Source organism: Massilia sp. LXY-6 (assembly GCF_051233485.1).
GTDB lineage: Bacteria > Pseudomonadota > Gammaproteobacteria > Burkholderiales > Burkholderiaceae_D > Telluria.
The window spans coordinates 1-113666 of the sequence record NZ_JBKFGF010000039.1; the positions used below are offsets into that span (position 1 = coordinate 1).

Below are 113666 nucleotides of genomic sequence, written 5' to 3' on the forward strand. Positions count from 1 at the left end.
AATCCCATAAAGGATCCCGCAAGCTCGACCGTCCGCCACGAAAACGCGGCGGCAGAGCGACAAAGCGCGGCATCTCGAACGAACAGATGTGCATCCTGGTCGCGCGCGACCGTAGTGGCCGGACCATCGATGCCGTGACCGGCAAGGGCGCGCTGAGCAAGCAACATTTGCTTGAGCACCTGGGCCCGCGGCTGGAGCGCGACGTGCTGCTCGTGACCGACAGCCACGCAGCCTACCCGGCATTTGCCCGGGAAGCCGGGATCTCGCACGAGGCCGTCAACCCGAGCGCCGGCGTGCGCAAGCGTGGCGCGCTGCATATCCAGAACGTCAACGCCTATCACAGCCGGATGCGCGCCTGGCTGGTCCCGTTTCGCGGAATCGCCAGCCGCTACTTGTCGCGCTACTTCGGCTGGCGCTGGGCGCTCGACGGGCAACGCATCGCCAGCCCGGATGCCTTCCTGAGAGCGGCGCTGGGCAGATTCAACACTTAACGCGAACAGCGCCTTTTGTTTTGGTGCCCACCCTGCCGCCACATCTGTGCACGGCATCCGTAGGGTGGGCGCGGCCGGCGTAGGCACCCCGTGCCCGCGCGGGCGTCAAGCGGCGTGCAGTTTGCGCGCAGCAGCCAGGAAATCCTCCTCGCCGATATCCGCCAGTTCCACCACCTGCGCCTGCGGATACTGCGCGAAATTCCGGTCGATCGAGCGCAGGTAGGCCGGATCGTAATGCTGCACCAGCAGCTCGTCGACCAGCTCCGGCATGCGTCCGCTGTTGGCCATCCCGTGCCAGGCATCGATCTTTTCGCGCCCGTGCAGCTGTACCAGGTGGTCGAGCTGGCTGTTCAGGGTCGAGGGGTCGGCACAGAAGTGCTGGTAATCCTCCATCAGCAGGCGCACGCGGTTCGGGCGCGACAGCAGCAGCGAGACGCAGGGCGCGGCGCGCATGCGCTCCATGACCGCTTCCGGCACGCGCAGGTTGCCGACCTTCTTGCTCTCCGATTCCACGAACACGGGCTGGCCCGGATCGAAGCCGCGCAGCTTGTCCCAGATGCGGGTCTCGAACATCTTCTGGCTGGGCTGCGCTTCGTTCGGCAGGTGGCCCAGCACCGAGCCGCGGTGGGCCGCCAGGCGTTCGAGGTCGAGTACCTGGGCGCCGACCGCTTCCAGCGTCTCCAGCAGCCGGCTCTTGCCGCTTCCGGTAGTGCCGCAGATCACGCGGAACTGCAGCGCCGGCGGATTCTCCAGGGCGGTGTTGACGAAGCCGCGGAAGGCCTTGTAGCCGCCGTCGAGCTGCACCGCCGGCCAGCCGACCTTGGCCAGGATGTGCGCCATCGAGCCGCTGCGGTTGCCGCCGCGCCAGCAGTAGACCAGTGGCTTCCAGTCGCGCGGCTTGTCGGCGAACAGCGTGTCGATATGGCGGGCGACGTTGCGCGCCACCAGCGGCGCCCCGATCTTCTTCGCTTCGAATGCGCCGACCTGCTTGTAGGTGGTGCCGACCAGGATGCGCTCCTCGTCGTCCAGCACCGGGCAGTTGATGGCGCCGGGGATGTGGTCGAGCGCGAACTCGGATTCGCTGCGCGCGTCGATGATGGTGTCGAATTCGTCGAGCCGCGGCAGGACGTCGTTGATGCTCAGGACAGCGGGGTATTTCATTATTGTTTGATCAGGGGAGCCAGTTGGGGCCAGATGTTGTTGAGGATGACGGGGTGGGCGCTGGCCAGCGGATGCATGCGGTCGGCCTGGAAGTTCGCCGGCACCAGCTGCACGCCCTGCAGCATATAAGGCACCAGCGGCACCTTCAGGCTCGACGATAGATCCTTGTACATGCCGGTGAAGCGTTCGGTATAGGCGCGCCCGTAATTCGGCGGCATCTGGATGCCGACCAGCAGGACCTTGGCCTTGTTCTGCTGCGACAGCTTGACCATGGCGCGCAGATTGTCTTCCGCCGAGGCGATCGGCAGCCCGCGCAGGCCGTCGTTGGCGCCCAGCTCCAGCACCACCACGCTGGGCTTGTGCTGGGCCAGCAGGGCCGGCAGGCGCGAGCGCCCGCCGCTGGTGGTGTCGCCGCTGATGCTGGCGTTGACGATGTGGGCGTCCAGCTTTTCGGCCTTCAGCTTCTGTTCGAGCAGGGCGACCCAGCCGCTGCCGCGTGCCAGGCCGTACTCTGCGGACAGGCTGTCGCCCACCACCAGCACGGTTTTTGGTGCAGAATAGGCGCTCCCCGACGCCGCCAGCGCGAAGGCCGCGAGGGCAGCGATAGTCTTTTTTCTGGTACTGAAAGTGAGATGAGCGAGCATGCGTGATATTCCCGAGGCGTCCAAACGTGATGCCGCAAATACAGGTGCAGCTGCGGCCAGCCGGCATCCGGCGATCGAAGTCGCCGGCCTGTCGAAGCGGGTGGCGGACGCCAGCGGCGAACTCACCATCCTGCATAGTGTCGATTTTACCGTGCAACCGGCCGAGACGCTTGCCTTGGTCGGCGCATCCGGCTCCGGCAAGTCGACCCTGCTGGGCCTGCTGGCCGGCCTCGATACGCCATCCAGCGGCACGGTCCGGCTCGACGGTACCGACATCTTCGCCCTCGACGAGGACGGCCGCGCCGCCTTCCGCAAGGCCAAGCTGGGCTTCGTGTTCCAGTCGTTCCAGTTATTACCGCATTTGAGCGCGCTGGAAAACGTGATGCTGCCGCTGGAGTTGCGTGGCGACGCCGAGGCGCGCGAGAAGGCGGCCGCGATGCTGGGCCGGGTCGGGCTGGCAAGCCGCCTGCGCCACTACCCAAAATACCTGTCCGGCGGCGAGCAGCAGCGCGTCGCACTGGCGCGCGCCTTTGTCACCGAGCCGCCGCTGCTGTTCGCCGACGAGCCCACCGGCAGCCTCGACGCCGCCACCGGCGAAGCGGTGATCCAGCTGATGTTCGAACTGAACCGCGAACGCGGCTCGACCCTGGTGCTGGTCACCCATGATCCGGCGATGGCGGCGCGCTGCTCGCGTACGCTCACCATCGCCGCGGGCCGGCTGGTGTCGTAGGGCGGGCACCCGGTGCCCACCCTACCAGTTCGTTGAATACCGCGCGGATCGCTTTCGGTAACTCGCCCGCGGTCAAGCCGATCGGCCCGGTGCCATCCGCCACCAGCCGGTCCGCCGCCGCCCCGTGCATCCACACGGCGCCCAGCGCCGCTTCCCACGCCGGCCAGCCCTGGGCCAGCAGGGCGCCGCAGAAGCCAGCGAGTACGTCGCCGCTGCCGCCGGTCGCCAGGCCCGGGTTGCCGCTGGTGTTCACCGCGACGAAGCCGTCCGGGCGCGCGATCACGCTGCCGGCGCCCTTCAGTACCACCACGGCATTGAAGCGCAGCGCCAGTTCGCGCGCATGTTCCAGGCGGTCCGCCTGCACGATGGGCGCGGTCACGCCGAGCAGGCGTGCCGCCTCCAGCGGGTGCGGGGTCAGCACGAGCTGTCCGCCGCGCGCCGCCAGCCGTTCTTGCAGGTCCGGCCGCGCCGCGGCCAGGTTCAGGGCATCGGCATCGGCCACCAGCGGCGCGCCCGCATCCATGAGCTTGCCGAACAGGTGAATGGCAGCGTCGGCGCCGCCCATGCCGGGACCCGCCACCACGGTGCGGCCGTCGAAAGCCATGCCGGCGGCGTCGCGGAACATGATCTCCGGCTGCAGCGGATCGATTGCCATGCCCGGGTCCAGCAAGGCGGCGAACACCCGTCCGGCGCCGCCATGCAGCGCCGCGCGCGCCGCCAGCACCGCGGCCCCGGCCATGCCGCGCGCACCGCCCAGCACGACGACGTCGCCGAAGCTGCCCTTGTGCGAATTGCGGCGCCGCGGGGCCAGCCGTTCGGCGAACAGGGTCGGACCGTTCAGGACCGCCTGGGCCGATTCCGCGTGCACGCCGTCGGCGCCCAGCATGTCGACGCGCACCTCGCCCGCATGATCGCAGCCGTCGCCGGTGTGCAGGCCCGCCTTGTTGCCGAGGAAGGTGATGGTATGTGTGGCCGTCACCGCCGCGCCGTCCGGGCCATGCAAGGCGCCGGTGTCGGCATCCAGCCCGCTCGGCACGTCGAGCGCCAGTACCGGGCAGTCGAGGCCCGCCGTCCACAAGGCGAGTTCGCGCGCGCGTCCCGCGAGCGGGCGCGCGAGGCCGATGCCGAACAGGGCGTCGACCACCAGCCGCCACGGCCGGCCCGCCGGCAGCTCGTCGACGAAGCGCACCCCGGCGTCGCGCGCCCGCTGCAACGCGCGTCCGGCTTCGAAGGAAGGCGCGCGTTCGGCCGCCAGGTGCAGCAGCTCGACCGCGGCGCCTTTGCGCGCCAGGTGCGCCGCCAGCTCGAGGCCGTCGCCGCCGTTGTTGCCGGGGCCGGCCAGCACCAGCACGGCGCCCGCCGCCTCGCCCTCCAGCAGTTCGAGCGCGAACGCGGCCGCCGCCTGGCCCGCGCGTTCCATCAGCTCGCCGGCTGGCAGCCGGGCCTGGGCGGCATGTTCGATGGCGCGGATCTGGTCGCAGCTGTAGAGCAGGGTATCCATGTGGGCTCCAGTCGGGATGGTGAATAGCGATGCCATGCATTGTCGCCAAAATCGCAACACAGTGGGAGACGCGACTACAATAGGGCTCGATTTCTGGCAACGAATGGAGAAAGCATGGACTGGCAGTTCTGGATCGACCGCGGCGGCACCTTCACCGACATCGTGGCACGCCGCCCCGACGGCAAGCTCGTCACCCACAAACTGCTGTCCGAGAATCCCGAACACTACCGCGACGCCGCCGTGGCCGGCATCCGCCACCTGCTGGGCCTGCAGCCCGGCGCGCCGGTGCCGGAAGGCGCGATCGAAGCGGTCAAGATGGGCACCACGGTCGCCACCAATGCCCTGCTGGAGCGCAAGGGTGAGCCGACCGTTCTCGCCATCACGCGCGGTTTTCGCGACGCGCTGCGCATCGCCTACCAGAACCGGCCGCGCCTGTTCGACCGCCATATCGTCCTGCCCGAGCTGCTGTACCGGCGCGTGATCGAGATCGACGAACGGATCGGCGCGCACGGCGACGTGGTGCTGCGGCTGGACGAGGAGGGCGCGCGGCGCGGACTCCAGCAAGCCTTCGATGCCGGCCTGCGCAGCCTGGCGATCGTCTTCATGCACGGCTACCGGCACACGCGGCACGAGGCGGCGGTGGCGCGGATCGCGCGCGAGATCGGCTTCACCCAGGTCTCGGTATCGCACCGGGTCAGCCCGCTGATGAAGCTGGTCGCGCGCGGGGACACCACCGTGGTCGACGCCTACCTGTCGCCGATCCTGCGCCGCTACGTCGACCAGGTAGCCGCTGAGCTGCCCGGCGTGAACCTGCAGTTCATGCAGTCGAGCGGCGGCCTAACCGATGCGCGCGCCTTCCAGGGCAAGGACAGCATCCTGTCCGGCCCCGCCGGCGGCATCGTCGGCATGGTGCGCTCCAGCCGCCTGGCCGGCTTCGAACGGGTGATCGGCTTCGACATGGGTGGCACCTCGACCGACGTCTCGCACTTCGCCGGCGAGTTTGAACGCGTGTTCGAGACCCAGGTCGCCGGCGTGCGCATGCGCGCGCCGATGATGAGCATCCACACCGTGGCGGCCGGCGGCGGCTCGATCCTGCACTTCGACGGCAGCCGCTACCGCGTCGGCCCGGACAGCGCCGGCGCGAACCCGGGGCCGGCCAGCTACCGCCGCGGCGGGCCGCTGACGGTCACCGACTGCAACGTCATGCTGGGCAAAATCCGGCCGCAGCACTTCCCGCACCTGTTCGGGCCGGCCGGCGACCAGCCGCTCGACGTCGATGCCGTGCGCGCCGGCTTTACCGCAATGGCGGACGAGATCGGCGCAGCCACAGGCGCCACGCCGACGCCCGAAGCGGTGGCCGAGGGCTTCATCCAGATCGCGGTCGGCAATATGGCGAACGCGATCAAGCAGATCTCGGTGCAGCGCGGCCACGACGTGACCGGCTACACGCTCACCAGTTTTGGCGGCGCCGGCGGCCAGCACGCCTGCCTGGTGGCGGACGCGCTCGGCATGAAGACGGTGTTCATCCATTCGCTGGCGGGCGTGCTGTCGGCCTACGGCATGGGCCTAGCCGACCAGAGCGCGATGCGCGAGCGCGCCGTCGAACGGCGCCTGGACGAGCTGAGCGAAGCCGCACTGTCGGCGGAGCTGGACGAACTCGGCGCCCATGCCCGCGAAGAGCTGCTGGCGCAAGGCGTGGCGGCCGGGCGCGTCGAACTGCTGCGCCGCGTGCACCTGCGCTACGAAGGCACCGATTCGGCCATCGTGGTCGGCTTCGACGCGCACCCTGCCATGCAGCAAGCCTTCGAGGAGGCGTACCGGCGCCGCTTCTCCTTCCTCATGCCGGGCAAGGCGCTGGTGGTCGAGGCAGTATCCGTCGAAGCGCTGGGCCGCTCCGACGCGCCGCCCGAGCTGCCGCGCGAAGTCGGCGCCGTCGGCAGTGCCCCGGCGGCGCACGAGCAGGTGCGCATGTTCGCCGGCGGCGAATGGCGCGACACCGCGGTCTACCTGCGCCCCGCGATGCAGCCGGGCGAGCTGGTGAAGGGCCCGGCCATCATCGCCGAAGCCAACGCGACCACCGTCGTCGAGGCCGGCTGGCAGGCCGAAGTGACGGCCTACGATCACCTGGTGCTGCGCCGCGTCGAGGCGCTGCCCGAGCGGCACGCGATCGGTACCAGCGCGGACCCGGTGATGCTGGAAGTCTTCAACAACCTGTTCATGTCGATCGCCGAGCAGATGGGCCTGCGCCTGCAGAACACGGCGTATTCGGTGAACATCAAGGAGCGCCTCGACTTCAGCTGCGCGATCTTCGACCATGAGGGCAACCTGGTCGCCAACGCGCCGCACATGCCGGTGCACCTGGGCTCGATGGGCGAGAGCATCAAGGCGGTGATGCGCAAGAACGCGGGCAAGATGAAAGCCGGCGACGTCTACGTGCTGAACGATCCCTACAACGGCGGCACCCATTTGCCGGATGTGACGGTCATCTCGCCCGTGTTCGATGAGGCCGGGCGCGACATCCTGTTCTACGTCGGCTCGCGCGGCCACCACGCCGACATCGGCGGCACCACGCCGGGCTCGATGCCGCCGGATTCCTGCCATATCGAGGAAGAGGGCGTCCTGATCGACAATTTCAAGCTGGTCGACGGCCTTGATGGCGTGCTGCGCGAAGCCGAGGCGCGGACACTCCTCGCGGCGGCGCGCTGGCCGGCCCGCAATCCTGACCAGAACCTGGCCGACCTGCGCGCCCAGGTCGCGGCCAACCAGAAGGGCGTCGAGGAATTGCGCCGCATGGTGGCCTACTACGGACTGGACGTGGTGCGCGCCTACATGGGCCACGTGCAGGACAATGCCGAGGAAGCGGTGCGGCGCGTGATCGCGGTGCTGAAGGATGGCCACTATCGCTATGCGCTCGACAACGGCGCGCACATCGAGGTGGCGATCCGCGTGGACGCCGCCAGCCGCAGCGCCGAGATCGACTTCACCGGCACCTCGAGCCAGCTGCCGAACAACTTCAACGCACCGTCGGCGGTGTGCATGGCCGCGGTGCTGTACGTGTTCCGCACCCTGGTCGACGACGAGATCCCGCTGAACGCCGGCTGCCTGAAGCCGCTGAAGGTGATCATTCCGCCGGGCTCGATGCTGAACCCGCATTATCCGGCCTCGGTGGTGTCGGGCAACGTCGAGACCTCGACCTGCATCACCAACGCGCTGTACGGCGCCCTGGAGGTGATGGCGGCTTCGCAGGGCACGATGAACAACTTCACTTTCGGGAATGCGCGCTACCAGTACTACGAAACCATTTCAGGCGGCTCGGGCGCCGGCGAGGGCTACGACGGCACCGATGTGGTCCAGACCAACATGACCAACTCGCGCCTGACCGATCCGGAAATCCTGGAGTTCCGCTTCCCCGTGCGGCTGGAGAGCTATGCGATCCGTGAGGGATCGGGCGGGGCCGGGCGCTGGCACGGCGGCAACGGCGGGGTGCGGAAAGTGCGCTTCCTGGAGCCGATGACGGCGGCGATCCTGTCGAACAACCGGGTCTTTGCGCCGTTCGGGATGGCGGGCGGCCAGCCGGGAGCGAAGGGGCGCAACCTGGTGGTGCGCGCGGATGGCCGCGTGGAGGAGCTGGGGCATATCGGGAAGGTCGATATGCAGCCGGGCGACATGTTCGTGATCGAGACGCCCGGAGGCGGAGGCTACGGGACGCCTACGAGGAAATACCGTACTTCCGCTTCGCCCCCATGAGCTCCTCATCCAGCGCCCGCAGCCGCGGATGCGCCGGGTCCAGTGCCCGGATATGTTCCAGCTGTTCGGCGCACAGGCCCGCCAGCGGGTGATCCCAGCCCATCTCCATGATCTGGCGGAGGATCCCGCCGACCACCGCGATCATCACCTGCAGGTTGCCCGGCGCCAGATGCAGGGCTTCCAGCAGGGTCTGCACGGCGCCGCGCACGTCGCCCATATTGCGCTTCTCGTCGGCCACGCCGAGCAGGATCTGGGCCTGGGCGCGCAGCTGCTTGCCCATGCCGTCGGCCAGGTCGGGGCGGCCGGCCTTCACGAACACGTTCATCGCCTGTTGGGCGGTGACGGCGCCGTCCTGGCCGCTCATCGCCGTGAGCATGACCTCGGACGCTTCCTCGTCCATGCGGTGTTCGAGCAAGGACCGGGTTAGCCCGACCTTCAAGCCGGGCGACAGCGCGCTGCCGGCACGCACCGCCGTCACCGCGCTGCGCAGGCCGGCCACCGAGCCGGCCTGGTTGCCGCTCGCCTCATGCAGCAGGGCGTTCGAGATCGCCATGCAGGCGTCCGTTTCGGGCGTGCCGCGCAGCGAGCGTTCGAGGTCGCGGATCACGCCGGCGGCGGACAGCGGATCGCCCTTGCGCACCAGCGCCTTGACCAGGTTGACGTGGTCTTCGGGGTTGCGGAATTCGGAATAGCGCGAGCGCGTGACGACCTGCTTGAAGGACTTTTCGGCGGCCGCCATGTCGCCGGCCTCCAGCGCGACCTCGCCCAGCTTGCGCAGGCGCCGCACCATGTGGGGCGAGATGCCGACCGCTTCCTCCAGCGTCTTCTGGGCCTGGGCATGCTCGCCGCGCTCTTCGAAGCAGCGCGCCAGCAGGTCGTAGCCGGCCATCAGGCGCGGGTTGTCGCGCACCAGCTGTTCCAGCAGCTCGACCGCGTCGTCGATGCGGCCCTGGGCCGCCAGGCTGCGCGCCAGCCCGAGCCTGGCCCAGCCCATCGGCCGCGCCGCGATCAGCTGGCGGTACACGCCCTCGGCCGCTTCGTGCTCCTTCAGCGAGGCGTGCAGCTCGGCGCGCAGGCGCGCGAAGTCGGCGGCGTAGCGCGGCTGCGCCTGCGCGGCGTCGATGCAGGTCCGGATGGCGGCATGCGGATTGCCCTGGGCGATCTGCTGGTAGGCCGGCAGCATGGCGGCGCGGCGCGCCAGGGCGCGCTGGATGCGCTGGTTCAGGATCCCGGTGGTGAAGGGCTTGAGGATGTATTCGGTGGGCGAGAGCTCGGCCGCACCGATCACCTTGTCGTAGGCGGCCTCCGAGGTGAGCATGATGAAGATGGCCCAGGGCGGGATCAGCTTGTGGTGGCGCAGGTCTTCCAATAACTGCTGGCCGTCCTGGCCCTCGCTGCCGTTGCCGCTGCCGCCGCCGAGATCGTATTCGCAGAGGATCACGTCGTAGCCGCGGCGGGCCAGTTGCTTGACGGCGGTGCCGGCATTCACTGCGTATTCGACGCGCGAGATGCCGGACTGGTTGAGCATGTTCTGCAGGTTGGCGCGGATGCCGGGACTCGGGTCCACGACCAGTACGCTCAGTTGGCTATTCTCTTGCATTCCTGTTCTCGTCCATGCCGGGAGGGTCTCCAACGCTACAATACCGATTCCTTGGCGGTCCGGCAACCATTCCCGCAGGGGGAGGCCCGGCAACAGGGGCGACACTGTATAATAGCGGGCTATCTTCCACCCGCAGCCACGCTGCATCAACCGACTTTCAAGCCATGTTGATTCTGCCGGGTTCCAACGCCCTCTCCGCCTTCCGTAGCCAACGCCTCCTGAGCCAGCTTGCCGCCGTCGCTCCGACGATTGCCGCCGTACAGGCACGTTACTACCACTTCATCGATGCAAGCAGCCCCTTGTCCGTCGAGGACACCGAGCGCTTGAGGTCCCTGCTAACCTACGGCGAGCCGGCGTTAGTAACGCAGTACGAGGGCGTGACCGAGGAGTACTTCGTGATTCCGCGGCTGGGCACGATCTCGCCCTGGGCCTCGAAAGCGACCGACATCGCCCACAACTGCGGCATGGCCCACATCCACCGCATCGAGCGTGGCGTGGCCTTCACCGTGGTCCTCAAGAGCGGCATCCTCGGCACCGGATTCGGTGCGCCGAAGAAGCTGGGCGCGGAACAAGCCCAGGCCGTGGCAAGCCTGCTGCACGACCGCATGACGGAAACGGTGCTGCGCAGCGCCGACGAGGCCCAGGCCCTGTTCACCGAACTGGAAAGCCGTCCGCTCGAAGCGATCGACATTCTGGGCAAAGGCCGTACCGCGCTGGAGCAGGCCAACCGCGACATGGGCCTGGCCCTGGCGGAAGACGAGATCGACTACCTGTTCGACGCCTTCAGCCGCGTCCAGCGCAACCCGACCGACGTCGAGCTGATGATGTTCGCCCAGGCCAACAGCGAACACTGCCGCCACAAGATCTTCAACGCCGAGTGGACCATCGATGGCGTGAAGCAGGACAGGTCGCTGTTCCAGATGATCAAGAACACCCACCAGCTGCAGCCAAAGGGCACGGTGGTGGCGTACAGCGACAACTCGGCGATCATGGTGGGTGCCGAAGCCATGCGCTTCTTCCCGCAGGGAGAGAGCCAGGAATACCGGGGCACGACCGAGCTGACCCACACGCTGATGAAGGTCGAGACCCACAACCACCCGACCGCCATTTCTCCGTTCCCGGGCGCCTCGACCGGCGCCGGCGGCGAGATCCGCGACGAGGGTGCGACCGGCCGCGGCGCCAAGCCGAAGGCCGGCCTGACCGGCTTCACCGTGTCGAACCTGGCGATCCCGGGCTTTGAACAGCCATGGGAAGTCCCGGCCTACGGCAAGCCCGAGCGCATCGCCTCGCCGCTGCAGATCATGGTCGACGGCCCGCTGGGCGGCGCCGCCTTCTCGAACGAATTCGGCCGTCCGGTGCTGGGCGGTTACTTCCGCACCTACGAACAGAACGTCGGCCAGACCGCGCTCGGCGAAAACACCGTGTTCGGCTACCACAAGCCGATCATGATCGCGGGCGGCATCGGCAACATCTCGGACGCGCACACGCACAAGAACGACATCCCGGTCGGCAGCCTGCTGCTGCAGCTGGGCGGCCCCGGCATGCGCATCGGCATGGCCGGCGCGGCCGCGTCGTCGATGGCCACCGGCACCAACACCGCCGACCTGGACTTCGACTCGGTCCAGCGCGGCAACCCGGAAATGGAACGCCGCGCCCAGGAAGTCATCAACGCCTGCTGGCAGCTGGGCGACGCCAATCCGATCATCTCGATCCATGACGTCGGCGCGGGCGGCATCTCGAATGCCTTCCCCGAGATCACCAACGACGCCAAGCGCGGCGCGACCTTCGACCTGCGCAAGGTGCCGCTGGAAGAGAGCGGCATGTCGCCGAAGGAAATCTGGAGCAACGAGTCGCAGGAGCGCTACGTGCTGGCGATCGCGCCGCAGGACCTGCCGCGCTTCGCCGCGATGTGCGAGCGCGAGCGCTGCCCGTTCGCGGCCGTCGGCGTCGCCACCGAAGAGCGCCAGCTGCGCCTGATCGACCCCATCACCAATACCAGCCCGGTCGACATGCCGATGGACGTCCTGCTCGGCAAGCCGCCGAAGATGCAGCGCGACGTCGCCCACGTCCAGAACAGCTTCAAGCCGGTCGACGTGACCGGCCTGGAGCTGGAAGAGGTGGGCCGCCGCGTGCTGCTGCTGCCGACCGTGGCCGACAAATCCTTCCTGATCACGATCGGCGACAGGAGCGTGGGGGGCATGAGCGTGCGCGACCAGATGGTCGGTCCGTGGCAGGTGCCGGTGGCCGATTGTGCCGTCACCACCATGAGCTTCGAAGGCTACAAGGGCGAGGCGATGGCGATGGGCGAGCGCACCCCGGTGGCCGTGATCGATGCGGCGGCTTCCGGCCGCATGGCGGTCGGCGAGGCGATCACCAACATCGCCGCCGCGCCGATCGCCGGTATCGAAGACATCAAGCTGTCGGCCAACTGGATGGCGGCCTGCGGCCAGCCGGGCCAGGACGCGGCATTGTTCGACACGGTAAAAGCGGTCGGCATGGAACTGTGCCCGGCGCTGGGCATCTCGATCCCGGTCGGCAAGGACTCGCTGTCGATGCGCACCACCTGGAACGACGATGGCGAAGCCAAGGCGGTGATTTCGCCGGTGTCGCTGATCGTGTCCGCGTTCGCGCCGGTCGCGGACGTGCGCAAGACCCTCACGCCGCAGCTGCGGACGGACCTCGGCGAGACCTCGCTGATCCTGATCGACCTGGGCCGCGGCAAGAACCGCCTCGGCGCATCCGCGCTGGCGCAGGTGACCGGCCAGGTCGGCAACGACACCCCGGACCTCGACAACCCGCAAGACCTGAAGGCCTTCTTCGCCGCGGTCCAGCAGCTGAACGCGAACGGCAAACTGCTGGCCTACCACGACCGCTCGGACGGCGGCCTGTACGCGGCGCTGTGCGAGATGGCCTTCGCCGGCCGCGCCGGCGTCTCGGTCAACCTCGACATCCTGGCCATGGAAGGCGAGCATGCCTCCGACCATGGCGACGCCAAGAACTGGGCGGCCCAGGTCAGCGAGCGCCGCAACGAGATGACGCTGCGTGCATTGTTCAGCGAAGAGCTGGGCGCCGTGATCCAGGTTCGCCACGACGAGCGCAGCGAGGTGATGAACGTGCTGCGTTCGCACGATCTGGGCGCCTGCAGCCACATCATCGGCAAGGTCAACGAGCGCGGCGTGGTGGAGTTTACCCGCGACACCAAGATCATCTACAGCAAGCGCCGCAGCGAACTGCAGCGCCTGTGGAGCGAGACCAGCTGGCGCATCGCGCGCCTGCGCGACAACCCGGCATGCGTCGACCAGGAATACGAGCGCCTGCTGGACGAGCAGGACCCGGGCTTGACGCCGAAGCTGGTGCACGACACGGACGTCAACATCGCCGCCCCGTTCATCGCCACGGGCGCCCGTCCGAGCGTGGCGATCCTGCGCGAACAGGGCGTCAACTCGCACATCGAAACCGCGTGGGCGGTGCACCAGGCCGGCTTCAAGGCGGTCGACGTGCACATGAGCGACCTGATCGCCGGCCGGGCGACGCTCGACGACTTCAAGGGCCTGATCGCGGTCGGCGGCTTCTCCTACGGCGACGTGCTGGGCGCCGGCGAGGGCTGGGCCAAGACCATCCTGTTCAACGCCGCCCTGAAGGAGCAGTTCGCTGAATTCTTCGGCCGTGCCGATACCTTCGGCATGGGCGTCTGCAACGGCTGCCAGATGATGAGCAACCTGAAGTCGATCATTCCAGGTGCCGAGGCCTGGCCGAAGTTCACCCGCAACAAGTCGGAACAGTTCGAAGCCCGCTTCGGCATGGTCGAGGTACTGGATTCGCCGTCGATCTTCTTCGCGGACCTGGCCGGCACCCACGCGCCGCTGGCGATCGCGCACGGCGAAGGTTTTGCCGACTTCTCGCAGACCGGCGACCTGTCTCGTGCCATCGGCGCGCTGCGCTACATCGACAACCGCGGCCAGCCGACCGAGCAGTATCCGTTCAACCCGAACGGTTCGCCGGGCGGCCTGACCGCGGTCACCACGCCGGACGGCCGCTTCACGGTGATGATGCCGCACGCCGAGCGCGTGGCACGCACGGTGACGATGTCCTGGCATCCGGATGGCTGGGGCGAGAATTCGCCGTGGGCGCGGATGTTCCAGAATGCGCGCAAGTGGGTGGGTTGATGTTCTTGTGACGCATCACGAAAAAGCGCTCCGATCGGGGCGCTTTTTTTTGCCTTCGCTGTTTCTTGTCATGACTTGCTGCGTAGTGGCCAGGCAGCGGCTTTTTTATCCGGCGCGGTCACGATGAGCCTCTGCATCACACAGCCATCGTTTCGCGCCGTGCTGATTTGTGTACGAATTCCCATGACAAGCTGCTTGAGGTGCGATGCCAGCCATTCGGGATCGTTGCCGTCGCACAGCTCGATTTTCCACTCGTAGAAATCTCTGCCGCGTGCGCCGATGTGGATGTGACTGACTGCGGCGCCCCTGTAAAAGAAGTTGATGACACGTCGAAGATACATTTTCCACGAAAGCGGGTCTTTCGCCTCCGCTCCAAGGGGCATATCGAATTCGGGGAAGCTTGCCGGACGGGTCGTCAGGCATTGGTTGTGTTGAACCCGGAAGTTGACGGTGTTGATTCCTTTGGCCCCATTGCAGGTCTTGCACAGGGTTTGGAGATTGGCCAGCGAATTATCGCCCCCGACATAACTCGGGGCGACGTGATCGATTTGCAGCAATCGTCGGGTATCCTCTCCGCAGCACAGGCAGGCGAAGCCGTCCCGGCGTTTGACCTGCAATTTGACGTCTTCGGTGGGCTCGCGGTTCGGGAGTACTTCGCGAATCGCGGGAACCCACTTCGTCGGCTCAGGTGAGGGGGACAGGATGCGGTCGACGCAAGCATTGTGATGGAACTTGAATCGTTCGAAGTTCGAATACAGCGTAGGCCAGTAACGGTCCGGACGGAGGTATTCCGTGTGCAGGGCCTGGTTTGCTTCGGCAAGAGTCAGCCCGCGGCTGATGAAGGTTTGTGCGACCACGTCCAGGTCGTGGCCGACGCGCTCTTCAAAGAGGATGAATTCGGGAGGAGCGCCATCGTTCTGCGCCATGTGGCGTGCGATACCCAGGAGTGACTTCAGCAGCTCCTCCTGACGGCAGGATCCGATATCCCGAAAGAACCTCGATTCCCAGGCAGCCAGATCTTCCTTGACGCTGGCCAGCGTGATGCGCTCGCTCGCCAAGGCGGCCAGGTCGGTCTTGTTGAGATGGTTGATGAATGATCGAAAGCTCCGTTGACTGTCGTCGAACACCATGACGAGGTCGCTGATGGTTTCGATGTCGTCAGTATCTTCTACCAATGAATCGTACTGGGTCCGATACCAGCCGATCGGCATCAGGGACAAGAACGGACCGGGATTGACGGTCATGCCGGCGTCCATGTTCTGCGCCAGGCTGCGGATCAGCGACACCGATATCAAGTTGAGCGGGGGGCGCTTTGCGTATTCGGTGACGCCATCGTCCGTTTCGCCTGCCTCGAGCTGGCTATAGTCTGCAAAATTGATGCGGTGCTGCCAGTTATCGGTGAACGACACGATGTAGGCAATGTCCGTCCCGCCGAATTTTGGTCCGCGCAAGGCTCGTCCCACCATTTGCGTCGCCAATATACGGCTGGTGGTCTCGCGCGTCAGGAAGACGGTATTCACCGAGGGCACGTCGGTTCCTTCGGTTAACATCTTCACGTTGACGATAACGTCCAGGTCGCCTTTTTTGAAGGATTCCAAGACCGTTGCATTGTGCCCTTTGGCCCGCGTGTTTCTGATGGCCGCAGACGAAGCGGACGTGTCGACATGGGAATAGACCGCACCGGCGCGCACACCGCGCCTGCGCAAGACTTCGCATAAGAATTCGCATTGATGCCAGCGTTCTGCAAAAATGATGGTCTTCCCGTATTTCTTCCGATTTTTTACATATGCCTCCGCAATCAGCGTGTTTCGTTCCTGGTTGCGGGCCAGGCTATCGATCACGTCTTCGGGCAGGTCGCGATAAGTGCCAACCCATTTCCGAAAGTCGCGCTCATTGAAGCTTGGCGTGAAATTTGTATTGGTCCGTTCAAAGATCGGCTTTGCAAGCACACCGGAGGCGATCAGTTTGGAAGCGCTGATCTGGTAGATAATTTCTTGTGGAAACAGCTTCTTGAGCCAGCCCTTTTTATGGACATCGGTGTAAGTCGGTGTTGCGGTGAGCCCGAGCAGATACATCTTGCGGTGGTGCTTCCGCAATTCGTTGATCAACGATCGATATCCTGGTGCTGGGGCATGGTGCGCTTCGTCGAAAACGACGAACAATTTTTCCCCGGCGGACGTAAGAAAGTCGTTCAGGCCCGACAGTTGATGGCGGTTTTCCCAGGCACGCTGCAGGGTTTGCAGCGTGATGATCAGGATGTCATCCGTTCGCTTGACCGTACTCACCGGGCAATGTTCCGGCGTGCCTGATACGACCCGCATCGTCAGTGAGCGTTTCGGTTCCGATATCAGACCGAGCTCGAGCCCCTTCTTGTGCGCCTCATCCTCGTCGATCGGAGCGAAGCTTTGGTATGCCTGGTCGAGCAAATGATGCGTATGCGCGAGCCACAATACTTTGTAGTCACGCGACAAGGGGCCATGGCAGAGAAAGCGCGCTGCCGTAAAAGTCTTGCCACCGCCGGTCGGAAGGACCACGATCCCTCCCGCCTGCGGGGCGTGCGAGGCGGACTCGAACCAGGTTTTAAGCTTTGCCAACGCGTCCTGCTGGTGAACCGCCGGCTTCTTCTTCGATGGATTCAGACGTGCGTTGTCAAGATCGAATTGTCGGCAATAATCGCTTCCGGAATTCGGGCGGGAGGCCGGGAAGCCAGGCCCGCTCGCGTCAATTTCTCCGGATGGTGCTTGAACGTCTGTGACATGATGCTGTCTCATCGGATCCCCTTAAAGCACGATATGGTCAATGCGAATTAGTTTGCGGAAATGACGACAATGACGGTCGGTCCGGCAAATTCAGTGGGAAGCAAGTGCGATTTCCAAGGAATACCCAAACGGTATGGAAGAATGAGCCAGCAGTGCGGGTATCTGGACGGATATTAATTAAACAAATTATATGCTTCAGCTGATCCAGAAAGGAACAGGCGGATGTCCTGCTTTTAGTAGGCAGCTGTATTGGTTTGGATGGCCGGGTATTCGTCGTCATCAGCAAGCCTAGCTCCGGCTTGCACGCATGGCGATGCGAAGAGTGACCGGAGCGTCCGCCTGCTATTGGTCAATCCGGTATCCGGAACTGCGGAGATGGCTCCATGGTCAAACTCGACATGGACAAACGCGGAGGGCAGCGACAATGGGCACACGGGTAAGCGAGCTGGTCGAGCGCTTCGGCGGACGACTCGAAGGCGACCCTGACACCGAAGTCACGGCGATCGCCCCGCTGGAGCGTGCCGGCCCGGCCGATATCAGCTTTCTTAGCAACAACAAGATGCGCCCCCTGGCCGCGCACAGCCGGGCGGCCGCGCTGATCCTTTCACCGCTGGATGAAGAAGCGGTCGCGCCGACCTACGACGGCGTCCGCATCGTCACCGGCAATCCCTACGCCTACTTCGCGCGCACCGCACAATTCCTGCTGCCGCGTGCCGCGCCCGAGCCCGGCGTCCACCCCTCCGCCGTCGTGCACCCTGACGCGCGGATCGATCCCGCGGCCCATATCGGCCCGCATGTCACGGTGGAGGCCGGCGCGGCGATCAAGGCCGGCGCCGTGATCGATGCCGGATGCTACATCGGCCGCGATGCCGTGGTGGGCGAGGGCACGCATTTCTTCGCCAACGTGAGCTTCCACGCCCGCTGCGTCATCGGTGCGCGCGGGATCGTCCATTCGGGCGCCGTGATCGGCGGCGACGGCTTCGGATTCGCGGTGGACGGCGGCGTGTACATCAAGATTCCGCAGACCGGGCGGGTGGTGATCGGCGACGATGTCGACATCGGCAGCAACACGACGGTCGACCGCGGCGCGCTCGACGATACCGTCATCGAGGACGGGGTCAAGCTCGACAACCAGATCCAGATCGGCCACAACTGCCATGTCGGCGCCCACACGGCGATGGCTGGCTGCGTCGGCGTGGCCGGCAGCGCCCGCATCGGCAAGCACTGCAGCTTCGGCGGCGCAGCCATGGTCAACGGCCACATCGAGATCGCCGACAACGTGCACATCACGGCCGGTACCCTGGTCGCGAACTCGATCGCCGAACCGGGCCGCTACACGGGCTTCTATCCGATCGCACCGAACGCGGAATGGGAGCGCAGCGCGGCGCTGGTGCGCAAGCTCGGCTCGATGCGCGAGAAGATCCGCGCGATCGAGCGGGCGCTCAAGTCACTGGGCGCCGGGTAGTGGCTGCCGGCGCGGGTGCCGGCGTGGGTGCCAGCGCGCGCATCAGGTCGGCGAGCGTGGCCGGCTTGGTCAGGTGCAGGTCGAACCCGGCCTGCGCCGCCCGCTCGATGTCGGCCTGCTGGCCGTAGCCGGACAGGGCGATCACACGCAGTGCATTGCCGTGTTCGCGGCGCAGTGCCGCGGCGAGGGCGTAGCCGTCCATGTCCGGCAGGCCGATGTCGAGGATCGCTACCTCCGGCACCCGCATGCGGGCGGACGCCAGCGCCTGCGCGCCGTCGTACGCCACCTCGACCGCGTGCCCCAGGTGGCGCAGCAGCGTGGCGGTGCCGGCGGCGGCGTCCTCGTTGTCGTCGACCAGCAGCACCTGGCGCGGCGCCTGCACCGGCGCCGGCGCGGCCTCGGCGGCCTGGCCTGGGGGAGCCGCCAGCGGCAGCACGACCTCGAAGCGGCTGCCCTGGCCTGGGCCGCTGCTGTGGGCGCCGACGCTGCCGCCGTGCAGTTCGACGATCTTGCGCACGATCGCCAGGCCGAGGCCGAGTCCGCCGGTGCGCCTGGCGAGCTGCTGCGGCGCCTGGAAGAAGGGTTCGAAGACGCGCGACAGCAGGCCGGTATCCATGCCGATGCCATTGTCCTCTACCGACAGCGTCGCCAGACCCGCTTCGGCATCGGCCGCAAGCTTGACGCGGGTTGCCGTGCTGCCGAAGCGCGCGGCGTTCGACAGCAGGTTGTTCAGCACCTGCGCCAGCCGGCTGTCGTCGCCGTCGATCCAGACCGCGTCCGGGGCGTCGAGGAGGATGGCCTGGCCGGGCAGGGCGACGACGACGTGGCGCACGGTCTCGGCGAGGTTGAGCGGACGCAGTTCCAGGCGCAGCTTGCCGGAAGTAATGCGCGAGACGTCCAGCAGGTCGTCGACCAGGCGCTTCAGGTGGGTGACCTGGCGCCGCATGATGGCGCGCTCGCGCCGCGCCCCCGGCTCGTCGCGCATGTCCATCAGGTCGAGCGAGGCGACGATCGGGCTGAGCGGGTTGCGCAGTTCGTGGCCGAGCACGGCAAGAAATTCGTCCTTGGCCTGGCCGGCCTTGCGCGCCTGTTCGAGCGCGTCTTCCAGCGAGGCCAGCAGGCGCGACCGTTCCGCTTCGTGGCGCGCGCGCTGACGTCCGGCGGCTTCGAGCGCCCGCGCCATGCCGCCGAGTTCGCGGATGCGCGAGGGCGGCACGCTGAGCGGACGTCCTGCGCCGAGCGCCGCGGCGGCCCGGCGCAGGACGTTGAAGGCCCTGACGATGCGGCCCGACAGCCAGTAGGCCAGCCCGATGCAGACCGCCAGCGACAGTGCGATGCCGGCCGCGTACGCGGCGATGCCTTCGAAGAAGCCGGCGCGCAGGGTCACCGCCGGGGCATTGGCCACGACGGTCCAGTGGTGGCGCGACATGCTGCTGTAGGCGGTAGCGACGAGGTCGCCTTCCTTGGTGTTGGTGGGGCCGGCGCCCTCCAGGCCCGTACGCATCAGGCTCCGCAGGGCGGGCGTGATGGGCTGGGCGACGAAGCGCTCCTGGTTCTTCGAGCGGGCCACGATGTGGCCGGAGGCGTCGATCACGGCGAGCAGGGAATCGGAGGGCGCCCGCTGGCGCTCGATCACGCGCAGGATGCGGTCGGGCTTGACCACGGCGCTCAGCACGTAGGTGCGCCCGTGGCTGTCGGTGACGGGGATGCGCACCGGCACGGCGGCCCGCCCGCCCTGGCCGCGCGCGATCCCGCCGACCACGGGACGGTGCAGGCTGAGTGCCTGTTGCAGGCTGGCCGGATCGGCCGGCTCGCCGGCCGGGGCGCCGAAGGGTGCGGTGGTACGGAACAGGATCTTGCCGTCGCCGTCGGCCAGGAACACGCCCAGCCAATGCGGCTGGGCCTGGGACTGGACGCGGGCCACCTCGTAGAAGGCGCGCAGGTCGCCCGCCGCCATGGCCGGGCTGTGGGCCATGCTCGACAGCGCGACCACGGACGAATCGAGTTCGGCGTCGACGGCGCTGGACAGGGCGCGCGCCAGGTCCAGCAGCGCGCGTTCCTGCTCGCGCTGCCGGTATTCGCTGGAGACGTGGATGCTCCAGATGCCCAGCAGGGCGAGCGGCAGCAGGCCGATCGCAGTCAGCAGGATCAGCAGGTGGCGTAGCGGCAGCGTGCGGCCGCGGCGAACGTGCATGGGGTGCCCGTACGTACAGGAAGGGGTGGTGAAAAAAAAGCGCCCCGTGCTTGGAGCGCTTTCTTCTGAGGAAAGGCCGGCTTACTGGATCTTGGCCTTGTTCATCAGCTGTTCGCGGAAGGCTGCCAGCTTACGCTGCTGCAGCTGCTCTGCGACTTGCTGCTTGACTTCTTCCAGCGGCGGGATCTTGGCCGCACGGGTGTCTTCCAGCTTGATGACGTGGTAGCCGAACTGGGTCTTCACCGGGGTTTCGGTGATCTGGCCCTTCTGCAGCGAGGTCATGGCCTTCGAGAACTCGGGGACGAAGGAGGCCGGGCTTGCCCAGTCCAGGTCGCCGCCGTTCTGCGCCGAGCCCGGGTCCTTCGACTGCTTGGCCAGGTCTTCGAACTTGGCGCCGCCCTTCAGCTTGGCGATGATGGCCTTGGCTTCGTCTTCGGTGCCGACCAGGATGTGGCGGGCGTGGTATTCCTTGTCGCCGACCTGGGCCTTGAACTTGTTGTACTCGGCGGCGATATCGGCGTCCTTGACCGGGTTCTTCTTGATGTAGTCGGCCAGCATCGCGTTGATGATGATGCTCTGGCGGGCGTTGTCGATCGCGTTCTTGACTTCCGGACGGGTGCCGATGCCTTGCTTGTCGGCTTCCTGGATCAGGACTTCGCGGCCGATCAGGTCCTTCTTGATCGCCTCGCGCAGTTGCGGGGAATCGGTGGCCTTGCCCTGCGCAACGACTTGCTTGACGACCTGGTCGACCTTGGCCGCAGGGATGGGCTTGCCATTGACGGTCGCGACGTTTTGTGCGAACGACGGCAGGACTACCATCGCGGTCATGGCTAACAACAGGCGGGCTGGCTTCACAATCATTTATTCGATCCTATCTAAACACAAAAGTCGCAACGCGACGAAAACCGGCGGCCGGGCCGCCGGTGATGCAATATCTTACTGCACCTTTGCCTTTTTGACCATTTCCTCTTGATACGAGGCCAGCTTCTGCTGGGCCAGGGCATCGGCGATCTGCGGTTTCACTTCTTCCAGCGACGGCAACTTGGCCGGACGGACGTCGTCCAGCTTGATCACGTGGTAGCCGACCTGGGTGTGAACCGGCTTATCGGTGACCTGGCCTTTTTGCAGGCCGGTGAAGCCGGCTGCGAATTCCGGCGGGAAGGACGACGGGCTGGCCCAATCCAGGTCGCCGCCGTTGTTGGCGGTGCCGGTGTCTTTCGACTGCTTGGCCAGGTCTTCGAACTTGGCGCCGCCCTTGATCTTGGCGATGATGGCGTTGGCGTCGGCTTCGTTGTCCACCAGGATGTGGCGCACGTGGTATTCCTTGTCGCCGGTCTGCTTGGTGAAGCGGTCGTACTCGGCCTTGATCTCGGCGTCGGTGACCGGGTGCTTGGTAACATAGTCGCGCGCCAGCGCATTGATCACGATGGTCTGGCGGGCGTTCTCCAGCGCCTGCTTGACTTCCGGATTCTTGTCGTAGCCCTGCTTGACCGCTTCCTGCATCATCACTTCGCGGGCGATCAGGTCCTTCTTGATCGCTTCGCGCAGTTGCGGCGAATCGGTCGCCTGGCCCTGGGCCACGACCTGCTTGACCATCTGGTCGGCGCGCGAGGACGGGATCGCCTTGCCGTTGACGACGGCGAGGTTCTGGGCGAATGCGGACGAGTTTGCAAAAGTTGCGGCGATAGCGATCAGGGCTAACAGCAGCCGTGCTGGCTTAAAAGTCATGGTGGTTCCTGTGAGGGGGTTGCTTGGACGAGATTGGATTAGTTTTTGTAATACGTAGCAAATTTTCGAGCAGATTACTTAAGACTTCCTGAAGGCTGCGCCGTCACGACAATTCGGATGGGGCAATGGCGTTGATCGCCAGCGCGTGAATGTCGGTATGCATCATACCTTGCACGGCATCATACACGAGCCGATGGCGCATGACGAGCCTCAGGCCTTCGAAGCGTTCGGACACGATTTTCACACTGTAATGGCCGCCGCCGGAGGCCGCGCCGGCATGGCCGGCGTGCAGGTGCGAATCGTCGCCGACCTCGAGCCGGCTTGGTGCCAGCGCGGCCTGCAGCAGGGAACGGATGCGCTCGACGCGCTCGTGGGTAGCTTGCGACTGGCTCATGCGTCCCCCTGTTCCTGTTCCTGAATATGCTTCGACAGCATCAGGGTCTGGATGACGATGAAGGCGAAGAAGATGCCGGTCACGCCGAACAGCTTGAAGTTGACCCAGGCACCGGTATTGTCCTTGAAGACGACGAAGGCCATCACCAGGTTCAGCACGCCCACCAGGGCGAAGAAGGTCATCCAGGCGTAGCCGACCTTGGCCCAAACCGGCTCCGGCAGCTTGATCTGGGTTTCCATCGCCTTGCGCACCAGATTGTTCCGGAAACCGAACTGGGCCACGAACAAGGCCAGCGCGAAGGCCCAGTACAGGATGGTCGGCTTCCACTTGATGAAGTTCTCGTCGTGGAAATAGATGGTGGCGCCGCCCGTCACCGTGATCACGCCAAGGGACAGCCACAGCATCCCGTCCACCTTGCGGCCGCGTGCCAGCAGGTACAGGATCTGCAGCACGGTGGCGACGATGCCGACCGCGGTGGCCAGCATGATCGGCGATTGCGCCGGGGTGACGCTGCCGCCCGCGATCAGTGCGCCCATATATTGGACGAGGAAGGCGTGGGCGGCTTCCTGGTGGCCGTCGGCAAACTTGAAGACGACGAAGAAGAGGATGACCGGGAACAGGTCGAACAGAAATTTCATGCTGTGAGGATCTGGGCTGTCTGAAAGGTCGCCATTATGCCGGTTCGAAGCGCAAGGCGGCGGAATTGATGCAGTAGCGCAGGCCGGTCGGCGGCGGGCCATCCGGGAACACGTGACCGAGATGCGCATCGCAGACTGCGCAAATGATTTCCGTGCGCACCATGCCGTGGCTCCGGTCTTGCTTCTCGATCACGTTGTCGGGGTCGAGGGCGCGGAAATAGCTGGGCCAGCCGCAGCCCGACTCGAACTTGGCATCGGACTCGAACAGCGGCGTATTACAGCACACGCAGTAATAGATGCCGTGTTCGTGGTGGTCCCAGTACTTGCCGGTGAAGGCGCGCTCGGTGGCGGCGTGGCGGGTCACCTGGTATTCGATCGGGTCGAGCTGGCTGCGCCACTCGGCGTCGCTCTTGGTCACTTTTTCGGTCATGATAATGGTCGCTCAGGTTGAATCAGGACGAACAGCTCACTTCGAGATGCGAGGCCCAGTCCGGCGGCAGGGCCGCGTAGGCCTCGTTCTCCGCTTGCTCGTCGAAGGGGTGTTCCAGTATGGCGAGGAGCTTGTGCACCTCCGAAAAATCGCCATTCTGCGCTTTTTCGATCGCCGTCTGCGCCAGATAGTTGCGCAGCACGTATTTGGGATTGACGCGCGCCATGGCTTCGCGGCGGACGGCGTCAAGGCTGCCTTCGCGGCGCAGGCGGGCGCGGTACTCCACCGCCCAGGCGTCGAAGCCGGGACGGTCGAGGAACAGGTCGCGCAGCGGCGCGTCGGCCTCGGCGCGGTCGGCTATCCGCATGTCGCCGAGCCGGCGGAAGAACAGCGTGAAGTCGACGTGGTTCTCGTGCATCAGCTTGAACATGGCGTCGAACAGCGCGCGGTCGGCTACCCGCATGTCACTTTCCTGCGTCGTGCTCAGGCCCAGCTTGGCGTGCATCAGTTCGTCGAACTTGTCGCCGTAGGCGTCGACGTAGCCGTCGAGCGCGGCCTCGGCCGCGTCCTTGTCCTGGATCAGCGGGAGCAGGGCGTTGGCCAAGGCGTAGCAGTTCCAATGGCCGACCGGCACCTGGTTCGAGTACGAATAGCGGCCGCCCTGGTCGGTATGGTTGCAGATGTGGTCGACGTCGAAGGCTTCCATGAAGCCGAAGGGGCCGTAGTCGAGCGTGAGGCCCAGGATCGACATATTGTCCGTGTTCATCACCCCATGCATGAAGCCAACCGCCTGCCAGTGCGCGATCATGCGCGCGGTGCGGCGCGTCACCTCGGCCAGCAGCTCCAGGTAGGGATTCTCGGCCCCCTGCAGTTCCGGATAAAAATTGCGGATGACGTAATCGGCCAGGGTGCGCAGTTCTTCCTGCTTGCCGCGGTAGTGCCAGTGCTCGAAGGAACCGAAGCGCACAAAACTTGGCGCCATGCGGGTGACGACGGAGGCGGTCTCGATGGTTTCGCGCACCACCTGCTGGTGCGAGCCGGTCAACATGAGCGCGCGCGTGGTCGGAATGCCGAGCGCGGCCATGGCTTCGGAGCAGAGGAATTCGCGGATCGAGGATCGCAGCACGGCGCGGCCGTCGCCCATGCGCGAATAGGGCGTCATGCCGGCGCCCTTCAGCTGCAGCTCCATCGGACCAGCCGGCCCGGAAAGCTCCCCGAGCAGGATCGCGCGGCCGTCGCCCAGTTGCCCGGCCCAGTGGCCGAACTGGTGGCCCGAATACACGGCGGACAAAGGCTGGGAGCGGGGTGGCACGTGGTTGCCGCTGAAGACCGCGACGAAATCCTCCTGGCTCAGCGCCGCAGGGTCGAGCCCGGCCAATGCCGCCGCTTGGCTGCTTGCTGCGACAAAATATGGCGCGGGCAGCGGCGTTGGCATCAGGCGCGTGTAGAACGCGGGTGGCAATTCGGCAAAGGAATTGTCGAAGGGCAGGTCGTCAGCGGTAATGGCTTTTCCTTCAAATCAGCGGTCCGGGCATGGGTTGTCGGGATTCTAACCCAGACGGCGCGATTCTATGGGCACGCTTGTGCGCGGCCCATGGCGCTTACATTCTGTAACGATTGCTGCAACTTCCTTGATGCATTGCAGCATCGAAATCCGTTGACGCTTTCCGCACGGTCGTTCCAAACTCGACCGCAAAGACAACCCGGACCACCCGGTCCTACCAGGAGACGCCATGCAGTCCTATCCGCAGAGCCCGCTTGCTTCACCAATGATGGGCCAGATGATGAGCCAGCCCCTCTCGATCTCCAGCATCATCCGCTTCGCCGCGCGGCATTACGGCGGCACCGAGATCGTCTCGCGGCGCGTGGAACCCGATCTGCCGGACCTGCACCGCTACACCTACCGCGACTGCGAACTGCGCGCCCGGCGCCTGGCGCGCGCCCTGAGCGAGCGCGGCGTCGGCATGGGCGAGCGGGTCGGAACCCTGGCCTGGAACGGCTATCGCCACCTGGAACTGTATTACGCGGTGTCCGGCTCGGGTGCGGTCCTGCACACCATCAACCCGCGCCTGCATCCGGAACAGATCGCCTACATCGTCAACCATGCCGAAGACCAGTTGCTGTTCTTCGACCTGAGCTTCCTGCCGCTGGTGGAAGCGATCGCGCCGCATTGCCCGAGCGTGAAGGGCTTCGTGCTGATGAGCGACCGCGCCCACATGCCGGCCGAATCCCGCATTCCGGACTTGCTGTGCTACGAAGAGCTGATCGACGCCGCGCTGGACGACTACGCCTGGCCGCAGTTCGACGAGAACGCCGCCGCTTCGCTGTGCTACACCTCGGGCACGACCGGCAACCCGAAAGGCGTGCTGTATTCGCACCGCTCGACGGTGCTGCATGCCTACGCTTCGGCGCTGCCGAACGTGCTGAACGTGTCGGCCGGCGACACCGTCCTGCCGGTGGTGCCGATGTTCCATGTGAATGCCTGGGGCCTGCCGTATTCGGTGCTGCTGTCGGGCGCGAAAATGGTCTTCCCCGGCGCCCGGCTCGATGGCAAGTCGCTGTACGAGCTGTTCGAGCAGGAGGGCGTCACCTTCTCGGCCGGGGTGCCGACGGTGTGGCTGGGACTGATCAACCACGCGCTGCAGAACGGCTTGCAGTTCAGCACTTTCCGCCGCACCGTGATCGGCGGCTCGGCCTGTCCGCCGGCGATGATGGACACACTGATCGACCGCTTCGGCGTACAAGTCATCCACGGCTGGGGCATGACGGAGATGTCGCCGCTGGGCACCACCGGCGGCCTGCTGGCGAAACACCGCGATTTGCCGAAGGAAGCGCAGCGGAAAATCCTGCAGAAGCAGGGCCATGCGATCTACGGCGTCGACATGAAGATTGTCGACGAGGAGGGCAAGGAGCTGCCGTGGGACGGCCGCAGCTTCGGCCACCTGCTGGTCAAGGGACCGTGGATCGTCTCGAGCTACTTCCGCCAGGAGGGAGGCGACATCCTGCAGGACGGCTGGTTCCCGACCGGCGACGTGGCCACCATCGACGCGGACGGCTTCATGCAGATCACGGACCGCAGCAAGGACGTGATCAAGTCCGGCGGCGAGTGGATCGGTTCGATCGACCTCGAAAATATCGCGATGGCCCACCCTGGCGTGCTGCAGGCGGCCTGCATCGGCGTGCCGCACCCGAAGTGGGACGAACGGCCCCTGCTGCTGGTGGTGCGCCGGCCGGATGCGGAGCTCACGCGCGAGGAGCTGCTGGGCTTCTTCGAGGGGAAGATCGCGAAGTTCTGGATGCCGGACGACGTGGTCTTCGTCGACAGCCTGCCGATCGGCGGCACCGGCAAGATCCAGAAGAACAAGCTGCGCGAGCAGTACCGGAGCCACCGTCTGCCCGGCGCATGAGTGCCGGCCGCTTCAGGTCGGCGTGTCGGTATCGTCCCAGTCGCTGTCCTCGAAGCAGCTCAGCCAGTTCAGCGCATGGTGGCGTTCGGAGATGACCCCGGCGTCCAGCCCCGCCGGCAACGGTTTGCCGTCGAGGCGCGACTGGCGCACCAGCCACTGCAGGCGGTAGTGCAGGTCGAGGGCATCGAGGATCTCGGTGCCGGCGCGCAGGCGAACTTTGGTGCCGACGACTTCCTCGGCGCGTTCGAGCAGCGTGCGCGAGGTCGTGGTTGCGTCGCATGGCCCGTCCGGCCAGGGCAGCTCAGCCAGCCCAAGCGCCCATTCGAGGGTCAGCAGGCTCTCATAACGCCATGAAAACCGGGTCAGGTCGGCGGGCGTGGGCTGCTCCTCCTGCAGGAACGCGGTTTCCTGCGGGCTCAGGACGCGCCGCAGGCCGGGAAGCTTCTGCTCCAGTTCCGCCACCGGCAGCGGCTTGCCCGCCGCCAGCGATTCGGCCCTGAGCGCTACCGCCAGCAACGCGACGGCACGCTGTCTGGCCTCGGCCGCAGGCCGCAGGCGCAGTTCGGACTCGGCCACCACCGGCGGCAGGTGGGACGAGGCCTGCAGGCCGCGGGCGGCGAGCAGCGCCTCGGTCGCCGCCTTGCGTTGCAGCGCCGCGGCGGGGAAGGGCACGACGGCGTCCGCTTCCGCGCTGCCGTCGGCGCTCGACACCAGCACCTTCCGCTGCGGATCGCGCACCTGGCCGTCCGGCAGGACCAGCAGGGCGTTCGCCTGCAGCGCCCACTCCGCCAGGCCGCCGGCGTCCCGCGGCGAGACGGAGAAGGCGAACTGGTGCCGGGTCCGCTGGGCATGGCGCATCACCTGGTAGCGGGTGCTGGTCATCTTGCCGCCGCCCAGCGACTGCACGTAACGGACGAAGCCGTCGAGCTCCTGCCGCATCTCCGGATCGGTGCTGTCGCGGCGCCCGTGCAAGTGATGCACGAACGGCGGTTCCGGCACGGTCGCCAGGGTGCAGTAGGCGTTGACGAGCATCTCGTCATGGTCCGCGGGGGGGCGCGGCGTAAATAGTTTCTTCAGCTGTTTGAACATCGATCGGGTCCGGTGGACGAAGGCATGGGCCGCCATTATTGCTCATCCCGACCGGGCCGCGGCCAGATCCGCATCCAGCGCCGCCACGCAGCTGGCGCGTGAGCGTCGCCAGCATGGTGTCGTAGTCGCCGTAGGGGCACATCGACGGCGGCGCCGGCTCGCGCTTCAGCGCCAGGTTCCATATCAGGACCTCCAGCGTATGCGGCGCACCCAGCTCCTCGAGCAGGATGCGGACGGCGCCGGAGCGGGATTGCGGGGCGTGGAAGGGGGTGATCGTGCGGTTCATGGCGTCCTCGTGGCGTGACAGGGCGTTCAGGATATGCATGCAAAAAATTGCCGTCTTGTAAAAACGCGCGCTAGAATCGTGGCTGCCGACCACAGCATTGACGCCACGCCGATGAACACGCCCGCTACCGTCCAGGACCGCCGGAAAGGCGTGGTCGCGCCCGCCCAGGCGCGCAGGATGTTCCGCATGGAGCGCTACCTGCCCGCGCCGGAACTGGCGCCTTTCCTCGATCACTTCTGGGTGGCCGAGTGGGTCCTCGGCCGGCCACTCCAGGCGGGCCGGCTGCTGGCCCCGCACCTGCCGCTGCCCGACACGCAGGTGGAGCGCATCGCCGCTATATTGCGCATGGTGGAGGCGAGGCCCGGCCTGACCTGGTCGAGCAACTGGCCGCGCACGCCGGCTACTTCGACCAGGCCCATTTCAGCGCGGATTTCCGCAAGCTGGTCGGCGAATCGCCGGCCCACTACCGCAAGCGCGCGCGCCATGCCACGGCCTGAATTGCCGAGGAGTGATTTAACGTGATGCGAACGCATATTGGAAGCGACACCATGGAAACCGAACGCCTGATCCTTCGCCGATTCACGCTGGACGACGCCGAAGCCTGGCTGCCGCTGGTCTCGCTGCCCGACATCATCCGCTACACCGGCGACACCCCGGCCCGCTCGGTCGACGAGGCGCGCGAGGTCCTGCGCACCCGGCCCCTGCGCGACTATGCCGTGCACGGCTACGGGCGCATGGCCGTAATCGAAAAGGCCAGCGCCCGCCTGGTCGGCTTCAGCGGCCTCAAATACCTGGACGATTTGCGCGAGGTCGACATCGGCTACCGCTTCCTGCCGGATTGCTGGGGCAAGGGTTATGCCACCGAGAGCGCCTTCGCGCTGATGGAGCGGGGCCGGCGCGAGCATGGATTCACCCGCATCGTCGGCATGGCGCACCCCGACAATGCCGCCTCGATCCACGTGCTGGAAAAGCTCGGATTGCGCTTCGAGCGCCTGCTGGCGCCGGAGGCCGACGGGGTCCGGCTCCGGCTGTATGCGCTGGCTCCGACGAAATAACACGACCGTACTTTTATCGCTTATAGTGTGGGTTGCCGTTTCAACATACCTATACACAAGGAGACCCATGAGCGCCGATTACCAGGTCCAGAACAACGTTGCCGTCATCACGCTGAACAACCCGCCGGTCAACGGCCTCGGGCTGGCCACGCGCAGCGCCGCCGTCGAGGCGCTGCAGCGCGCCGACAGCGACCCGGCCGTCAAAGCCGTCGTCATCACCGGCGCCGGCAAGGCCTTCTCGGGCGGTGCCGACATCCGCGAATTCAATTCGCCGAAAGCCCTGACCGAGCCGACCCTGCACACCCTGATCCGGACCGCGGAAAGCCTGGCCAAGCCGGTGGTGGCCGCGATCCACAGCGTGTGCATGGGCGGCGGCCTGGAACTGGCGCTGGGCTGCAACTACCGCGTGGCACTCCCGGGCGCCCAGATCGCGCTGCCGGAAGTGAAACTCGGCCTGCTGCCGGGCGCCGGCGGCACGCAGCGCCTGCCGCGCGTGCTGGGCCTGGAAGCGTCGCTGGACATGATCGTCTCCGGCAACCCGGTGCCGTCCGAAAAGCTGGCCGACAAGTCGGGCGGCAATGCCTTGTTCGACGAAGTGTTCCCGGCCGGGACCGACCTGGTGGCCGCCGCCGTCGATTTCGCCAACAAGGTCGCCGATGTGCGTCGCCCAGGCGCACCTCCGCTGCCGAAAGTCCGCGACCGCAAGGTGGAACACGCCGACCCGCAAGGCTTCCTGGAGGCCGTGCGCGCCAGGGTGAAGGCCGCCGCCGGCGCCTTCCCGGCGCCGCTCGAATGCGTCGAAACAGTGGCCGCCTCGGTCGAGCTGCCGTTCGAGGAAGGCTGCAAGTTCGAGCGCGAGCGCTTCATCCACCTGACCCAGACCGTGGAATCGAAGGCCTTGCGCCACGCCTTCTTTGCCGAACGCGCCGCGAGCAAGGTCCCGGACGTGCCGGCCGACACCCCGGTCCGCGAGATCAAGTCGGCCGCCGTGGTCGGCGCCGGCACCATGGGCGGCGGCATCGCGATGAACTTCGCGAACGCCGGCATTCCCGTCACCATCCTGGAGACGAAGCAGGAAGCGTTGGACAAGGGCCTGGCGACGATCCGCAAGAACTACGAAAACACCGTCAGGAAGGGCAAGCTGAGCCCCGAAAAGTGCGAGCAGCGCATGGCGCTGGTCAAGGGCAGCCTGTCATACGACGACATCGCCCAGGCCGACATCGTGATCGAAGCCGTGTTCGAAGACATGGGGGTGAAGGAGACCGTGTTCCGCCAGCTCGACGCGGTCATGAAGCCGGGCGCGATCCTGGCCTCGAACACCTCGACCCTGGACCTGAACCGCATCGCCGCTTCCACGTCCCGTCCGCAGGACGTGATCGGCCTGCATTTCTTCAGCCCGGCCAACGTGATGAAGCTGCTCGAGATCGTGCGGGGGGACGCCACCGGCAAGGACGTGCTGGCCACCGCGCTGGCGCTGTCGAAAAAGCTCAAGAAGCTAGGGGTGGTGTCCGGGGTGTGCGACGGCTTCATCGGCAACCGCATGGTCGAGCAGTACATCCGCCAGGCCGGCTTCCTGCTCGACGAAGGGGCGCTGCCCCAGCAGGTCGACCGCGCCATCGAAAACTTCGGCTTCGCCATGGGGCCGTTCCGCATGGGCGACCTGGCCGGCAACGACATCGGCTGGTACATCCGCAAGCGCCGCGCCGTCGAGATGCCCGGGGTGGCGTACTCGAAGACGGCCGACCTGCTGTGCGAGCAGGGCCGCTTCGGCCAGAAGACCGGCGCCGGCTGGTACGACTACCAGGCCGGCGACCGCACTGCGCATCCGTCGCAGGCGGTCGACGAGATGATCGTCCGCCACTCCCAGGACCTCGGCATCGCGCGCCGGGAAATTTCGGACCAGGAGATCGTCGAGCGCCTGGTCTACGCGCTGGTCAACGAAGGCGCGAAGATCCTGGAAGAGGGCATTGCGCTGCGCGCATCGGACATCGACATGGTCTACCTGAGCGGCTACGGCTTCCCGCTGTACCGTGGCGGCCCGATGTTCTATGCCGACACCGTGGGCCTGGCGAACGTGCTGGCGGCGATCGGGAAGTACGCGCGCGGCTACCACGGCGAAGCCTGGACGCCGGCGCCGTTGCTGCAGCGCCTGGCGGCTGAAGGGCGCGGATTCAACGGCTGAGTCTTCGGCGTTCCTGCGCATCTTAGTGCGCCGGTATATGTTAGGCTCGGTATCCCCGTAGACTCCGAGCCCGACGTGAAAAATGCACTCCTGATCGCGACCGCCTGCCTGCTCGGCCTGCTGTCGACGACCGGCGCTTCGCTGCCTTACCCGATCCTGCCGCCGCTGTTCGTGAACGGGGCGGCGGACGGTTTCACCAACTTCCTCGGGCTGCCGCCCAAGCTGCTGTTCGCCGTCGCCCTGATGGTCAACCCGGTCGGGCTGCTGATCGGTACTTCGGTGCTGGGTTCGCTCTCCGACCGCTATGGGCGCCGCCCGCTTTTACTCTTCACCACCGTCGGCGCGGCGCTCGGCCACGCCCTGAGCGCCTGGGCGCTGGCGGCGCGTTCCTATCCGTTGTTCCTGCTGGCCCGCTTCGGCACCGGCCTGCTCGAGGGCCAGAGCGCGATCGTGCGCGCGATGCTGGCCGAGCGCCTGCAGGGGCCGATCCGCAACCACGCGCTGTCGTGGCTGAACGGTTCCCTGCACCTGGGCTGGCTGGTCGGGCCGCTGCTGGCCGGCTTCACGGTCGGCTGGGGCGTCACGGTACCCTTCCACATCGCCGCCGGCGCGCTGCTGCTGGGGGCGGCCCTGGTCGCAATCGCGCTGGAACGCCGGCCGCGCGGCGATGGACCAGGATGGTCGGCGATGTGGAGCGTGGCGCGCGAGCGGCATGCCTTCAACCTGCTGCGCCACGACGGCCTGCGCAGCCTGTTCGGGGTGCAGCTGGCCTATACCTGCGGCGTTACCGCCTTCTACGAGTTCTATCCGCTGTGGCTGGTCGAGGTCGGGCACTACGATACCCGCGCGATCTCGCTGGTCAACGTCGGCATGTGCGGGCTGATGACCTTCACGGCCCTGTTCGCGGGACGCCAGAGCCGGGTCGAGCCGATGCGGCGCGCGGCCTTCCTGGCGGCCGCGGTGGCTTTGGCGATCGCCTCGCTGGGCACCGGCAAGCTGTGGATCGGCCTGGCCGGCATCATGCTGTTCGGCATGCCGCACGCCTTCTACAATGCGCTGATCCAGGTGTGGGCCGCGGACCGCTTCGGCGGTCACGGCCAGGGTGCCGTCATGGGCCTGCTGTCGACCACCTTCTGCCTGGCGAACATCCTGATGGCGGCGGCGGGCGCGGTGCTGACCCTGGTCGATACGCGCCTGGTGCTGGTGACAGGGGCGCTGCTGACGGCGTGGGCGGCGACGCGGATGCGGGCATGGAGCCGGGCAGGGCAGCTGGCCGGGCAATAAAAAAGGTGGGCACGGGGCGCCCACCTGCGTCATACCGTTTGCAGGGTGGGCACCCCGTGCCCACCCTGCCGCCGGATCAGTCAGCCGCGTAGATATCGTTGTCCTTGGTCTCGCGCACGAACAGCATGCCGACCACGAAGGTGATGGCGGCGATGATGATCGGGTACCAAAGGCCGTAGTAGATGTCACCCTTGGCCGCCACCAGCGCGAACGAGATGGTCGGCAGCAGGCCGCCGAACCAGCCGTTGCCGATGTGGTAGGGCAGGGACATCGAGGTGTAGCGGATGCGGGTCGGGAACATCTCGACCAGCATCGCCGCCACCGGGCCGTAGACCATGGTCACGTACAGCACCAGCACGAACAGCAGCAGCACCACCATCGGCTTGTTGATGGCGGCCGGGTCGGCCTTGGCCGGGTAGCCGGCGGCCTTCACGCCGGCGCCCAGGTCTTTCTTCAGCGCGGCGTCCTTGGCCTTGCTGGCGGCGTCGAAGTCGCGGCCGTCCGCCGACATGGTGGCGTTGAAGGACGGATAGACCTTGTCGCCGATGTGGACGCTGGCGATGGTGCCGGCCGGCGCGTCCTGGCGCGTGTAGCTGACCGAGGCGTTGGTCAGCTGGGCGGTGGCGATGTCGCAGGACGAGGGGAATTTCTCGGTGCCGGTCAGCTTGAACTGGAAGTGGCAGGAGGCCGGGTCGGCCACCACCACCACCGGCGAATTCTGCAGCGCCGCGGCCAGGGCCGGGTTGCCGTAGCTGGTCAGGCCCTTGAAGATCGGGAAGAAGGTCAGGGCCGCGATCAGGCAGCCGGCCATGATGATCGGCTTGCGGCCGATGCGGTCGGACAAGGAGCCGAAGAACACGAAGAAGGGCGTGGCCAGGGCCAGTGCAACCGCGATCATGATGTTCGCGGCGGCGGCGTCGATCTTCAGGGTCTGGGTCAGGAAGAACAGGGCGTAGAACTGGCCGGTGTACCACACCACGGCCTGGCCCATCACCACGCCCACCAATGCCAGCAGTGCGATCTTGCCGTTACCCCAGGTCAGGAAGGCTTCCGACAGCGGGGCTTTCGAGGTTTTGCCCTCGGCCTTCATCTTGGCGAAGGCGGGCGACTCGGCCATCGACATCCGGATCCACACGGAGACGCCGAGCAGCAGGACCGAGACCAGGAAGGGGATGCGCCAGCCCCAGGAGTCGAACGAGGCGCTGTCCATTGAGGTGCGCACGCCCAGGATCACCAGCAGCGACAGGAACAGGCCGAGGGTTGCGGTAGTCTGGATCCAGGAGGTGAAGAAGCCGCGGCGGCCTTCCGGCGCGTGTTCGGCGACGTAGGTGGCGGCGCCGCCGTATTCGCCGCCCAGGGCCAGGCCCTGCAGGATGCGCAGCGAGACCAGGATGATCGGCGCGGCGATGCCGATCGAGGCGTAGCCGGGCAGCAGGCCGACGATGAAGGTCGAGCCGCCCATGATCAGGATGGTGACCAGGAAGGTGTACTTACGGCCGATCATGTCGCCCAGGCGTCCGAACACCAGCGCGCCGAAGGGACGCACGATGAAGCCGGCGGCGAAGGCCAGCAGGGCGAAGATGAAGGTGGTGGTCGGGTCGCCGACGAAGAACTGCTTGGCGATGACGGCGGCGAGGGAGCCGTAGAGGTAGAAGTCGTACCATTCAAAGACCGTGCCGAGGGAGGACGCGAAGATGACCTTGCGCTCTTCCTTCGTGAGTCCGCCGGCGGTAGGTGCTGCCTTCCCGCCGGCTGCCATGCCGGGTGTGATAGCCATTGTAGTCTCCGTAGTGTTTGTAGTGTCAATGGATAGCCGAGTTGGTCGCCAGCTACGGGTGCGACTCTGCACCGCGAAGCTTACGCGATGCTTGCTCCAAACTTACACGAAACTGACGGATGGGCCCATCCTGCGCGCCTCCATGCGCAGGGGGTGATTCAGGCGTCCTTGGCCTTTGGACCGGATTCCGGGGCCGGGGTTTCCTCGATTTCCGCGGCGTCCGGATTCACATGCGCATATTTATAGGCTTCCGCCGAACGCTCCAGCGCCAGGCCCAGCGCAGTGGTCAGTTCGCTCTGCGGGGTGCCCTGGCGCAGTTGCTGCGAGGCGAAGGTATTGCGCAGGGTGCGCCCGCCGGCGCGCGACACCGCCAGCCCGGCGCGCTCGAACGTCGCCTTCACCTGGCGGTAGACGGTGGCCTTGTGCAGCGCTTCGCCTTCCAGGTTGGCGGGAAACGCCAGTTCGCCCGGAATCTTCAGCGCCTCCCGCTCCTCCAGCCAGGCGGTCAGCTCGGCCACGCCTTCCTTCGGCAGGGTGGTCGTGTGTTCATAGCTGGTGCGGTGCTTGTGTTCGGGCGTGATGTCGAGGGTAAGGCCGCCCTCGACGTCGCGTTGCCGGCCGACTTCGCTCACCAGCAGGCCGATCGCCTCGGCCACGCGCAGGCCGGCCAGCGCCATCGTCACCTGCATCGCGCGGTCGCGGCGGCGCTTCCAGCCGGCTCCTTTCGCCTCATCTCCGGCGCGCTGGCCGGGCAGGGCGGCCAGGAAGCGCTGCAGCTCGTCCGCGTTCAGGGCCGTCATCGGCGCGTCGCGGGTGATCTGGGCGCGGTCGATGCCGACGATGGCCTCGCGCGCCGGGTTCGGCGAACGCTCCAGGTAGTCGTAGCAGCGCTCCAGGAGGCGCAGGTAGCGGTAGGAGATCTTGCTGTTCAGGTCGCGGTGGCCGTCGTGGGCCAGCTGGACGAAGCGGTACAGGTCGCGCGCGCTAACGCTCGACATCTTCAGGCGTTCTTCCAGCATCCAGGCGGCGAACTTCCCGAACATGAATTGGTAGATGGCCGCCGATTCGGGCGAGACCGGCTTTGGGTTGAGGTCGCGCTGTCGACTCGAGGTCAGCACGAAGTCGGGCGAGGCGACGAAGGCGGTAAAGCGTTTGAGGGGATCGGCATCCCAGGCGGCAAGTTGGCTCATGCGCTTATTCTGCAACTAACCGAGACAGCGTGCAAATGGCAAGGGTGCGCGGGCAGTCCCGCCGGCCGGTCCGCGTCCGACGACATAAATTTGCAACTAACCGACATGGGGATAAACCCAAACCAAAAAACCAGCCACCAACACGAGCGGGGCGATCAAACAGCCGCACTCGCCATCCCGGCAGCGAAGCGTTATGCTCCTGATTATCTTGTTCAATCACACCAGGAAGAAAAACATGCTCAAGCACATCGTCATGTGGAAACTGAAGGAACACGCCGAACGCGCCGACCGCGCTGCCAACGCACGTGAAATGAAACGTCGCCTGGACGACTGCGCGACGATCGTGCCTGGCATCATCAAGTTCGAAGTCACCGTGGCCCAGCCGGGCCTGGAAGCGACCTATGACGTGGTGCTGTACTCGGAATTCGAGAACAAGGCCGCGCTCGAAGCCTATGCCAAGCACCCGACCCACCAGGCCGTGGTGCCGTTCATCGGCGCGATCCGCGAGGCGCGCCAGTGCATGGACTACGAAGTCTGACGGGGCCCGCCATGCGCACGGTCCGGGAACTGTTTTCGCTGGAAGGAAAGACCGCCGTCGTCACCGGCGGTTCGCGCGGCCTGGGCCTGCAGATGGCCGAAGCGCTGGGCGAGCAGGGCGCGCGCGTGGTGATTGCCGCGCGCAAGCAGGCCGAGCTCGACGACGCCTGCGCCCAGCTGGCGGCGCGCGGGATCGAGGCGACCGGCATCCGCGCCGACTTGTCCGAGCAAACGGCGGTCGCCGCCTTCGCCGACGAAGCGCTGGGGTGCCTGGGCCAGGTCGACATCCTGGTCAACAATGCCGGCGCGACCTGGGGCGCCCCGGCCGAGGACTTTCCACTCGACGCCTGGGACAAGGTGATGAACCTGAACGTGCGCAGCGTCTTCCTGCTGTGCCAGGCCTTCGGCAAGCGCTCGATGATCCCGCGAGGGCGCGGGCGCATCGTCAACATCGCCTCGATCGCCGGCCTGGCCGGGAACCCGCCGGGAAGCATGCAGACCATCGCCTACAACACCTCGAAGGCGGCGCTGATCAATTTCACGCGCACCCTGGCCGGCGAATGGGGCCGCCACGGCATCACGGTAAACGCGATCGCGCCGGGCTTCTTCCCCTCGAAGATGACGAAGGGGATACTGGCGGCGGCCGGCGCGGACACCCTGGCCCGGCAGGCGCCGCTGGGCCGCCTCGGCGACGAGGAAGACCTCAAGGGCGCGGTGCTGCTGTTCGCGTCCGATGCGGGAAAGCACATCACGGGACAGGTGCTGGCGGTCGACGGCGGGGTTTCCGCCGTCTGAATCGCTGGCGCCGCGGCAAGCGCGAGAATAGCGGGGAGGAAGCATGAAACGGTTCGAAGGACGGGTGGCCGTGATCACGGGCGCGGGCAGCGGCCTGGGACGCGAGTTCGCCAACACCGCGGCGGGGCTGGGCATGAAGCTGGTGCTGGCCGACATCGATTCCGGCGCGCTCGAACGCGCGACGGAGGAATTGCAGGCCGGCGGCGCCGAGGTGCTGGCGATGGTGCTCGACGTGAGCAAGCACGAGCACGTCGAGGAACTGGCCGACGCGGCGATGATCCGCTTCCACGGCGTGCATCTGCTGTTCAATAACGCCGGCGTGGCTGCGGGCGGCCTGATCTGGGAGAACAGCGAGGCCGACTGGGCGTGGGTGCTGGGCGTGAACCTGTGGGGCGTTATCCATGGCATCCGCGTATTCACCCCGATCATGCTGGAGTGCGCGCGCCGCGAGCCGGACTACGAGGGCCACATCGTCAACACGGCCTCGATGGCGGGCCTGCTGAACCCGCCGGGGATGGGCATCTACAATGTCTCCAAACATGCGGTGGTGTCGCTGTCCGAGACCCTGTATTACGACCTGGGCCTGACCGGAGCACCGATCCAGGCATCGGTGCTGTGTCCGTACTTCGTGCCGACCGGGATCGGCCGCTCCGAAGCGCATCGCCCGGACCAGCTGGAAAGCGACAGGGCGCCGACGGCCGCCCAGCAGACCGTGCAAAGCATGGTGAACCAGGCGGTCAGCGCCGGCAAGGTGTCGGCGGCCGAGGTCTCGCGCATCACCTTCGACGCGGTCCGCGACGGCCGCTTCTATATCTACTCGCATCCGCAGGCGCTGGGCAGCGTGGCCGCGCGCATGGAGGCCATCCTGAAGGGCGGGCAGCCGGCCGATCCCGATACGGCGGCGCCGCAGATCGTGCAGGCGCTGAAGTCCCGCCTCAGGGGAAGCTGAAGGAGAAGCCAAGAGACGGTGATCGTCCTACAGGCCTGAGGGATGTCTTCCTATTCGCCCGGCGAGCGGGAGCGCTAGCATTGGGCTATCGATCATCGTATTGGGAGGACATCATGGCTGAGAATAAAGACAAGGCCCAGCAAGGCAAACAGGATGGGCAGGACCAGGGCGACGCAGGCAGCCAGAACCGCCAGGGTGGAGGCGGCGACGCCAGCCGCCAGAGCGAGTTCCTGCATAGCTCTCCGGAAGCCAATGTGTTCCCGGCGGGCTCGCCGCAGAGCGACCGCGGCGACGCCGGCAGCAGGGCGGGCGCATCCGCTGCCGGCACGCCGGACGAAGGCAAGCTCGGCGGCTCGGGCGGTACTTCCGCCAGCGGCACCACGGGCAACGATCCCGATCGCTGACGAAGCGCGCATGCAGGCAAGGCCGGGCGCGGGATGGCGTCAGAACCTTGCCTGCATGGGTGTGACGTGCTTGACCTGTTTGGGTGCTTGACCTGCTTCCGGACGCGGTCTAATATGATGTTCATCATATTCGCATTCGCCCATCATGTCCGCCAGCCGATCGACCCGCCACCAGCAATCGCATGAACGCATCCTCGACGCCGCCGCCCGCGCCGTGCGCCGGGCCGGCGTGGCCGGGGTCGGCGTCGCCGAGGTCATGAAGGAAGCCGGCCTGACCCACGGCGGCTTCTACGCCCACTTCGACTCGCGCGACACCCTGCTGGCCGAAGCGCTGGAGCATGCCGGTAGCCAGAGCAACGCCCGCGTGCGCGAACGCATGCGCGCACGCACGGATGCCGGCGACAGCCCGTTCCGTGCCCTGGTCGGCGAATACCTGTCCGAGCCGCACATGGATGCCCTGGAACTCGGCTGCCCGGTGGCGGCCTCGGGTTCCGACATGCAGCGCAGCCAGGCAGTCCTGCGCGAAGTAGCGAAGCGCAGCGTGCGCGGGCTGGCCACGCTGGTCGCGGAGGCGCTGCCCGTGGCTTCGCCGCCCGACAGCGCCTGGGCCGTGGCCGCTGCGCTGGTCGGCGCGCTCCAGCTGGCCAGGATATTGGGGCGGGAAGGTGGAGGGAACGATGTCTTGCGGGCCTGCCGGGAAACCCTGCTTGCCCAGTACGACCGCCCGGGCTCCACGGCCTGAGGCGGTAGATGCCGTGCCCATGGGCGCGGCTTTTTTTGATACGCAAATATGACGGATATCATATTAAAGGGGATTTCATGAAACTCGATAACGCAATCGTCCTCGTCACCGGCGCCAACCGCGGCCTCGGCGAGGAATTCGCCCGCCAGGCGCTGGCCCGCGGCGCCCGCAAGGTCTATGCCGGCGCGCGCGACCCGAGCACCGTCGCACTGCCCGGCGTGGTGCCGGTGCGCCTGGACATCAACGACGCCGCCCAGGTGCGCGATGCCGCGGCGGCCTGCGCCGACGCCACGCTGGTCATCAACAACGCCGGCATCGCCAGCCCCGGCAGCCTGCTCGACGAAGACAGCATCGCGGCGATGCGGCGGATGATGGACACGAACGTCTACGGCATGCTGCGCGTCAGCCAGGCGTTCGCCCCGGTGCTCGCGGCGAACCGCGGCGGCGCCTTCCTGAACGTCCTGTCGGTGGCGAGCTGGATCAGCACCCCGGGCCTGGCCGCCTATGCCGCCACCAAGTCGGCGGCGTGGAGCGTGAACAATGGCCTGCGCATCGCGCTGAAGCAACAGGGTACGCAGGTGCTGGGCCTGCACGTGGGCTTCGTCGACACCGAACTGACGCGCGGGATCGACCTGCCGAAGCTGGCTCCGGCGGAGGTTGTCGCGCGCGCCTATGCCGCGCTGGAGGAAGGGAAAAGCGAGGTCCTGATCGACGAGCTGTCGCAGAACGTCAAGCGCGGCCTGTCGCAGGAGCCGGGCATCTACCTGGACGTGGTGCAGCGCCCCACCTGAGCGCGGCGTGGTAGCATCGGCCGATGGAAAAACGCACCGACTACAAGACCGCCCTCCTGATCGAGGCCGTGATCCACGAAGCCGGCGCCGTCGGCCTGCCGGGCGCGGCGCGCAGGCTGGCCGAGATCGGCGTGCCGCTGGAGGTGGCGATGCGGGTGCTGACCAGGCCCGTGGAGAGGCGGCAGCAGTTCGAGTCGCCGTTCATGAAACGGGAGTCGTCATGAGCGGTTCGCGCGAAATGCGTCGTCCCCGCCTGCGCGGGGCGACGTGAAACCGCGGGCCGACGTCGATCAACAGGGTTGCAAAACGCGTTCGTGCAGTTCCGGCTCGCCATCGGCGTACAGCTGGACCACGGTCGATGTGCGGGTGCCGTAGCCATCGATCTCGATGCACACCGCCGACAGCTGGCGTTCGACCTCGATCGGCACCCCGGTATCGGGCAGGCGCAGGTCGGGGGCGCGGGTGGTATCGGCCAGCATCTCGAAATACGCTTCCTCCGGTGCGCCCTGCAGCAGCAGGCTGGCGAAGGTCGCCTTGGTGCGCAGCACCTTCGGCCAGGGCGCGTCCAGCAGGCCGTTCGAGACGCCATAGATGCCCGGCTCCAGCGCCTTGCCGTTGCGCGGGTCGCCGCCGGCACGGTTCGTGAACCAGTACAGGCCCTCGCGGTCGCCCAGGATCAGGTTGAAGCCGTTGTAGTCGGCGGCACCGAGGGCGATGCGCTCCAGGTAGGCCGGCGCGTCGAGGTCTCCCCTGAGGAAATCGGCGACCAGGGCGCCGCGGGTCGGCGCGTCGCTGCGTCGCTCGCCGGGCGCGCGGATATTCGTCAGCGCCGCGAACTTCGGGCCGTTCGGGCCGCTCTTCGTGACTCCCATCCAGCTGCCGCCGCCCTGCAAGTCGCGGCCGGCGATGATGTTCGGGTCTTCCGGCCAGGGGCCGGCCGGGGTGGCGGGACGGTCGTAGAATTCGTCGCGGTTGGCGCAGGCGATCACGGGCACGCCGGGAATCACGCGCCAGGCGAATACGATCAGGCACATGGTGTGGACTCCGGGGTCAGATCGAGGAATACCTCGGTGCGGCGCGGACCGGCGATCAGCGCATCCAGGCCCGCATGCGCGGCGGCGCGATCGAGCTCGTTGGCGAAGGCATCGGGGGTGCCCGGGTAGACTTCCATCCAGGTCTGCATGCCTTCCCTGGTCTCCGGCCGGCGCTTGAGCTGGAAGGCGAGGCCGTGGCTGGCGGCCAGTGCCGCCTGCATCGCACGCACGCGCGGCGCCAGTGCGGCGGCGTCCTGCTCGCGCACCTTGTAATAGACGTACAGGTCCATCATCGCTCGCGTGGCAATCACGCTTCCGGCGCGTCGAGGGTGTAGGGCAGAGGCAGGAAAGCCAGCGGCGTTCCGCCGGCCGAGCCGTGGCGCACTTCGTGTTCCAGCGCGGCCAGCTTGATCTCGACCAGGGCGTCGGCGCCCCCTTCGCCGTTCGGCGCGGCGTTGACGATCATGCCGGACGGCTGCTCCGGGTCGTCCGACGAATACACTTCGTCGCCGGCGCGCGCCGCCGCGTTGGCAAGGGTCGCCAGCACCATGCGGCGTTTCAGCTTGCCGAGGTACTGGCTGCGGGCGACGATCTCCTGGCCCGGATAGCAACCCTTCTTGAAGTTCACGCCCCCGAGCAGCTCGAAGTTGACCATCTGCGGCACGAACTGTTCCTGGGTCGGCCGGGTCACCTGCGGTACGCCGGCGTGGATCCCGGCCAGCTGCCAGGCGGCGTTGCCGCCCAGCGCCAGCGTGTCGCGCAGTTGCGGCAGGGCGGCGATGGCGGTTTCCGCCGAGGTAATCCACAGGTAGCGCGGCGCATTGACGGCATCGGCCAGGCGGATCACGGTGCCGAACGCGCCGTCGACCTTGGCGTAGGGGGCGGCCGGCAGGGTGCCGACCTGGCGCGCCAGCGCGTCCCCGGCCCTGGCGCCGGCCAGCCCGAGCACGGCGCCGGTCGCGGCTTCGTCGGTGGCGTCGCGCAGTTTCGCCTTGGCGCGCAGCACGAACATGCTCAGGCGCTTTTGCAGCGGCGCCTGAATCGCGCGCGGCAGCTGCAGGTAGATATCCTGGTTGTCCTGCCCACCGCGCCACATCAGGAAGGTGGCCTGCAGACGGCCTTTCGGCGTGCAGTAGCCGGCCAGGCGGGCTTCCTGGGCGCCGAGGTGCTCGACGTCGTTGGTCAGCTGGCTGTGCAGGAAAGTGGCGGCATCGTCGCCGCCGGCGGCGATGAGGCCAAGGTCGGTGACCGGCGCCACCACGCCGGCGGCGAGGTCGGCGGCGGAAAGCGTCTTTCCGAAGTCTTCGATCTGGCTGGCTTCATCCTGGTGGAAGCGCGCGCCGAGCGTAGCGAGGTAGTCTGTCCAGTTATTCATATAATACGCGTTTCAAAATCCGGTCGATTTCCCGATTAGGCTTTATCATTACGGCCTCATTATAGGGTTGTCGACAAATTCGCGCCGGGCACGGCGCAAAACCAGATCTCACATGGCACTAATAAGAAAACTTATCGTCACGGGCGTGATCGTGTCAGTCGCGGCCGTCGGAGGCTTCCAGTGGTGGGCGGGACAGCCGATCACCGCGGCGGACAGTCCCGTCATCCCCTTCGCGATCGCCCAGGGCAGCGGCGTGGCCGGCGCGGCCCAGCAGATGGCGAGCTCCGGGGTGCCGGTCAACGGCTTCCTGTTCGGCGTCCTGGCGCGCGTGACCGGCAAGGCCGGCCAGATCAAGGCCGGCAGCTACGAGCTCAAGCCCGACACCAACCCGCGGCGCCTGTTGACGCAACTCGTACGCGGCGAGTTCGCGCAGGAATCGCTGACCATCATCGAGGGCTGGACCTTCCGCCAGATGCGCCAGGCGGTCGACGCCGCGCCCAACCTGAAACACGAGTCGGCCAAGCTGTCCGACAAGGAGTTGCTGGCCAAGGTGGCACCGGAGGCGCCGTATGCGACCCCCGAGGGCCTGTTCTTCCCGGACACCTATTTGTTCGCGAAGAATTCCAGCGACCTGCAGATCTACAAGCAGGCGCACGAGATGATGATGAAGCGCCTCAAGACGGCCTGGGAGAAGCGCGAGCCGGACCTGCCATACAAGGATCCCTACCAGGCCCTGATCATGGCCTCGCTGGTCGAGAAGGAAACGGGCCAGAAGAACGAGCGCTCGATGATCGCCGGCGTGTTCGTGAACCGCCTGAAGACCGGCATGCTGCTGCAGACCGACCCCACCGTGATCTACGGGATGGGCGACAAGTACGACGGCAAGATCCGCAAGAAGGACCTCGAGTCCGACACCCCGTACAACACCTATACCCGGGCCGGGCTGCCGCCGACCCCGATCGCGCTGCCGGGCGTGGAATCGCTCGCCGCGGCACTGACCCCGGCCAAGACCGACGCCCTGTACTTCGTTTCGCGCGGCGACGGCACCAGCCATTTCTCGGTCAACCTGAACGAGCATAACAAGGCGGTCAACCAGTACCAGCGCCAGGGGTCGAAATGAGCGCTTCCGCCGTTATCCCGGGCAGGTTCATCACCTTCGAAGGCATCGACGGAGCCGGCAAGTCGACCCATATCGGCTTCGTGACCGACCTGCTGAAGGACGCCGGCAAGACGGTCGTCTCGACCCGCGAGCCGGGCGGCACGACCCTCGGCGAAAAGCTGCGCGACTTGCTGCTGCACGAAAAGATGAACCTGGAGACGGAAGCCTTGCTGATGTTCGCCAGCCGCCGCGAGAACATGGCCCGCGTGATCGAACCGGCGCTGGCGCGCGGCGACTGGGTGCTGTCCGACCGCTTTACGGACGCCAGCTTCGCCTACCAGGGCGGCGGGCGCGGGCTGCCGCTCGACAAGCTGGACCGGCTGGAGCAATGGGTGCACCCGCACCTGCAGCCCGACCTGACCCTGCTGTTCGACGTGCCGCTGGAAGTGGCGCGCGAGCGCCTGGATGCCACCCGGACCCTCGACAAGTTCGAATCCGAGGAGGCCGCGTTCTTCCAGCGCTGCCGCAACGAATACCTGCGCCGCGCCGCGGAACACCCCGGACGGATCGTGGTCATCGACTCGACCCGGACGATCGACGAAGTCCGCGCTTCACTGCGCGCGGCACTGGAGAAATGGTTTTGACGATCTACCCATGGCAAGGAGAGGCCTGGACGCAGCTGCAGCAGATGCGCGCGCGCCTGCCCCATGCGATCCTGTTCTACGGCCCGGCCGGCATCGGCAAGGCCGACTTCATCGAAGCCTTCGCCCAGGCCCTGTTGTGCGAAAACGTCCGCCCCGACGGCCATGCCTGCGGCGAGTGCGCGTCCTGCGGCTGGTTCAGCCAGGGCAACCATCCGGACTACCGTCGCGTGCGCCCGGAAGCGCTGGAAGACGAGGCTCCGCCCTCTGATGCCGAGGAAGCGGGCGAGACCGACAAGAAATCGAAATCCTCGAAGACGGCCTCGAAGGACATCAAGATCGAGCAGATCCGCGCGCTGGCCGACTTCATGAACATCTCGACCCACCGCCAGGGCTTGCGCGTGGTGGTGCTGTACCCGGCCGAGGCGCTGAACATGCCGGCTTCGAATGCGCTGCTGAAGACGCTGGAAGAACCGCCGCCGGGCACGGTGTTCCTGCTGGCATCGAACGGCCTGGACCGCCTGCTGCCGACGATCCTGTCGCGCTGCCGCAAGTTCGCGCTGCCGACGCCGGACCACGCCGAGGCGCTGGCCTGGCTGGAAGCCCAGGGCGTGCAGGATGCCGACGGCTGGCTGCGCGAGCAGGGCGGGGCGCCGCTGGCGGCACTCAGCCAGGCGGAAACCGGCAGCCGCGAGGAGCTCGATGCCCTGCTGCAGATCCTGGCCCAGCCCAGCGTCGATGCCGCGTTGCGCGCTGCCGACAAATTGAGCAAAGCGCCGCTGGCATCCCTCGTCGCGTGGCAGCAAAGATGGTTGTATGACGTATTTTCGTACAAGCTGTCCGGCACGATCCGCTATTATCCGCGGTATCGCCAGCAGTTGGCGGCCCTGGCCGGGCGCGTCCACACGGCCAGGCTGATGCAGGCGATCAAGTCGACCAATGACCGGCGCGCGGTGGCCGACCACCCGCTGTCGCCGAAATTGTTTGTCGAAGATATGTTGCTTGATTACACTGCTTGCTGCAGCGCATGATGCGCGGCTGCGCACCCGAATGAAAGGATTCCGATGAACGGCTTGCCGACCGACCCGAACGCTCCGCTGGCGCCCCAGGCGACGCGGCCGTCCGTGCTCTCGCTGGCCATCAAGGAAAAAGCGGCGCTGTACGCGGCCTACATGCCTTTCCTGAAGAATGGCGGGATGTTCGTGCCGACCAACAAGCCGTACAAGATCGGCGACGAGATCTACCTGATCCTGTCGCTGATGGACGATCCGAACAAATACCCGATCGCCGGCAAGGTGGCCTGGATCACGCCGGCCGGCGCCAACAACAACAAGGCGCAGGGCATCGGCGTGCATTTCCCGGCCGACGAGACCGGCCAGCGCGCCAAGCTGCGCATCGAAGAAATCCTGGGCGCGGCACTGCGGTCCTCGCGCGCCACCCATACCCTGTAATCACGAACCATCCGAATCCGAATCGTTTATGCCGTCATTCGTACATCGTCTTGCCCGCATCGAAGATCTGCCCGTCATCGTCGATATCTACAACTCCACCATCGCCTCGCGCGAAGTCACCGCCGATACCGAACCGGTCACGGTCCAGTCGCGCGAACAATGGTTTGCCGACCATACGCCGGAACGCCGTCCGCTGTGGGTCATCCATGATGCCGAAGACAAGTCGGCAAACCCCGCAGTGATCGGCTGGTGCTCCTATTCGAACTTCTACGGCCGCCCGGCGTATTCCGGCACCGCCGAGGTCTCGATCTATATCGCCGAGGCCTGGCGCGGCAAAGGGATGGGCCGCTACTGCCTGGAGCAGGCCATGGCGTTCGCGCCGAACATCAAGGTGCATACCCTGCTGGGCTTCATCTTCGGCCATAACGCACCCAGCCTGGCCCTGTTCCGCAAGTACGGCTTCGAGACCTGGGCGAATTTCCCGCGCGTGGCGAACCTGGACGGGATCGAGCGCGATCTGATTATCCTGGGCAAGCGGGTGGCGTGAGCCCCGCTCCGATCGCCGAGCTGTCGCCGCTGGAGCGGACACATTCGCCACTGTTATTGGTATTGCCGATTCAGTCAACGAAGCAGGCGATTTCGCTCATCGTTATCTTTGGCGCCATCTCGCTGCTGCTGTTTGCGGTGCTGTGGATGACGGACAGGCATGGAAACCCCTAGATGCTGGTGCCCATATTTGCGGGCACGCTGCCCTCGGCCCAAGTCGCGTTGCCAGCTGCCTTCGAGGTGCACACCCGCGCGCCCGCGCGTCACCTGCTCGGCGACATCGAGGACAATGTCGGTTTCCTCGGCTATCGTATCCAGACGATCGAACAGCCGGGCCGGGCCTGGCGCTACCGCCTGAACCATCCGGAATGGATGCGCTGGCGGGAGAACGAGATCACCGTACGCCTGCAGGACGACAGGCGGATCGCCATCCATGACCCCAGGGGCGCGCTCGGGATGCTCAGGAAAAACCTGGCCCGCCGGGAAGGCTTCGCGAGCCTGCCGCGCTGACTCAGTCGCCCGGCCCTTCGCCGGGCATCGTGTCCGCCATCAGGCGCAGCTCCTCGGGTGTCAGTTCTTCCGGTTTCTTGTCGGCCAGGCCGTCGAGGTCCGGGTGATGGTCCGCCTGCGCCTGCTGCTGGGACTGGCCCGTCTGCTCGGCGGCCTGCTGCTTGCCGGGCGGCGCCGGCTGTTGCTGTGGCTGTTGCTGCTGTTCGTTGCTCATGAAAAATCTCCGTGCTGGATGGTCCTTGCGACCAAGTTTGGCATAGAGCGGCGCGTGGCGGCGTCCCGTTCGTCGGCGCCGACTCGCGTACAATGGCGGGATGTACATCGATTCACATTGCCATATCAATTTCCCGGAGCTGGCGGCCCGCATGCCCGAGATTCTCGGCAAGATGGCCGAGAACAAGGTCGACAAGGCGCTGTGCGTGTCGGTCAACCTGCCGGAGTTTCCCAGCGTGCTCGCCCTGGCCGAGCAATATCCGCACATCTACGCCTCGGTCGGCGTCCACCCTGATTACGAGGACACGCCCGAGCCGAGCGTCGACGAGCTGGTGCGCCTGGCCGACCATCCGAAGATCGTCGCCATCGGCGAAACCGGCCTGGATTACTACCGCCTCGAAGGCGACCTGGAGTGGCAGCGCGCACGTTTCCGCACCCACATCCGCGCTTCGCGCGAAACGCGCAAGCCGCTGATCATCCACACCCGCTCGGCCAGTGCCGACACCATCCGCATCCTCCAGGAAGAGGGCGCGGCGGTCGACAAGGGCGGCGTGGCCGGCGTGATGCATTGCTTCACGGAGACGCTGGAGGTGGCGCAGGCGGCGATCGAGATGGGTTTTTACATCTCTTTCTCCGGCATCGTCACCTTCAAGAGCGCAAAAGACCTGCAGGCGGTGGCCCAGGCACTTCCGCTGGACCGCATCTTGATCGAAACCGATTCGCCGTATCTCGCGCCCGTGCCCTACCGTGGGAAAATGAACGAACCGGGCTACGTGCCCCATGTGGCCGAGTTCATCGCCACGCTCAAGGACGTGCCGCTGCGCGAAGTGGCGGAGCGCACCACCGACAACTTTTATAAGCTCTTTAACGTACCGAAGAACTGAGGAGGGACTGAACCATGATGCAGCGTCGCGGTTTTCTTCGCCTGAGCGCCAGAACGATTCTTGCGGCCTTCGTCGTGGCGGCTTTCCCCGGAACCGCGGCGCTCGCCGCGACTTCCGCCCAGGTCTCGGACTTCTTCCGCGCGGTACAGATGGACGACCCGAAAACGGTCAAATCCCTGCTGGCGGCGGGCGTGGACCCGAACCAGCCGAACCCCGTGGGCGGCGACCCGGCACTGGTGCTGGCGCTGCGCGAAGGCTCGATGAAGGTGTTCCGCGTGCTGCTCGAGCACCCCGGCATCCAGCTCGACGCGCCGGCCGTGAACGGCAACACGGCCCTCATGATGGCGGCCTTCAAGCATAACCAGCCGGCCGCCGAAGTGCTGATCCAGCGCGGCGCGGCGGTCAACCGCCCGGGCTGGACGCCGCTGCACTACGCGGCCGCCAGCGGCGACGAGAACGTCGCCCGCCTGCTGATCAAGCATGGCGCCAAGGTCGACGCGGTGTCGCCGCCGGCCAGCGGCGCCATGACGCCGCTGATGATGGCCGAGCGCGAAGGCCATCCGGACATGGCCGCCTTCCTGCTCGAGAAGGGCGCGAATCCGACACTTACGAATACCGAAGGCCTGACCGCGGCGCAAATCGGGGAGCGCGCCAGGACGGCACGCTAGCCAAGCAGCAAATTGGCGCGGAAAAGCCCTTCAGCTTCACGCATCGAAATCTTTTCTCGTTGCAGATAATGCTTCCATGCAATCAACCCTGCAAGGAACACGATGCTGAACGAACGCGAAATCGAGAGCTGCTATCTGGGGCAGTTTATTCCGGTCCATTATCACCACAACATGCTGATGGACCAGAACCGCATGCACAGCTTCAAGTCGGCGATCTTCCATGCCGTCAAGCCGGGTGCCAAGGTCCTGGAACTGGGCGGCGGCACCGGCGTCCTCTCGTTTTTCGCCGCGCAGTCCGCCGACAAGGTCTACTGCGTCGAGTTCAATCCGGACATGGTGCGGGAAGCCCGCAAGTTCCTGGCCATGAACCAGAACGGCCACAAGGTCGAGGTGATCCACGCCGACGCCTTCGGCTACCTGCCGCCGGAACCGGTCGACATCGTGATCTGCGAGATGATCCATGCCGGCATGCTGCGCGAGAAACAGGTCGAGGTGATCGAATCGTTCAAGCGCCGCTACCTGGCGCGCTTCGGCGGGCCGCTGCCGCTGTTCCTGCCGGAAGCCGTCATCATGGCGGTCCAGCCGCTGCAGCAGGAATACGATTTCGAAGGTTTCCAGGCCCCGATCGTGCAGTTCCAGCCGAGCAACGCGATCTATCCTGGCACCGTCGAGCTGGCCCAGCCGGGCGTGTACAGCATCATGGACTTCAGCCAGCCGGTCGATGCCCTCATCGCCTGGGAAGGCCGCTTCCTGATCGAGAAGGCCGGCCGCCTGAACGCGCTGCGCTTCCTCACCAAGAACGTGCTGTCGATTATCGAGGAGCACGGCACCACGATCGACTGGCTGAGCCACGACATGACGCTGCCGCTGGCGCGTCCGCTGGACGTGCAGGCCGGCGACCTCGTACAGCTGAGCTTTGCCTACCGCTGCGGCGGCTCGATTCCGTCGCTGGAGGCCTCGATCCGCACCGGGCTGGTAGAGCGCCATGAAGAGGCGACGGGGAAAGAGGCGGTGCGCGGGCAGCCCGACGCGGCGGTCTACGCCTGAGCGGCGGGCCACCCGTCCCATCGCGGCCAGACGGCTCCCACGAGGGGCCGTTTTCCATTGATCCCCGTTTTTCTTCCGTTTATCCCCGCTTGGCGCCATCCGTCGCTTCGCGCTTGCCCCGCCAGGCAGTTGTCATTACAGTACGGCATCGACCTATCCCCCTGCCTGAAGGAGCGAACAATGCTTGGATTCCTCGCCTGGTTGCTGCTGCTGTTCCTGTGCTGGCCGCTGGCCCTGCTGGCGCTGTTCCTGTATCCGCTGGTGTGGCTGGTCCTGCTGCCCTTCCGTTTGCTCGGGATCGGCGTGGAAGCCGTGTTCGAGCTGCTGCGCGCCATCGTCCTGCTGCCGGCGCGGGTGCTGGGCGCTTCGCCGGGGCGCTGAATTCCCGAATAGTTTCTCGTCTTTAAGCCAGTGTGCGCCGATTAACAGACTGTGCTCCGTCATTCGCCTATCGTGGGCATACTGATGGCTTTCATTCGTCAGCCATGCTTAGAAAGGAAACGACTATGCGCCTGGATATTTACCGCAGAGCCGAACAGGACGGCAAGTTTTCGTACCTGGCGGTGCCCGAAACCCGCAACATCCCCGAGGAAGCCACGAATACCGACTGGGAAGTCGAAGCCCGTGCCATCGAGGTGGCCGACGATGCCCAGCAGATCGAGGATTACGACATCCAGAACCTGAACGGCCAGCTGGCCGAAAAAGGTTACGCGGTCACATCCACGATGCACTGACACCACAAGTCGCAGCCCGAAACCGGCCTCTCCACCGAACACGGGGAGGGCCGGCGGGCGGCTGCGCGTCGCCTATGGTATCCTTGCGCTCCGTATAGATAGGTGCAAGTGGAGGCGTAATGAAGTGGGCAGTCGTGGGTTTTCTCATCCTTTCCGTCCTGCATATTCATTTCCGCGGTAAGGTCCGCCTGCCGTTCGGCCGCCAGCTGTTCGACCATTCGTCGTTCATGGCACCGATCAATATCTTCATGCACCTGTTTTCCAAGGTGCCGAGCACGCCCTATATTCCGGTACGCGAATTTCCCGAGCTGGACATCCTGCAGCAGAACTGGGAAGTGATCCGCGAGGAGGCGCTGCACCTGGTCGCGCTGCAGAAGATCAAGGCATCCGAAGAGAACAACGACGCCGGCTTCAACTCCTTCTTTAAGACCGGCTGGAAACGCTTCTACCTGAAGTGGTACGACGCCAGCCATCCCTCGGCCGCGCGCCTGTGCCCGAAGACCTATGCGCTGCTGCAAGGCATCCCGTCGGTGAAGGCGGCCATGTTCGCGGAGCTGCCGCCGGGCGCCAAGCTGAATCCGCACCGCGATCCCTTCGCCGGTTCGATGCGCTACCACCTGGGCCTGGCCACGCCGAACGACGACCGCTGCTTCATCGAAGTCGACGGCCAGCGCTACAGCTGGCGCGACGGCCAGGGCGTGATCTTCGACGAAACCTTCATCCACTGGGCCGAGAACACCAGCGGGAAAGACCGCGTGATCCTGTTCTGCGACGTCGAGCGCCCGCTGCGCTTCCGCTGGGCGCAGGCGGTCAACCGCTGGCTGGGCCGCACCATGATGACGGCGGCCGCCTCGCCCAACGAAACCGGCGACCAGACCGGCCTGGTGAGCAAGCTGTTCCGCATCTCGCACGTGATGGGCCAGTACCGCCGCCGCTACAAGGCCTGGAACAAGACCGCGTACAAGGCGACCAAGGTCGGCCTGGTCGTCGGCCTGGCTGCGCTGATCTACTACATCTGACTTGCCCGCCCGGATATAGCAACGGCGCGCCGGCCCGCGAGGGCGGCGCGCCGTCGCCGTTCTGCGAGCGCTTCTCGTGCAGACCTCGTGCCGTGCGTTTTCGGATCGCGTCGGACGATACAATTCCCGTGTAAGGACGGAGGGAGCATGAGCGATCCGGACCGGCTGCTGGCGCGGCCTCATCCATTGACAGGCCCGCGCGCGGTGCCGGCCCCGGGGCTGCACACGCTGCCCCTCGGCGGCCGGCGCGACAGTTACCTGTTCGTGCCCGAGAGTGTCAAGCCGGCCCGGCCGGCGCCGCTGGTCCTGCTGCTGCATGGCGCCGGCGGCCATGCCCACGACGGCCTGCGCATGCTGCTGCACCTGGCCGAGCACGCCGGCCTGATCCTGGTCGCGCCGACCTCGAGCGCCTCTACCTGGGACATCATCGCGCGGCGCCGCTACGGCCCCGACCTTGCCCTGGCCGACGCCGCCCTCGGCCATGCCTTCGCCCACTGCGCCGTCGATCCGCGGCGGCTGGCGGTGGGTGGCTTTTCGGACGGCGCCTCGTACGCGCTGTCGCTGGGCCTGAACAACGGCGACCTGTTCAGCCACGTGCTGGCGTTATCGCCGGGTTTCATCGGACCGGGCACGCGGCGCGGGCGGCCGGACCTGTTCATCTCGCACGGCACGCGCGACGGCATTCTGCCGATCGGCCCGTGCAGCCGCAGCATCGTGCGCGAGCTGCGCGCCGGGGGCTATCCGCTGACGTACCGGGAATTCGAGGGCGAACACACGATCCCGCCGGAGATCGCGCAGGAAGCGGTCGCGCGCCTGGTGGCGGGCGCACATCGCGGGGAGGGATGATGGAACAGGAACAGCAGGCTTTCGTCTTGCGGGTGCTCGACACGGCGCAGGACCTGACGCTCGCGACCATCCGGCCGGACGGTTATCCCCAGGCGACCACGGTCAGCTTTGCCCACGAAAACATGCTGATCTACGTCGGCATCGGCAGGCACAGCCAGAAGGCGGACAACATCCGCGGCAATGGCAAGGTGTCGCTGACGATCAACCTGCCGTACCACGACTGGCGAGAAATCCGCGGACTGTCGATGAGCGCCAGCGCCGAGCTGCTCGACGACCCGCGCGAAGCCGCCGAGGCGGCCGCCTGCCTGGAGCGGCGCTTCCCGGCGGTATCGGAATGGTGCGGGCCCGACATGGCGCACGAGGTCGCCTTCGTGCGGATCCGGCCGCAGATGGTGTCGGTGATCGATTACTCGAAGGGCTTCGGGCACACCGAGCTGGTGAGTACTTAGCGCACGCGCCGCACCTTGGGCGAGTTGTTGGTGCCTTCGATTTCCAGGAACATGGTGCCGAGCATGTTGCACGTCACCTTGACCTGCGGGTTCTTCATGGGCGACAGCACGGCACTGCTGCCGTCGACCACGCGCCAGACCTGGCCGTTGGCGAGGCGGATCTGCGCGCCCGGGTCCCAGCCGTCGAAGTCGCCCTCGATCGTGCTCTGGATCGACTGCGGCTCGGCCTCCTTGCGCTTGGCCTGCTCCAGGCCGAAGCGCTGTTCGGTGCGCGCGGCCGCTGCGGCGGCCGCCTGGCTGTCGCCGAGGATGCGGCACTGGAGGATGGCGGCATCGTCGGCCAGCGCGGCGCCGGAAACCGAGAGCAGGACCAGCAACGCAGGCAGGGAGCGGGCTTTCATCGAGCGCTTTCGAAAAAATGGCTGAGCTCGATTATAGTGGCTTTCAAGCCCGCGGGCGCTGGCGGTGGAACACCAGCGGGCTGTACGGAATGGCCGACGGCGGCGGCGAGTTCAGGATGTGCGGCTTCATGGCGCCGATGATGTGCATCTCGCAGGGCTTGCAGTCGAACTTCAGGGTGTAGCGTTCCTCGCCGCTGACCAGGGTCATCGGTTCGGCGCGGACCTGGCCCTGCACGCCCTGCACGCCCTTGGCCTGCTTCGGGCACAGGTTGAAGGAGAAGCGCAGGCAGTGCTTGGTGATCATCAGCGACACCTCGCCCGGCTCCTCGTGCGCCTCGTAGGCCGCGGCGATCAGCTGCACGCCGTGCTTGCGGTAGAAAGCGCGGGCCTTGTCGTTGTAGACGTTGGCCAGGTAGCTGAGCTGGGCTTCCGGATAGACGGCCGGCGGCTCGGCCGGCAGTGCGCGCTCCGGGCGCTGCCAGCTGGCCAGGCGCGCCGCCTCGTGCGTGGCGATGGCGTCGCGGCGCAGCGCGTTGATGCTGCTTGCCGCCACGAACCACGGCTGCGACAGCGCCAGCTTGACCGAGCGCGCCTCGAACATCGTGTTGCCCAGCTTGCCCAGGCTGGTGCGCAAGCCGGCTTCGGCCTGTTCCGCCTGCTGGGCGGGCTGCAGCGCCAGCGCCGCGTCAAGATGGCTCGTAATGCCGTCCTCGTCGGTGACGCTCAGGCGCAAGCCGCCTTCAACTTCCGACAGCAGCAGGTCGACCGCCACCTTGCGCTCGGACGATTTCTTGGTCAGCGCCGATTCCCACTGGTGGTCGCGGTTGCGGCTGAGCGTGGTGCCGACCTTCAGGCCGGCCAGGCCGGCTACCGGCTCGTTCGGGAACACGCGCCAGCGCTGGCCTTCGGCATCCTCGCCCAGCTTCTGCACGGTGTTGGCCTGGATGCCGACCGTCTCGCGCTTGTGCATGTAGTTCAGGCCGTCGCCATTCGCCATCGGCGCGTTGGTGATCAGGTCGAAGTTGTCGCCGCCGATGCGCGCCACCGTGCCCAGTTCGACGCCCACGTACTTCGGCGAATCGAAGGCGCCGATGGTCTGCTGGCGGCCGGTGGCGAAGTAATCGGTGTGCCCGCGGTGGAAGTTCTTGTCGACGTCCGGGGTGAACAGGACGTTGGTGCGGCCGCTCGACGCCCGCGCCAGTTCCGGGCGGCGCTCCATGATCTCGTCCAGCAGCAGGCGGTAATGGGCGGTGATGTTCTTCACGTAACCCATGTCCTTGTAGCGCCCCTCGATCTTGAACGAGCGGATACCGGCATCGATCAGCGCTTCCAGGTTGCGGCTCTGGTCGTTGTCCTTCATCGACAGCAGGTGCTTTTCGAAGGCGACCACGCGGCCCTGGCCGTCGGAGAGCGTGTACGGCAGGCGGCAAGCCTGGGAACAGTCGCCGCGATTCGCGCTGCGACCGTTGTCGGCATGCGAGATATAGCACTGGCCCGAGAAGGCCACGCACAGGGCGCCGTGGATGAAGTATTCGAGCGGCGTCTCGACCTGGGCGCGGACCGCCTTGATCTGCTCGATCGTCAGCTCGCGCGCCAGCACCAGCTGGCTGAAGCCGACCTGGGAAAGAAAACGCGCCTTCTCCACCGTGCGGATGTCGCACTGGGTCGAGGCGTGCACCTGGATCGGCGGCAGGTCCAGCTCCAGCAGGCCCATGTCCTGGATGATCAGGGCGTCGACCCCGGCCTCGTACAGCTGCCAGATCTGCTTTTGGGCCGTTTCGAGCTCGGCATCGTGCATGATCGTGTTCATCGTTACGAAGATGCGCGAACGGTAGCGGTGCGCGAACTCGACCAGGGCGGCGATGTCTTCCAGCGGATTGCTGGCATTGTGGCGGGCGCCGAAGGCCGGGCCACCGATGTACACCGCGTCCGCACCGTGCAGGATGGCTTCGCGGCCGATCTCGGCGGTTTTGGCGGGGGACAGCAGTTCGAGCTGGTTTGCGAGCAGTGACATGGGGCAATTCCTGGCGAATCGGTGGACCGAAAGGCGGAAATTATAGTCGGATCAAGGGTCCATGTCACCGCGGGGCCTTTGCTTTGCGTGATGCGTCACGTTAATTGGACTTGGCTGCGTGTGGGTTGGCATGCCTGCAATGCACCGCTACACTGAGGCATCAGCTTAACTATTCGGAGATGACCGTGCCTTTTCCAGCAGAGTTCAATACGCCGCAGTTCGCCAAGGGATTGGAAGTCCGCCGTGAAGTGCTCGGCGCAGAATACGTCGACAAATCGGTCAACGAGGTCGAAGACTTCATGATACCGATGCAGAAAATGACGACGGAATGGTGCTGGGGCGAGATCTGGACCCGCCCACAGCTCGATCGCCGCACCCGTAGCATGCTGAACCTGGCAATGCTGACTGCGCTGAACCGTCCGAACGAAGTCCGGCTTCATGTTCGCGGCGCCTTGAACAATGGCGTATCGATCGCGGAAATCCAGGAAGTCTTACTGCAGGCATGCATCTATTGCGGTGTGCCCGCCGCGCTGGACAGCTTCAAGGTGGCGCATGAAGTCATCAAGCAAGTCGAGGCGGAGAAGGCGGGCACCTGACGATCGCCGGCCGGCTCAGTGCTTGCCTTTCCCGCCCGACCCGATCTCCCGCCAATCGCTCTCGTCCAGCTCGACATCGAACTTTTTCGCCGCGGCGCGGATCCGCGCCCAGGCCTCGTCCCGCTCCTGGTCCGTGACGCCCTCGACCTGCTTGAAGCGGGCGACGGCACTGCGCACGTGGCTCGCGTCTTCGAGTGGTTCCTTGCGCTGCTTGGGAAAAGCGAATTGTTGGGTAGACATGTCGTTGCGGTCTTCCTGGTCCAGCTTGCTCATGATCTAGTCCTCAGCGTTTTGCCTGAATCCGCACCGCAATCGACTTCGCGGCCGGCACGAAACTCTCCTTCGCATGGTGCCAGAGCGGCAGCAGCGGATTGCATTCGGGGTAATAGCCTGCCACGCAGCCCGGCGGCACCGGGTATTCCATCACCTTCAGTCCATCCACGCGGCGCTCGACGCCGTCGCTGGTGGCCGTGCTGGCCGAGACCCGTTCGCCGTCGTGCAGGCCGCGCGCGTCCATGTCGGCGCGCGACATCAGCAGCACCTTGCGGTCGCCTTCGACGCCGCGGAAGCGGTCGTCCAGGCTGTAGATCGTGGTGTTGAACTGGCCGTCGCTGCGTACCGTGAACAGGCGCAGGGTGTCCGGGTGGTCGGGCATGTCCGGATCGACCGCCAGGCTGTCCGGCACCGTGAAATTCGCCTTGCCGTTCGGGGTCTTCCACTGGCGCTGGGCGGCCGCGACCGGCTTGCGGAAGCCCCCCGGCGTCCACATGCGCGCATTGAAGTCGTGGAAGATCTCCGGATAGGTGTCGGCAATGGCGTCGCGGATCTTGCTGTAGTCGCGCACCCAGGCGTCCCAGTCGACTTTCGGATTCGTGGCAAGCACGGCCTTGGCGAGGCCGGCGACGATCGCCGGTTCCGACAGCAGCGTGCCGGCTGCCGGTTCGGCCATGCCGCGCGAGCCGTGCATGCAGCCGGTCGAGTCCTCGACCGACACCGCCTGCTCGATGCCGCCCTGGCGGTCGATCTCGATCCGACCGAGGCAAGGGAGAATATATGCGGCCTGCCCGTGCACCAGGTGGCTGCGGTTCAGTTTGGTCGAGATCTGCACCGTCAGCGGCAGCGCGCGCCAGGCGGCGTCCATCGGCCCATGGTCGGGCACGGCCCGCACCAGGTTGCCGCCGAGGCTGACCAGTGCCTTGACCTTGCCGTCCTGGATGCCCTTGCAGGCCTCGACCGTGTTGAAACCCTTGTCGCGCGGCGGCTCGAAGCCGTACTGTTCCTTCAGCTTGTCGAGCGGCGCCAGCTCCGGCTTTTCGGTGATGCCGACGGTGCGCTGGCCCTGCACGTTGGAGTGACCGCGCACCGGGCAGATGCCGGCGCCCGGCTTGCCGATGTTGCCGCGCAGCAGGAGCAGGTTGACCAGCATCTGCACGTTCTGCACGCCGTTGCGGTGCTGGGTCAGGCCCATGCCGTAGACGCCCATGACGGCCTGCGCGCCCATGTAGACGCGCGCGGCGTCGCGCAGGTCGGCGCGGTCGAGGCCCGCTTCCTGCTCGATCTCGCTCCAGGAGGTGGCTCGCACCTTGTCGGCGAATGCGTCGAAACCGTGGGTGTGTTCGGTAATGAAACCATGGTCGACGGCGGGCGCCTCGCCGCGCCTGGCCGCCGCGTCGTCTTCCTCGATGACCGCCTTGCACAGGCCCATCAGCGCGGCGGTGTCGCCGCCCGCCCGGAGCTGGAGGTACTGGGTGCTGATCGGCGTCTCGTGCCCGGTCAGCATCTCGGTCGGGGACTGCGGATTCACGAAGCTGACCAGTCCGCGCTCGCGCAGCGGATTGAAGGTGATGATGGGCACGCCGCGCCGGCGCGCTTCCTGCAACTGGTGCAGCATGCGGGGACTGTTCACGCCCACGTTCTGGCCGAAGAACAGGATGCAGTCGGTACGTTCGAAATCGTCCAGCACGACCGTGCCGATCGGCACCCCGATGCTCTTCGGCAGCGCCACCGAGGTGCTTTCGTGGCACATGTTCGAGCTGTCCGGCAGATTGTTGTTGCCGTACATGCGCGCCAGCAGCTGGTACATATAGGACGTTTCCAGCGAGGCCCGGCCGGAGCTGTAGAAGACCACGCTCTTCGGATCGAGCTGGCGCAGGTGGGCGCCGATCTCGCCGAAGGCCTGGTCCCAGGAGATCGGCACGTAATGGTCGGAGGCCGCGTCCCAGCGCAGCGGCACGGTGAGCCGGCCGGCGTCTTCGAGGTCGTGGTCGTGCCAGCGTTCGAGGTCGCGCACCGTGTGGCGGGCGAAGAAATCGGCGTCGATGTGCTTGCTGGTGATTTCCCAGGCGGTGGCCTTGGCCCCGCTTTCGCAGAACTCGGCCGGGTGCGGATGGGCCGGCTTGGCCCAGGCGCAGCTGACGCAGGCGTAGCCGTCCGGCTTGTTTTGCTTGAGCAGGATCGCCGCGCGCTGCGGAGGAACCCGCTCCTGGAGCAGGATGGTGCCGACTTCCTTCAGGGAGCCCCAGCCGCCGGACGGCATGCTGGGTTCATGGCTGCTGCCTTCCTTGTCCATCGCGATGGCCCTCCTTGGCGTGGGATCGCCAGCATGGCCCCGGGCGCGCCTCCCGTCTGTTCGGGAGTTCACGTAGCCGGTGCGGCGCAGCACAGGACGCAACGGGGCCGGGATCGTCGGCCGCGCGAGGTGGATGCCATCCGCGCGGCCGCGGACGTGTCCTCAGGCGCTGACCAGCGCCAGCAGCTCGCTGCGGTCGTCCGGGCGCTGACACTGGGCGGTGGTGCGGTCCCACAGCAGGAACATGCCGTAGGCCCAGTTGGCGACCAGTTCGCTCTCGGAGGCCGGCTTGGCGGCCGCGCCGCTGGTCAGGCGCAGGATCTCGGTGCGGGTGAGGACGGTCAGCTGTTCGTAGTTCCAGTCGTCCTTCGGCATCATCTTCTGGCGCGCCCGGTAGCGGCGCGCCCGTTCCGCGTCGCTGAGCTTGTCGGCCTTGGGCGGACGCCCGCGCTTGCGCGCCGCGGCGGCCTCGAGGGCGAGTTCGATGGTGCGTTGGTCTTCCGGCTGTTTCATGGCGTGTGCAGGTTGGCGGGAGTACACATTATTCGTGAGGCCTTACGTTAAGGCAAGTCCTGGGCAATCCATGCGCGTCCATTAATGTGATGCGTCACGGATTTGTGACGCCGAGTCACAAGCCGGCCGTCACCGACACGGCGGCCGGGAGCAGCATGGCGGCCATTTCTTGTGACGCAACACGTTAATCAGGAGTCGAGGCGAATCACCTCATCGTCCGGCATCGGCGTGCATCCCGGTCCCAGTGCGTCCCAGCCGCGGTGCACGACGATGTGGCGGGTGTCGTGGCACAGCTCCACGCGGCGCGCCCGCGGCGCCCGCCCGTGCACGAAGGCTTCGATCGAGGCCGGCACGCTCACATGCAGGGCCAGCGCGTAGACGTCGTCGAGCGGATGGTCGTCCACGTGCACCAGCGGCACGAACTGGCCGGCGAACATCAGCCAGCGCGACGCCACCCTCACCGGTCCGGCCGCATATCCCTGTTCGCGCAGCCAGGCCTGGGCGCGTTCGCGCGCAGCGTCCTGTCCGTCGAGACGGCCCCAGGCGCTGGCCAGGATCTCGGCCACCCACTGATTGCAGTTCTGGTAGCGCGTGCCGAAGGCATAGGCGTTGGCGCTGTAGCGCCCGGCCAGCAGCGCCAGCGCCAGGCGCCGGTCGCGCGCGGCCCGCTCCAGCTGCGCGCCCTCGTCATCATCCAGGAACACCAGCGATACGTGGCCCTGGCCCGGCGCGTCGGCACCCAGCGCGAAGCCGGCCACGCCCTGGTCGAACAGGCGTGGACGCGATTCGTCGCAGGCGTAATACAGCTGGCGCACGGTCCAGGCGCCGGCCGCATCGTCTTTCAGGGCGACGCCGGCGTGCGAATACAGCAGGCCGAAGCGGCTCAGGTCCAGGCCGGCACGCGAGATCAACGCGACCCGTCCGCCCGAGGCCTCGAGTTCCTGCTTGACCGCGCCGGCAAACCGCAGCACGCGGTCCTGGTCGGCGGCGCTGACTTGCTTGCCGCGCTCGCAGAACGTCGGGATGCCGGCCCAGGCGGCGGCGCTTGCGCCGAGACCGATCGCGGCCAGCGCGGCGGCCGCGCAGCGCCGCAACATCAGATGGTGACCTGGCGCGAGCCCAGCTCGCGGTACCAGTCGTCCTGCAGGGCCAGGAAGAACGGCTGGCTGGTATCGGCGTAGGCGAATTCGTAGCCGTAAACACGCTCGTTGACGCGCACGATCGCGCCGGCGCCGACAGCGCGCGCGGCCAGGGCGCGATTCGGCACGTCCAGCGTGAATTCCTGGGCCGCCTCGCCGCCGACGGCGCGCAGGGTCAGGCGGGTGGTCTCGGCCTTGGCGGGCGCCTGCGCGACGTCGATCACGCGGTAGTCGCCGGCGGCGACGCGGCGGTCGCGGTTCGAGCTGTTGCTGGAGCCGCCGATCGAATCGGAAATGCTGGCGGACGAGGCCGAGCCGGCGCTGGAGGCGGACGAAGCGACGCTGTCGGCGCGCGCCGGGACGGCGCAGGCGGCGGCAAGGGCGGCAAGGAAAAGGGCGCGGCGAAGGGCGGTAATGGTCATGGTGTCTTTCGTAGTCAGGCGGAACGGCGCTCATGGTACATGGCCGCAGCCGGCCTGCACAGGCTTCGTCCGCGCCGCCGGCTGCGACCGGCATGCGCCGTTGCGTGAATCACACCGTCATCCAATGCCTTGAGCGCTACGAAATGTGGTGGCGACGATAAAGGCGGCCATGGCCCGACCGCCTGTAAAGACGGTGGTCATGAAACCACGCTGCGGCGGTCGCAGACTGGATTCATATGACGAGCGAGGGAGCCAAACATGAAAAGGCGCAGTTTCTTGAGCTTGGGCGCGGGTGCGGTGCTGCTATACCTGCTCTGAGCCGCCGCGCAGCCAGCTTCGGCCGTGCGACGGGCGGGACGGCCGTGGCGCTCACTCGGCCTCGTTGCTGTCGTCGTGCTGGTCGTCCGGCATCAGGTCGAGCCGGCCATACAGGCCATTGTTCTCGTCGTTGGGGCCGGCGGCGAAGAACAGGGTATCGACCGGCTGCTGGTTCAGCCCATTGCCGAAGGCGATGCCCCACAGTCCGGAAATCCGGACCGGCTTGTGGTCCGCGCCCTTCAGGCGGCCGACGAAGCGTCCGCTGTCGAGGTCGTAGGCATCGATCATGCCGTCGCCAAAGTTCCCGACCAGCAGGCGGTTGCTGAACTTGCCGAAGCTGGCCGGCGCCAGTGCCATGCCCCAGGGAGCGTTCAGCGCGCCGTTCGAAGCGAAACGCCGGACCAGGCGGCCGTCGGTGTCGTAGACGTCGACGTAACCAAGGCCACGGCCTTTCACGTCGTCCTTGCGCTCCTCGTCCTGCTTGGCGTAGCTGACGTAGAGGTCGCCGTTGATGGCCTGGATTCCGAACGGGCCGTAGCCGGCGGGCAGGGCGGGATCGTAGAATGGTTTGCCGGGCAGCGCGACCGGGTGGAAGCTGCTGTCGTACACGTCGACCTTGCCGTTGTGGAAGTCCGTCGCATACAGCAACTGACCCCGCCCGTTGCCGCTGATCGCCACGCCTTTGTAGATGGCGTGGCTGGCGCTGTTATCGACGACGCGGATCGCATGGGTCATGTCGACCGTGGGCGCCCAGCCGGCAATGCCACCGTCCTCGCTGACGAACAGGAAGCGGCTCGGCCCGGAAACGGCGCCCTTGCTGACCACAAAGCCGTTGCCGCCGTAGAACACGGTGCCGGTGGGGTTGCCGGTCGCGTTACCGGCGCCGGGGATTTGCACCACCAGGCTCTGCGGATTGCCGGCGCCGTCGTACAGGGTGGAGTAGCCGGTGCCGTTGTCGGCCACCCAGGCCACGCCGTAGGGATTGAAGGCGAGGCCCCAGCCGTTCACGAGGTGCGGGTCCCGATGTTCGGCGCGCACGGCGGCGCTGTCCGAGACCAGGTTGCGCTGCCGGTAGAAGTCGCCGGCCTGGGCATCGACGCTGCCGGCCAGGATCAGCGCGCCGACGGTGCAGGCCAGCGCTTTCGGTATGTTTCTCATCTCTATCCTCCAGTTTTCATGGTCAACGATCGGCCGCCAAGCGTTGGCGGTCCTGTTTATACCGGGATGTAGGCAGATGGTTCCATGCGCTTTCAATGTTGTTGATGCGTGCTTACTTGCTTGATCGCCGCCAAAAAGCTGTTTGCGGGCAGGGGACGGGAAAAATAATAGCCCTGCATTTCTCCGCATCCGATCGACCGGAGCGTGTGGAATTGCGCTTCGGTCTCGACACCCTCCGCGGTAACGCGCAAGCCAAGGTCGGTTGCGATGGCGACGACTGCACTGACGAGCGTGTGATCCGATTTGTTTTCCGGCAGTCCCGATACGAATGAACGGTCGATCTTCAGTGCATCAACCGGAAGATGCTTCAGGTAGCTGAGGCTGGAATAGCCCGTGCCGAAGTCATCGATCGACACTTTCGTGCCGAGCGAGCGCAGCGCTTCCAGGGCTTCGATCGCGTGCGCTGGGTTATGCATGAGCGCGCCTTCCGTGATCTCGAGTTCGACCTGGCAGGCTTTTACGCCCGTTTGCGTCAGGATATGGTGGAATTTACCGAGCAGTCCAGGATCGCTGAACTGGCGCGGCGACACGTTGACGGCGATGCTGAAATCCTGAGAAAGCTCCGACTGCCACGACTTCAGCTGCCGGCAGGCCTCCGCCAAGACCCATTCGCCGATCTCGACGATCAGGCCGGTTTTCTCGGCCAGGGGGATGAACTCCGCTGGCGACACCAGGCCCAGTTCGGGATGCCGCCAGCGGACGAGCGCTTCCGCGCCGCTGATGTCGCCCGTAAGCGACGCAATCTTTGGCTGATAGTGCAGTTCCAGTTCTTGCCTTGCCACCGCCTGGCTCAGCAGGTTTTGCATCCGCAGGCGCTCCACCAGACGCTCGTTCATTTCTCGACCGTAGAAAACAGGCAGCTGCAGGTTTGCGGCCTTGGCCTTGTACATCGCAATGTCTGCATTTTGCAAAAGGGTATCCACGTCGCGCCCGTGCGCGGGGAAAAGCGCTATCCCGACACTCCCCGAAAGGAAGAATTGCTGTCCTTCGACGGTGATCGGCTTCTTGATGCTGTCGATGATGCGGCGCGCAAGCTTTTCCGCGCTGCCCTCGTCAAGCACATGCTCGAGCCACACGACGAATTCGTCGCCGCCCAGCCTGCCGACCTTCCCATGGCCTGCCGTGGCCTCCTCGAGCGCCTTGGCGATCTGTACCAGCACCTTGTCGCCGACGGGGTGGCCAAGGCTGTCGTTGATTTCCTTGAAGCCGTTCAGGTCGAGCAGGATGACGGCGACCGAGCATTGCGATTGCTCGGCGGTGACAATCGATTTCTCGAGCTCGCTGCGAATGCTGGTGCGGTTCGGAAGGCCGGTCAGGGGATCGCGTGTTGCCAGGACGCTCAGGTTGTCGCGATCGCCCTGGATCTGCTCAGCCATCGAATTGAAGGCCCTCGCCAGTTCACCCAATTCGCCTTTTTCGCGGCCGCCGGGCACGCGGGCCGCGAAATTCCCTTCGGTAAGGGCTGTTGCGGCCGCCCGGATGCGGTTAATCGGACGTACGATCAGCTGTTCACTCGCCAACCATGTGATGCCCAATATTGCGAACACAACCAGGGCGGCTGCCGACAGTTTCTCTACATTGTCTTGATGAACGACAGCAAGCGCCGGCGCGAGCGGGACGCCGACGCGAATACGCACGACCCCGGAAGGTGAGGCGAAAAGCGGAACGTAGGCGGTGGCTCGACGGACGCCATCGCGCCATGTTTCATCGCGTACAAATGTTTTCGATTCACGTAACCGAGGGGCCAATGCATCCCATCCCGTGATCTTCATGGTGGCATGCGTACCGGAGCCGGATGTGGCGGCGATGACGGTGCCGCTATCGTCGACCGCCATGACGACAACCTGGCGAGAAAGCTGAGTCTGCGGCATTGCATCGTTCAGGTATTTGGTCAGCCAATCCGCGTCAAGACCCAGGGTCAACACATACTTGAGTTTGCCTCGCTCATCCGTCATGGGATGGGAAAAGATAATCGACCGTTTTCCGGATAGTTTGCCGATCACAAGATTGCTAATCGTGTATTTTTGTTCGCGCAGGACCCGGCGGAAGTAGTCGCGATCCATCGCGTTTCGCGGCTCGGCGGCATCGGACTCCGGACAGATCAGATCACCGTTGGGCAGGAACACCGCCACGGTCGTGAAGTAGGGATTGGTCCTGAGTACGGACTGGGTCAGTTTTTGCAGTGCGCTACAGTTTTCAGGCTTCTGCATCTCCGGCAGAAAACTGAAGTTGCTCAGGTAGGCGTAGGGATCGGGGATGACCTGCTGTGGGTACGCAGCAATCTGCAACGCGAGCAAAACCGCCTCGCTATAAATGTTGTCCGTCTTTTCGTGGTATTTGTGGATGCGTCCTGCGATGAGAATGGCGATGAACGGTATGACCGCCACCAACATCAGCAATGTCATGCGGACCCGCAGGCCAATGTCTTTTCGTATGAAATTCTGTGAAGGCATAATGTTCCAGGATGGGGCGCATCGCACATGCCGCCGTGGCATCGCGGCGCATTTGCTCTGGCAAGGCACGGGGTCTACAGGAGAACCCGCAAGTTTAGCTTAGTTCAGCCTGAGGCCAACCCGCTCATTTTGCCGCCTGGACGGTAAAGGAGGGCGGCTCGACCCGGGCAGTGACGAGAGCATGTGCTGGTCGCCACCCGCTCCGTTCCCGACTTGCGGCTTGAAGCTGCCGCGCTTGCAGTAGCGGCGCCACGGCTTTGCTGCCCCACCATTTCTTATGGTTGGCCGCGTAGGCATCGGTTCTGATGTGGTCCGAAAAAAACCGTTAGTCGAACAGCGACGCATCTCGATGCGGGCATCGACGCGCAAGTGAAGGCGCCAGCACGCCGGATCCGAAGGCGCCCAGTTCGGCGCCGATTTCGGGCAGGCCTGTAAAACAGGAAGGCGCGCGCGCAACAGGTGGGCATTGTCCGCGCTGATGCCGGCACCGGGCCTGCCTCACGAGACTTTCTCAACTAAACCGGGGCAACTTGCTGTCGCTGGCTGCCGACGGCGTCCGCGCGACCTGCCTGGCGTAGGCTGTCCGGCGAATGTCGATTGAAAACCTGGTCGACTTCGACGGGCTATTCACCCGGCGCAGCGCGACTTACACATTCCTGGCTCAAGATGTCAGTGCAGCGCAGTCGCGGATCGTGCGGCACTGTACAAAACAACAGCCTGAACAGCCTGCACGGCATGGATCCTCATTCTGGCACGAGACATACGATGTATATGTAGGCGCACATCCCGACCCGGACGACCACCTGCACACGCGTTGTACTGGCCCCGCACCTGCGTCGAATCGGCAGGTCGATGCAAAAAAAATAGTTTAAGAGCCTTCCCTTGTTATTGGCCGGCCCGTATTCACCATGGGTGGACACCTTCGCGGTGGGGGCCATGCTCCCGCGGTGGTAGGAGCGCCCATGGGTACGTCCCGCGGGTTTCATCAACAACTGCCGGGAAGCGCCGGCGTCCTGTCATGCAGGGCAAGCTTGTTCCTGGCGGATCATAGGAGCAGATTATGAAAGCTGTTGTCTATCGCGGTCCCAACAAGGTCGCCGTCGAAGACGTGCCCGATCCCAAGATCGAACGCCCGACGGATGCCATCGTCAAGATCACCAGCACCAACATCTGCGGTTCCGACCTCCACATGTACGAGGGCCGGACCGATTTCGAGCAGGGGCGCGTGTTCGGCCACGAGAACCTCGGCGTGGTCCTGGAAGTCGGTCCTGCGGTCGAGCGGATCAAGCCAGGAGACTATGTCTGCCTGCCCTTCAATATCAGCTGTGGCCACTGCAGGAACTGCGAACGCGGGCTGACCAACTACTGCCTGAACGCGAACGAGCCGGGCATGGCCGGCGGTGCCTTCGGCTTTGCCGACATGGGACCATGGCAGGGCGGCCAGGCCGAATACCTGCGCGTGCCCTGGGCCGACTTCATGTGCCTGAAGTTGCCGGATGACGCGGAGGAAAAGCAGGCCGACTACGTGATGTGCGCCGACATCTTCCCGACCGGCTGGCACGCAACCGAACTGGCCGGCATGAAGCCCGGCGACGCGGTGGTCATCTACGGCGCCGGGCCGGTTGGCCTGATGGCCGCGCACTCGGCGATGATCAAGGGGGCCTGCAGCGTGATGGTGGTCGACTGCCATTCCGACCGGCTCAAGCTCGCCGAGTCGATCGGCGCGATCGCGATCGATTATTCGAAGGAGGACCCGGTGCAGAGGGTCATGAACCTGACCCATGGGATGGGCGCGGACGTGGGCTGCGAATGCGTCGGCTACCAGTGCCACGATCACCACCACCACCGGCAGGAGCGTCCCAACCTCACGATGAACAACCTGATCAACTCCGTCAAGTTCACCGGCGGGATCGGGGTGGTCGGGGTGTTCGTGCCGGAGGATCCGAACGGCCCGGACGCACTGGCAAAAGAGGGGAAGCTCGCGCTCGACTGGGGCATGCTCTGGTTGAAGGGTCAGCGCGTCGCCACCGGCCAGTGCCCCGTCAAGGCCTATAACCGGCAACTGCGCGACCTGATCCACGCCGGCCGTGCCAAGCCCTCGTTCATCGTGTCCCATGAACTGAACCTGGCCGAGGCGCCCAACGCCTACAAGCATTTCGACGGGCGCGATCACGGCTGGACCAAGGTGATCCTGCATCCGGGTTCCTAGCGGGGCAGGGCGCATTTGCAAAAAAAGCCCCGCGCTTCTTTGACGAAGCTGCCGCCATCGCTGGTGTCCGGCTTTTTTCGCCCGATCGCGGCGGGCGCGGGACCATGAGGGCAATCTTGACAGGAGGTTTTTATGCTAGCGACTAACTATCGTGGACCATACCGGATCCGCGCTTCGCAAAAAGCCGATCCCGTGATCGAGCATCCGGGCGACGCCATCGTCCGCGTCACACGCGCCTGCATCTGCGGCTCGGACCTGCACCTGTACCACGGCCTGGTGCCCGACACGCGCATCGGGCACACCTTCGGCCATGAATTCGTCGGCATCGTCGAGGAGGTCGGCTCGGCGGTCGAGACGCTCAAGCCGGGCGACCGCGTGCTGGTGCCGTTCAACCTGTTCTGCGGTTCGTGCTTCTTCTGCCAGCGCGAGCTGTACAGCAACTGCCACAACACCAACCCCGAGGCAACGGCGGCGGGTGGCATCTACGGTTACTCGCACACCACCGGCGGCTACGACGGCGGCCAGGCCGAGTATGTCCGCGTCCCGATGGCCGACGTGGGGCCGTACAAAATCCCCGACGACATCGTGGACGACGACGCAGTGCTGCTGACGGACGCGCTGCCGACCGGCTACCAGGCCGCCGAGATGGGCGACATCAAGCAAGGCGACACCGTGGTGGTGTTCGGCGCCGGGCCGGTTGGTATCTTCGCCGCCAAATCGGCCTGGCTGTTCGGCGCGGGCCGTGTCATCGTGGTCGACCATGTCGACTACCGGCTCGACTTCGTGCGGCGCTATGCCCGCTGCGAAATCATCAATTTCCGCGAAGTCGGCGACATGGCCTTGCACATCAAGAAGATGACGGACTGGCTCGGTGCGGACGTGTGTATCGATGCCGTCGGCTGCGAGGCGTCGGGCAGCCTAGCCCAGACCATCACCGGGCGCTGGACCATGCTGCAGGCGGGCGCGGCGACCGCGCTGTTCTGGGCCATCAACTCGGTGCGCAAGGGCGGCAACGTGTCGATCGTCGGCGTCTACGGGCCGACCTTCAACGCCGTCCCGATCGGCAACGCGCTGAACAAGGGCATCACGATGCGCATGAACCAGGCCGCCGTCAAGCGCCACGTGCCGCACCTGATCGAGCACATCCGCCAGGGACACCTGAACCCGAAGGAAATCATCACCCACCGGGTGCCGCTGGAGGAGGTTTCGGACGCGTATCACATCTTCTCGAGCAAGTACGACAATTGCATCAAAACCGTTCTGATCCCTCCGCGCGCAGCCTCGGCGCGCGCGATGGCGACCAGCGTCATTCACTGAAGGAGCAGCCATGGACACCGAAATCGCCCAGCGCGATCTTGCCGAGCAGCGCCGCCACCCACAGCACCACGGCCACGTGGACTACGAGCGCCAGATCGACTACGACCTGAACCGGCGTAGTCCGCCCCGCGAAGAGCTGCAGCGCATCCCTGGCTGGGGCTCAGACCTCGATCGCAAGAACTGGCCGGCCGTGCCGATGGAGCGCACGCCGCCACGCTTCATCCACGTGGCGGAGGGACAGCCGGTCCAGCAGGCGCAGACCGTCGAAGTGTTCTGCTCGCCGGAGCGGCCGGGCATCACGCCGATCTTCGGTACGGCCCAGCCGCCGAAGTGGCTGTCGGGCGCGATCCGGCGCCTCGCCTACAAACTGCCGGAGAACGACCTTCGCCATTGGCTGGTGCTGCTCGCCGCCGACCGCGTCAACATGGTCGAGGGCATCGTCGACGACCTGGCGCATGGCCACCTGCCTAATGTGCTTGGGGAAATGGGTATCCGCTCCGAGCTGCGCTACAACCCGGCCGGCCTGGTGCGCAAGGCGCTCATCACCACTGCGGTGGTAGGCGGAATCATGGTCCTGCGAAACCGCCGTAGGGGTTACTGATCCCGCAACGACCCGGTCATCCGGGCGCGCCCGTCGCCCCGCGTTCGTCGCAGAAGGAGCGCAGGACGTACGGCGCGGGCGCCGAGGAGCCGTGCACGGACAAACCGGAGCTTGTGCACGCGGTTGCTGTCTAAATTCACTTTTGTTTTCACCCGGAGGCGAACAATGAATCCGAATAGTGCCCAACCCACGGGGCTGACCGCCCAGGTTTCCCAGCCGAGCGCACACGGCGCGATGGCCGGTGCTGCCCACGATCAGGAAGTGCCGGAAGTTGACCTGCTCAGCCCGCTAACTCTGCGCAGCCTTACCGTGCGCAACCGCATCGCCATGGCGCCGATGTGCCAGTATTCGGCCGAGGAAGGCATGGCCAACGACTGGCATTTGGTGCACCTGGGCAGCCGTGCGGTGGGCGGCACCGGGCTCGTGATCGTCGAGGCGACCGGCGTCACCCGGGACGGCCGCATCACCCCGGGCGACCTGGGCATCTGGAGCGACGATCACATCGAACCTCTGGCGCGCATCGCCCGCTTCGTGAACAGCCAGGGCGCCGTCGCCGGCATCCAGCTCGCGCATGCGGGACGCAAGGCAAGCACCGCCGCACCCTGGACGGGCGGCGCGACCCTGAAAACGGCCGAAGAGGGCGGTTGGCCGGTGGTCTCGCCCAGTCCGATCCCATTCCATCCAGACGATCCGGCGCCCGTCGCGCTCGACGAAGCGGGCATCGACGGCATCGTCGACGCCTTCGAGGCGGCTGCACGGCGCGCCCTTGCAGCCGGGTTCAAAGTACTGGAGATCCACGCCGCGCATCGCTACCTGCTGCACCAGTTCCTGTCGCCGCACAGTAACCAGCGGGATGATCAGTACGGCGGCAGCCTGGAGAACCGGATGCGCTTCGTGCTGCGCGTGACCGAACGGGTGCGCGCCGCCATTCCCGCCGAGCTGCCGCTGTTCGTGCGCATTTCCGCCACCGACTGGGTCGCTGGCGGCTGGGACATCGAGCAGTCGGTCGAACTGTCGCGGCGCCTGAAGGACCTGGGCGTCGATCTCATCGACGTGTCGACCGGTGGCAATCTGCCGACCGCGCGCATTCCCGTAGCCAAGCGTTACCAGGTGCCATGCAGCCGCCGCATCCGCGACGACGCCGGCATCCTGACCGGCACGGTCGGGCTGATCACGGATTCGAAGGAGGCCGACGACATCATCACCGGCGGCGACGCCGACCTGGTGCTGGTCGGGCGCGAACTGCTGCGCGAACCGTACTGGGCACTGAAAGCACAGCATGCGTTCGAGGAGGAGCCGGATTGGCCGATGCAATATGGATATGCAGTGAAGCGACGGGCGAAATGACCGTGCTGCCGTACGGCGTGGCTGAAGTGCGCATAATCTATATTATGTCAAATACGAGATCCGTAAAGCCGCCCTTCACAGGGCAGCACCGTCAGTTTGCAGAAAAGGCTTACCAAATTGTGCAAGAAACTATATCCACGTGACTGGTCGGGGTTTTGATCGTCGAAAAGCCTAGTGAAGCCGCCAAGGTGTCTATACGTGGTTCTGCATGCGTGTGCAGAGATTGTCGCGACCTGTTCGTGCCGAGTCGTACGCCCTTACGCTACACGCGCATCCGAGTGTGGGCTGTTGCCATGAGCAATCGACCGATCTCGTATAGAGCTGCCATGCGCCCATTCTTCGCACGTGCAATGGGTTTGTTTGAATAGCGATCGATGAAGTAGTCGCCGTCGCAGACTACTCTATTAAGGAGCGGCGTGAAATCAAGTACGTCCGTGGGTGATAGGACTCCTTCATGTCCAAGAATGCCCGCCGTAATCGAGTGGTTACCGCCCGTGACAAGACCGATGTGCCACGGCAAGAGCAGCGTGACACCGTGGTTGGAGTCTTGGCGCCATTGCCCAGACGTTTTGCCGTAGCCGATGGATGCTAAGGCGGACACGAAGCCCGCTCTGCGCCAAGGGGTTGGCATCACAATGTGCTTGGCCAGGTCGAGTTGATGGCCCTCAACGTCGAGACGAAGACAGTCGTTCTCCTCGAAAACGGAGAAGAAATCATCCGGTGAAAACAGTCGGTACAAGTCGATAGGATCGCATGCGGCATGCTGCACTCGCTCGGCGACAGACAGGATGTGTTCGGACTGCAATGGCCGGAGAATGGCATTAATTAAACTTGCCAGAGCTGAGGGCTCTCGGCTGGCCAATTCATTCGCGGTATCGAGCAAATATCTGAATGTCTCGCGGTTTGCACTAATTTTTTGGTGGGGCTGAGATTTGACGAGCGAAGTAATGCGGGACGCGATCTGTTGGAGCATGGTGCGCTTTATTCCTAGCAATGGAATTAGACACTGGAGAGTGCGATGTTACTAGGCATGACTTAGCGCCGAACTTTAGATAAATCCACCCCAGGAGCAGTCTACGCATACCGCTAATTCGGGATTAGACTGAAGTTGGCCGCCAATCATGGACAAAGGTTACGAACTCGACATTACAGAACATAATGTCGAGTTAGTGATGGGTGCAAGAAAGGCGCAGCGAAGCGCTAATTCCTTATTTTGGCTGTCTGCGTCCGCCCTGTTGAGTCAAGGGTATTCCACCACTCGACAACCGGCGCTGAGGCATTTGCCAGTTTATCCGAAGCCTCAAGAAATCGGATAATTTGCTCGTTTTACGCATCGGCTCGCTACTTCCTTGCTCCGCCGTTTGATTCTTTTGCTGCGCCGAATCGTTGGCTTTGCTGGGCACGAGCTTCGGCGCACCCCTCTTCAACGCGCCTCGCAGATGGCCTGCCGCGCGCTGTCAGCCGCTGCTTGACGTATCGCTGCCTTTAGCTGCGCTCGCATTTACCGTCGCTCTGTCCTCTCGCGGCCCCGTTCATTGTTCAATGCATTAGCAGCATTCTGCAGCAGCAGCGGCTACTGCTCGGTGTGAAGACGTGAGATTATTGCCCATCCAAGCGCTCAGTGGATTTGGAAGGGCCCGCGCCCTCCCCCTTCCCCATCATTCCGAATTGCCACCGTAGACGTCAGCGTGACACTCGTATTGGTGCGGCAGCACAGTTCGCCTTACAATGAGCATGTCACTGTCATGCAGGCCCCGAGCGAGGCCTAGAGACATTGACCAGCGTCGTGATCAATCGTTATTGAGTTCGGGTGCGTGCGCCTTGTTTGCCGAAATGATGTGCTTTCTATCGGAGTACTCATGACTTGCCCCTGGTCAGTGTCGTTACCCGATTCCTTCATGGCGCCACGACTATTGGCAATGTCGATCGCCTCTGCTATGGACCGGATCTGCCAAGATTCCAGATTTTTCGTTGGCATCGGTCCCGGGCGATGGTATGCCCTGAGGCGGCTTTCCTCCTGCCGCAGGATGCAGGTACCCCGAGTGCACGACGAGTGCTGGCGCTAGCGCTTGACTGCAACATGAAACGTCTGCGCCGACATATGGCTGCACTGTGCTTACGCTATTGCGCTCGCCTGCTCACCTGCGCCGTCCTCGGCGGCATTGCGATGCCCGCCCTTGCGCAAAAAGGCATCAATGGAAACGAACTCTACGAGCTGACGGAGTCGGATCTGACCGCCACGATCGCGGACTACAAACGTTTAGGCGTGAAATGGGTGCGTTTCGATTTCGACTGGAGCGTCATCGAACCAGCCCGCGGGCACTACGTGTACGAACGCTACGACAACGTGGTCGAGCGCCTCGCGAAAGCCGAGATTCATGTGCTCGGCCTCATTGCCTACACTCCGTCCTGGGCGAACGGCGGCAAGCGAGGAAAATTTCATCCGCCACTGGAACCGGGGGTCTACGCCGAGTTTGCTGCTCACCTGGCTGCGCGCTACGCCGCCAAGGGTGTGCATGCCTGGGAAATCTGGAACGAACCAAATCTTGGACAATTCTGGGGTAACGCACCTGATCCTGCCGCGTACACCAAATTGCTAAGACGCGCGTATGCGGCAATCAAAAAAGCCGATCCCAAGGCACTCGTCGTCTCTGGCGGCTTAGCCCAGCCGGCCACGACGGCCACCTCGATCGAATCCTTGAACTTCCTCATGGCGATGTATCAGAACGGGGCTCACGGTTTTTTCGATGCGTTGGGAAATCATCCGTACACCTCACCGAGAATACCGGGAGATTGGATGGCACATAACTGGCGCAAGATGGCTTTGACGTCCCCGAGTTTGCTATCTATCATGAAAGAGCACGGCGATGGCGACAAGAAAATATGGATTACCGAGTTCGGGGCCCCCACCGGCGGCAAGAGCCCTTGGGGCACGGTCATCGACGAAAATCAACAGGCCAGAATGGTCGAGCGAACCTTCGCCGAAGCGTCATCCGTGGCATGGGCTGGCCCCGTATTCTGGTACAACTACCGTGATTTTTGCCATTATAAGCCAGGTGCCGATTCCGAATGTTTTTATGGTTTAATACGATTCGATAGATCGCCCAAACCGGCTTTTGAGAAATTTCGCCTAAGCCGATAGCCAGCGGGCAAGGTAGGCGAACGTTTTAGATATGTCGATAATATCGGGAGCGTAGCCGGTTTACCGGTGCCTAAACCTGTCGGCGAGCATTTCATTTATCAAGTTTTCCAGTAAGAGACTGTGCAATCCTGTCCAGGCTTGCGGTCGTAAGCGTTCCCGGACAGGGATTTTCCGCGTTTAACCCTGATAAACCGTGGTGCCTCAGCGGGAGGAATGACATGACTCCATCAGTTAGCATCGTAATTCCGACCTTCAACCGAAAAGAGCTTATTTTCCAAGCGCTCGCCAGTGTCCGGCAGCAGACCTATCGTTCGCTGGAAGTTGTTGTCGCGGATGACTGCTCTGACGACGGTACAGTCGAGGCGGTTCGTGCTGCCAGCTTCCCTTTTCCAGTTGAGGTTGTTTCTCTGGCGACGAACCAGGGGCCGGCAGCCGCGCGAAATGCGGGAATCCTGAAAGCCAAAGGGAAATACATTGCATTTCTCGATAGCGATGACGTCTGGCTTCCGGAAAAGCTCGAGCGGCAAGTTGCGCTTCTCGAATCCTTGTCCGACCGGGAAAATACGGTACTTTATTCCAAAACTCACCTTCAGAGGCGGGGCGAGACCTTGGTTCGGCCAGTGAGGGCCAAAGCCGCCAACGAATCCATTGCAGACTATGTGTTCGTCAATGGTGGCTATCTCGACCAGAATACGGTGATGCTATCCACGAAGCTTGCGCGCGCCGTCATGTACCGGCCCGACCTTCGCCTGCATGAGGATTGGGACTTTTACATGCGCCTGGAAGAGCAAGGTGCGAAGTTTGTCATGCTCGATATGCCTCTTGGCATTACATATGATAACTGTTCCGTCGGCCGAGCAAGCGCGGCAAAGCCCATGAAATCGCTGGCTTTGCTCGAGGAATGGAAGCCGAAAATTTCGCAGCGCGCCTATTTTGGACTGCGGGCGAGGATCGCGCCGCAGTTGCGAGAGCAGGCTCCTCTTCAGGCGTGTCGATTCATCATTGAAGGGTATCGATATGGCGGAATTTCTCGCTTTATGATGCTGGCGCTGATCGGAAGCCTGGTTCATCCTAATCTGCGACAGCTCGCCTACTATATTCGCGGCAGGCTAGCGCGCAACCCGCTTGCTCATCCTCCAAAATCGGCGACGGCCGAACCCGCCGAAAATTAGGTACTCGACAATGGCGATGGCGCCACTCTTCTCACCTGGACAGCCAAGCAAACGACAAGCGCTGCAGGTTGTCCGGTGCTGACGGCATCTATGAGATTCGCATGAATTTTGCGACCGACGGGACGCCGCTCGCGTTCAGAATGAAAAGCATATAGTACCCAGGTGGCACCAGGGACGACGACGCAGGTATCGTCACCTGCAGACTGCGACCGGTAATGCGGGATGCCAATCTGATGGCGCGCTGATGCATGTCGTTTCCATGCGTGGTCGCACCTGGCGCAATCAGCATGGCACTGGAGATCTTCGAAGTATCGGTCCCGACTGCAACGGTTTGCCCCCATGTTGCCGTGGTTGGCGCCGAAGTGATCTGTGGCCGGCTGCCTTTGAACAGATATGGCGGCGAGTAAACCTGGACCATGTGTGCCGTCGCCGATCTGTCCTGATCATCCTGCGAAAGCAGTACTGTCGCGTCAGGCAAAAGAATGGCGCTCGAATGATAAGCAGCCTGGATCGTATGGGGCATCACCTGCACCCAGCTTCCCGATGTGTCGCTTGGAGCCTTCGTATATAGCTCGCTTTCGAACAGCGGATTATCGTAGGTCGTAGTCGCGTTATTGCCGCCGACTGTAAACAATGTTCCGTCCGCCAGGATGACCGTATTTGAATTATGGCGACCTTGCAACCAGCTCGGGAAAGCCTTCCATCCGGCGTTGGGGTTGGTGCCGTCCAGCATGTCAATATTACCGATGACTGCATGCCCGCTGGAACCGCCGGCAATTAGGACGACCTGTTTGGCCGGCGTGACAGAGGCATCGGTATAGACCAGGCCGTTTCCATTCACATAGTGAGAAAACTGCATTTCTGGAATTTTGCTCCAGTTCCAGGTGTCGGCGCTCAGCAGTGTCGTATTGGTTTGGTCGGGACCGGCCTGCAGCATTTTCCCTGAAGTGAGCAGGTACTGAAAAGGATAAAGACCACTTGGGGCGTGCGGGGAAATGGCGGTGATGGTCCCATTCCCATCCATGCTGGCCGACGGCGTGAAGACTTCAACCACAGGGGTGAGATATTCGCTTCCACTCTGGTCGTATCCACTTGTAATCACTACCCGGTTATCGGCAAGTTGGGTGGTGGTTGGATACCAGCGGCCGGTTGACATATCGGGAATCTGCTTGGTGAACGTAGCGGTATTGGGATTAAAAGTGTAGTGGCTTAATGCGCCTTCCCAGCCAGTCTGCCCAGCGGGCGCTGTGGAGTCGGGGTAGCGCAAGTTTCCGCCGGCAAGATACACCCTTCCATCGCTTAAGATCGTTTGGCCTCCGCACCAGATATTTTCCGGCGCCGCGATAGAGTGCCCTACGTTCTTTACCGGATCCCACAGGTAGGCCACACCGGTATTAGACGCATTATTTCCCCATTGCGTTGGATCATAAGACCAGAATAACACCTGGCCGTTGTTCAGCAGGACCGACGTGATACCCGCCACAGGAATATGGATGGGTGAGGCCCATTGACCCATCGAACTGGTAGGCTGTTTCGCGGCTGCGGCAAGGATTGTGGGGTCTGCCGTACTGACTTTTTCTAATCCTTTTGCCACTCTGCATTGCTTGGCACGCGCATTGGCGTGCTCATTCGCATGCTTGACACCAAGCAGAGCTGTTTCGCGTTGTTGCAAACTTGCTTCCGCAGCCGCATCGGAACAGGCGTCATTGCTAGCCGCTCCCGCCGCCGTCGGCTGCTGCCCCGTCACAGTGGGAATAACCCCTATTGATAAGCATAGAAATGCGGCCAATGGCTTCTTTCGTAAATTCATTCTTTCCTGCGTCTCCATGACTGGCTCCCTTAAGTTTAGACGAATCCGAGTTTGCTCGGGCAAGTATTAAATTATGAAAAGATGGCATTCAAAGATCCCTTTCCTCAAGGTGATAAACAGGAAACCCGGCAGGCAGCTGATTTGATGACACGCGCATGCCATTAGTAATGTGGATTGATAGAATCACGTAAACGGACCGTCCGTTTCAACGAAGGTTAGTACAGCCTCCCATCGAATTCAATAGTCAAAAAAAAATTTATGGAATTAATCCGGACTATGGCTGAATCGATCCGGATCACTGAACAAAATGGGATTCACGCTGGCGCTAATTGGAATCTCCTTGATTTCAATCAGCGATAGCGCGCGTACTATATTCGGAAGTGTTTGCTTTGCGCGCCTGCGCAATGACGGGAGAAAGCGCTGCACTCGGCGCAGCTGCCTTTACCGTGCTTGAAACGGGAAAACGCTGCGCAGCATACGGCCAAGCGTTTACCCAGGGACGATACGGTCCGGGGCGCGGCGCGCGGGAAGGTCGCGGCTCGCTTCTCGGCTCAGCGCGCCTGGCGGACATCCGTTGTCGGACTGAATGCTGCTCTAGCACGCTGTCCAGCCCTGCCCGCCCCTGTACGCAACGTCGACGACGCTGCGTCAGTGTTCAATAGCGGTTCATGACGACGCCGGCGAAAACTCCCGGTCCACGTTCCACAGTCTTCACGACCTGCGCCAGCGCCCGGTACGACGTACGGTCCTGGCGTGCCACCGCCAACACGGCGTTCGTCCTCGCTGCGACCATGCGGTAGTCAGCCCCGGCTTCAGCTGCCGGCGTGTCGATAACGATATACCCAAAGTCGAGACGGAGTTCTTCCAGCAGTAGTTCGAAGGCGGCCCCCTGCAACAGTTCCTGTGGATTCGGTGGGACGGTGCCTGCCGGCAGAACGAACAGGTTCGGGAGCGACTTCGCCTGGTGGAACGCATGCTTCACGGCCCTGCCGGACAGGATCATGCTCAATCCAGCGCACTCCTGTGCAGCGCCGAACAGGGTACCGATGCGCGGCTGGCGCATGTTCGCGTCGACCAACAGTGTACGCGTTCCCAGCTGGCTGAATGCCGCCGCCAAGTTCGCCGCAACGAAAGTCTTGCCATCCCCGGTTTGGGGACTAGCGACGGCAAGTAACCGACCCGGCTGGGCCGGGTGCATCGGCCCCATTGTCAACTGCGTGCGCAGGTCCCGGATGAGTTCAGCGCCTTCCGAGAATGGATTTTTTACGACCACGAGTTCGGCCGGCAAGGCAACGGCGTCGGACTTTGCGTCATAGGGATAATGGAACTGCTTCGATATGAGGCAAACGATATCGTCATCGCTGGCCAGGTTCAGAGCAACCGCGGCTTCGCCAAACTGCAGGCCATGGCGCCGTTGGTAGGCGACGATCTCGTCGATTTGCGCATCAGATAGGCCGCGCAGGGCTTGCAGCATGCGCCCTAACGGTTCACTTTGGCCAATAGAAGGTCTTGTCAGGTCGTTCATGGTCAGCTGGCTTCGTTCAATGGGGCGGATTGCGGGGATGTCCTGGGCCGGTTCTCTGACAGGGAGAACAGCGGATGGACGGCAGGTGCGGGGTCGCTCATGGGCGGCAGTATGACCAGCAGCTGCTGGCCGAGCCGGACAACGATGTCGTCCGCGGTACGGACGCGTTGGTCGAAGTGTTCGCGTGCCAGCACGAACACCAGGCTGACCGCGAGCGCGCCGGCAAGCGCGGCACCCGCGAGCTTGAGCAGGCGCAGCGTCGGCCGGTCCAGCGGTACGGAAGCCGAGCTCAGGACCGAGATGTCGGATTGGTTGTCGCCACTTTGCAAGGAGGCCTGGCTTGCTTTCTCCAGGACGGCATCGTAAGCACGCTGGGTGTTGTCGATCTCGCGTTCGATCAGGCTGGCTTCGACCCGGCGCGACTCCAGATCCAGCACGCGGGCGCGCTGGGCCTTGACGTCTGCCTCCAAGCTGTGGACCTGTGACTGATTGACCGTGTCCGTCATCTCGATGCTGCCGAGGGTCTTGCGGATCGCGGCGTCACGGCGCATTTTTAGCGTGGCAATGCTGGACTGCTGCTGCCGGACCTGCGGGTGGTTAGCTCCAAGGCGTTCCGACTGTTCGGCCAGACGGGCTTCCTGGCGCGACACCTCGTCGGTCAATGACGCGACCACCGGATCCATGAGCGCCTCGCGCATGTTCTGCGGGGTGCTGGCCGCGCGCGCGCGATGTGCCGTCGATTCCGAAGCCGCCAATTGCGCTTGGGTCAGCTTGGCATTCAGCTCCTGCAGGCGCTCGGTTTCGAGATTGATCTTTTCCTCGGTAATGACCAGGTTGTTCGCGCGCTGGTAATCCAACAGCTTGGCACGTGCACGCTCCAGCGAGGCACGAAGCGCCGCGGCACGCTCTTCGAAGTACTGGTTATACTGACGGGCCGGCTCGAGGCGCATCTCCAGATTCGTGGCCATGTATGCCTGGACCACGGCATTCGCGACGGCCGCCGCGAATGCCGCGTCCTTGTCGGTATACGAGACGGTCAGCACGCTGGATTCGGGTACCGGCCTCACCGCCAGTTTCCTGGCGATCTCCTCGGAGGCCCATGCATCGAAGCGTTTCTTGCCTTGGGCTCCAGCCGCCTGCCACCTCTTCTGCCATTCCGGGTTCTTCTTCAGGTCCAGCCGGTCGACGGCTTTCAGCAGGACACGCTCGCTTTGCAGGATATCCATCTGGGTGGCGATATGGGTCGACACCAGGCCACCGGGCAGCGCGATGCTGGACAGTCCGTCATTCGATTTCAGATTCAGGACCAGGGATGCGCTGGCGGTGTGCTGCACGGGCAGCATCAGTGCAGCGGCGAAGATCGCCGCCGCCATCGCCGCGAACACAAGTTGCGCCTCACGACGCCGTCCCCGCAAGACGGCGAGAATCCGGGAAAGGATCATGATCATTCCTATATAAAGGTGGATGTGGCAGACTGCGTGCTCTCTGTCTGCGGCATGGGAACTGCATGCTGCCCGATTCGCAACAAGGCCACCTCTTCGGCAACCAGTGTCGCGATCTCGGCGCGGAAGCGCTCGGCACTGAAACCGTGCGCATTCTGCCGGCATGCCTGTGGCGCCATCGCCTGCTCGTTCTCGATGAAGCGGCCGACCGCATGCACGATCGCTGCGCTATCCTGTTCGTAAAAGAACAGCCCGGTCGGCGCAACGCTGCTCTCGAGGGGCTTGACGATGTCGAGCGCACCGCCACGGCCATAGGCAATCAGCGGCGTGCCGGCCGCCTGCGCCTCGACCAGCATGATGCCGAAGTCCTCCTCGCCGGCGAACACGAACGCGCGCGCGCGCAGCATGTGGTCGCGCAACACCTCGAAGGGCTGGTAGCCGAGCAGCGTGACGTTGGGCGTCGCCAGCGCCTTGCAGCGCGCGAAATCCGGCCCATCGCCAATGACGACGAGCCGGTGCTCCGGCATGCGTGCGAACGCCTCGACGATCAGCGGCATCTTCTTGTAAGGGACCATGCGTCCGGCCACGAGGAAGAAATCTGCTTTCTCGGCCTTTCCGGCAAAGCCAGCCACGTCGACCGGAGGATGGATGATCGCGCTGTCGCGGCCATAGGCTTTCCTGATACGGCGGCGGATGAAGGTGGAATTGGCGACAAAACGGTCGACGCCGTTGGCCGTGCGTGTGTCCCATAAGCGCATGTAGTGTAGGGACACACGTACCATCCACGCCTTCAGGCCCGAGCGCAGGCCGGACTCCTCGAGATACTGGCTCTGCAGATCCCAGGCGTAGCGGATCGGGCTGTGCACATAGGAGACATGGATCTGCCCCGGTCCGGTGAGCACGCCCTTCGCGACAGCGTGGCTGCTCGACAGCACAAGATCATACCCGCCCAACTCGAACTGCTCGACGGCCAGCGGCATCAAGGGGAGGTAATAGCGAAAGTGCTTCTTGGCGAACGGTAAGCGCTGGATGAAGGATGTCGTCACCTTGCGTCCCTGGAGGAAGGCACGTTCGCGCTCGGGCAAGAAATCCACGACCGCGAACACGTCCGCGTCGGGGTAAAGCTTGATCAGCTGCTCGAGTACACGTTCGGAGCCGGCATAGGTCGATAACCACTCATGGACGATCGCTACTTTGAGAGGGCGCATATTCAATTCAGAGGTAAGGAGTGGCGTGGCGCCGGCGACGAATGAAGCCCGTCGCTGCGTGTCAATCGGATGCGGATCACCGCATAAGCGAACAGCACGGTGTACAAATCGTTCGGCTCCATCAGGTGAGTTTCGGCAAGGCTGGCACACAGGTAGAGGATTAGAAATCCGCCGACCCATGCATGTGCATTGCGCGGTGCCGCATTGAGGGTTGCTTTCAGGCCACGCAGTGCACCGGCCAACACCGTGCCATACGTGATGAGGCCGACCGCTCCGCCGTCGAGCAGCATCTGCAGCGCGCCGTTGTGCGTGTGCGCTACCGGGAAATGGGCATAGCTGACGAACAGCAAGCCTGCCGGTCCATTCCAGAACGAGGCATAGCCATAGCCAAAGAGCGGGCTGCGCTGGAAGAATTCGATCGCAAAGCGCCATACCAGCGTGCGTCCGGAAAAGTCCGTGTTGCGGCCGAACAGCAGGGCCAGCTCCCCGATATAGGGTGCAAGCCAGGGCAGCAGCACGACTACGACGAAGAGTGCGCCGCACAGGCGGGTCGTCAGCACATGCCGGCGCTGCGGCGGCGCGCGCTTGATGGCGAACATGACAAGCGCTGCGGTCACTGCGGCGGGAACCGGCGAGGCCGATGCAGTCAGACCCAGGGCGACGAGACCGAACAGCCCGGTCAGCCCGGCCAGCCTGACGCGCTTCGCGCGGGCCGGCGCAGCCATGCCCTCGGAGGGGCCGGACAGGACATCGACCGCACAGATCAGGGCAATGGCAGCAAACGCCGCGAGTGTATTCTTGTGCGCGAAGACGCCGCGCAGGCGATGCTCCGCGTCCAGACCGGCCGCCGGCATCAGCACCGCCACGGCGAACGAGGCCCCAAGCACGATCAGAGCAACCACACTCAACAGGCGAACCAGTTCACGGGGCGGCCAGCGCAGCGCCATGTAGACGCCAAGTGCCAGCGTTCCACCCAATGCGACCACGCGGCGCGCGGTGATGCCGGGCATGTCGGACCACGCGGTGGACAGAGCCGCCCAGGCAAGCAACGCAATCAACGGCAACAGGACATGGCGGCTCGCCGCAGCCGACAGCCGGGGAACCAGGGCGCCGACCGTCAGGACATAGATGGCCATCAGGACCACCTGCTTGGTGGTGTCCCCCTGGGGTGAGGTGATGCCGGTTTCTTTGACCGAGGTGAGCGACAGCGGCTGGTCACCCAGAAGGAAAGGCAGGGCGCAGAACACGCAAAGCACGATGACGAGAAAGATTTCCTCGCCCCGTGCGGGCACGGCCGGGGCCATCGTTGCCGATCCAGGGAACATGGTGGGGAGTTGGTTCGCGTCGCTCATGTGGATTTCCGTGGTCCTAGCGAGCAAGGCGGCGGTAGGCCGTGCTGAGCGTCCGCAGCGACAGCGTCGCGCGCACGTCGATCGGACCGACATGGCGCGCCGCGCCAAGCATGTAGAGGACCAGCAGCGCCAATTCGGCCGCCACGGCGCTCGCCGCGGCGCCGGTGACACCGTACGCTGGCGCGAGCAAGATCATCAACAGCACGCTCAACGCGGCCGCCTGGCCCATGTAGGCCACCTTGCGCCGGATATGGTCCTGCGAAAAGAGTACCGAACCATAGCCGTGCTGCACGAAGCGGATCGGGACGGCCAGAGCCAGGATCTGCACGACCGCTACCGCTGCCCGGTAGCTCTCGCCGAACAGCAGCGGCACCAGCAATGGGGCGCCGAACCACATGCAGGCGCCGAGCACCACGCCAATGCAGCCATGGACGGCAACCCCAAGATGGAAGGCAGCGACGAACTTGTCCTGGTCGTGCGACCACCAGCGGAATAGCCTCCCGGCCAGGTATTTGCTGTACACGACACTGGGCAGCATGGCCAAGGAGTTGAAGATCAGGAAGCCGACGTTGTAGTACGCGCTCGCCTGCGCTCCGATTAGCGGGCTCACGAGCGCGAGGATGCCGGTCGAGTACACGAGATAAAACAAGGTAACCAGAGAGAACGGCCATGCTGCGCGCAGGCATGCGTGCACGTTCGGGGCACTGTCGCCCACTTCCTGTGCGTGCTCCATCTGGCGCTTGCCAGGCAGATTCACGGTGCCGTCGGTGAGTGCACGCACCGAGCTGTACGATAGCAGCGCCCCAACCAGTCCGGCCGCAGCATAGCCGAGCATGACGGTTTGCCCGGATATGGCGGCTGCCGACATCAGCACCAGCACGGCCGATGAACGCAGCGCCTGCGGCGTGACCTGCCACAGAGCGAGATGGAAGTAGCGTTCCTCGAGCTGGAGCCGGACGGCGCGCGCATCCGCCAGGGTTTGCCCGGCCAGCATCAGGCATGCGCAGGCAAAGACCGTTGCCGCGCTGCCGGCGCCGGCAAGGCCCGCCGCCGCGAGGTAGGCCAGCAGCACCGCGAACGATACCAAGAACGCCAGCGCAGCGGCCTTGCGCGATGCCTTGCCCCAGCGGACGGCGGCCCGCCCTTCCCTGCCGTACAGCTCCAGCCAGAACCATCCGATCGTCATGCCGGCGATCGGTGTCAACATGGTCACGGCGGCCGTCACCGACACCACATGGCCATAGTCCGACACCGGCACGTTCCGCGTCAACAGCAGGTGCGTCAGGAACGCGATCAGTGCGTTGCCGGCGGTGCCGAGAAGTAGGATGAGGATACGCATGCGATGCCTGCTCCGTGTCTGCTCAGGCTGCAAGCCGGTAAGCGTCGAGGTTCGCCTCGAGCATGCGTTGCGGCGAAAATTCCTTCTGCGCGATGACGCGCCCGGCTTCGCCCAGCCTGCGCGCGTGTACCGGATCGGCCAGCACGCGGGCGATCGCCGCAGCGTATCCGCTCACATCCTCGGCCGCCAGCAGGTAGCCACTCTCGCCATCGCGGACGATCTCGCGGGTGCCCGAGATATCGGAAGCGATGACCGGCAGTCCCATGTGCATGGCTTCGATGACTGTGATCGGATGCCCTTCCCAGCGCGAAGGCAGCAGCAGCAGCGAACAGCCTGCCGCGATCGAAAGCGCGGCAGGCCGCGGCTGCTGTCCATGAAAAACGAAATGGCTGCCGAGACCCATCGAGCTCACCTTGCGCTGAAGTTCCGGCTCCAGCTCCCCGCCGCCGATCACGTGGACGCACGGCGCCCGCGGCCCGAGCGCGGCCACGATGTCGGCCAAAATCAGCGGGTTCTTCTGGTGCATGAGCCGGCCGATGAAGGCAATGTTGCCCGGCGTGCGTTGCGGCGGCAGCGCGGGAAGCTCACTGGCCAGTACGGCGTTGTGGATGACGCGAGTCTTGCTGATATCGGCCAGGCGATGTTCCCGTGCGATCTGGGCGTCACCCTGCGACACGAAATTGGTCCAGTCGGCGCGCCCGATGCAGAAGCGCTCCGCCAGCCGCGCCAGATGGAAGGCTACCGGCTTCTTGGACAGGAAATGGAAGCCGTGCACGGTATAGACAAAACGAGGACGCGCACCGCGGCCCAGCAGGCGCAGGGCAAGCATAACCGGGAGGCCTGCCCGGTTGCCGTGCGCGTGTACGACGGCCGGAGCCTGCCGCCGGATGAATGCCGCCAGTGCGGCGCAGTTGGCGATGGCGCCGCCGCGCGAGGAAAAGTCGAGGCCGTGCACCGCGATGCCCAGCCCGCCGGCTTGTTCGAGCAGGTAGCTGCCGCGTTGGGACACGACCACCGGTTCATGGCCGGCATCGCGCAGCATCGTGGCCAGGGTCAGCACGGCGGTCGTTCCGCCGCCCGGATCACCGTTACCAATGACTTGAATGATTTTGTTTTTCATCGTCGAAGCGACTCAGTAGGCTTTCGGATCGCCCTTCACCAGCATCAGGACGGTCTTGGCTGCAATCTTGACGTCGAGGCCGATGCTCCACGAACGGAGATAGATCAGGTCGTATTCGATCCGCTTTTGCATCGAATGCAGGTCGTCGCCGCCGCGGTAGCCGTTGACCTGGGCCAGCCCGCTGATGCCGGGCTTGACCTTGTGGCGCAGCATGTAGCCCGAAATCTGGCTGCGATAGGTTTCGTTCACCGCCACCGCGTGCGGGCGCGGACCGATCAGACTCATCGAACCGAGCAGGACGTTGATCAGTTGCGGCAGTTCGTCCAGTGAAGTCTTGCGCAGGATTTTTCCGATGCCGGTAATGCGGTCGTCATCCTGTGTCGCCTGCTTGTAGACCTTGTCGCCGTCCTCCATCACTTTCATGGAGCGAAATTTCCAGACCACGATTTCTTCGCCGTTCAGGCCGTAGCGGCGCTGCCTGAAGAATACCGGCCCGGGAGAGGTCAGCCGGATCAGCATTGCGATGAGCAGCATCAGCGGCGCCACGAGCGGCAGCGCGAGCAGGCAGGCGATCAAGTCGAAGCAACGCTTCTGCAACGCGAAGGAACCGACAAAAGGGGTGTCGCAAATCGAGATCACTGGCAGCCCGGCGGCATATTCGACTTTTGCCTGGATCAGGTCGGCAATGAACATGTCGGGCACAAACTTGATCGTCGCAGTCGTATCGCGCAGGTCGTTGAGCAGCTTCATGATCCGCGGTTGGGGAGCCATCGGCAGTGCGACATACACGAGGTCAATGCGCTCGCGCTTGACGAAATCCGGCGCGCTTTCGATCCTCCCGAACACCTTTCCGGTGCGGGCGCCGCCGCGCTCGGCGCTGCGGTCGTCAAAATAGCCGACGAAACGCTGGTTGCCAACGTGTTTATTGTCGATCTGACCTGCCAGCCGTACGCCGACCTCATTAGCGCCAATCACGATCGCCGTCTGGGTGTCGGCAAAGCGCTCGAGAAGGGGTTTCACCGACATTATCGCTAGGTGTGTGCCGATAACGGTCACGGGAGTGAGCACAGCCCACAACCTGATCAGAGGCATATCAAACGAAGGCGAATAATTGCCTACCAGGTCGAAGAGGTAAAGGCATGCGAGGACTTTTCCCCAACTTTTCAATGCTCCAGCAACGTACTTCGCACGCGAGGTCGTAGAAGCCGTATTGGTGAAAAAAACTAGCGCAGAAATGAAGGCGAGCCCCTCGTCCAGGTGAGAAACCGCTCCGTGGGAGTAGAACGCCAGCGCCAAATACAGCACAGCAGCCAGCAAGGGATCAGTAATCCTCTGCAATGCATTCGAAGCCGTCGGAAGAACAGGTGCGACACTGTCGCGGGCACCTGGGAAATCCTGAACATTTATGCGCATATCCGCCTCTTTGCGAGAACAATCGTTCTAAATATTAGTACAATGCATGCAGTTTATTGCAAGCCCCGTGTCGAATGCTCAACGAAAGATTTATGCTGCAGGAATATAAAATCGTATTTTGCGTTGAGAAAGTGGTCAGTCGATACTTGTGCAAAACTGGACAGATATGAGAGCCCGACTGTCGTTCCAATGATCCACCTTCCGCTTTGACACAGGGATAAATCGGTACCGCATGTTCTATGTGTTCCGTGATGATGCTGATGTAGGCTCAGTCTTACAACAGAATTATCAAAAAATCGCGGAAAAACCACATTTACATTGAATTGCTGAAATCCTCCGCCAGACTTACAAATCGACTCCCGAGCCGGCTGGTTTTATCTGAGGAACGTATTGCAGTACTCTCGCTAACAAACATATGCACCATAAGTTGGCTAGTTAGTTACCCGCTTGCAGTACTCGGATATTTCTTATCTTCAACAAATCTCTATCGATTTGGAAAATCATTCTCTGCATCAACATCATCATACAATCTGGCTGTTACGCGTTCTGCCAAGATCGGCGAAGAAGAATTCACTCTGCACTACCTATGGCGAGAGTCACTTTCGCTAAATATTTCATGCTGATCTCTGAAGGCTAATTTTGAGAAAAAGAAATAAATCAACCACAAGAATGCAATTGGGAAAGTTTCTTTCCAAAATTTCGCCTCTACGGGGCTTATCCCTTGCATGCACCGGAATTGTTCTCGCCGCCTGAAGTCTCCTCTAAATAAAAGTAAATACAATAGGCGGTTTGTACTAACACCCTAGGACATTTGTACTGTATTTATGTAACACAATTATTACTTTGTCGACATAAATTGAGCGGCTCAATGTGTAGGCGCGCGCCTATAGTGCCCTTACTTCCCCGACTGAATTGTGATACCGGACAATCCCCGCGAACATTCAGCCTTTAGAGCACTCCCGGCAGATTTACATCGTATAAAGATTTTTGACTTTTACTCTAAATTCAATGTCGAGACGGCCAAAAGTTTACCATCCGCTGTTTCTACCCCTCAACGGTAGCCGGCTATCCACTTCCATCTCATGCGAGAAACATTTTTGTTTATGGAATTGCCCTTCCCTGGGCAGCGCGGTCAATGGCACCGCTATAAGACGGCCGGATTAACTCCTATCGCAATTATTTTCTCTTGCGCAAGGCAAGGTGAGCCCTCATAGTTCAAGGATCCGTGGAATCGACCGGCGGCACCATGCCTTGTGTAAAGCGGTGCTGCGCCGATACTGCTCCGATTAGCGGCCCAGCAGGATTACAGGAGGAAAGGAAGAGACGATGACAGGCGGATCGGCTATTCATTAAATGAAAGGCCAATATTGATGTTATTGCGCTAGCTGATATTAAGAGGGAGGAGTTACTTTACTAAGCACGAAAGCGGAGCAAGTGAGTGCCTACTTGGATTGTTTATTTCAGGACGCTGCGCCGCTCATAGAATGCTCTTTCCGTTCGCCGACCGGATGATTTCGTCGTGCCGCTCGTTATCCGTTTTGTGCAGATAGGCCGCCGTGGTGGCAATATTCGCGTGCCCCGCCGTGTCCTGCAGGGTCTTCAGTTGCACCCCGTTATTCGCATGGTTGGTCAGCATGCTGTGGCGCAGCCAGTGCGCCGAGGCCTGGCGCAGCGTGGCGGCCGTGTCCTGGTCGCCCTGGGCATCAGCGGCGCGCGCTGCGTCGGCGAAGATCGCCTTGATCGCTTCGGCCGCCGCTTCATCCGTGATGCGCGCCAGTTCGCGCGAACGGCTCGACAGCACCAACGGGGTACGGTCCGTGCGGCTGGTCTGCGGCAGCAGTTCGAAGGCCTGGCGGTAGGATTGGAAAGCTTCCAGCATCTCGGGCGGCACCGGCAGACGGCGTGGCTTGTTGCCCTTGCCGACGACGTCCAGCCACCATCGGCCCTTGCCTTCGGTATAGATCGACCCCATCGAGGCGCTGACAATCTCGTTCAGGCGGGCGCCGGTGTGCGCAAAGGCGACCAGCAGAAAGCGGTCGCGCGCGCGGCGCCGGCAGGCCGCCGGCGTGCCGGCCGGACGCGCTAAAACGGTCTGCAGCGCCAGCCCGATCGCGCCCTGGGTCAAGTAGCGCGTGATCCTGCTGGCGGACGGCGCCCGGACGTTGCGCACCAGGGCGCCGGGATTGCGGCGCAAGTAGCCAGTCTGCTCGGCAAAGCCCAGCAGGCCCTTCACCGCGATCATGGCTTGGCGCCGGCTGGGGTCGGAGAGCGGCCCGGTGAACGGCCGGTAGCGCGGGTCGTTGCGCGGCCATTTGGTCTTGGAGACCCATTCCGGCGGCGGATTCTTGAGGAATTCCTTATAGTTGTTGAGGTCGGCGACGTTCAGCTGAGACAAGGTCTTTTTGGCTTCTTCACGGCACCAGGTCAGAAAGCGGTACAGCTCCTTCTGAGAATTCTGGATCGACTTCGCGCTCAGTTCGCCGTGCGCGATGAACTCGCGCGCCAGTTCGATATCGGTGCTTGCCTCCGTGATCGCGTCCTCTGCGAGCCGATACATCTTGACGTGCATGCGGCCGCTCGGCGTGGTCGTGATCTCTTCCGGTGCTGACGGACCCAGGTCGATTGGCGTAAAGTTTGGCATTGCTCGAGCGGATGGCGGTTGAAAAGGACTGTATCTATGTACAGTATAGCATTTCACCGGCTCCCCTATTCAGCGCGACAATATCCGTTAACCGATCTCACAAATCCCGTGTACCAGAGATAGCCGTGCCGGGAGTCTGCCGCATGTCGATGTTCCTGCTCATGTCTGCCAGCTTGCAGGCTTGACCGCCAACTCCGACGCGACGTTGAATTATCGAACTCGGCACCACGCGATGTGGGCATACGTACGACACCATCCGGACATCCACGATATCATTTGCCGGTGTCATGCTGACAACAACATTTGTGCCATTTTTTTAGCGGAGACCCGTATCGATGACCGCCCAACGCAGGCGCCGGTCGTGATCGGCCCTTCTCTTGCGTAAGCCTTTAACCATTCGATACCTCGAGGGAGTTTTATGGAATCCAGAGACAGCATCGCCGACATCTGGGGCGAGCGCACCCCGTACGAAGGCCGGGACAAATGGCCTCTCCGCGTCGACCAGCGCACCTCCGAAGAGCCCGACCGCTGGGTACAGTCGGCCTGTGTGCTGTGCTCGAACGGCTGCGCTTGCGACATCGGTGTCAAGGACGGCCGCATCGTCGGCGTGCGCGGGCGCGCTCAGGACCTGGTCAACCGCGGCCGACTGGGTCCGAAGGGACTGCATGGATGGGAAGCCAACAACAGCCCGGATCGCCTGACCCATCCCCTGGTGCGCCGCAACGGGCGGCTCGAGCGCGCCAGCTGGGACGAAGCCATGCAGCTTATCGTCGACAACGCCCAGCGGATCAAGCGCGAGTTCTCGGCCGGTGGAATCGGCTTCTACACCAGTGGCCAGCTGTTCCTGGAAGAGTATTACACGCTCGGGATGATCGGCAAGGCGGGCCTGGGCACGCCCCACATGGATGGCAACACCCGCCTGTGCACGGCAACGGCGGCGGCCGCGCTCAAGGAAAGTTTCGGCAGCGACGGCCAACCCGGTTCCTACTTCGACATCGATACGACCGACTGCATCCTGATGGTCGGGCATAACATGTCGAACACCGACACCGTGCTGTGGATGCGCGTGCTCGACCGGCGCCGCCACGCCAACCCGCCAAAGCTCATCGTGATCGATCCACGCACGACCATGACTGCACGCGAAGCGGACCTGCACCTGGCACCGAAGATCGGCACCAACGTCGCCGTGCTGAATGGCCTGCTTCACCTGCTGATCGAAGGCGGCTACGTGGACCAGCAGTTCGTCCAGGACCACACGGTCGGCTTCGACGACCTGAAACGCCTGGTGGCCGAGTACCCGCCCGAGCGGGTCGAGGAACTTTCGCGTGTGCCGGCCGCCGACCTGCGGCGCGCCGCCGAGATGATCGGGAGCTCGAAGCTGCTGCTCTCGAGCTGCCTGCAGGGCGTGTACCAGTCCAACCAGGCCACCGCAGCCGCGGTGCAGATCAACAACGTGAACCTGATCCTGGGGCGCATCGGCCGTCCGGGTTGCGGCATCTTGCAAATGAACGGCCAGCCTACCTCGCAGAACACCCGCGAAAGCGGCGCCGACGGCGACCTGCCGGGTTTTCGCAATTGGAACAACTACGAGCACATCGAGGACCTGGCGCGTGTCTGGAACGTCGACCCGGCCATCATCCCGCACTGGACGCCGCCGACGCACGCGATGCAGATCTTCCGCTACTGCGAGACCGGCTCGATCCATCTGCTGTGGATCCAGGCCACCAACCCGGCCGTGTCGCTGCCGCACCTGCAGCGCGTGCGCGACATCCTGCAAAAGCCCGAGCTGTTCGTGGTGGTGCAGGACGCTTTCTTGACCGAGACGGCGCAGCTGGCCGACGTGGTGCTGCCGGCCGCGCTGTGGGGCGAGAAGACCGGCTGCTTCACCAACGTCGACCGCACGGTGCACATCAGCCACAAAGCGGTCGAGCCGCCGGGCGAGGCGCGCTCGGATTTCGACATTTTCGTGGATTTCGCGCGGCGCATGGATTTCCGCGACAAGGACGGCGCCCCACTCATCAAATGGAGCACGCCGGAACAGGCCTTCGAAGGCTGGAAGGAATGCACGCGGGGGAAGCTCTGCGACTACACCGGCCTGTCCTACGAAAAGCTGACGGGGGGCTCGGGTATTCCGTGGCCATGCAACGCCGAGCACCCCGAAGGCGAACACCATCTCTACAAGAACCACGTGTTTCCGACCGATGCGGCCCATTGCGAAAGCTACGGCCATGACATCATCACCGGCGCGCCGGTGCCGGCGCTGAAATACAAAGCCAGCGATCCAGCGGGACGCGCAATATTGAAGGGGGCGGACTACATGCCGCCGTTCGAGCAGCCCGATGACCGCTACCCCTTCTTCCTGACGACGGGACGGCTGGTGTACCACTTCCATACACGCACGAAGACCGGCCGCTCGCCTGAATTGTCAAAGGCGGCACCGGAGGCTTTCGTGCAGGTTTCCGATGGCGATGCGGCCCGCCTCGGCATCAAGGAAGGAGACTGGATCAGGCTCTCCTCGCGCCGCGGCGGCATCGAGGCCCCGGCCAGGGTCGGCGGCATTGGCGAGGGCGAGGTCTTCGTGCCCTTCCATTACGGCTACTGGGACGAGCCAGGCCGTGCGCGTGCCGCCAACGAGCTGACGATCTACGAATGGGATCCGGTGAGCAAGCAGCCTCACTACAAATATGCGGCGGTGAGCGTCGAGAAGGTGCCGGCGCCCGCGCTGCGACAGCCGGAGCGCATGGACCCGGCCCAGCCCGGTGAAGCCGGCATCGAAGCCAAGGGGGGTATCGTGCATGCGGTGAAGGAAGCCTTTGTCGAAGGCATGCAGCAGGCCAGGCCGAAGCGCGCACACGTGGCCGACTACCTCGGCCTGCTGCAGGAAAGCGAAAGGCGCCTGGCCAAGGCATTCGAGCAGCTGCGCAGCACCCACCCGGATGAACCCGATATCGGACCGCTTTCCCATGTGCTTGCCGACTGGTCGCGGGCCTCGGCCGATGCGCTCGACCCCTTCGTGCAAAAGTATGGCGAACGCAAGGAAGGCGAACCGGAGCGCCTCGACAAGGCACTGCTGGTACAACGCAAACAGGGCGGCTTCGACATGCTGCGCGACCTGCACGACCTGTGGCTCGCCGTCAATGAAAGCATGATCTCGCTCGACGTCCTGGAACAGGGCGCGCGCTCCCTGCACGACAAGGAGTTCGAAGCGGCGATCAAGCAGATCCGCCACCAGAACAGCCGCCAGCTGGAGTGGCTGCACGGGCGCATACGGCAGGCGGCTCCGCAGACGCTGGTGGTACCTTCGTGAACGAGTGGGCGGTCCGACACCGCGGCGGTCTACCTGTCCGGCGCCGCCGGTCCGCCCTTGCCCGTCTGCCAAGCGTGTTTGCACCGATTCCACACGTACGCGAGAATGTCAGCATGATCATGGCATCGAGAGGAGCAGGCATGAGCATTACCGTGAAGAACACAACCCCAGACACGACCCGTATCACCCTGGTCGGCGAACTGCAGGATGGCAGCTTCAAGGCCAAGGTCATGAGCGAGACCGACGTCCCCTACACGCCTTATTGGGAGCAGCAGGTGGAACAGCGCATGATCTACATCCAGCCGGATCCCGAGCAACTGAAGGCCATCGTCGCTGCCCTCAATGAGCGCCGCCTGACGCTGGATCAGCTGCAGAGCTTCGGCAGCGCCGGCGGGGGCGAATCCGAGATTCCGGTTTAACAGGAGAAAATATGAGCACACAACAGAGCAAGGGCGAGGATGCGCCCACGCTGGGCATCGGCGGTCCCACCAGCGGAGAAGCCGGGTCCACCCTTACGCACGAAACCATGGCCGAAACCGGCGGCAGCGGCGGCGACGCGCTGACCAAACCGCGCGACGAAGAGACCATGGAGTCGATGCCGCCGCTGGGTCAGCCGGCCGCGCCGGAGAGCAGCCAGCCCAACACGGCGCCGGAAGGCGCGGACACGGCGGCCACCGCCACCGCGCGAGGCGCGCAGGACACGCGCAGCCAGCAGGCCGGCATCAACCCGACCGGCTTGGGCACGCCCGAGACCGGCGGCAACCAGTCGGAACAGGACCTGGCGCCGCCGTACCGGAAATAAGACCGCCGCTCAGTGATCGGCGGCCATGGCGAGGCAGGCTTCCGCGCAGCGCCGGCAGGCCTCGGCGCATGCCTGGCAATGATCCATCTGGTGCTTGCGGCACTCGGTACCGCAGGCCGTGCAGACTTCGGCGCACAGGCGGCACAGCTGCACGGCGTAATCGCTGCCGCGCGCCATGTAGGCGGCCGCCATGCGGCAGATCGCGGCGCAATCCATGTCGAGCGCGATGCAGCGCGCCATCATCTTGACGTCGTCTTCCTGCAGGCAGGCCGTGGAACAGTTGTCGCAGGCTGCCGCGCAGGCGTAGCAGGCATCGATACAGGCCTGGTATTCCGGGTGCTGTAGAGCGGGCATCGCTTCCTCCATCGCTGTGTGTGAAAGCAAAGCTTAGCACGCGATGGAAGACGGATTCGTACCAATGGAGCCCGGGTTCAGCGGCTTGCCGCCGCGCCTTTCACGACCGCCCCACCCTTCATCACGAACTTCACGCGGGTCAGCTCGGCCGGGTCCTTCAGCGGGTCGCCGGCGACGGCGATCAGGTCCGCGTACTTCCCCGGCGAGACCGAGCCGATCCGGTCCTTCCAGCCAAGCAGGTCGGCGGCATTGATGGTCGCGGCCTGGATCGCCTGCATCGGGCTCATGCCGTACTGGACCATGTAATGGAACTGGCGCGCATTGTCGCCGTGCGGATAGACGCCGGCGTCGGTGCCGAAGGCCATCTTGACGCCGGCCTTGAAGGCCTTGCGGAAGTTGTCGCGCTGGAGTTGGCCGAGTGCGCGTTCCTTCTCCAGCGATTCGGGCAGCATGCCGGCCTTGCCGCCTTCCTGCAGGATGTAGTCGTCGTTATAGATGTCCATCACGAAGTAAGTGCCCTTCTCGCGCGCCAGGCGGATGCCTTCGTCGTCGACCAGGCTGGCATGCTCGATCGAATCGACGCCGGCCAGGATGGCGTCGCGGATGCTGCTGGCGCCATGCGCGTGCGCGGCCACGCGCCGGCCCAGCTTGTGCGCTTCATCGACGATCGCCTTCATCTCCTCGAGCGTGAATTGCTGGGCGCCCGGCTCGTCGCCCTTCGACAGCACCCCGCCCGAGGCGCAGATCTTGATGACGTCGGCGCCATACTTGGCCATCTCGCGGACCTTGGTGCGGGCCGCCCACGGACCGTCGGCGACGCCGTTCTCGACGTAATGGAAATCGTGCGGCAGCAGGTTGTTGTCGCAGTGGCCGCCCTGGATGCCGATGGCGTAGCCGGCCGTGCGCATGCGCGGACCCGGCAGCTCGCCTTCGTTGATGGCGTCGCGCAGGGCGACATCGCCGAAGCCGCTGGCGCCGACGTTGCGCACCGTGGTAAAGCCGGCATTCAGCGTCACCTGCGCCGCATGGGCTCCATACATCGCGGCGCGGATGTCGGACACGCCCAGCGAGGCGTAACCGTGCTGGTTCGGATTGCCGGTCAAGTGAGTGTGCGCGTCGATCAGGCCCGGCAGCACGGTGGCGCCCGACAGGTCGACCAGCTCAGCGCCGGCCGGCACCGCCACGCTGCCGGTGGGGCCGACCGCGGTGATGCGCTCGCCACTGATCAGGATGGTCTGGTTGTCCAGCACCTTGCCGGCGACGACGTCGACCAGCTTGCCGGCGCGGACGGCGACCACGTGGCCGGCAGCGTTGGCCGAGGTTTCGGCATGGACGGAGGCGGCGAGGCCGAGCACGGCCAGCGCGGCCGCGATTGCTTTCAATTTCATGGACGGATGCTTTCGAGGGAGGACGGCGCGGCCAGCCGGTGCCAGCTGCGCCAGGAAACGAGGGCGTTGATCCAGAAGCCGGCATACAGAACGGCAGTCAGGTGCAGCCCGCGGCTGAAATACAAGGGGGTGGCGATCGTATTGACGAGCAGCCAGAAGCTCCAGTTTTCGACGCGGCGCTGCATCATCAGGACCTGGCCGATGATGCTGAATACGAGCACGGCGGAATCGGGGAAAGGCGCGTAGGCGTTCGTGAAATGGTGCAGCATGGCGCCGTAGGCCGCGGTGGCGCCGACGCCGAGCGGCACGATCCACAACATGCCGGCCATGCCGGCATGGGTGACGGGCAGCGGCTCGCCTTCGCGGCCGCGCAGCCATTTCCACCAGCCGACCAGGCTGGTGACGACGAAGAAGATTTGCAGCGCGACGTCGGCGTACAGCCGGTTCTGCGCGAACAGCAGGCCGAACAGCGCGCAGCCGACCACGCCGGTCCACCATGTGTGGACATTGTTCCGGCCGGCCAGCACGATGGCGACGGCCGTAAAGAGGTTTGCCGCCAGTTCGAGCGGTGCGATCGCGGCCAGCGCCGCAGCGACAGTGCCCGCCAATTCCAGCGGGCCGCTCATCGCGCCCGGTCCTGCCCTGCCTGCTTCATGACCGCTCCTTCGCCGAGAAGCGTGTACTGTACGTCAGCCGGCCGGATTATTGCAAGAGAGGAAGGTTCGAATCCTCTTAGTCCAGGCGGATCGATTGATGCTCGCTGTCCAGGTCCGGCTTGTCGCCGGTGATCGCCGCCTTGGCCATGGCGAAGATGCGGACCATCTTGCTGTCGTTCGAATCCCAGTACTCGGCCGAGTGCGGATCGACCCGGATCAGCACCACATGCTCGTCTTCCGGGCCGGCCGGGAACCAGGCCTGCACGCCGGTGTTCCACATTGCGCGGATGCGTTCGCGGTCGACCACGCGCTCGGCGGTGCCGCTGACGGACACGTATAGGCTGTGCTCCTGGTCGGCGAAGCCGAGGTTCACTTGCGGGCGGTGGGCGATGCAATCCCACAGGGAAGTCAGGGTCGAGGTGTAGAACCAGATGCCCCCCCTGGTCGTCGACCTGCTGCCGGGTCATCGGCTGGCTCAGCAGGTGGCCATGCTGGTCCTGCCAGGTGAACATCGGGAAGCGCACCTCCTTGATCTTGTCGGCCAGCTTGGCGACTTCGGCGGTGTGATGCGTGTTCATGGGTGCTCCTCATGGATGGCTTGATGTGCGGCCATGCTAGCCCGCGCCGACGTGCAGGTCGGTGCGCCGCCGAACATCGGCGCAGCACTTTTTTGAGACGAGTCAACCCGGCCGGAAAGCGCGGAAAACCTGGGTTTGGGCGCCCTATAATCACGTTTCAGCGCCGGATTCCGCCGGTCGCCGCGCCGCCAACGAGGATGGAGCACGCCGCGAATGAATCCCAGCCACCGCCATGCGCAGTCGTTTCCGGATGGTGCCGGCGCACTCACCGGCACGCGCACCGGCCTGCTCGCCGGCGCAGGCGATGGCGCTTCGGCGCGAGCAGAGGTCGGCGCCGCCGGACGGCCGCGGCTGGTGCTGCACCTGGTCGATACGCTGGCCAGCGCCAACATCGACGGCGGCCTGCTGAACCTGATCCGCCACCTGCCCGCCGAACGCTACCGCCACGCCATCGTGTGCCTGCGCGACCAGGGCGACTACGAAGCCGGCCTGCGCGAACAAGGCGTCGAGATCCTCAACCTGCAGCAGCCTGCCGGCGGCGCGCGTGGCATGGCGCACTACCTGCGGCTCTACCGTCTGCTGCGCAGCCTGCGGCCCGACCTGATCCATACCCGCAACCAGGCCGGGCTGCCGGCGCAGCTGGTGGCGGCGCTGGCGGGCGTACGCCTGCGCGTGCATGCCGAGCACGGGCGCGACATCATGAAAGCGGGAAGGACCGGTTTACGCAGCCGGCTGTGGCGGCGCATGCTGCGCCCGCTGGTCGACCATTTCATCGCCGTCAGCAGCGACCTCGAACGGTGGCTGATCGACGCCGTCGGCGCTGCCCCGGCGCGCGTCTCGCAGATCGGCAACGGCGTCGACAGCGTGCAGTTCCACCCACGCCTGGGGCCGGCCGCAGCGGTCGGGCCGCCCGGCTTCATGCACGACGGCGTGTTCGTGATCGGCAGCGCCGGCCGCATGGACGACGACGCCGGCCATGCGCACCTGGTCGACGCCTTCCTGCGCCTGATCGCCTCGCCCCATCCCGCCCACCAGCGCCTGCGCCTGATGATCGTCGGCGACGGGCCGGCGCGCGCCGAGTGCCAGGCCATGCTCAATCGCGCCGGCGCCTCCGCCCGTGCCTGGCTGCCCGGCGCGCGCACCGACACCGCCCAGCTGCTGCGCGCGATGGACCTGTTCGTGCTGCCGTCGCTGTTCGAGGGCCGCACGAACGCAATCCTGGAAGCGATGGCCAGCGGGCTGCCGGTGGTGGCGACCGCGGTCGGCTGCAACGCCGAGCTGGTGCATGCGGGCTTCACCGGCATCCTGGTGCCGCCGATGTCGGCGGAAATGCTGGCGGCGGCCGTCTCGGACTACTGCCGCATCCCGGAGATGGCGGCACGCCACGGCGCGCGGGCCAGGAGCCAGGTCATCGCCCGCCACAGCATGCCGGCGATGGCGCGCGATTATCTCGCCGTCTACGACGCGCTGACGGGCGCCGACGCTGCCGACACCGACGCCTGGCAAAGGGATGCCTGATGCGCGTGCTGCACCTGCTCGACCATTCCGCGCCACGGCGCAGCGACTACAGCCGGCGTGCGCAGGCCCTGCTGGAGGGCTTGCGCAAGCAAGGCGTTCAGACGGTGCACCTGACGGGAACCGGACAAGCGGATGCGGATGGCGCCGGCGACGGCTGGCATTTCTACCGCACCGCCACGGCGGACCGGCGCTTACCCTTGATCGGCAGGGCTGCTCCGGACTCCCGCCTGGGCGCCGCCATGTCGACGGCCGCGCTGGCCTTGCGCCTGCGCCAGGTGGCAAGGCTGACGCGGCCCGACCTGATCCACGTGCACCTGCCGAGTTCGAACGCGGTCGCCGCCTGGCCGGTGGCACGGCTGGCCCAGGTCCCGCTGGTGGTCGACGCCGAACGGCGCGGCCACGCGCTGCCGGCTTACCCGTTCCCTCGCGCCGAGCGTTGGGCGCTGGGCGCGGCGCACGCGATCGCCACGGGCACTGCCCAGGTGCGCGCCGTGCTGCGCGCCGAGGGCCTGGCCGCGAAGGCCATCGCCGTGGTTCCACAGGCGCCGGACCTGCTGCCGGGAAGGCTCGCCGGCGTCAGGATGGAGAACCTGCTCGGCGCGCCCCTGCTTGCCTACGCCGGGGGGCTGGCGCCGGACGACGGGCTGGACCTGCTGCTGACGGCGCTGGCGCAGGTGCGCCGCCGGCATCCAGCGCTGCGCCTGCTGGTGGCCGGCGGCGGCACACTGGAGCTGCGCTTCGAGCGTCTGCTGGCCCAGCCCGCGCTGCGCGGCCACGTCGTGTTCGCAGGCCCGCTGTCGTACCGGCGCGCGGCCGACGTGCTGCCGCGTGCCGACATCGCAGTGTTTCCCGCGCTCGGGCACCGGCCCTGCCTGCAGCCGTCCCGTCATCTGCTCAACGCCCTGGCGCAAGGCTGCGCGATCGTCGCATCGGACCTGGCCTGCCACAGCGAACTGCTGGTGCACGGGCATAGCGGGATCCTGTTCGAAGCCGGCAGCCGCGCGGGGCTGGCAAAAGCGATCCTCGACCTCCTTGCCCAGCCCTGGCGCATCGACGCCCTGGGTAAAGCGGCACGCGATTTCATGAGCACGCGCCGCAGCTGGGAAGTGACGGCGGCGCGCTACCGGAGCATCTACGAGATGGTCTTGAATAATTGTGATGCATCACGTTAAAGCGAGACGGTGCCACTCCAACAAGGTGGCGCCAAATCGTCTATAGTGATGCTTCTCTACAAATTCAATGGAGCTTGAGAAACCATTGCGATGCGCAAGCGGTTCATCCGGCCCACACCACCATGAAATTCGATGTTGCTATCGTCGGCAGCGGCCTGGCCGGCCTCTCTGTCGCCCTCCACCTGGCGCAAACCCGCAAGGTCGCCATCATCTCCAAACGTGAACTCCTCGACGGCGCCAGCAACTGGGCGCAGGGCGGGATCGCCGCCGTGCTCGATTCCGGCGACAGCCACGACCAGCACATCGCCGACACCCTGGTGGCCGGCGCCGGCCTGTGCGACGAAGCGGCGACCCGCTCCATCGTCGAGCACGGCCGCGAAGCCATCGAATGGCTGATCGAGCAAGGCGTGCCCTTCACGCGCGACGAGAGCGCGGAGCTCGGCTTCCACCTGACCCGCGAGGGCGGCCACAGCCAGCGCCGCATCATCCACGCGGCCGACGCCACCGGCCACGCGGTACAGGTCACGCTGGAACAGAAGGTGCGCGCGCATCCGAACATCTCGCTGTTCGAGCACCACTGCGCGATCGACGTCATCACCTCCGACAAGCTGACCCCGAACGGCGTCCACGGCGGTGCGCCGAGCCTGGTCGGCCAGCCACGCTGCTACGGCCTGTACGTCCTGGACGAACAGAGCGGCAAGGTGCTGACCTTCGAAACGGAGCACACCGTGCTGGCCACCGGCGGCGCCGGCAAGGTCTACCTGTACACGACGAATCCGGACACCGCCACCGGCGACGGCATCGCGATGGCCTGGCGCGCCGGCTGCCGGGTCTCGAACATGGAATTCATCCAGTTCCATCCGACCTGCCTGTATCACCCGTATGCGAAATCCTTCCTGATCAGCGAGGCCGTGCGCGGCGAAGGCGGCCTGCTCAAGCTCCCGCCCGAAGCGGGCAGCGCCGGCGGCACCCGTTTCATGCCGGCCCACGACGAGCGCGGCGAACTGGCCCCGCGCGACGTGGTGGCGCGCGCGATCGACTTCGAGATGAAAAAGCGCGGCCTGGATTACGTCCACCTCGACATCTCGCACCAAAGCCCGGAGTTCATCAAGGAACACTTCCCGACCATTTACGCGCGCTGCCTCGAACTGGGCATCGACATCACCCAGCAGCCGATCCCGGTCGTGCCGGCGGTGCACTTCACCTGCGGCGGCGTGGTCACCGACCTGGCGGGCCGCACCGACATCCCGGGCCTGTACGCGGTCGGCGAAACGGCCTATACCGGCCTGCACGGCGCGAATCGCCTGGCCAGCAACTCGCTGCTCGAATGCCTGGTGGTGGGCCGTGCCTGCGCCCACCAGATCGCCGCCACGCCGCGTGCCGACTTGCCGGCGCTGCCGGCCTGGGACGAGAGCCGCGTCACAAATGCCGACGAAGAGGTCGTGATCGCCCATAACTGGGACGAACTGCGCCGCTTCATGTGGAATTATGTCGGCATCGTGCGCACCACCAAGCGCCTGGAGCGCGCCCATCATCGGATCCGCCTGCTGAAGGAAGAGATCGACGAGTATTACCGTAACTTCCGCGTCACCAACGACCTGCTGGAGCTGCGCAACCTGGTCGAGGTGGCGGACCTGATCGTGCGCAGCGCGCTGTCGCGCCGCGAAAGCCGCGGACTGCATTATTCGCGGGATTATCCGGATACCTTGCCGAAGGCGTTGCCGAGCGTGCTGACGCCGCGCAGGCGCTGACGTCATTCCCGCGCAGGCGGGAATCCAAGTTCGTTGCGGGCCGTTTGCGTATTTCGGCCGCTCACATCCACCTGGCTTCCCGCCTTCGCGGGAACGACGGCCAAGCAGATGAACCAGAAACTCTCCCCCTCCACCATCCTCCTGCTGACGATTCCACCCTTCCTGTGGGCCGGCAACGCCATCGTCGGCCGCCTGGTGCGCGAAGCGGTGCCGCCGATGACGCTGAACCTGCTGCGCTGGACGATCGCACTCGCGATCCTGCTGCCGCTCGGGCGTGCCGCATTCAGGAGCGGCAGCGGCGTGCTGGCCAACTGGCGACGCTATGCGCTGCTGGGGCTGGTCGGGGTCGGCATGTACAACTCGCTGCAATACCTGGCCCTGCAGAGCTCGACGCCGATCAACGTGACCCTGGTCGCGTCCGGCATGCCGGTCTGGATGATGCTGGTCGGCCGGCTGTTCTTCGGCGTCGCGGTGCGGCCCTGGCAGGTGGCCGGCGCGCTGCTGTCCATCCTCGGGGTGCTGGTGGTGCTGTGCCGCGGCGATGCCGGCCAGCTGCTGGCGTTGCGCCTGGTGACCGGCGACCTGTACATGATCCTGGCGACCATCGCCTGGTCTTTCTACAGCTGGATGCTGATGCAGCCCGGAGACGCGCCGCGGCTGCGCGCCGACTGGGCGGCCTTCCTGGCGACCCAGGTGGCCTACGGTCTGCTGTGGTCGGCGCTGTTCACGGGCGTCGAGTGGAGCATCCGGGCGCCGGCGATCGCCTGGAGCGGCAAGCTGGCGGCGGCCCTGCTGTTCGTCGCCGCCGGCCCGGCGGTGCTGGCCTATGCGCTGTGGGGCGCCGGCATCCGCCGCGCCGGACCCGGCATCGGCGCCTTCTTCGTCAACCTGACCCCGCTGTTCGCGGCGCTGCTGTCCACGGCTTTCCTGGGCGAGTTGCCGCACACCTATCACGTGCTGGCCTTCGCCCTGATCGTGGGCGGCATCGTCGTGTCGAGCCGGCGCTGAGCCGTCCGCCGCGAGTCCGTCGCGGCAATGCTGCAGCGCAGCGCGCCGGCCGGTATCGTGTGTCCGTCCCGTCAGTAAGGGTGTTAGGATCCCGGGGGAAGAAGCACAAGGAGGAACCACCACGATGGCTGAAGGTTTTACCGTCCACGACGGCGCGGCGCACGCGCATGCTGAAAAGCTGGCCGAATTCCTGGACCGCCACCCGCGCGCCCTGGTACTGACCGGCGCCGGCCTGTCCACGGCCTCCGGCATTCCCGATTACCGCGACCGCGACGGCACCCGCCGAGGCCGTCCGCCCATCCACGGGCCGGATTTCCGCAAGTACGAACAGGTCCGGAAACGCTACTGGGCACGCAGCATGATCGGCTGGCCCGTCCTGTCGCGGGCGCGTCCGAATCCGGGCCATGTTGCGATCGCAGCATTGGAAAAGATCGGCCACATCGGCTCGGTGCTGACCCAGAACGTGGACGGCCTGCACGGCCAGGCCGGCAGCCACGGCGTGCTCGAGCTGCACGGCAACATCCATTCGGTCGTCTGCCTGGACTGCTCGGCGCTGTTCCCGCGCGCCTTTGTGCAGGGTCAATTGGCCGACGCAAATCCGCACATGCTGCATGCGGACGCGACTCCGCTGCCGGACGGCGACGCCTCGGTCGAGCCGGCCGAGCTGGCCGAATTCCGCCTGCCGCAATGCGTCTGCTGCGGCGGCACCCTGATGCCGAACGTGGTCTTCTTCGGCGACAACGTCCCGCCCGCGCGCACTGCCATCGCGCTCGACCAGATGGAGCGCGCCGACGCCCTGCTGGTGGTGGGGTCCTCGCTGATGGTCTACTCGGGCTTCCGCTTCTGCCGCATGGCCCAGGCCAGCGGCAAGCCGATTGCCGCCATCAACCTCGGCCGCACGCGGGCCGACGATCTGCTCGACATAAAAATCGAAGAATCGAGCGAGCGACTACTGCCTCTCGTGGTCGAGCTACTCGAACGGGCTCGGGCTGGAACTGAAAGAGTCACGCCATCCATTCAACTCGACGGGGGAACATTGTGACGACTACGAATAACATCAAAGGCTGGCAGATCGGCGCCGCCGTGGCCGGGCTCGGCTTGGCCGCATCCTTCTTTTACGTGCGTTCGAAAACGAAACAGGCCGAGGCGGAAAATCCGCCGCAGGGCCGCTTCCTGGAGGTCGACGGCGTGCGCCTGCACTACATCGAGCGCGGCGCAGGACCGGTGCTGGTGCTCTTGCACGGCAACGGCGTACTGGCCGAGGACTTCGAACATAGCGGACTGCTGGACCGTGCGGCCGAGCACTATCGCGTGATCGCCTTCGACCGTCCGGGTTTCGGCTACAGCGAGCGTCCGCGCAGCAAGGTCTGGACCCCGCAGGCCCAGGCGCGGCTGCTGCACCATGCACTGCAGGAGCTGGAGGTCGATTCCGCGATCGTGCTGGGCCACTCCTGGGGCACGCTGGTGGCGCTCTCGATGGCGCTGGAGGCGCCGGATTTCGTGCGCGGCCTGGTGCTGCTGTCCGGCTATTACTATCCGAGCTTGCGCGCCGACGTGCTGACTTCCGGCCCGGCCATCCCCCTGGTCGGCGACCTGATGCGCTATACGGTGTCGCCGCTGGTCGGCCGCATGCTGTGGCGTCCTATTGCCAAACGGGCTTTTGCGCCAATGGAGGTCGACGTCCGTTTCCGCGCGCTGCCCGTCTGGATGATGTTGCGGCCCAAGCAGCTGCGCGCCGCCGCCGCGGAAACCGCCATGATGATCCCGTCCGCGATGGCATTGGCCAAGCGTTACCCCGAGCTGAAGGTGCCGGCCGTGATCATCTCCGGCACCAAGGATCTGATCGTCGACTTCAGCCACAATTCCGAGCGCCTGAGCGAGCGGATTCCGGACAGCGAGCTGCAACTGCAGTCCGGTGTCGGGCACATGACGCATTACGCGCGTCCGGACCAGGTGATGGCGGCCATCGATTCGATCGCTTCGCGGGTCGGCGAGCACCTGCACTTGCGCAGCCCGCAGGCGGAGGCCACGGCGGCGGCCGGCGAAAGCGGAGTCTGAGCCGGCTCAGCGCGCGGCCAGCCACTCCTTCAGGGCGCGGATGATCGCGGCATCGTTCGGATGCATGGCGATTTCTCCCAGCCGGGCGGCCGGCACCAGGTGCACCGCCTGGGTTTCCCAGCCCATCGCCGACGGACAGCCGGCGATGCGTTTCGCGACGTAGTAGCGGGTGTAGGTCTGGGTGCGGCGCACGTCGAGCAGGAAGGCTTCGAGGCGCACGGCCAGGCCGGACTCTTCGAAGACTTCACGCACGGCGGTGTGCTGCAGCGAGCCGCCGGGGTCGACCCGGCCTTTCGGAAAGGTGGCCGCATAGCCGCCGAAGCCGTTGGTGGGCGATACCAGCCAGACCCGGCCGTCATCCTCGAGCACGACCGCGCCCGCTGCGGCCTTGAAACCAGGCGGCAGGACGAATGCCGGTTCCGGGACGGCGTCCTCGACGGCAGGCAGGGCCAGCGCGCACGGCGCCGGCGCAAGTCCGTTCAGCAGCGGCGGCATCGCGCCGCCGGGAATGACCGTGGCGGCTGCGGCCGCATCGTCCCAGCTCGCCAAGGGCGTCGGCTGGCTGGGGCGATGGATGGTGACCGCTTCGCCCGCCTCGTCCGGACAGGGATGCGGAATGGCCGGGGTCGCGCTCAAGGCTCGCTCAGCCGATGACGCGCAGCGAGTAGTCGGTCGCCTTCACATCCTTGGTCAGGCTACCGACCGAGATCCGGTCCACGCCGGTCTCGGCGATCGCGCGCACGGTCTGCATGTTGATGCCGCCGGACGCTTCGAGCAGCGCGCGGCCCTCGTTGATGCGTACCGCCTCGACCATCATGTCGAGGTCGAAGTTGTCCAGCAGGATCGACACGGCGCCGGCCGCCAGCGCTTCTTCCAGTTCGGCCATGTTTTCGACCTCGACCTGGATGCTCACGCCCGCGTTCAGCGCATTGGCCGCCTGCAGCGCCGGGGTGATGCCGCCGGCCGCCGCAATGTGGTTTTCCTTGATCAGGATGCCGTCGTACAGCGCCATCCGCTGGTTCGCGCCGCCGCCCACGCGCACCGCGTACTTCTGCGCCAGGCGCAGGCCCGGCAGGGTCTTGCGGGTGTCCAGGATTTTCGCGCGGGTGCCGGCGATCACGTCCACGTAGGTGCGCGTAGCGGACGCGACGCCGGACAGCAGCTGCAGGAAGTTCAGCGCCGCGCGCTCGGCCGTCAGCAGCGAACGCGGCGAACCTTCGATGGTGCAGACGATGGAGTCGGCGGCCATCAGGTCGCCTTCGGCATACTTCCAGTCGATCTCGATGTCCTGGTCGACGGCCAGCATGATGCCTTCGAACCAGGGCGCGCCGCACAGCACGGCCTGTTCGCGCACGAGTACGCGGGCCTTGGCGCGCGGCTCCTCCGGGACCAGCTTGCCGGTCAGGTCACCGCTGCCGACGTCTTCCAGCAGCGCGGCCAGCAGGTTCTGCTCGAAGGCGGCCTGCAGCTTGTCGTCGAAGGCGCCGGCTTCGGCGAAGGGGTTTTTCAAGTTGCTCATGCCGGCCCGATCCCCGAAAACAGTTTGCTTTCCTGCTCCAGCGAACCGGTCGGCAGGGCCTTGGCCTTTTTCGCGGCGGCGAAATCGAGCATGCGGTCGATGGCCTTCCTGGCCTGGCGGCCGGTTTCCGGATCGACGTGGATCTCGTTGCGTCCATCGGTGGCTTCCAGCACGGCGGCCAGGTTGACCAGGCCGTTCATCGCCATCCACGGGCAGTGGGCGCAGCTCTTGCAGGTCGCGCTGTTGCCCGCGGTCGGGGCATCGATGAAGTGCTTGCCCGGCGCGGCGGCGCGCATCTTGTGCAGGATGCCGTTGTCGGTGGCGACGATGAAGGTAGTCGCATCCATCGTGCGGGCGGCGTCGATCAGCTGGGTGGTCGAGCCGACCACGTCGGCCTGCTCGACCACGTTGCTCGGGGACTCGGGGTGCACCAGCACCTTCGCGTCCGGATACTGGGCGCGCAGCAGGTCCAGTTCGATGCCCTTGAACTCGTCGTGCACCAGGCAGGATCCCTGCCACAGCAGCATGTCGGCGCCGGTCTTCTTCTGGATATAGGAACCCAGGTGACGGTCCGGCGCCCACAGGATCTTCTTGCCCTGCTTGTGCAGGTAGTCGACGATGTCCAGGCCGATCGACGAGGTCACCATCCAGTCGGCGCGCGCCTTCACGGCGGCACTGGTGTTGGCGTAGACCACGACCGTGCGGTCGGGATGCTGGTCGCAGAAGGCCGCGAACTCGTCGGCCGGGCAACCCAGGTCCAGCGAGCAGGTTGCGTCCAGGTCCGGCATCAGGATGGTCTTTTCGGGGCTCAGGATCTGCGCGGTCTCGCCCATGAAGCGCACGCCGGCGACCACCAGGGTCTTGGCAGGGTGGTCACGGCCGAAACGCGCCATCTCGAGCGAGTCCGAGACGCAGCCGCCGGTTTCCTCGGCCAGGTCCTGCAGGTCGGCATCCACGTAATAGTGGGCCACCAGCACCGCCTCTTTTTCCCTTAACAGGCGCCGGATACGCTCTTTCAGCGCTTCCCGCTCGGCGGCCTCGACGGGCGACGGCACGCGCGCCCAGGCTTCCGAGGTCGAGCACACGCCGCCCACCGGGCGGTCGTATTCGAAGGTCTTGATCGGGGCGATGGTGTTCATTATTCGAGACCCTGGCTCTTCAGGTAATCCTCGTAATTGCCGCGGAAGTCGATGACGGCGTCTTCCTTCACCTCGAGGATGCGGGTTGCCAGCGAAGACACGAACTCGCGGTCATGCGACACGAAGATCAGGGTGCCGGCGTACTTGTCGAGCGCGACGTTCAGCGACTCGATCGATTCCATGTCCATGTGGTTGGTCGGTTCGTCGAGCATCAGCACATTATGGCGGCCCAGCATCAGCTTGCCGTACATCATGCGGCCCTTCTCGCCACCGGACAGCACGCGTACCGACTTCTTGACTTCGTCGCCGCCGAACAGCAGGCGGCCCAGGCTCGAGCGCACGGCCTGGTCATCGTCGCCTTCCTTGGTCCACTGGCCCATCCAGTCGGTCAGGTTCAGGTCGGTGGCGAATTCCTCGGTCGGATCCTGCGGCATATAGCCCGGATTCGCGTTCTCGGCCCACTTGATGCGGCCGGTGTCGGCGTCCAGCCCGGTAATGGAGTGTCCGCCGATGCAGCGCAGCAGCGTGGTCTTGCCGGCGCCGTTGGCGCCGATGATGGCGACGCGCTCGCCGGCTTCGATCATGATCGAGAAGTTCTTGAACAGCGTGCGGTCATAAGACTTCGACAGCCCTTCGGTCTCGACCGCCAGGCGGTGCAGCTTCTTCTCGCCTTCGAAACGCACGAACGGATAGGCGCGCGAGGACGGCTTGAATTCCTCGATCTTGATCTTGTCGATCTGCTTGGCGCGCGAGGTCGCCTGGCGGGCTTTCGACTTGTTCGCCGAGAAACGGCGCACGAACTCCTGCAGCTCGGCCACTTTTTCCTTGGCCTTGGCGTTGTTCGCCAGCTGCTGGTTGCGGGCCTGGGTCGACGCTTCCATGTAGTCGTCGTAGTTGCCCGGGTAGACCTTCAGCGTGCCATAGTCCATGTCGGCGACGTGGGTGCAGACCGAGTTCAGGAAGTGACGATCGTGCGAGATGATGATCATCGTCGAGTTGCGCTGGTTTAGCATGTCCGCCAGCCAGCTGATCGTGTGGATGTCCAGGTTGTTGGTCGGCTCGTCCAGCAGCAGGATGTCCGGATCCGAGAACAGGGCCTGGGCCAGCAGCACCCGCAGTTTCCAGCCCGGCGCCACGGCGCTCATCGCGCCCTGGTGCAGGTCGGTGCCGATACCCAGGCCCAGCAGCAGTTCGCCGGCGCGTGCTTCGGCCGAGTAACCGTCGTATTCGGCGACCTTGCCTTCGAGCTCGGCGGCTTTCATGTAGTCGTCGTCGGTCGCGTCCGGGTTCGCGTAGATCGCGTCGCGCTGGGCGATCGCGTCCCACAGCTCGGTGTGGCCCATCATGACCACGTCCAGCACGCGCACGTCTTCGTAGGCGAACTGGTCCTGGCGCAGCTTGCCCAGGCGCTCGCCCGGGTCGAGCGAGACGTTGCCGCCCGACGGATCGAGGTCGCCGCCGAGGATCTTCATGAAGGTCGACTTGCCGCAACCGTTCGCGCCGATCAGGCCGTAGCGGTTGCCGTCGCCGAATTTGACGGAAATATTCTCGAACAGCGGCTTTGCGCCGAACTGCATCGTAATGTTGGCTGTACTGAGCACTGGCTTACCTTCCTGCGATGGTTTTCGTTTAACCGTGCATTTTACCACTGCGCCGTGCGGCCGGCAGCACCTCGACGCCGCTATTTGCCATGCGCGCCGGCCAGCTCGTCGATGCGGCGCAGCCACTCGGCGGCCAGGCCGTCCGGCAGCCCGGCGCCGGATTCATGGCGCACCTGCTGGCCGTCGATCAGCCACAGGTCCCAGGAAACGTCGGCCGCATCGCGCGTCCGGATGGCGGCGCGTTCGGCCCAGATGCGGTTCGCCAACTCCACCAGCCTCGGTAATTCGGACTTCGGCAGCATCACGGTGTAGTGGCGGGCCTTGGGGGCGCGCCGCTTCGGCACGGCCGGGCTCGGCACAAAAGCTTTCACGAGGGTGCCGCTGTCGAGGTCGACGACCTGGTAGTCGTTGCCATAGCTGAAGAAGCCCCACGATCCGACCACGACCGCGTGACGCGGCAGCGGAATGCCGGGCTTGGGCATGGGGCAGTCGGCGCAGACCCGCTCTTTGACGGGCGCATACTTGGGAACATGCGCGGGAAGCTGCCCCGGTCCGCCGGCATGGGCAGGCGCCCAGCCGAGGCACAGAAGGAGGAATGCGGCAAAGCGAATCGGCATGGGCGGTCCTTTCACCGCCCAGTCTACGGTAAGCGCGGCGCTTAAAAGTCACGCTTTGTCACCGGAAGTAGATGGGTCAGCCTTGCCGGACCGTCGGGTAGTGGGACATGGACAGCCGCCAGCCGGCCTCATCCGACACCAGCCGGCCCTGCGCGCCGAACGGAATCGTGACCCGGCGCGGAATGTGGCCGAACTCCAGGCCGGTCACTATCGGGCACGGCAGGGTCGCGCGCAGGTAGGCCAGCATCTGCTCGAAGTCATAGCCATTGTCCGCCGGGGCCAGGCGGTAGCCGGAAAAGTCGCCCAGCACGATCGCGCGCTGGCGCGCCAGCACGCCGGCCTGCATCAGTTGCAGCAGCATGCGCTCGACCCGGTAGGGATGCTCGGCGATATCTTCCAGGAAAAGGATGCCGCCATCGACCCGCGGCAAGTACGGCGTGCCCATCAGCGACATGATCATCGCCAGGTTGCCGCCCCAGACCGTGCCGTGCACGTCCAGCGCAGGATTGCCGGCGCCCTGCCCTTGCACCGTGTGGGTCGGCCCGGCCAGGCAGCGCCAGAAATCGTCCAGCGTGAAATCGACCGGCTCCGCCGCGCAGAAGTCGCCGGCGAACATCGGCCCGGCGTAGCTGATGGCGGCGCGCCGCGCGTACAGCCCCATGTGGAAGGCCGTGATGTCGGAATAGCCGACGAAGATCTTGCCGCTGTCCGCCATACGGTCGAAATCGATGTGCGGCAGCAGCCGGGTCATGCCGTACTGGCCGCGCAGGGCGACCACGAGCTGCACGTCCGGGTCGGCGGCGGCCGCGTTCAGCTGGGCCAGGCGGTCCTCATCGGTGCCGCCGAAGCGCAGGTGGCGCTTGTCGTGTTCATAGTAGTTGTGGACCAGGATGCCCTGGGATTCGAGGCGGGCGATGCCGCGCCTTACCGCTTCCGGTTCAGGCGCATAGCCGCCCGGCGCGACCAGCGCAATGCCGAGTCGCTGCACTATTGTTGGAGTGATCACTGTTTGACGAAGAGCCGTGGTGTCGAGTCGGGCGTCATCTTACCGTGGGTATGGGCGTCGATCAAGGCAAGCAGCCTCTCCAGCAACTGGGTCGGCAAATCGTGGCCCATGCCTTCGATCACTTCGAGGCGGGCGTTCGGGATCGCCTGCGCGGTGTCGACGCCGCAGGCGAGCGGCACCATCGGGTCGGCCGCGCCGTGGATCACCAGGGTCGGGGCGGCAATGGTGCGCAGCTGCGGCGTGCGGTCGCCGCTGGCGGCCACGGCCAGGATCTGGCGCACCACTCCGCCGGGGCAGCAGTTGCGGCGCAGCGCCCGCGCCACCCGGCGGCGCAGCTGCTTTTCCGGGGTTGGATAGGTCGGGCTGGCAATCGCCTGCAGCAGGTGCACGCCGTGCTCGATCGCCGCATCGACGTCGCCCGCGGGGCGGCGCATCATCACGCGCTTGACGGCGGGCGCCGGTCCGGGCAGGCCGCGGCGGCCGCTGCTGGACATGATGGACGCCAGGCTCAGCACGCGCGTGGGGTACTTCGCGGCCATCAGCTGCGCGATCATGCCGCCCATCGAGACGCCGACCACATGGGCGCGTGCCACGCCGAGGGCGGACAGCACGCCGACCGCGTCGTCGGCCATGTCTTCCAGCGTGTACGGCGGGCGGATCGGCCAGCGCACCAGCGATTTCAGCCAGGCCAGGCCCAAGCTCGGGGTGCCGGCATGCTCGAACTTGGTGGACAGGCCGACGTCGCGATTATCGTAACGGATCACGTAAAAGCCGAGCTCGACCAGTCCTTCGACGAACTCGTCCGGCCAGGCGGTCAGCTGCAGGCCGAGGCCGGAGATCAGCAGCAAGGGCACGGCCTTGGGATCGCCCGCGGTGTCGAAAGCGATGCGGATGCCGTTGGCGTTCAGGCTAGGCATGGCGGCGACACCATCGGTATCGGCCGCGGGCCGAACGAAAGCGCAAGGAATGGCGAATGATGGGCAGATGGTCCACGCGGGTCTCCGCGCCGCTATGCAGACGGCGTGGAACCAGCATACCATTTTTGACAAATCGGGGGCGTTACGGGAGGGCTTTGCGTGCGGCGCGGCGCTCCGCGAAGAAACCCCTCAGCATGGCGCCGGCCTCATCCGCCAGCACCCCGCCGACGACCTCGGTGTGGTGATTCAATTCCTCGCGTGCAAAGAGGTCGAGCACCGAGCCGCACACCCCGGTCTTCGGGTCGGTCGCGGCGTACACCACGCGCGCCAGGCGCGCATGCATCATCGCGCCCGAGCACATGGCGCAGGGCTCCAGGGTCACGTACAGCTCGCAGCCCGGCAGGCGGTAGTTGCCGAGCTTTTCCGCGGCCGCGCGCAGGGCGTTGACCTCGGCGTGCGCGGTCGGGTCGTGGCGCCCGATCGGCTGGTTGAACCCGGCGGCGATCACCTCGCCGTCCTTGACCACCACGGCGCCGACCGGCACCTCGCCGGCGTCCCAGGCCTTGCGCGCCTCGACCAGGGCCAGCGCCATGTAGGCGGCGTCGCCGTCGCGCTCCAGGGACGCCGGCTCGGGCAAGGGCGAATCAGGCATCGGCGCGCTCATCCGTGATTTCGGCCCAGCAGTTCGGGGTTTCGTGCAACACCAGCTTCTGCAGGCGCAGGCCGGTGCCGAAACGGTCGGTGTAGGCCGCCTTCAGGATGCCCCAGGCAACCTGCGCCAGGTTCTCGACGGTCGGGATGCGGTCGATGGTGACGGTCTTGTGGCCGGGCAGGCTGTCCAGGAAGTCGCGTACCTTCTCGTCCTTCTCGTAGACCAGGAAGGCGTGGTCCCAGACGTCGACCAGGTGATCCTTGGCGAGCGCCTTGATGTCCGAGAAGTCCATGATCATGCCGTTGTCGGAATTGCCTTCCGAATCGATGACGGCGCCGGTCAGCGTGATCTCGAGGGTGTAGCGGTGGCCGTGCAGGTTGCGGCACTGGCTCTTGTGGTCGGGAATGCGATGGCCGGCATCGAATTCCAGCTTGCGGGTAATGGTCAGCATAAATAGGCCAGTCAGGCTCAGGGAATTTGGAGGAGTTTGTGGGTCTGGATGCTCAGCTTCCACTTCGGATTGCTGCGGCAGGTCTCGATCGCCAGGCGGGTGTTCCGGGCCGCCAGCGGACCGTCCATCGGCTGGACGTAGAAATTGTCGAAGTCGAGACCTTCGTAGGCGGCCAGGTCCTGGCCGAGCTGCGGGATCACGACCTTGATCTCGTTCCCCTTTCCCACGACCAGCTTCGAACCCATCTTCGGGCTGACGCAGATCCAGTCGACGCCTTCCGGCACGGGCAGGGTGCCGTTGGTCTCGATCGCGATGGTGAAGCCGCGCGCGTGCATGGCGTCGATCAGCGGCTTGTCCAGCTGCAGCAGCGGCTCGCCCCCGGTGAAGACGACATACTTGCTGGCCGCGTGGGTGGCCGGCCACAGGCCGTCGATCTCGGCGGCCAAGGCGGCCGGATCCTTGAACTTGCCGCCGCGCTCGCCATCGGTGCCGACGAAATCGGTATCGCAGAACTGGCACACGGCGCTGGCGCGGTCGCTCTCGCGTCCGGTCCACAGGTTGCAGCCGGAAAACCGGCAGAACACCGCCGGACGGCCGGCGTGCGCGCCTTCGCCCTGCAGGGTATAGAAAATCTCTTTGATGCTGTAAGTCACGGTAAAAGTCCGGTTAAGCCTCTCGTCAACCTTCCATTATACCTTGCAGGGGTGGACCTGCAGAAGACCTCCCCGTATTTACCCCGGCGCCGGCCCAGGCACATCAATGTTGACCTCTGGCAAAAACTATCCGCTCGGAAAGATGTACCTTTTCGTAGCGGAAAGTTCCTACGACCTTTAGGAGGCGGACCATGAAAACCACGATGCACCAAGCTTTGCTCGCCTTGACCGCCGCCCTGTTGCTGGCCGGACTCTGGGGCCTTGGCGCCGACACCGGCATGGCGCTGCTGCCGGGCCGCCTTGGCACGGCGGCCCTGCTGCTGCTGGGCATGGGCGTCCTGTTCCTGACGCTGTTCCGGCGCATGCGCAGCGAAGACCGTCTCGCCGGCATGGAAGCCGCCCTGTGCCGCGAACAGTCGGCGCGCAGCCAGGTTGACCAGGCGCTGGCCGAAGCCGACCTGCTGCTGGCCCGCATGGCGGCACGCGCCGTCGGCGACTGCAGCGGCGATCCGGCTGGCCAGTTGGTGATCATCCAGGCTGAGTTGACGCAAATTCAGCAGCGCTGCGGCGCCGACCCGGCGACACGCAATCGCTTCGACCTGCTGCGCTCCCGTCTGGACCGTCTCGGCAACAGCCTGCGTGGCGAGTCGCGCGCCGCCGAACCGGGATAAATCCTCGCCCGGCCGCCTGAGCGGCTTTTTTTCAGAAAATTCCTCCGCAGAAACTTTCTTGACTTAAATCAATAAGGCGCGAAGTGCTGTGCCGCACAATTGGCTCTTGTCAGCAATCAACTGATTGCCCAACGGAGAGAGCAAGGACGGCACATGACAGGCACGACAACGATCCAGCGGTTTCTGGAACCAGCCAGCGCGCACGGTGACCGTGCGTTCGCGCATCAGCTCATGGAGATGCTGGCGATCCCGGTGTTCGTGCTCGACACCAGTTGCCGCGTCATGATCTGGAACCGCGCCTGCGAACGCCTGACCGGCATGACCGCCGCCGAAGTGGTCGGCACGCGCGAGCACTGGCGCAGCTTTTACGACGAGCCGCAACCCACCCTGGCCGACCTGCTCATCCAGGAGCGCGGCGGCGAGATCCCGAGTATCCATCCGCGCCCATCATCGGGCAGATCCGCCGGCCAGCCCGGCCACCTGTCGACGGAAAGCTGGTTCGACATGCCGCGCGTGGGCCAGCGCCGCTACCTGGCGCTGGATGCCAGCCCGATCTACGACGAGCGCGGCCGGCTCACCGCCGTGATCGAGACGCTGCGCGACATGACCGACGAAAAAATGGCCCAGATCGCCCTCGAACAGCTGGCCACGCGCGACGGCCTGACCGGGTTGGCGAACCGCCGCTGCTTCGACGACACGCTGAACGCTGAATGGGCTCGCGCCCTGCGCCAGCGCCAGCCGCTGTCGCTGCTGATGGTCGACGTCGACAATTTCAAAGCGTACAACGATGCCAACGGCCATATCGGCGGCGACGAATGCCTGAAACGCATCGCCACTGCCGTGTCCAGCGAGATGCGCGCCAACGACCTGGTGGCGCGCTATGGCGGCGAGGAGTTTGCCGTGATCCTGCCGAACCAGTCGCTGAAGGGGGCGGCCAGCGTGGCCGAGCGCATTCGCACCCGGGTCGAGCAGCTGCGGGTGCCGAACCGGCTCGCGCTCGGCGAGCATGTGACCGTCTCGATCGGTGCGGCCACGGCGCTGCCGTCGCCCGACACCAGCGCCTCCGAGCTGGTGGCGACCGCCGACGCCGCCCTCTACCGCGCCAAGCACATGGGCCGCAACCGCATCAGCCTGCCGCTGTCGGAGCCGGGCTGAGCGGCCGAAACCGGCGCCGGAAAACCGTCCCTTCACTGGATTTGCGCCTCCTTCAGCCAACGCCACAAGGTCGAGCGGCTGATGCCGAGCCGCTGCGCCGCCAGCGCGCGGTTGCCATTGCACCGCGCCAGTTCCCGTGTCAGGCGCGCCTTCATGTCGCCGTCCTCGCGCCCCGGGGCGCCGTCCGTCGCCAGGAACAGCTCCGGGCAATCGTCGCGCAAGCCGTCGTAATCGATGCGGTCGGCCTCGTCGAACTGGAGTAGATGCACCGCGATCCGGTCGGCGATGTTTTCCAGTTCGCGCACATTGCCCGGCCAGGCGTAGGCCGCCAGCGCCGGCTGCAGCGGTTCGAGCGCCGCCGTCGCATCCCATTTGCAGCCGAGCCGGGCCAGCGAGCGCGCGACCAGGGTTTTCGCAAGCGGCGCGATGTCGCCGCGGCGCTCGCGCAACGCAGGCAAGGCCAGGCGCAGCGTATTGATCCGGTAGTACAAGTCCTGCCGGAAGCGGCGCGCGGCGATCATTTCCTCGAGCGGCTGGTGGGTGGCGGCGATCACCCGCACATCGACCGGAATCGCCGTCACCCCGCCGACCCGCACGATTTCACGCTCCTGCAGCACGCGCAGGAGACGCGTTTGCAGCGACAAGGGCATGTCGCCGATTTCATCGAGGAACAGGGTGCCGGTGTGGGCCGTCTCGAACAGGCCGCGCTTGCCGCCGCGCCGCGCGCCGGTGAAGGCGCCCTCTTCATGGCCGAACAGTT

General features: G+C 65.1%; 104 protein-coding genes (1 of these 104 running past the window's edge). 50 read left to right on the forward strand and 54 right to left on the reverse strand.

Features of this window, described 5'->3' with window-relative positions:
- Positions 1-491, forward strand: a 491-nt coding sequence (locus ACI48D_RS16945) for an IS1595 family transposase (protein ID WP_435572411.1), incomplete at its 5' end; no start/stop codon positions are given.
- Between the two features lie 105 nt (positions 492-596).
- On the opposite strand, the gene mnmH is transcribed toward ACI48D_RS16945, so the two are convergent.
- Both mnmH and ACI48D_RS16955 read right to left on the reverse strand, forming a co-directional pair.
- On the reverse strand, positions 597-1652 hold the full coding sequence (gene mnmH, locus ACI48D_RS16950) for a tRNA 2-selenouridine(34) synthase MnmH (protein WP_435572412.1): 1056 nt from the start codon (positions 1650-1652) through the stop codon (positions 597-599).
- Entirely contained in the window at positions 1652-2296 is a 645-nt protein-coding gene (locus ACI48D_RS16955; RefSeq protein ID WP_435572413.1) for an arylesterase, read from the reverse strand. The genes mnmH and ACI48D_RS16955 overlap by 1 nt, the downstream gene beginning before the upstream one ends.
- Between ACI48D_RS16955 and ACI48D_RS16960 the strand changes: the two genes are divergently transcribed.
- Complete coding sequence (locus ACI48D_RS16960) at positions 2295-3026, forward strand: ABC transporter ATP-binding protein (RefSeq protein ID WP_435572414.1); 732 nt, start codon at positions 2295-2297, stop codon at positions 3024-3026. The genes ACI48D_RS16955 and ACI48D_RS16960 overlap by 2 nt on opposite strands.
- On the opposite strand, the gene ACI48D_RS16965 is transcribed toward ACI48D_RS16960, so the two are convergent.
- Positions 2995-4527 (reverse strand): NAD(P)H-hydrate dehydratase, encoded by a 1533-nt coding sequence (locus tag ACI48D_RS16965; RefSeq protein WP_435572415.1) that lies wholly within the window; start codon positions 4525-4527, stop codon positions 2995-2997. The genes ACI48D_RS16960 and ACI48D_RS16965 overlap by 32 nt on opposite strands.
- Positions 4528-4641: 114 nt before the next feature.
- Between ACI48D_RS16965 and ACI48D_RS16970 the strand changes: the two genes are divergently transcribed.
- A complete protein-coding gene (locus ACI48D_RS16970) occupies positions 4642-8274 on the forward strand; it encodes a hydantoinase B/oxoprolinase family protein (RefSeq protein WP_435572416.1) in 3633 nt (1210 codons plus the stop codon).
- Here ACI48D_RS16970 and ACI48D_RS16975 read toward each other — a convergent pair.
- Positions 8237-9874: a tetratricopeptide repeat protein gene (locus ACI48D_RS16975; protein WP_435572417.1), complete on the reverse strand. Its 1638-nt coding sequence runs from the start codon at positions 9872-9874 to the stop codon at positions 8237-8239. The genes ACI48D_RS16970 and ACI48D_RS16975 overlap by 38 nt on opposite strands.
- A gap of 164 nt (positions 9875-10038) precedes the next feature.
- Between ACI48D_RS16975 and purL the strand changes: the two genes are divergently transcribed.
- On the forward strand, positions 10039-14040 hold the full coding sequence (gene purL / locus ACI48D_RS16980) for a phosphoribosylformylglycinamidine synthase (RefSeq protein WP_435572418.1): 4002 nt from the start codon (positions 10039-10041) through the stop codon (positions 14038-14040).
- A 68-nt stretch (positions 14041-14108) separates the two neighbouring features.
- Here the strand turns inward: purL and ACI48D_RS16985 are convergent, their stop codons facing one another.
- The gene (locus ACI48D_RS16985) at positions 14109-16811 is read right to left on the reverse strand and encodes a DEAD/DEAH box helicase family protein (protein WP_435572419.1); all 2703 of its coding nucleotides are present in this window, start codon (positions 16809-16811) and stop codon (positions 14109-14111) included.
- A gap of 412 nt (positions 16812-17223) precedes the next feature.
- Here ACI48D_RS16985 and lpxD point away from each other — a divergent pair, with 412 nt between their 5' ends.
- The gene (lpxD, locus tag ACI48D_RS16990; RefSeq protein ID WP_435572420.1) at positions 17224-18264 is read left to right on the forward strand and encodes a UDP-3-O-(3-hydroxymyristoyl)glucosamine N-acyltransferase; all 1041 of its coding nucleotides are present in this window, start codon (positions 17224-17226) and stop codon (positions 18262-18264) included.
- Here lpxD and ACI48D_RS16995 read toward each other — a convergent pair.
- The 7 genes from ACI48D_RS16995 to ACI48D_RS17025 form a co-directional block, all read right to left on the reverse strand.
- Positions 18242-20458, reverse strand: a complete 2217-nt coding sequence (locus ACI48D_RS16995) for a hybrid sensor histidine kinase/response regulator (protein ID WP_435572421.1) — start codon at positions 20456-20458, stop codon at positions 18242-18244. The genes lpxD and ACI48D_RS16995 overlap by 23 nt on opposite strands.
- A gap of 81 nt (positions 20459-20539) precedes the next feature.
- Complete coding sequence (locus ACI48D_RS17000) at positions 20540-21319, reverse strand: peptidylprolyl isomerase (protein WP_435572422.1); 780 nt, start codon at positions 21317-21319, stop codon at positions 20540-20542.
- A gap of 75 nt (positions 21320-21394) precedes the next feature.
- Positions 21395-22186: a peptidylprolyl isomerase gene (locus tag ACI48D_RS17005; protein ID WP_435572423.1), complete on the reverse strand. Its 792-nt coding sequence runs from the start codon at positions 22184-22186 to the stop codon at positions 21395-21397.
- A gap of 103 nt (positions 22187-22289) precedes the next feature.
- Positions 22290-22580, reverse strand: a complete 291-nt coding sequence (locus ACI48D_RS17010; RefSeq protein WP_435572424.1) for a BolA family protein — start codon at positions 22578-22580, stop codon at positions 22290-22292.
- On the reverse strand, positions 22577-23218 hold the full coding sequence (locus ACI48D_RS17015) for a septation protein A (protein WP_435572425.1): 642 nt from the start codon (positions 23216-23218) through the stop codon (positions 22577-22579). The genes ACI48D_RS17010 and ACI48D_RS17015 overlap by 4 nt, the downstream gene beginning before the upstream one ends.
- A gap of 34 nt (positions 23219-23252) precedes the next feature.
- Positions 23253-23648: a peptide-methionine (R)-S-oxide reductase MsrB gene (gene msrB, locus ACI48D_RS17020; protein WP_435572426.1), complete on the reverse strand. Its 396-nt coding sequence runs from the start codon at positions 23646-23648 to the stop codon at positions 23253-23255.
- Positions 23649-23670: 22 nt separating this feature from the next.
- The gene (locus ACI48D_RS17025; RefSeq protein ID WP_435572587.1) at positions 23671-25152 is read right to left on the reverse strand and encodes a protein adenylyltransferase SelO; all 1482 of its coding nucleotides are present in this window, start codon (positions 25150-25152) and stop codon (positions 23671-23673) included.
- Positions 25153-25381: 229 nt separating this feature from the next.
- On the opposite strand from ACI48D_RS17025, the gene ACI48D_RS17030 reads away from it, so the two are divergent.
- On the forward strand, positions 25382-27055 hold the full coding sequence (locus ACI48D_RS17030; protein WP_435572427.1) for a 3-(methylthio)propionyl-CoA ligase: 1674 nt from the start codon (positions 25382-25384) through the stop codon (positions 27053-27055).
- Between the two features lie 12 nt (positions 27056-27067).
- Here the strand turns inward: ACI48D_RS17030 and ACI48D_RS17035 are convergent, their stop codons facing one another.
- On the reverse strand, positions 27068-28144 hold the full coding sequence (locus ACI48D_RS17035) for a DUF4272 domain-containing protein (protein ID WP_435572428.1): 1077 nt from the start codon (positions 28142-28144) through the stop codon (positions 27068-27070).
- On the reverse strand, positions 28092-28469 hold the full coding sequence (locus ACI48D_RS17040; protein ID WP_435572429.1) for a hypothetical protein: 378 nt from the start codon (positions 28467-28469) through the stop codon (positions 28092-28094). Before ACI48D_RS17040 ends, ACI48D_RS17035 begins: the two co-directional genes overlap by 53 nt.
- 39 nt (positions 28470-28508) lie before the next feature.
- Here ACI48D_RS17040 and ACI48D_RS17045 point away from each other — a divergent pair, with 39 nt between their 5' ends.
- The 4 genes from ACI48D_RS17045 (at position 28509) to ACI48D_RS17060 (ending at position 32951) form a co-directional block, all read left to right on the forward strand.
- A complete protein-coding gene (locus tag ACI48D_RS17045; RefSeq protein ID WP_435572430.1) occupies positions 28509-28952 on the forward strand; it encodes a hypothetical protein in 444 nt (147 codons plus the stop codon).
- A 26-nt stretch (positions 28953-28978) separates the two neighbouring features.
- Positions 28979-29485: a GNAT family N-acetyltransferase gene (locus ACI48D_RS17050; RefSeq protein ID WP_435572431.1), complete on the forward strand. Its 507-nt coding sequence runs from the start codon at positions 28979-28981 to the stop codon at positions 29483-29485.
- Positions 29486-29552: 67 nt separating this feature from the next.
- The gene (locus ACI48D_RS17055; RefSeq protein ID WP_435572432.1) at positions 29553-31667 is read left to right on the forward strand and encodes a 3-hydroxyacyl-CoA dehydrogenase NAD-binding domain-containing protein; all 2115 of its coding nucleotides are present in this window, start codon (positions 29553-29555) and stop codon (positions 31665-31667) included.
- A 75-nt stretch (positions 31668-31742) separates the two neighbouring features.
- Positions 31743-32951, forward strand: coding sequence for an MFS transporter (locus ACI48D_RS17060; RefSeq protein WP_435572433.1), 1209 nt, complete (start codon positions 31743-31745; stop codon positions 32949-32951).
- A gap of 76 nt (positions 32952-33027) precedes the next feature.
- Here the strand turns inward: ACI48D_RS17060 and ACI48D_RS17065 are convergent, their stop codons facing one another.
- Both ACI48D_RS17065 and ACI48D_RS17070 read right to left on the reverse strand, forming a co-directional pair.
- A complete protein-coding gene (locus ACI48D_RS17065; protein WP_435572434.1) occupies positions 33028-34728 on the reverse strand; it encodes an MFS transporter in 1701 nt (566 codons plus the stop codon).
- A 158-nt stretch (positions 34729-34886) separates the two neighbouring features.
- Complete coding sequence (locus ACI48D_RS17070) at positions 34887-35918, reverse strand: tyrosine-type recombinase/integrase (RefSeq protein WP_435572435.1); 1032 nt, start codon at positions 35916-35918, stop codon at positions 34887-34889.
- 235 nt (positions 35919-36153) lie between these two features.
- Here ACI48D_RS17070 and ACI48D_RS17075 point away from each other — a divergent pair, with 235 nt between their 5' ends.
- The 7 genes from ACI48D_RS17075 (at position 36154) to ACI48D_RS17105 (ending at position 40360) form a co-directional block, all read left to right on the forward strand.
- Complete coding sequence (locus ACI48D_RS17075) at positions 36154-36456, forward strand: Dabb family protein (RefSeq protein WP_435572436.1); 303 nt, start codon at positions 36154-36156, stop codon at positions 36454-36456.
- Positions 36457-36467: 11 nt separating this feature from the next.
- Positions 36468-37250 (forward strand): SDR family oxidoreductase, encoded by a 783-nt coding sequence (locus ACI48D_RS17080; RefSeq protein WP_435572437.1) that lies wholly within the window; start codon positions 36468-36470, stop codon positions 37248-37250.
- Positions 37251-37293: 43 nt separating this feature from the next.
- On the forward strand, positions 37294-38199 hold the full coding sequence (locus ACI48D_RS17085) for an SDR family oxidoreductase (RefSeq protein ID WP_435572438.1): 906 nt from the start codon (positions 37294-37296) through the stop codon (positions 38197-38199).
- Between the two features lie 113 nt (positions 38200-38312).
- The gene (locus ACI48D_RS17090; RefSeq protein WP_435572439.1) at positions 38313-38603 is read left to right on the forward strand and encodes a hypothetical protein; all 291 of its coding nucleotides are present in this window, start codon (positions 38313-38315) and stop codon (positions 38601-38603) included.
- A 145-nt stretch (positions 38604-38748) separates the two neighbouring features.
- Entirely contained in the window at positions 38749-39345 is a 597-nt protein-coding gene (locus tag ACI48D_RS17095; protein WP_435572440.1) for a TetR/AcrR family transcriptional regulator, read from the forward strand.
- A 77-nt stretch (positions 39346-39422) separates the two neighbouring features.
- Positions 39423-40136, forward strand: a complete 714-nt coding sequence (locus ACI48D_RS17100) for an SDR family oxidoreductase (protein ID WP_435572441.1) — start codon at positions 39423-39425, stop codon at positions 40134-40136.
- 23 nt (positions 40137-40159) lie between these two features.
- Positions 40160-40360 (forward strand): hypothetical protein, encoded by a 201-nt coding sequence (locus ACI48D_RS17105; RefSeq protein ID WP_435572442.1) that lies wholly within the window; start codon positions 40160-40162, stop codon positions 40358-40360.
- 66 nt (positions 40361-40426) lie between these two features.
- On the opposite strand, the gene ACI48D_RS17110 is transcribed toward ACI48D_RS17105, so the two are convergent.
- Genes ACI48D_RS17110 through ygfZ form a run of 3 tightly spaced genes read right to left on the reverse strand, consistent with a single transcriptional unit; the run spans position 40427 to position 42545 of the window.
- On the reverse strand, positions 40427-41170 hold the full coding sequence (locus ACI48D_RS17110) for an NRDE family protein (protein WP_435572443.1): 744 nt from the start codon (positions 41168-41170) through the stop codon (positions 40427-40429).
- Positions 41161-41481, reverse strand: coding sequence for a DUF4936 family protein (locus tag ACI48D_RS17115; protein WP_435572444.1), 321 nt, complete (start codon positions 41479-41481; stop codon positions 41161-41163). The genes ACI48D_RS17110 and ACI48D_RS17115 overlap by 10 nt, the downstream gene beginning before the upstream one ends.
- Entirely contained in the window at positions 41478-42545 is a 1068-nt protein-coding gene (ygfZ, locus tag ACI48D_RS17120; protein WP_435572445.1) for a CAF17-like 4Fe-4S cluster assembly/insertion protein YgfZ, read from the reverse strand. The genes ACI48D_RS17115 and ygfZ overlap by 4 nt, the downstream gene beginning before the upstream one ends.
- Positions 42546-42657: 112 nt before the next feature.
- Here ygfZ and mltG point away from each other — a divergent pair, with 112 nt between their 5' ends.
- From mltG to ACI48D_RS17155, 7 genes are read left to right on the forward strand one after another with little or no spacing between them, the layout of a single operon-like run.
- A complete protein-coding gene (gene mltG, locus ACI48D_RS17125) occupies positions 42658-43665 on the forward strand; it encodes an endolytic transglycosylase MltG (protein ID WP_435572446.1) in 1008 nt (335 codons plus the stop codon).
- Positions 43662-44288 carry a dTMP kinase gene (tmk, locus tag ACI48D_RS17130; protein WP_435572447.1) on the forward strand — a complete coding sequence of 209 codons (627 nt, stop codon included), beginning with the start codon at positions 43662-43664 and terminating at the stop codon, positions 44286-44288. Before mltG ends, tmk begins: the two co-directional genes overlap by 4 nt.
- Positions 44279-45316: a DNA polymerase III subunit delta' gene (locus tag ACI48D_RS17135; protein WP_435572448.1), complete on the forward strand. Its 1038-nt coding sequence runs from the start codon at positions 44279-44281 to the stop codon at positions 45314-45316. Before tmk ends, ACI48D_RS17135 begins: the two co-directional genes overlap by 10 nt.
- A gap of 33 nt (positions 45317-45349) precedes the next feature.
- Positions 45350-45736 (forward strand): PilZ domain-containing protein, encoded by a 387-nt coding sequence (locus tag ACI48D_RS17140; protein ID WP_435572449.1) that lies wholly within the window; start codon positions 45350-45352, stop codon positions 45734-45736.
- Between the two features lie 28 nt (positions 45737-45764).
- The gene (locus tag ACI48D_RS17145) at positions 45765-46283 is read left to right on the forward strand and encodes an N-acetyltransferase family protein (protein ID WP_435572450.1); all 519 of its coding nucleotides are present in this window, start codon (positions 45765-45767) and stop codon (positions 46281-46283) included.
- Positions 46280-46456 carry a hypothetical protein gene (locus tag ACI48D_RS17150; protein WP_435572451.1) on the forward strand — a complete coding sequence of 59 codons (177 nt, stop codon included), beginning with the start codon at positions 46280-46282 and terminating at the stop codon, positions 46454-46456. The genes ACI48D_RS17145 and ACI48D_RS17150 overlap by 4 nt, the downstream gene beginning before the upstream one ends.
- The gene (locus tag ACI48D_RS17155) at positions 46457-46792 is read left to right on the forward strand and encodes a hypothetical protein (protein WP_435572452.1); all 336 of its coding nucleotides are present in this window, start codon (positions 46457-46459) and stop codon (positions 46790-46792) included.
- Between the two features lies 1 nt (position 46793).
- On the opposite strand, the gene ACI48D_RS17160 is transcribed toward ACI48D_RS17155, so the two are convergent.
- Positions 46794-47006 carry a hypothetical protein gene (locus ACI48D_RS17160; RefSeq protein WP_435572453.1) on the reverse strand — a complete coding sequence of 71 codons (213 nt, stop codon included), beginning with the start codon at positions 47004-47006 and terminating at the stop codon, positions 46794-46796.
- A gap of 100 nt (positions 47007-47106) precedes the next feature.
- Here ACI48D_RS17160 and ACI48D_RS17165 point away from each other — a divergent pair, with 100 nt between their 5' ends.
- From ACI48D_RS17165 to ACI48D_RS17200, 8 genes are all read left to right on the forward strand, one after another.
- Complete coding sequence (locus ACI48D_RS17165) at positions 47107-47889, forward strand: TatD family hydrolase (RefSeq protein WP_435572454.1); 783 nt, start codon at positions 47107-47109, stop codon at positions 47887-47889.
- A gap of 14 nt (positions 47890-47903) precedes the next feature.
- Complete coding sequence (locus tag ACI48D_RS17170) at positions 47904-48557, forward strand: ankyrin repeat domain-containing protein (protein ID WP_435572455.1); 654 nt, start codon at positions 47904-47906, stop codon at positions 48555-48557.
- A gap of 102 nt (positions 48558-48659) precedes the next feature.
- Entirely contained in the window at positions 48660-49604 is a 945-nt protein-coding gene (locus ACI48D_RS17175; RefSeq protein ID WP_435572456.1) for a methyltransferase domain-containing protein, read from the forward strand.
- A 180-nt stretch (positions 49605-49784) separates the two neighbouring features.
- Positions 49785-49985, forward strand: a complete 201-nt coding sequence (locus ACI48D_RS17180; protein WP_435572457.1) for a hypothetical protein — start codon at positions 49785-49787, stop codon at positions 49983-49985.
- Between the two features lie 125 nt (positions 49986-50110).
- Positions 50111-50338, forward strand: coding sequence for a DUF6139 family protein (locus ACI48D_RS17185; protein ID WP_435572458.1), 228 nt, complete (start codon positions 50111-50113; stop codon positions 50336-50338).
- 119 nt (positions 50339-50457) lie between these two features.
- Entirely contained in the window at positions 50458-51357 is a 900-nt protein-coding gene (gene lpxO / locus ACI48D_RS17190) for a lipid A hydroxylase LpxO (RefSeq protein ID WP_435572459.1), read from the forward strand.
- A 147-nt stretch (positions 51358-51504) separates the two neighbouring features.
- A complete protein-coding gene (locus ACI48D_RS17195) occupies positions 51505-52203 on the forward strand; it encodes an alpha/beta hydrolase (RefSeq protein ID WP_435572460.1) in 699 nt (232 codons plus the stop codon).
- The gene (locus tag ACI48D_RS17200) at positions 52203-52652 is read left to right on the forward strand and encodes a pyridoxamine 5'-phosphate oxidase family protein (RefSeq protein WP_435572461.1); all 450 of its coding nucleotides are present in this window, start codon (positions 52203-52205) and stop codon (positions 52650-52652) included. Before ACI48D_RS17195 ends, ACI48D_RS17200 begins: the two co-directional genes overlap by 1 nt.
- Here ACI48D_RS17200 and ACI48D_RS17205 read toward each other — a convergent pair.
- Complete coding sequence (locus ACI48D_RS17205; RefSeq protein ID WP_435572462.1) at positions 52649-53053, reverse strand: hypothetical protein; 405 nt, start codon at positions 53051-53053, stop codon at positions 52649-52651. The two genes, ACI48D_RS17200 and ACI48D_RS17205, sit on opposite strands and share 4 nt — an antisense overlap.
- Positions 53054-53096: 43 nt before the next feature.
- Complete coding sequence (locus ACI48D_RS17210; RefSeq protein ID WP_435572463.1) at positions 53097-55067, reverse strand: peptidase U32 family protein; 1971 nt, start codon at positions 55065-55067, stop codon at positions 53097-53099.
- Between the two features lie 179 nt (positions 55068-55246).
- Between ACI48D_RS17210 and ACI48D_RS17215 the strand changes: the two genes are divergently transcribed.
- Positions 55247-55663: a carboxymuconolactone decarboxylase family protein gene (locus ACI48D_RS17215; RefSeq protein WP_435572464.1), complete on the forward strand. Its 417-nt coding sequence runs from the start codon at positions 55247-55249 to the stop codon at positions 55661-55663.
- A 15-nt stretch (positions 55664-55678) separates the two neighbouring features.
- Here ACI48D_RS17215 and ACI48D_RS17220 read toward each other — a convergent pair whose 3' ends face one another.
- From ACI48D_RS17220 to ACI48D_RS17250, 7 genes are all read right to left on the reverse strand, one after another.
- Positions 55679-55936, reverse strand: a complete 258-nt coding sequence (locus ACI48D_RS17220; RefSeq protein WP_435572465.1) for a DUF6582 domain-containing protein — start codon at positions 55934-55936, stop codon at positions 55679-55681.
- Between the two features lie 10 nt (positions 55937-55946).
- Positions 55947-58232, reverse strand: coding sequence for an FdhF/YdeP family oxidoreductase (locus ACI48D_RS17225; protein WP_435572466.1), 2286 nt, complete (start codon positions 58230-58232; stop codon positions 55947-55949).
- 162 nt (positions 58233-58394) lie between these two features.
- Positions 58395-58745, reverse strand: coding sequence for a hypothetical protein (locus tag ACI48D_RS17230; protein WP_435572467.1), 351 nt, complete (start codon positions 58743-58745; stop codon positions 58395-58397).
- Between the two features lie 188 nt (positions 58746-58933).
- Positions 58934-59842 carry a DUF2145 domain-containing protein gene (locus tag ACI48D_RS17235; protein WP_435572468.1) on the reverse strand — a complete coding sequence of 303 codons (909 nt, stop codon included), beginning with the start codon at positions 59840-59842 and terminating at the stop codon, positions 58934-58936.
- Complete coding sequence (locus ACI48D_RS17240) at positions 59842-60306, reverse strand: hypothetical protein (RefSeq protein WP_435572469.1); 465 nt, start codon at positions 60304-60306, stop codon at positions 59842-59844. Before ACI48D_RS17240 ends, ACI48D_RS17235 begins: the two co-directional genes overlap by 1 nt.
- 369 nt (positions 60307-60675) lie before the next feature.
- Complete coding sequence (locus ACI48D_RS17245; RefSeq protein WP_435572470.1) at positions 60676-61782, reverse strand: TIGR03118 family protein; 1107 nt, start codon at positions 61780-61782, stop codon at positions 60676-60678.
- Between the two features lie 92 nt (positions 61783-61874).
- Positions 61875-64247, reverse strand: a complete 2373-nt coding sequence (locus tag ACI48D_RS17250) for a bifunctional diguanylate cyclase/phosphodiesterase (RefSeq protein ID WP_435572471.1) — start codon at positions 64245-64247, stop codon at positions 61875-61877.
- Positions 64248-65355: 1108 nt separating this feature from the next.
- Here ACI48D_RS17250 and ACI48D_RS17255 point away from each other — a divergent pair.
- The 4 genes from ACI48D_RS17255 (at position 65356) to ACI48D_RS17270 (ending at position 69769) form a co-directional block, all read left to right on the forward strand.
- A complete protein-coding gene (locus ACI48D_RS17255) occupies positions 65356-66504 on the forward strand; it encodes a glutathione-independent formaldehyde dehydrogenase (RefSeq protein WP_435572472.1) in 1149 nt (382 codons plus the stop codon).
- Positions 66505-66636: 132 nt separating this feature from the next.
- The gene (locus ACI48D_RS17260) at positions 66637-67821 is read left to right on the forward strand and encodes a zinc-dependent alcohol dehydrogenase (RefSeq protein WP_435572473.1); all 1185 of its coding nucleotides are present in this window, start codon (positions 66637-66639) and stop codon (positions 67819-67821) included.
- A gap of 10 nt (positions 67822-67831) precedes the next feature.
- Positions 67832-68422, forward strand: a complete 591-nt coding sequence (locus ACI48D_RS17265) for a hypothetical protein (RefSeq protein WP_435572474.1) — start codon at positions 67832-67834, stop codon at positions 68420-68422.
- Between the two features lie 165 nt (positions 68423-68587).
- Positions 68588-69769: an NADH:flavin oxidoreductase/NADH oxidase gene (locus ACI48D_RS17270; RefSeq protein WP_435572475.1), complete on the forward strand. Its 1182-nt coding sequence runs from the start codon at positions 68588-68590 to the stop codon at positions 69767-69769.
- A 262-nt stretch (positions 69770-70031) separates the two neighbouring features.
- Here the strand turns inward: ACI48D_RS17270 and ACI48D_RS17275 are convergent, their stop codons facing one another.
- Positions 70032-70742 (reverse strand): DUF6710 family protein, encoded by a 711-nt coding sequence (locus ACI48D_RS17275; RefSeq protein WP_435572476.1) that lies wholly within the window; start codon positions 70740-70742, stop codon positions 70032-70034.
- Between the two features lie 1107 nt (positions 70743-71849).
- Here ACI48D_RS17275 and ACI48D_RS17280 point away from each other — a divergent pair.
- Both ACI48D_RS17280 and ACI48D_RS17285 read left to right on the forward strand, forming a co-directional pair.
- Positions 71850-72911, forward strand: a complete 1062-nt coding sequence (locus ACI48D_RS17280) for a cellulase family glycosylhydrolase (RefSeq protein WP_435572477.1) — start codon at positions 71850-71852, stop codon at positions 72909-72911.
- A gap of 218 nt (positions 72912-73129) precedes the next feature.
- Positions 73130-74083, forward strand: coding sequence for a glycosyltransferase family 2 protein (locus tag ACI48D_RS17285; RefSeq protein ID WP_435572478.1), 954 nt, complete (start codon positions 73130-73132; stop codon positions 74081-74083).
- 88 nt (positions 74084-74171) lie between these two features.
- On the opposite strand, the gene ACI48D_RS17290 is transcribed toward ACI48D_RS17285, so the two are convergent.
- The 9 genes from ACI48D_RS17290 to ACI48D_RS17330 form a co-directional block, all read right to left on the reverse strand.
- Entirely contained in the window at positions 74172-75911 is a 1740-nt protein-coding gene (locus ACI48D_RS17290) for a galactose oxidase-like domain-containing protein (protein ID WP_435572479.1), read from the reverse strand.
- Positions 75912-76548: 637 nt separating this feature from the next.
- Positions 76549-77418 carry a polysaccharide biosynthesis tyrosine autokinase gene (locus tag ACI48D_RS17295; RefSeq protein ID WP_435572480.1) on the reverse strand — a complete coding sequence of 290 codons (870 nt, stop codon included), beginning with the start codon at positions 77416-77418 and terminating at the stop codon, positions 76549-76551.
- A 2-nt stretch (positions 77419-77420) separates the two neighbouring features.
- Positions 77421-78860 carry a hypothetical protein gene (locus ACI48D_RS17300; RefSeq protein WP_435572481.1) on the reverse strand — a complete coding sequence of 480 codons (1440 nt, stop codon included), beginning with the start codon at positions 78858-78860 and terminating at the stop codon, positions 77421-77423.
- Positions 78861-78868: 8 nt separating this feature from the next.
- Positions 78869-80068 carry a glycosyltransferase family 4 protein gene (locus tag ACI48D_RS17305; RefSeq protein ID WP_435572482.1) on the reverse strand — a complete coding sequence of 400 codons (1200 nt, stop codon included), beginning with the start codon at positions 80066-80068 and terminating at the stop codon, positions 78869-78871.
- Positions 80069-80070: 2 nt separating this feature from the next.
- Positions 80071-81420 carry an O-antigen ligase family protein gene (locus ACI48D_RS17310; protein WP_435572483.1) on the reverse strand — a complete coding sequence of 450 codons (1350 nt, stop codon included), beginning with the start codon at positions 81418-81420 and terminating at the stop codon, positions 80071-80073.
- A 16-nt stretch (positions 81421-81436) separates the two neighbouring features.
- Positions 81437-82759, reverse strand: a complete 1323-nt coding sequence (locus tag ACI48D_RS17315; RefSeq protein WP_435572484.1) for a lipopolysaccharide biosynthesis protein — start codon at positions 82757-82759, stop codon at positions 81437-81439.
- A 22-nt stretch (positions 82760-82781) separates the two neighbouring features.
- Entirely contained in the window at positions 82782-83879 is a 1098-nt protein-coding gene (locus ACI48D_RS17320) for a glycosyltransferase family 4 protein (protein WP_435572485.1), read from the reverse strand.
- Positions 83880-83891: 12 nt separating this feature from the next.
- A complete protein-coding gene (locus ACI48D_RS17325; RefSeq protein WP_435572486.1) occupies positions 83892-85292 on the reverse strand; it encodes an undecaprenyl-phosphate glucose phosphotransferase in 1401 nt (466 codons plus the stop codon).
- A 1477-nt stretch (positions 85293-86769) separates the two neighbouring features.
- Positions 86770-87933 (reverse strand): tyrosine-type recombinase/integrase, encoded by a 1164-nt coding sequence (locus tag ACI48D_RS17330; RefSeq protein WP_435572487.1) that lies wholly within the window; start codon positions 87931-87933, stop codon positions 86770-86772.
- A gap of 418 nt (positions 87934-88351) precedes the next feature.
- On the opposite strand from ACI48D_RS17330, the gene ACI48D_RS17335 reads away from it, so the two are divergent.
- The 3 genes from ACI48D_RS17335 to ACI48D_RS17345 all read left to right on the forward strand — a co-directional run bounded on the left by ACI48D_RS17335 (position 88352) and on the right by ACI48D_RS17345 (position 92042).
- Positions 88352-91240 carry a molybdopterin oxidoreductase family protein gene (locus ACI48D_RS17335; RefSeq protein WP_435572488.1) on the forward strand — a complete coding sequence of 963 codons (2889 nt, stop codon included), beginning with the start codon at positions 88352-88354 and terminating at the stop codon, positions 91238-91240.
- Between the two features lie 140 nt (positions 91241-91380).
- Positions 91381-91659: a hypothetical protein gene (locus ACI48D_RS17340; RefSeq protein ID WP_435572489.1), complete on the forward strand. Its 279-nt coding sequence runs from the start codon at positions 91381-91383 to the stop codon at positions 91657-91659.
- Positions 91660-91670: 11 nt separating this feature from the next.
- Positions 91671-92042, forward strand: coding sequence for a hypothetical protein (locus tag ACI48D_RS17345; protein ID WP_435572490.1), 372 nt, complete (start codon positions 91671-91673; stop codon positions 92040-92042).
- 9 nt (positions 92043-92051) lie between these two features.
- On the opposite strand, the gene ACI48D_RS17350 is transcribed toward ACI48D_RS17345, so the two are convergent.
- From ACI48D_RS17350 to ACI48D_RS17365, 4 genes are all read right to left on the reverse strand, one after another.
- Entirely contained in the window at positions 92052-92396 is a 345-nt protein-coding gene (locus ACI48D_RS17350) for a four-helix bundle copper-binding protein (RefSeq protein ID WP_435572491.1), read from the reverse strand.
- 77 nt (positions 92397-92473) lie between these two features.
- Positions 92474-93784: an amidohydrolase family protein gene (locus tag ACI48D_RS17355; protein ID WP_435572492.1), complete on the reverse strand. Its 1311-nt coding sequence runs from the start codon at positions 93782-93784 to the stop codon at positions 92474-92476.
- Positions 93781-94410, reverse strand: a complete 630-nt coding sequence (gene pnuC / locus ACI48D_RS17360; RefSeq protein WP_435572493.1) for a nicotinamide riboside transporter PnuC — start codon at positions 94408-94410, stop codon at positions 93781-93783. Before pnuC ends, ACI48D_RS17355 begins: the two co-directional genes overlap by 4 nt.
- Positions 94411-94516: 106 nt before the next feature.
- Positions 94517-94873, reverse strand: coding sequence for a pyridoxamine 5'-phosphate oxidase family protein (locus ACI48D_RS17365; protein ID WP_435572588.1), 357 nt, complete (start codon positions 94871-94873; stop codon positions 94517-94519).
- A 358-nt stretch (positions 94874-95231) separates the two neighbouring features.
- Between ACI48D_RS17365 and ACI48D_RS17370 the strand changes: the two genes are divergently transcribed.
- The 6 genes from ACI48D_RS17370 (at position 95232) to ACI48D_RS17395 (ending at position 102525) form a co-directional block, all read left to right on the forward strand.
- Entirely contained in the window at positions 95232-96536 is a 1305-nt protein-coding gene (locus ACI48D_RS17370) for a glycosyltransferase (protein ID WP_435572494.1), read from the forward strand.
- Positions 96536-97708 (forward strand): glycosyltransferase family 4 protein, encoded by a 1173-nt coding sequence (locus tag ACI48D_RS17375; protein WP_435572495.1) that lies wholly within the window; start codon positions 96536-96538, stop codon positions 97706-97708. The genes ACI48D_RS17370 and ACI48D_RS17375 overlap by 1 nt, the downstream gene beginning before the upstream one ends.
- 122 nt (positions 97709-97830) lie before the next feature.
- Positions 97831-99459, forward strand: coding sequence for an L-aspartate oxidase (nadB, locus tag ACI48D_RS17380; protein WP_435572496.1), 1629 nt, complete (start codon positions 97831-97833; stop codon positions 99457-99459).
- Positions 99460-99567: 108 nt separating this feature from the next.
- Positions 99568-100467, forward strand: coding sequence for a DMT family transporter (locus ACI48D_RS17385; protein ID WP_435572497.1), 900 nt, complete (start codon positions 99568-99570; stop codon positions 100465-100467).
- A 124-nt stretch (positions 100468-100591) separates the two neighbouring features.
- A complete protein-coding gene (locus tag ACI48D_RS17390; protein ID WP_435572498.1) occupies positions 100592-101509 on the forward strand; it encodes an NAD-dependent protein deacetylase in 918 nt (305 codons plus the stop codon).
- Positions 101506-102525: an alpha/beta fold hydrolase gene (locus ACI48D_RS17395; RefSeq protein ID WP_435572499.1), complete on the forward strand. Its 1020-nt coding sequence runs from the start codon at positions 101506-101508 to the stop codon at positions 102523-102525. Before ACI48D_RS17390 ends, ACI48D_RS17395 begins: the two co-directional genes overlap by 4 nt.
- 6 nt (positions 102526-102531) lie before the next feature.
- Here ACI48D_RS17395 and ACI48D_RS17400 read toward each other — a convergent pair whose 3' ends face one another.
- The 10 genes from ACI48D_RS17400 to queE all read right to left on the reverse strand — a co-directional run bounded on the left by ACI48D_RS17400 (position 102532) and on the right by queE (position 111080).
- Positions 102532-103161: an NUDIX hydrolase gene (locus ACI48D_RS17400; RefSeq protein WP_435572500.1), complete on the reverse strand. Its 630-nt coding sequence runs from the start codon at positions 103159-103161 to the stop codon at positions 102532-102534.
- A gap of 7 nt (positions 103162-103168) precedes the next feature.
- Positions 103169-104044, reverse strand: coding sequence for a carboxylating nicotinate-nucleotide diphosphorylase (gene nadC / locus ACI48D_RS17405; RefSeq protein WP_435572501.1), 876 nt, complete (start codon positions 104042-104044; stop codon positions 103169-103171).
- Positions 104041-105183: a quinolinate synthase NadA gene (nadA, locus tag ACI48D_RS17410; RefSeq protein ID WP_435572502.1), complete on the reverse strand. Its 1143-nt coding sequence runs from the start codon at positions 105181-105183 to the stop codon at positions 104041-104043. Before nadA ends, nadC begins: the two co-directional genes overlap by 4 nt.
- Positions 105183-106784 carry an ABC-F family ATPase gene (locus ACI48D_RS17415; protein ID WP_435572503.1) on the reverse strand — a complete coding sequence of 534 codons (1602 nt, stop codon included), beginning with the start codon at positions 106782-106784 and terminating at the stop codon, positions 105183-105185. Before ACI48D_RS17415 ends, nadA begins: the two co-directional genes overlap by 1 nt.
- An 80-nt stretch (positions 106785-106864) precedes the next feature.
- Positions 106865-107401, reverse strand: a complete 537-nt coding sequence (locus ACI48D_RS17420) for a hypothetical protein (protein ID WP_435572504.1) — start codon at positions 107399-107401, stop codon at positions 106865-106867.
- Positions 107402-107477: 76 nt separating this feature from the next.
- Entirely contained in the window at positions 107478-108389 is a 912-nt protein-coding gene (gene ldcA / locus ACI48D_RS17425; RefSeq protein WP_435572505.1) for a muramoyltetrapeptide carboxypeptidase, read from the reverse strand.
- 14 nt (positions 108390-108403) lie between these two features.
- Positions 108404-109324 carry an alpha/beta fold hydrolase gene (locus ACI48D_RS17430; RefSeq protein ID WP_435572506.1) on the reverse strand — a complete coding sequence of 307 codons (921 nt, stop codon included), beginning with the start codon at positions 109322-109324 and terminating at the stop codon, positions 108404-108406.
- A 142-nt stretch (positions 109325-109466) separates the two neighbouring features.
- Positions 109467-109976 carry a tRNA adenosine(34) deaminase TadA gene (gene tadA / locus ACI48D_RS17435; protein ID WP_435572507.1) on the reverse strand — a complete coding sequence of 170 codons (510 nt, stop codon included), beginning with the start codon at positions 109974-109976 and terminating at the stop codon, positions 109467-109469.
- A complete protein-coding gene (gene queD, locus ACI48D_RS17440) occupies positions 109969-110427 on the reverse strand; it encodes a 6-carboxytetrahydropterin synthase QueD (protein ID WP_435572508.1) in 459 nt (152 codons plus the stop codon). The genes tadA and queD overlap by 8 nt, the downstream gene beginning before the upstream one ends.
- Before the next feature lie 17 nt (positions 110428-110444).
- On the reverse strand, positions 110445-111080 hold the full coding sequence (queE, locus tag ACI48D_RS17445) for a 7-carboxy-7-deazaguanine synthase (RefSeq protein WP_435572509.1): 636 nt from the start codon (positions 111078-111080) through the stop codon (positions 110445-110447).
- A gap of 191 nt (positions 111081-111271) precedes the next feature.
- Between queE and ACI48D_RS17450 the strand changes: the two genes are divergently transcribed.
- Together ACI48D_RS17450 and ACI48D_RS17455 are read left to right on the forward strand one after the other, a co-directional pair.
- A complete protein-coding gene (locus ACI48D_RS17450; RefSeq protein ID WP_435572510.1) occupies positions 111272-111751 on the forward strand; it encodes a hypothetical protein in 480 nt (159 codons plus the stop codon).
- Between the two features lie 153 nt (positions 111752-111904).
- Complete coding sequence (locus ACI48D_RS17455) at positions 111905-112906, forward strand: diguanylate cyclase (protein WP_435572511.1); 1002 nt, start codon at positions 111905-111907, stop codon at positions 112904-112906.
- Between the two features lie 32 nt (positions 112907-112938).
- On the opposite strand, the gene prpR is transcribed toward ACI48D_RS17455, so the two are convergent.
- Positions 112939-113666: the 3' end of a propionate catabolism operon regulatory protein PrpR gene (gene prpR / locus ACI48D_RS17460; RefSeq protein ID WP_435572512.1), read on the reverse strand. The gene runs 1195 nt beyond the window's last position; only the last 728 of its 1923 coding nucleotides appear in the window; the start codon falls outside the window, past its right edge; it ends in the stop codon at positions 112939-112941.

Excerpts from the sequence above, each read along its gene's own strand:
- mnmH (WP_435572412.1), bottom strand. The coding sequence starts at position 1,652 with ATGAAATACCCCGCTGTCCTGAGCATCAACGACGTCCTGCCGCGGCTC.
- ACI48D_RS16960 (WP_435572414.1), top strand. The coding sequence starts at position 2,295 with ATGCGTGATATTCCCGAGGCGTCCAAACGTGATGCCGCAAATACAGGT.
- ACI48D_RS16955 (WP_435572413.1), bottom strand. The coding sequence starts at position 2,296 with ATGCTCGCTCATCTCACTTTCAGTACCAGAAAAAAGACTATCGCTGCC.
- ACI48D_RS16965 (WP_435572415.1), bottom strand. The coding sequence starts at position 4,527 with ATGGATACCCTGCTCTACAGCTGCGACCAGATCCGCGCCATCGAACAT.
- ACI48D_RS16970 (WP_435572416.1), top strand. The coding sequence starts at position 4,642 with ATGGACTGGCAGTTCTGGATCGACCGCGGCGGCACCTTCACCGACATC.
- ACI48D_RS16975 (WP_435572417.1), bottom strand. The coding sequence starts at position 9,874 with ATGCAAGAGAATAGCCAACTGAGCGTACTGGTCGTGGACCCGAGTCCC.
- purL (WP_435572418.1), top strand. The coding sequence starts at position 10,039 with ATGTTGATTCTGCCGGGTTCCAACGCCCTCTCCGCCTTCCGTAGCCAA.
- ACI48D_RS16985 (WP_435572419.1), bottom strand. The coding sequence starts at position 16,811 with ATGAGACAGCATCATGTCACAGACGTTCAAGCACCATCCGGAGAAATT.
- lpxD (WP_435572420.1), top strand. The coding sequence starts at position 17,224 with ATGGGCACACGGGTAAGCGAGCTGGTCGAGCGCTTCGGCGGACGACTC.
- ACI48D_RS16995 (WP_435572421.1), bottom strand. The coding sequence starts at position 20,458 with ATGCACGTTCGCCGCGGCCGCACGCTGCCGCTACGCCACCTGCTGATC.
- ACI48D_RS17000 (WP_435572422.1), bottom strand. The coding sequence starts at position 21,319 with ATGATTGTGAAGCCAGCCCGCCTGTTGTTAGCCATGACCGCGATGGTA.
- ACI48D_RS17005 (WP_435572423.1), bottom strand. The coding sequence starts at position 22,186 with ATGACTTTTAAGCCAGCACGGCTGCTGTTAGCCCTGATCGCTATCGCC.
- ACI48D_RS17010 (WP_435572424.1), bottom strand. The coding sequence starts at position 22,580 with ATGAGCCAGTCGCAAGCTACCCACGAGCGCGTCGAGCGCATCCGTTCC.
- ACI48D_RS17015 (WP_435572425.1), bottom strand. The coding sequence starts at position 23,218 with ATGAAATTTCTGTTCGACCTGTTCCCGGTCATCCTCTTCTTCGTCGTC.
- msrB (WP_435572426.1), bottom strand. The coding sequence starts at position 23,648 with ATGACCGAAAAAGTGACCAAGAGCGACGCCGAGTGGCGCAGCCAGCTC.
- ACI48D_RS17030 (WP_435572427.1), top strand. The coding sequence starts at position 25,382 with ATGCAGTCCTATCCGCAGAGCCCGCTTGCTTCACCAATGATGGGCCAG.
- ACI48D_RS17035 (WP_435572428.1), bottom strand. The coding sequence starts at position 28,144 with ATGTTCAAACAGCTGAAGAAACTATTTACGCCGCGCCCCCCCGCGGAC.
- ACI48D_RS17040 (WP_435572429.1), bottom strand. The coding sequence starts at position 28,469 with ATGCATATCCTGAACGCCCTGTCACGCCACGAGGACGCCATGAACCGC.
- ACI48D_RS17050 (WP_435572431.1), top strand. The coding sequence starts at position 28,979 with ATGGAAACCGAACGCCTGATCCTTCGCCGATTCACGCTGGACGACGCC.
- ACI48D_RS17055 (WP_435572432.1), top strand. The coding sequence starts at position 29,553 with ATGAGCGCCGATTACCAGGTCCAGAACAACGTTGCCGTCATCACGCTG.
- ACI48D_RS17065 (WP_435572434.1), bottom strand. The coding sequence starts at position 34,728 with ATGGCTATCACACCCGGCATGGCAGCCGGCGGGAAGGCAGCACCTACC.
- ACI48D_RS17070 (WP_435572435.1), bottom strand. The coding sequence starts at position 35,918 with ATGAGCCAACTTGCCGCCTGGGATGCCGATCCCCTCAAACGCTTTACC.
- ACI48D_RS17075 (WP_435572436.1), top strand. The coding sequence starts at position 36,154 with ATGCTCAAGCACATCGTCATGTGGAAACTGAAGGAACACGCCGAACGC.
- ACI48D_RS17080 (WP_435572437.1), top strand. The coding sequence starts at position 36,468 with ATGCGCACGGTCCGGGAACTGTTTTCGCTGGAAGGAAAGACCGCCGTC.
- ACI48D_RS17085 (WP_435572438.1), top strand. The coding sequence starts at position 37,294 with ATGAAACGGTTCGAAGGACGGGTGGCCGTGATCACGGGCGCGGGCAGC.
- ACI48D_RS17090 (WP_435572439.1), top strand. The coding sequence starts at position 38,313 with ATGGCTGAGAATAAAGACAAGGCCCAGCAAGGCAAACAGGATGGGCAG.
- ACI48D_RS17095 (WP_435572440.1), top strand. The coding sequence starts at position 38,749 with ATGTCCGCCAGCCGATCGACCCGCCACCAGCAATCGCATGAACGCATC.
- ACI48D_RS17100 (WP_435572441.1), top strand. The coding sequence starts at position 39,423 with ATGAAACTCGATAACGCAATCGTCCTCGTCACCGGCGCCAACCGCGGC.
- ACI48D_RS17105 (WP_435572442.1), top strand. The coding sequence starts at position 40,160 with ATGGAAAAACGCACCGACTACAAGACCGCCCTCCTGATCGAGGCCGTG.
- ACI48D_RS17110 (WP_435572443.1), bottom strand. The coding sequence starts at position 41,170 with ATGTGCCTGATCGTATTCGCCTGGCGCGTGATTCCCGGCGTGCCCGTG.
- ygfZ (WP_435572445.1), bottom strand. The coding sequence starts at position 42,545 with ATGAATAACTGGACAGACTACCTCGCTACGCTCGGCGCGCGCTTCCAC.
- mltG (WP_435572446.1), top strand. The coding sequence starts at position 42,658 with ATGGCACTAATAAGAAAACTTATCGTCACGGGCGTGATCGTGTCAGTC.
- tmk (WP_435572447.1), top strand. The coding sequence starts at position 43,662 with ATGAGCGCTTCCGCCGTTATCCCGGGCAGGTTCATCACCTTCGAAGGC.
- ACI48D_RS17135 (WP_435572448.1), top strand. The coding sequence starts at position 44,279 with ATGGTTTTGACGATCTACCCATGGCAAGGAGAGGCCTGGACGCAGCTG.
- ACI48D_RS17140 (WP_435572449.1), top strand. The coding sequence starts at position 45,350 with ATGAACGGCTTGCCGACCGACCCGAACGCTCCGCTGGCGCCCCAGGCG.
- ACI48D_RS17145 (WP_435572450.1), top strand. The coding sequence starts at position 45,765 with ATGCCGTCATTCGTACATCGTCTTGCCCGCATCGAAGATCTGCCCGTC.
- ACI48D_RS17155 (WP_435572452.1), top strand. The coding sequence starts at position 46,457 with ATGCTGGTGCCCATATTTGCGGGCACGCTGCCCTCGGCCCAAGTCGCG.
- ACI48D_RS17160 (WP_435572453.1), bottom strand. The coding sequence starts at position 47,006 with ATGAGCAACGAACAGCAGCAACAGCCACAGCAACAGCCGGCGCCGCCC.
- ACI48D_RS17165 (WP_435572454.1), top strand. The coding sequence starts at position 47,107 with ATGTACATCGATTCACATTGCCATATCAATTTCCCGGAGCTGGCGGCC.
- ACI48D_RS17170 (WP_435572455.1), top strand. The coding sequence starts at position 47,904 with ATGATGCAGCGTCGCGGTTTTCTTCGCCTGAGCGCCAGAACGATTCTT.
- ACI48D_RS17175 (WP_435572456.1), top strand. The coding sequence starts at position 48,660 with ATGCTGAACGAACGCGAAATCGAGAGCTGCTATCTGGGGCAGTTTATT.
- ACI48D_RS17180 (WP_435572457.1), top strand. The coding sequence starts at position 49,785 with ATGCTTGGATTCCTCGCCTGGTTGCTGCTGCTGTTCCTGTGCTGGCCG.
- ACI48D_RS17185 (WP_435572458.1), top strand. The coding sequence starts at position 50,111 with ATGCGCCTGGATATTTACCGCAGAGCCGAACAGGACGGCAAGTTTTCG.
- lpxO (WP_435572459.1), top strand. The coding sequence starts at position 50,458 with ATGAAGTGGGCAGTCGTGGGTTTTCTCATCCTTTCCGTCCTGCATATT.
- ACI48D_RS17195 (WP_435572460.1), top strand. The coding sequence starts at position 51,505 with ATGAGCGATCCGGACCGGCTGCTGGCGCGGCCTCATCCATTGACAGGC.
- ACI48D_RS17200 (WP_435572461.1), top strand. The coding sequence starts at position 52,203 with ATGGAACAGGAACAGCAGGCTTTCGTCTTGCGGGTGCTCGACACGGCG.
- ACI48D_RS17205 (WP_435572462.1), bottom strand. The coding sequence starts at position 53,053 with ATGAAAGCCCGCTCCCTGCCTGCGTTGCTGGTCCTGCTCTCGGTTTCC.
- ACI48D_RS17210 (WP_435572463.1), bottom strand. The coding sequence starts at position 55,067 with ATGTCACTGCTCGCAAACCAGCTCGAACTGCTGTCCCCCGCCAAAACC.
- ACI48D_RS17215 (WP_435572464.1), top strand. The coding sequence starts at position 55,247 with ATGACCGTGCCTTTTCCAGCAGAGTTCAATACGCCGCAGTTCGCCAAG.
- ACI48D_RS17220 (WP_435572465.1), bottom strand. The coding sequence starts at position 55,936 with ATGAGCAAGCTGGACCAGGAAGACCGCAACGACATGTCTACCCAACAA.
- ACI48D_RS17225 (WP_435572466.1), bottom strand. The coding sequence starts at position 58,232 with ATGGACAAGGAAGGCAGCAGCCATGAACCCAGCATGCCGTCCGGCGGC.
- ACI48D_RS17230 (WP_435572467.1), bottom strand. The coding sequence starts at position 58,745 with ATGAAACAGCCGGAAGACCAACGCACCATCGAACTCGCCCTCGAGGCC.
- ACI48D_RS17235 (WP_435572468.1), bottom strand. The coding sequence starts at position 59,842 with ATGTTGCGGCGCTGCGCGGCCGCCGCGCTGGCCGCGATCGGTCTCGGC.
- ACI48D_RS17240 (WP_435572469.1), bottom strand. The coding sequence starts at position 60,306 with ATGACCATTACCGCCCTTCGCCGCGCCCTTTTCCTTGCCGCCCTTGCC.
- ACI48D_RS17245 (WP_435572470.1), bottom strand. The coding sequence starts at position 61,782 with ATGAGAAACATACCGAAAGCGCTGGCCTGCACCGTCGGCGCGCTGATC.
- ACI48D_RS17250 (WP_435572471.1), bottom strand. The coding sequence starts at position 64,247 with ATGACATTGCTGATGTTGGTGGCGGTCATACCGTTCATCGCCATTCTC.
- ACI48D_RS17255 (WP_435572472.1), top strand. The coding sequence starts at position 65,356 with ATGAAAGCTGTTGTCTATCGCGGTCCCAACAAGGTCGCCGTCGAAGAC.
- ACI48D_RS17260 (WP_435572473.1), top strand. The coding sequence starts at position 66,637 with ATGCTAGCGACTAACTATCGTGGACCATACCGGATCCGCGCTTCGCAA.
- ACI48D_RS17265 (WP_435572474.1), top strand. The coding sequence starts at position 67,832 with ATGGACACCGAAATCGCCCAGCGCGATCTTGCCGAGCAGCGCCGCCAC.
- ACI48D_RS17270 (WP_435572475.1), top strand. The coding sequence starts at position 68,588 with ATGAATCCGAATAGTGCCCAACCCACGGGGCTGACCGCCCAGGTTTCC.
- ACI48D_RS17275 (WP_435572476.1), bottom strand. The coding sequence starts at position 70,742 with ATGCTCCAACAGATCGCGTCCCGCATTACTTCGCTCGTCAAATCTCAG.
- ACI48D_RS17280 (WP_435572477.1), top strand. The coding sequence starts at position 71,850 with ATGAAACGTCTGCGCCGACATATGGCTGCACTGTGCTTACGCTATTGC.
- ACI48D_RS17285 (WP_435572478.1), top strand. The coding sequence starts at position 73,130 with ATGACTCCATCAGTTAGCATCGTAATTCCGACCTTCAACCGAAAAGAG.
- ACI48D_RS17290 (WP_435572479.1), bottom strand. The coding sequence starts at position 75,911 with ATGGAGACGCAGGAAAGAATGAATTTACGAAAGAAGCCATTGGCCGCA.
- ACI48D_RS17295 (WP_435572480.1), bottom strand. The coding sequence starts at position 77,418 with ATGAACGACCTGACAAGACCTTCTATTGGCCAAAGTGAACCGTTAGGG.
- ACI48D_RS17300 (WP_435572481.1), bottom strand. The coding sequence starts at position 78,860 with ATGATCCTTTCCCGGATTCTCGCCGTCTTGCGGGGACGGCGTCGTGAG.
- ACI48D_RS17305 (WP_435572482.1), bottom strand. The coding sequence starts at position 80,068 with ATGCGCCCTCTCAAAGTAGCGATCGTCCATGAGTGGTTATCGACCTAT.
- ACI48D_RS17310 (WP_435572483.1), bottom strand. The coding sequence starts at position 81,420 with ATGAGCGACGCGAACCAACTCCCCACCATGTTCCCTGGATCGGCAACG.
- ACI48D_RS17315 (WP_435572484.1), bottom strand. The coding sequence starts at position 82,759 with ATGCGTATCCTCATCCTACTTCTCGGCACCGCCGGCAACGCACTGATC.
- ACI48D_RS17320 (WP_435572485.1), bottom strand. The coding sequence starts at position 83,879 with ATGAAAAACAAAATCATTCAAGTCATTGGTAACGGTGATCCGGGCGGC.
- ACI48D_RS17325 (WP_435572486.1), bottom strand. The coding sequence starts at position 85,292 with ATGCGCATAAATGTTCAGGATTTCCCAGGTGCCCGCGACAGTGTCGCA.
- ACI48D_RS17330 (WP_435572487.1), bottom strand. The coding sequence starts at position 87,933 with ATGCCAAACTTTACGCCAATCGACCTGGGTCCGTCAGCACCGGAAGAG.
- ACI48D_RS17335 (WP_435572488.1), top strand. The coding sequence starts at position 88,352 with ATGGAATCCAGAGACAGCATCGCCGACATCTGGGGCGAGCGCACCCCG.
- ACI48D_RS17340 (WP_435572489.1), top strand. The coding sequence starts at position 91,381 with ATGAGCATTACCGTGAAGAACACAACCCCAGACACGACCCGTATCACC.
- ACI48D_RS17345 (WP_435572490.1), top strand. The coding sequence starts at position 91,671 with ATGAGCACACAACAGAGCAAGGGCGAGGATGCGCCCACGCTGGGCATC.
- ACI48D_RS17350 (WP_435572491.1), bottom strand. The coding sequence starts at position 92,396 with ATGCCCGCTCTACAGCACCCGGAATACCAGGCCTGTATCGATGCCTGC.
- ACI48D_RS17355 (WP_435572492.1), bottom strand. The coding sequence starts at position 93,784 with ATGAAATTGAAAGCAATCGCGGCCGCGCTGGCCGTGCTCGGCCTCGCC.
- pnuC (WP_435572493.1), bottom strand. The coding sequence starts at position 94,410 with ATGAGCGGCCCGCTGGAATTGGCGGGCACTGTCGCTGCGGCGCTGGCC.
- ACI48D_RS17370 (WP_435572494.1), top strand. The coding sequence starts at position 95,232 with ATGAATCCCAGCCACCGCCATGCGCAGTCGTTTCCGGATGGTGCCGGC.
- ACI48D_RS17375 (WP_435572495.1), top strand. The coding sequence starts at position 96,536 with ATGCGCGTGCTGCACCTGCTCGACCATTCCGCGCCACGGCGCAGCGAC.
- nadB (WP_435572496.1), top strand. The coding sequence starts at position 97,831 with ATGAAATTCGATGTTGCTATCGTCGGCAGCGGCCTGGCCGGCCTCTCT.
- ACI48D_RS17385 (WP_435572497.1), top strand. The coding sequence starts at position 99,568 with ATGAACCAGAAACTCTCCCCCTCCACCATCCTCCTGCTGACGATTCCA.
- ACI48D_RS17390 (WP_435572498.1), top strand. The coding sequence starts at position 100,592 with ATGGCTGAAGGTTTTACCGTCCACGACGGCGCGGCGCACGCGCATGCT.
- nadC (WP_435572501.1), bottom strand. The coding sequence starts at position 104,044 with ATGAGCAACTTGAAAAACCCCTTCGCCGAAGCCGGCGCCTTCGACGAC.
- nadA (WP_435572502.1), bottom strand. The coding sequence starts at position 105,183 with ATGAACACCATCGCCCCGATCAAGACCTTCGAATACGACCGCCCGGTG.
- ACI48D_RS17420 (WP_435572504.1), bottom strand. The coding sequence starts at position 107,401 with ATGCCGATTCGCTTTGCCGCATTCCTCCTTCTGTGCCTCGGCTGGGCG.
- ACI48D_RS17430 (WP_435572506.1), bottom strand. The coding sequence starts at position 109,324 with ATGCCTAGCCTGAACGCCAACGGCATCCGCATCGCTTTCGACACCGCG.
- tadA (WP_435572507.1), bottom strand. The coding sequence starts at position 109,976 with ATGCCTGATTCGCCCTTGCCCGAGCCGGCGTCCCTGGAGCGCGACGGC.
- queD (WP_435572508.1), bottom strand. The coding sequence starts at position 110,427 with ATGCTGACCATTACCCGCAAGCTGGAATTCGATGCCGGCCATCGCATT.
- ACI48D_RS17450 (WP_435572510.1), top strand. The coding sequence starts at position 111,272 with ATGAAAACCACGATGCACCAAGCTTTGCTCGCCTTGACCGCCGCCCTG.
- ACI48D_RS17455 (WP_435572511.1), top strand. The coding sequence starts at position 111,905 with ATGACAGGCACGACAACGATCCAGCGGTTTCTGGAACCAGCCAGCGCG.